The organism is Microbacterium sp. zg-B96 (assembly GCF_030246865.1).
In the GTDB taxonomy this organism is placed as follows: Bacteria; Actinomycetota; Actinomycetes; order Actinomycetales; family Microbacteriaceae; genus Microbacterium.
On record NZ_CP126738.1, the window covers coordinates 2,506,326 to 2,615,189 of the forward strand.

Genomic DNA, 108,864 nt, shown 5'->3' on the forward strand with positions numbered 1-108,864 from the left:
GGCAGCGCGTATGCCGCAGCGCGGGTCCCTGCCTGACCCGGCCCTTCGGTGGCCTGCGGCACGAGCGGCCTCGCGCACCAGGTAGACTGTCCCGCGGCCCTTCGGGGCTACGGAGGATTCGCCTAGTGGCCTATGGCGCACGCTTGGAAAGCGTGTTGAGTGAAAGCTCTCAGGGGTTCGAATCCCCTATCCTCCGCCGATTTTTCCGACCGCTCGCCCGCGTCGGCGCAGCGCATGCTCTAGCCACAGCGCCAGCTCCGCGTCGCCGGAGATCGTGTTGCCTGTGACGCGGATCCATCCGATCCCCATGGATCGACCAGTACCCATCTCGGCGCGCGCGGCTCCGCCACGGTGAAGCAGCGCGGCATCCGCTTCGGGTGCGACGCGCACAAGCAGGCTGCCGTCGCCGTTCACCGCGACAAGCATCGCCTCGTCGAACATGACCGCGATCGCCCCGAACATCGCCACCTCGCGGATCGAGCCGCCGGGCAGCAGGCGCACGATCCTGTCGAGGAGCGCGCGGCGGTCATCGATTCTCATCGGTCACTGCGGCGGTGCCGGCATGTAGCCGAGCCGGTCGAAGGCCAGGCGGATCTCGGTGATCTGGTCGCCTTCGACGGTGAAGAGTTCGCTGGCGAGGGTGCTGTCGGTGACCGCTGTCTGCGGGTAGTACCAGAGGGCAACCCGGCTGCCGTCGGCCATGCGGGTCAGCTCGGGGGCTCCGGTGAGCATCGGGACGAACCCGGCGAGGTACTCCCGCCAGTGCGCCTTCGTCGTGATCTCCGGGTCGGGCGCGGAGCACACGACCGAGTCGGCGAGATAGGTCAGAGCGCGATCGACGTCGCCCCCGGTCCAGGCGCGGTGGTAAGCGTCGACGATGGCAACAGGTGTGTTGGTGTTCGGCATCCGGTCATCTCCTTCGATCTCGGTCATGGTCTGGGGGTCCAGCCGTCGGGGGGCAGGATCTGCCCCGTTGCGGCGAGCGCGAGCCGTGGGACGAAATGCTCCCATCCGCCGACGTGGCCGGCGACCTCTCCCTCCGGCAGGTCGGTGTGGATCACCTCCAGGCGCGTGCCGTCCGCGGTCTCGCTCAACTCGAACGACACCGTGGACGCCCCCGGCGGGAGGGTGTCGCTGCCCTCGAAGCCCCACGACACGGTCACCCGGCGCGGCCGGTCGACTTCGAGGAAGGTCCCACGGGCGCCGTAGCCGGCGATGTTGACGGCGAACTCGCCGCCGGGGATCGGCTCGACGCGGGCCCAGTCACCCATCCACGCGGTGATCCCCGCCGCGGTCACCAGGTACTCGAAGACCCGCTCGGGCGCTGCCGCGATGTCCACGGTCGACCGGTGCTCAGCCATCGCGGTCTCCCCCGTCGCGCTCCCCGGTCTGCTCGATCGCCTGCTTGAGGCGCGTCAGGCGCTCGGGCCAGAAGTCGTCGAAGAACGCTTTGCCCACCGCGAGCCCCTCCACCCGCACCGCATACAGGTGTCGCGTGCCCGCCCGGCTGCCTGAGACCAGTCCCGCCTCTCGCAGCACCTTCAGATGGTGCGACACGATCTGCTGCGACAGGCCGAGTTCGGTCGCGATCTCGCCCACCGGGCGACGACCATCGCGCACCAGCGCCAGGATCGCCCGCCGGTTGCCGTCAGCGAGGGCGTGGAACGCGTCGTCAAGAGCTGGAGCTGTCATGGTTCCTCCGCGCTCATTCTGATCACAAACATGCATTTGTACAAGGGGTGGTTGGTGGGACGTGCGATAGGTTGCGGAGAACCGCAGAGCGCGACCAGAGCGCGGCCCCCCGGAGGAACACTCATGCCCGTCGTTCAGTCCCAGGTCACCATCCCTGTGCCGGTCGAGGTGGCGTTCGCCGTCTCGCAGACGACCGGCGAAGCCCGCCTGCGCTGGGACCCCTTCATCCGACGCCAGTATTTCGTCGGTGGCGCCGAAGTGCCCGCGCCCGGCGTCCGCACGTTGACGGTGCATCGTCTCGGTTTCCGCATGGTCAGCGAATACGTCTCCTACAACCCGCCCACGAACGTCGGGATGAAGATGGTGACGGGGTCGTGGTTCTTCGAACGGCTCGGCGGAGGCTGGCGGTTCGCGCCCGCCCCGAACGACCCGACGAGCACGATCGCCACGTGGAAGTACAACTTCGCGTGCCGGCCCCGCTGGCTCGCGCCCGTGGCGGAGTGGATCGGTGAGCGCGTCCTGCAGCGCGACATCGACCGACGGCTCGAAGGGTTCGCGCGCGGGTGCGCAGACCCGCACGTGCTTCGCGCCATCTAGGCCGCTCACGCTTCACCGGGTGCAGCGCCCGCCGCGGCCGCCGCCGCCGCCGCCGCGGATAATGATCGGGTGGAGCCGTGGGAGATGCGCGAGTGGTACGCCGACTACCTGGATGCCTGCAACCGTCACGATCTGGAAGCGATCCGCGCGTTCGTCGATCCGTCGGTGCGGCGCGCGCACCTGCCTGGCGGAGCCCATGCCTGGGTCGCCGACATGGCGGAGCTGTGCCGTGCGTTCCCCGACTGGCGCTGGCGCCGCATCCAGCTCGTCGTCGAGGATGATCGGATCGCCGCGCACCTGCGCGCAAGCGGCACACACCAGGGACCGTTCCGCGGCATCGCGCCGACGCGACGGCACGTCAACGTCGCGGAGTTCGCGATGTACCGCGTGACCAACGGACGCATCGCGGAGTTCTCCGGCACGACCGACCACGCCGAACTGCTCAGCCAGCTGACGAAGTAATCGCCTCGGATCCGGCGGGCACGACGCTCTCAGTCGCGCAGCGGCGATCCGACGACGTCGAACTGGAAACCGCCGACCTCGCCGCTGAGCAACGGCCGCGCCTTGGCGATCGCCGCCTGCACCTCGGGCAGGGTCAGCGACGCGCGGTGCGCGTCCGCGCTCGTCCACAGCTCCACCACGAAGACCGTGTCGGGCTCGCGGTCGCTGATGCCCACCTCGTAGGCGAGGCATCCGACATGATCGAGCGTGTCACTGCGCTGGATGAGCAGCGCCACGAGCGCATCGCGCTTTCCGGCGATGGCGCCGAGAGTGCCCACGTTGGCGAAGATCATGGGCCGAGTGTAGGCCCGCGCAGCGACGCGCGCACCGCGGTCACTCGCGGAAGTCTTCGGGCTCCACGTCGTCGATGAAGTGCTTGAACTCCTCGATGTTGTCCTCGGCGTCAGCCGCGGCGAGCACATCGGGGATGCCTGCTTCGGCGAGCACCTCGTCGGCGACGAAGATCGGGGCGGCCGTACGCGAGGCGAGCGCGATGGCATCCGACGGACGGGCGTCGACGGACTGCGTGCCGCGGGGCGAGGTCAGCGTGACCTCGGCATAGAAGGTGCCGTCGTCGATGCGGGCGACCTCGACGCGATCGACCTCGGCACCGAGCGTGGAGAGCATCGACCGCATCAGGTCGTGCGCGAGCGGCCGCGGGGTGATCGCCCCCTCGACGGCGATGAGGATCGACGTCGCCTCCTGCGCGCCGATCCAGATCGGCAGGATGGCGCCTTCGCCGGGGAGGGCGTCGATGGGCTTGAGCAGCACGACGCGCTGCCCCTCGGGGTCGAGGGCGACACCGGCCACACGCACCTGCACCATGTGTGCTCCCTTCGACCCGAGGCATCCGGCTGGACCCCTCGGAGCCCATCGTAGGCACGTCGCGCCCCCCGGGGCACCGGTCCCCGTCATTCGCCGCGACAACCCCGCGCCACCGCGGCCCTGGGCGTATCGTGACCGCATGGCATCCGCGAAGGACGACGCCGTCATGCTGCAGATCGGCGACCACGATGTGCGGGTGAGCCACCCGCACAAGGTCGTCTTCCCCGTACCCGGTCTGACCAAGCTCGACCTGGTCGATTACTACCTCGCCGTCGCCGACGGCGCGCTGCGGGGAGCGGCCGACCGGCCGATGGTGCTCAAGCGCTTCGTGAAGGGCATCGACCACGAAGCGTTCTTCCAGAAGCGGGTGCCGGAGAACCACCCCGACTGGGTGCAGACCGCCACGCTGCGGTATGCGTCGGGCACGAGCGCCGAAGAGGCGGTGATCCAGGATGCCGCGGGGCTGGCGTGGATCGTCAACCTCGGCTGCCTGGACCTGAACCCCCATCCGGTGCGCGCGCGGGATCTGGATCACCCCGACGAGCTGCGCATCGATCTGGATCCGATGCCGGGGGTCGACTGGCAGCAGATCGTCGATGTCGCGTTCGTCGTGCAGGACGTGCTCACCGACCACGGGCTCGTGGGGTGGCCGAAGACGTCGGGGTCGCGCGGCATCCACATCCTGGTGCGGCTGCGGCCGGAGTGGGACTTCGCCGCCGTGCGGCTGGCCGCCCAGACGCTCGCCCGCGAAGTGGAAAACCGCGCGCCGGGGCTGGCCAGCGCCCACTGGTGGAAGGAGGAGCGCGGCGAGAGCGTGTTCGTCGACTTCAACCAGAACGCCAAGGACCGCACCGTGGCATCGGCGTACTCGGTGCGGGCGCTCCCCGATGCCCGGGTGTCCACCCCGCTGGAGTGGGACGAGCTGCGCACGCGCCGCCCCGAGGAGTTCACGGTGCCGACGGTGCGCACCCGGTTCGCCGAGCGGGGCGACCCGCACGCCGGCATCGACGACGCCCCGGGGTCGCTCGACGCGCTGCTGGCGCTGGCGGAGCAGCTGGGTCCGGCCGAGCGGGCGCCGCGCGGATCGGGCACGGCCGAGGGGCGGCGCGTGTCGACCATGCCGCTCATCGAGATCGCGCGCGCCAAGACGAAGGACGAGGCGCTGGCGGGGTTGGAGGCTTGGAAGGCGCGGCATCCGGAGGTCGTGTCGCAGCTGTCCCCCGCCGACGTGCTCGTGGACGGCATGCGCGGGTCGAGCACGCTCTGGTACCGCATCCGCGTCAATCTGCAGCACGTTCGCGAGGCCGAACGCCCGGCGCAGGAGCCGCTCGAGGTCGACTACGACCCGTGGGCCGGGCGCAGCTTCCCTGGTTGACGCTGGACATCGGCCTTCATTCCTCCCCGTCGACCGGCATCCCGAGCCACTCGCCGAGCTCGGCGATCTCGGCGCGCACCATCTCGTGCTCCTCTGGCTCGAACGGCAGGAACTCGTGCACCGCGTTGACGCGCAGCACGCCGCGGCTCTTGTCGACCTCGGCGTCGAGCATCCCGACGAACCGGTCGCCCATCAGGATGGGGTGCGCGAAGAACCCGTAGCGGCGCTGGGGTTTGGGCTTGAACTGCTCCAGCACGTAGTCGAACTCGAAGATCTCACTCAGCCGCGGGCGGTCGAACAGCATCCCGTCGTACGGGTTGAGGAAGGCCACGCGCCCGCCGTCGTCCTCGTCGAGGGCGGCGAGCGCATCGGGGTCGACGCGGTACTTCCGCGTGCTGCCCTCGATCGTCGCCGGCTCCCCCGCGTCGCCGACACGCGTCCACGGTGACCGCTGTTTGGCGATGCCCGCCGCCTGCAGCCGCCGCATGTTCCGCAGGCGCGCGGCCTCCTCGGGGTCGTACTCGGGCAGGTCGGCGGGGTAGACGCGTTCGGCGAGGTCCCACACGCGCTGGCGGCCCTCGCGGCCGGCGATCGCGACGACGCCCTGGCACATGAGGAACTCCAGCATCTGCGGAACCTGGTTGGCCCCCGACCAGCCGTCGGGCGGGCGGCTGACCTGCGCGGTATCGGGGATCTGCCCGGCCAGCAGTGGCCCCTCGGCCCGCAGGCGCGCGATCACGTCGGCGCGGAAGCGGTCGTTCGCCTCGAGCCACCGCCGGCTGCTCTCCCGCTGCGGCCACGCCCGCATCTCGGGGAGCATGAGCGGCAGCATGCTCATCGGGCGGAAGGTGCCGGCGAACTCGAACAGCAGCCGGTCGCCTTCGACCACCTTGCGCAGCTGCCCCGGTTCGTACGACCACCCGATGCGCGACCACAGCACGGTGTGCTCGCAGGGCGCGATCGTGGCGGTCGGGTCGATCTTGATGCTGCCGAGTTGCTCGGCCACTTCGACGACGTCGCCGGGCCGCACCGCGTCGAGCAGCTGCGCGCGCACCGCGATGCGGCGCGCCTGGTCGAGGGTGAGCCGGTGGGTCACGGGCTCGACGCTAGTCCAGAGGTGCCCCGCGGGGCACCGGTGCGCAACAACTCCTCCGCGACGGTCCACATCCGCGTCGCGTCGTCGGCGTTCACCATGCGGCGGAACGGATGCCACCGGCGCGCGGCTCCCACCATCTGCAGCAACCCCGATGGTGCGAAGAAGTGGCCGTGCGCGGCATCCGTGGCATCCGTGGCATCCGTGGCATCCACGGTGAGCGCCTGCAGCGCCGGTTGCGCGGCCTGCGTCAGCGGGTTGCCGAAGTTCGTCGCTGCCGCGTGGACGAACCCCTGCGGCAGTCGGCGGCGCAGGTCCGACGCGATCGCCGAACCGGGGGCGATGCCGGGGTGCGCCTGCGCCACGGTGATCCCCCAGCCGTCGGCGGCGCTGCGGCGGGCGAGTTCGGTGCCGACCAGCGCCAGCGCGAGCTTGGATCGGCCGTAGGCGCGCAGCGCACCGTAGCGGCGTTCGAGCTGCAGGTCGTGCCAATGGATGCGGCACACCGCGGCGCCGAGGCTGGTCTGCATCACGGTGCGCGCCCGCGATGCCCGCAGCAGCGGCAGCAGCCCCACCGTGAGGGCGAAGTGGCCGAGGAAGTTGGTCTGAAAGTGAAGTTCGAAGCCGTCGGCGGTGACGTGGCGCTCACGGTCGCCCAGCATCACGACGCCGGCGTTGGCGAGGTAGAGGTGGATCGGGGTGCGCTCGTCGTTCAGCTCGCGAGCCAGTGCCGTGACGGAGTCGAGGCGCGCGAGGTCCAGGTCGCGCAACTGCAGGCTCGCGTCGGGCGCCGTGCGGCGGATGTCGTCGATCGCGCGGCGGCCCTTGTCGCGGTTGCGCACCGGAAGGATGACGTGCGCGCCGGCGGCGGCGAGCGCGCGGGCGATCTCGCGGCCGACCCCGTCGCTGGCGCCGGTGACCAGCGCGTTGCGGCCGGTGAGGTCGGGCAGCCCGGGCAGCGGGGCGGCGCTCGTCGTGGCCATGGCGTCCCTTCGGTCCCCCAACGGATACCACGCCGGCCGCACCCAGCGCAGTCTGCGGCGACGGATGCCGCGTCGCTGGGGCGGCGCAACCCCTCGCTGAGAAGCGCGGTCGCGGGTGACACTGGCGTCATGACGAAGATCATCGCGGTGCACGGGGACATCACCGACCAACGGGTGGACGCGATCGTGAACGCCGCGAACAACGGCATGCGCGGTGGCGGCGGCGTCGACGGCGCGATCCACCGGGCGGGCGGCCCGGCGGTGCTGCGGGACTGCGTCGCGCGCTTTCCGGACGGGCTCGCCACCGGCGACGCCGGCTGGACGACCGCCGGCGAACTGCCGGCGCGGTGGGTGATCCACACGGTGGGCCCGAACTTCGCCGCTGGGCAGCGCGACCGGTCGCTGCTGGTGTCCTGTTACCGGCGGTCGCTGCAGGTGGCCGACGACCTGGGGGCGCGCACCGTGGCGTTCCCGCTGATCAGCGCCGGGATCTACGGCTGGCCGAAGGCGGATGCCATCGCCGCCGCCGTGGAGACGATCGCCGCCGCCGACACCGCGGTGGAAGAGGCGCGGATCGTCGCGTTCGACGCGGCGACGTACGAGCAGGTGGCCGCGGCCACCGCGGCGGCAGCCGGCGCGGCGGCATTCGGAGCGGCCGACGAGACGGGCGCGGGCGGCGCGGGCTGATCCGCCGCTCACGCCGCGCGCCAACCGGATCTGTCGGGCGGCGGGTCCCACGCCCACTTCACCGGGGACTTCGACCGCAGCACGATCGGCGCACCCCCACACGGCGGATGCAGGATGAACGGTCCCTGCCCATCGCGGGTGATCTTCCACCCCGCGTTGTGCAGCAGCATGTGATGGAAGCGGCAGAGCAGGATGCCGCGGTCGATGTCGGTCCGGCCCTGATCCTCACCCCAATGGTCGATGTGATGCGCTTCGCAGTACGAAGCCGGGCGGTCGCACCGCGGCGCCATGCAGCCGCCGTCGCGCGCCGCGAGCGCGAGGCGCTGCTTCGCCGTGAACAGGCGCCGCTCGCGCCCCACATCCAGCGGGTTGCCACAGCTGTCGACGGTCACCACGACCGACGCGGTGTCGCACAGCGTCCGGTCGAGCACTGAGCCGGGCATCGCTGCCCCGCCGTCCTCGACGTGGGCGACGCTCAACAGCCGCCCGAAGGCGTCACGCGGACCGACGGCATCCTTCACCGCAATCAGCCGCACGCCGGGCTGGCGAGCGCCGAACACGTCTTCGACGGACGCGAGGGCGCCGGCCCGCAGCACGTCCATCATGAGGTCGTAGGTCAGCTGGTCGTTCGTGCGCGGGTCGTGCGTGAGCGCCTCAGCCTCGGCGCGCTCGGCATCGGTGACGAACCGCGGACCACCCCGTCGCGGCCGCAATGCCGCGGAGATCATCGAGTCCACCCACGCGTACATCTCGTCGTCGAAGTCGATGCGCGCGTGGTGCACGCCGTCGGCGTCGGTCCACATGCGCCACGAGCGGTCGGCGAACCGGCGCGCGAACCGCTCCTCGGCGCCGGCGGGATCCAGCGCATCGCGCACGGCGCGCGCCCGCTTGGCCAGTTCTTCCACGGGCATCCCGGGCACCTCGTCCATGAGTTGCTCGGCCGCGATCGCCCAGACGGCCGCCGCCCCGTCGCCGTCGCACGGCTCCCCCAGCCCGCGCCGGATCGCGTCGTGCTGCGCCGTCGTCAGCGTGCCGTCAAGCATCGCCGCCCGTAGCCCCGCGTGCCACGGCGGCGGAGGCGCGACCACCGGCACCGGCCCACCCGGCGCACCCAAATCCCGCGGTTCCACCGCCGCCACGTCGTCAAGCAGCGACGAGCCCACCCGCACCGTGCGGGTGGCATCCGCGCGCGAACCGCCCGTGATGTCCTGGATCATCGTCACCGGCGACCGATGCCCTCGCTTGCCCGCGAGACCACCGTGCGGCGCCGCGGACCGCTCCGTGATGACAGCCGCCGCCACGACCTGCAGCCGCTCGGCGCACCCGATGACCGCGGCGGAGTCTTGGAACAGCGCCACGACGTCGTCGTCGGACAGGTTCCGCACTGCCGCAAGCAACGCATCGGGCTCGACATCGAGAGCGTCGTGGCCGCTGACGGCCTGCGCTCTCGTGGCGAACTCGGCGAGGAAGGTCATACCGACATCATGCTCCTACCCTCGGACATTTGTTCGAGGGTAGGGGCGAGATGTGGACAACTCGCCGGCCTAACCGACTGGGGAGCCACCGCCGCACCGCTCCCCCGCGGCGTAGCATCCGACCGTGATCTACGCCGTCGGATTCCTGCGCAACGTCAACCAGGGCCAGCGCGGGCACCCGTCCACTGCCGACATCCTCGCGGCGTTCGCCGACGCCGGGGCTCCCGACGCCGTCACGTTCCAGAGCAATGGGACGGTCCTGTTCACCGCCGACGATCCGCAAGCCGTCATCGCGGATGCCGTGACCGCACTGGCCGCCCGCACCGGGCTCCAGCGTGCCGCGTACGCGCTGCCGTTCACCGAGATCGAGCGCATCGTCGCCGGGCACGCCGACCAGCCCGACGCGAGTCGGCGCGAGGTGAGCTTCCACGGCCGTCGCGGCGGCAGCATCGACATCGCCGACCCCGACGTCGTGCGGGTCGCTGCCGAGTACCGGTGCCGGATCCTCGAGTTCGCCGACGGCTGGGCAGTGTCGCTGAACGACATCGAGGGGGACGGGAACGGCACGCCGGTCATCGAGCAGCTCACCGGCCACCCCGCGACCTCGCGCGGCCTGCGCACCCTGGCGCGCCTGGTCAACCGCTTCGGATCCGACGCATAGGCACCGGGCCCAGCCGCACCGACCCATACCAAATCACTTCATCAGATCCTCGAACTCCGCGACGGCGACCACCCCCTGCGCTCCGGCGAGCAGTCGCGCGTCCTCGGCCACGAGAGCATCGGCCTGCAGCACCGCGACCGCGAGGTACTCGGCGAGCGGGGTGTCCTCCCACCCCAGCTGCGCGGCAAGCTTCCACGCCGTCGCGCGTGAAACGCGGTCGCCGAGCAACCGGATCTTCAGCTCGGCGACTCCCTCCAGGCGCGCGCGCCCGAGCTTCTCGTCGAGCGTTCCCTCCCGCACCGCTCGATACAGGCACGAGAGCGCATGCGAGCGCAGCACCGATGGTGCCACCAGCGAGTGTCCGGCGCCGAGCGGGCGGCCGTCGGCGAGGAGCCGCAGCGCCGTGGGCGCGTCGATTGCGAACCGAGTCATGACCGGATGATGGCAGCCACCCCCGACACGACGGATGCCGGACTCAAGAATCCCCCACCCCGGACCCCGAGAGGCCGCCGCCACCACCCCGTTGCCCATGTCCGACCCCAGCGCTAGACCGGTCGCATGAGCAGAACACGCGAATGGCTGAACGGTTACATCACGGCGTGGGAGTCGAAGGACCCCGACGACGTGCGCAAGATCTTCACCGAGGATGCCGAGTACTTCTTCCAACCCGACGATCCGGAGGCGGCGCGCGGAATCGACAAGATCATCGAGGAATGGCTCGACCCCGAGCCGACCAAGGCCGAGCACAACCTCGACGTGCTCGTCGAGAACGATCAGGTCGGCATCATCTCCGGCCACGTCACCTACCCGGGGCACTCCTCCTACGTCAACCTCTGGGAGGTGCATTTCGCGCCCGACGGCCGCGCCCAGAAGTTCGTGGAGTGGTGCCGGCGCGACGACGAATAACGACGACTAATAACACCGAGATTCACCGCCCGCGCGACCACGGCTCGCGTGGTCGGGCATCGAGCAGACCGACCTGCTCGAGCGCGCGGTGCCGGGAGACGTGATCCGGTCGGCGATGACCCCCGGGGGCACGTCGCGCAGGTGGTCCCAGCGGCAGTGGCTGACGAGCGTGAACGGCACAGCACGGTCGACGGGCTGCAGCACGGTCGACGGGCTGCAGCACGGTCGCGTTGTCCAGGCCGGTCTGGTCCTGGAACCAGCCCGCCGTGTATTGCCACGCGAACAGTGCCGGTACATTCTGGCATTCCCGCCGATCGTCGCGCTCGGACACGACGACCTGGTCGCCTCGGTCGGCGCCGTCGTGCAGCGGTACCTCATCGATGACTTCGTCCCGATACAGCAGCAGCAAGCGGTCACCTGACTGCCCCGCACCTCACCGATCGGGCAGGATTTCCAGCGGCAGTTCGCGCGTGGCATCCCACGGCTCGGTCCACCCGAGCCGGTCGAACAGGGCGTCCAGCACCATCGCCGTGAAGCCCCACACCAGGTGCACCCCGTCCGCGTTCGGCACGTGGAACGCAACACTGCGGTACTCCGCGCCGTCGCGATGGATCACCGTCATGCCGCGGTTCGCGGGGTTGAGCAGGTCGGCGACGGGCGCGCGGAACACGTCGGCCGATTCCGCCTGGTCGACAGCGTGCACCGGCGACGGATGCCGCCACCACCCGAGCACAGGCGTGACGAGGTGCCGGGAGAAGGCGAGCGGGATGTTCTCCAGCGGGCCGAGCACCTCGACGCCGGCGGGATCGAGCCCCGTCTCCTCCTGCGCTTCCCGCAGCGCGGCGGCGACGGGGCCGCCGTCACCGGGGTCGATGCGTCCGCCGGGGAACGCCACCTGACCCGGGTGGGCACGCAGGGTCGTCGCGCGCGCCAGCAGCAGCACGTCCAGATCGCGCGACACCGCGGCATCCTGGGCATCGTGCGCGCTGGGCGACGAGTCGAGCACGCCGAACAGGATCAGCACGGCGGCCGCGCGGGCGTCCGCGGGGGCGGGCAGTTCGTTGAGCGCCTCGAAACCGGGCCCGTCACCGGCTGCGGCCGCGTCGGCGAGGGCGGCCAGCTGCGCCCGCGCGTACTGCGGCGTCTCGTCGGCGGGCATTCGTTCAGGCTACGCCGAATCCCGGATGCCGCGGTGCGCTGCCTGCACCCCGGGTCGTTGAGCGAGCCGCAGGCGGGCCGAACCGCGCTAACGTCACCGCATGCCGATGCACGCCGACGAGCTCGCGATCGACGAGCACGTCGTGCGCAGGCTGATCGCCGAGCAGTTTCCGCAGTGGCGCGACGAGCCGGTGCACCGCATGACGACGGACGGCACCGTCAGCGCCATCTTCCGCATCGGCGACGCCCTCGCGGCGCGGTTCCCGCTCCGAGACGCCGACCCGCGCGAGGCGCGTGCCCTCATCGCGGAAGAGACCGCGGCGATGCGCGAGCTCGCGGCATCCTGCCCGTTTCCCACACCCCTTCCGGTGGCCGAAGGCGCTCCCGGTGCGGGCTACCCGCTGCCGTGGTCGGTGCAGACGTGGCTCCCGGGTACCGTCGCGACGCCCCACGGACTGGCGCACTCCGAGGGCTTCACCCGCGACCTGGTCCACCTCGTGCAGTCGCTCCGCGCCGCCGACACGAGGGGGCGCGCATTCGCCGGGTCCGGCCGTGGCGGCAGCTTGACGGATGCCGACGAGTGGATGCAGGTGTGCTTCGAGCGCAGCGTCGGGCTGTTGCCGGTGGATCGCCTTCGCGCGCTGTGGGCGGAGCTGCGAGACCTGCCCGCGGCGGGGCCGGATGTGATGACGCACGGTGACCTGATCCCCGGCAACCTGCTCGTGGACGGGGAGCACCTCGTCGGCGTGCTGGACGGCGGCGGCTTCGGGCCGACAGACCCGGCACTGGATCTCGTCGGGGCGTGGCACCTGCTCGACGTCGACATGCGCGCGGTGCTGCGAGCCGAGCTGGAGTGCGACGATGTCGAGTGGCGCCGGGGCGCGGCGTGGGCGCTGCAGCAGTCGATGGGGCTGGTCTGGTACTACCGCGAGACCAGTCCCGGCATGAGTCGGCTCGGCGAGAGCACGCTGCGCCGGATCCTCGCCGCTTTCGGTCGTTGAGGGAGCGCCACCGGCGCGGGACGCAACGCGCAACCCCTCCGGCCCGATCTCCCCTGCCGCCTACGATCGAAGGATGACCGACTCGCACCTCGTCCTCGTCGCCAACGCCAAAGACGGCTCCATCAGCACCTTCCGTCTCACCGAGGGAACGCTCGACCGTCTCGCCGTCACCGACGGTCTCACCGGCTGCTCCACGTTCGCTGTCGACGCCGACCGCGACCTGGTCTACGCCGGTGTCAAGGGCGCTTCGAAGAACGACCCCTCCCGCATCCTGACGCTGTCGCTCGACCGCGCGAGCGGGCGCCTCACGCCGCAGAGCAGCCGCGACCTCGAGGGCGGCGGGATGAACTACCTCGCGCTCACCCGCGACGGCGCCGGACTGCTCGGCGCCTCGTACAGCGGCGGCTTCGGCATCAGCTCGCCCATCGTCGATGGCGTCGTGGGCGAACCGGTGTCGCGCATCGAGTTCCCGAACCTGCACTCCGTGCTCCCCAGCGCCGATGGCCGCTTCGCCTACTTCGTCTCGCTGGGCGCCGACCTCGTCGCGCAGTATGCGCTGGCCGACGACCTGGCCCTGGTTCCCCTCGACCCCGCAACCGTTGCGGCACCCGAGGGCAGCGGCCCCCGGCACCTCGTGCTGAGCGACGCGCAGGATGCCGTCTACGTGCTGACCGAGTTCTCCGGCGAGGTGCTGCACTACGCCCGCGACACCGAGACCGGCACGCTGAGCCTGCAGGGCGCAACCACCGCATACGACACCACGCTGGGTCTCGGCCACAGCGAATTCGGTGCCGATCCGATGGCGAACCACTTCATCTGGGGCGCCGACCTGCACCTGGCCGACGGCGGCCGCCTACTGTGGGCCTCCGAGCGCACCGAGAGCACCCTGGGCGCCGTGTCGATCGCCGACGACGGCACCGTGTCGGCTCCGGAGATCTTCTTCGAGACCGAGCCGCAGCCCCGCGGATTCGCCGTGAGCCCCGACGGCGCTTACCTCGTCACCGCCGGCGAGCGATCGACGACGGTCTCGCTGTACTCGGTCCATGGCTCCAGCGTGGTGCTGCTGCAGCAGGCCAAAACCGGCAACGGTGCGAACTGGGTGCGGTTCGTCTGAGCCCGCGAATCCACGCGCCGATTCGGCGCTGATCCAGCCTTTTCCTCGACGCCGTTGCCAGGAACCACCCAGGTAACGCACCGGAAGCGTCCAGAAAGTGCAACCAGACTCGGGCACTTGCGTCCGCCCGAACGGATGCCACGCGTCGCACATCGGCGTGCCATCGACATACGGAACCGGTTTTCTCTTGCTTTCTGCCTCCACGTCACTGCCCGATCGCCGCACCGCGCGCCGCACGGAACGCCGCGCTGAGCGCCGCATCCAGCGCCGCCCGATTCTGGTCGTGGCAACCCTGACGGTCGGCCTCGTGGCCGCCGTCGGAGTCACCGGAACGTCGGCCTCGACCGCACAGGCATCCGGGGCATCGCCGAACTTCGTGCTCGCATCGTCGACTGCTCCGCTGCAGCCCGGTGCCGTCGAGTCGAACTCGACGATCGAGGTCGCCTCCGCAGCCGATGAGGCGCGTACCCTCGCCGAGTCCGCGATGACGGCGTCGACGACGGTCACGGCAGACATCACGGCATCCGGGCTCGACATCGGTAGCCCCGTCACCACTGTCGACACGACGGAGCTTGCGACGTCGGTGCAGCAACTCGAGCGCGCGCAGGCGCTGCCCTTCGCCGATCTCTCGGAGGTCACCGAAGATGTGACCGCCGAGGCCGCCTCGGTCACCGAGCAGGCCGCCGGACTGCGCGGTCAGCTAGACGCCGCGATCGCCGTCAAGGCCGCTGCGGAAGCCGCTGCCGCCGAGGCGGCACGTCTCGCAGCCGAGGCCGCAGCGGCCGCGGCCGCCGCCGCCGCCGCGGTGGAAGAGTCCTCCCCCGCGGCCGCGCCTGCCAACCCCGTCTACGCCACCGGCGGTGCCGTCGGCGGCAGCAGCCCGGCAGACGCGCAGGCGACTGCCCGCTCGATGCTCGGCGGCTACGGCTGGGGCGACGACCAGTTCGGATGCCTCGTGTCGCTGTGGCAGAAGGAATCCGGCTGGAACTACAAGGCGCACAACCCCTCGAGCGGCGCCTACGGCATCCCGCAGGCACTGCCCGGCAGCAAGATGGCCAGCGCCGGCGCCGACTGGCAGACCAACGCCGCCACCCAGATCGCGTGGGGCTTCGGCTACATCTCCGGTCGCTACGGCACCCCGTGCGGCGCGTGGGGTCAGTCGCAGTCGGTCGGCTGGTACTGAGTCTCCGATAAGCCCTAGCGCGTCGGCTCCTTTGCGAGCGAGTCCACGTGACTTGTTCGCGGCGGCGATCTAAGGCTCGAGTCGTATCAGCGAGTTCGTTGCGCGCTCGTAATCGGCGACCGCTTTTACATTTGTCGCTGCGCCTCAATTGGAGGTGGATTCGAGCACGTCAAATACGAATAGAGAATCAGAGGGCCCTAGGCTGTCGACCATCGCCATGGCGGCATGACCAGAGGGGGCACGTTGACCGCCGAAGTCACCACTTCCGATTCCGCAGCCCTGCCGATGCGCGTCCGCTCCCCCTGGCTATTTCTCGCCATCGGCGCTGCCAGCGCCCTCGTCGGCCTACTCCCCTGGCTCATGACCGGCGCGCGCATGCCGATGCAGAACCTGTGGGCCTTCCAGCCGACCGACCTGCCGGTCGTGCTGCTGCCGTTCAGCCAGTACGCCGTGGACCTGATCTTCGCGCTGCTGATCGTCGGCGCGGCGGCGGCGGGCATCGCCGGCCGCGCACTCGACGCGCGCGATACCCCGTGGGCCCCGGCCCTGCTCATCACGGGGGTCATCGGTCCCCAGCTCATCGCGACGGTTTAAACCGCCGTCACGGTCGCCAGCAGCCTGCAGGACCGCGTCGAGTCCACGATCTACCTCGCGGGCCTGACCGGCGGCTCGGTCTTCACGATCGCCGTCGGGGCGCTCGTCACGCGACTCATCGTGCGTGCGCCACGCGCCGGCGCGTTGCTCGGGCTCACGGTCGGCGCGATCGCTATGCGCGCGTGGATAGCCTCGCTCATCGTCCCGTTCGGCTCGGCATCCGCCGGTATCCCCGACGCGCTCATCGTTGCGCAGTGGGTGACCCCGGTGCTGGTGGGCGTCGCGATCGCTTGGACAGGCATCAACACGGTCGGCCGCGTCATCTCGGCAGTGGTCGCAGTGGTGCTGGCTTGGGTCGCACCCGCGGCTATGACCGGCATCGGCAGCGCCCTGGGTGCGCGCGTATACGTCGACCATCCAGCCGAGATGCTCGACTTCGGGCTCGGTGTGTTCCGATCGGCGCTCCTCATCCCCGAACTGGCCCTGCGACCGATCATCACCACCGTCGTGACGGCCGCGATCGGGCTCGGCATCCGTGCTCTGCTTCCCCGCCGCGCAACTCCCGCATCGGGAACGAATTTTACGAGGGACGAACCGAGCGCTCGGCAGGAGACCTGACCCGAGCGCTCGGCTCCCGTTTCTTACCCGTCCGATTCGCGGGCGGGTGTCGCGTCCGGCGGATCGGTCGGCTCGGTCAGCGCGATCACGTCCTCGAGCTCCGTCGAGCGCCCGCTGATCTTCGCCACCTGACGGTGACCGGCGCGGATCCGCGCGGCGACGAGTTCCACGAGCACATCCCACGGGTTCGTGGAGACCAGCAGCCAGTTCGCTGGCTGGCTCCAACGCTCCTCGGTGAGCACGTCATAGGCGAGTGCTGCGACACCGGTCGGATCGACCATCGCTCCGACGTCCCCTAACGCCGCGCGCATGACGGCGGGAACGACCCGAACGTGCGCATGCGGGAGGAAAATGTTCCGCATTTCCGGGTCCGTCTGACTGAACGGGGATCCCTCGCGCAGCTTTGACAGGAACGTGCGGAGCTGGTCGTCAGTCCATGGGATTTCGGGCATGGTTGTGCATCTCTCTCGTCGGTGCGCGCGACAGCGCGGCGTGGGACCGGACAAGAGAGGAGAGGCAAGGCCTCAGAAGACGACTAGCCGTTCAGGATGCCGATGCGGCTCAGCCCCGGCAGTTCGATCGAGGTCACGCAATAAGCCTATTGCCTCCCCGACACGGTCCGAAATGTCGCACGTCTCTTCTTCTTCGGCGCTCGACGGCTGTCGCGCATAACTCAATCCTTTTCTCCGCCTTCCCCGCACCCATATGCTGTTTCGCATTGCACCAACTCCGCATAGTGCCCGACGACTCGTATGTGAACGGTGATTAGGTGAACACTGACGTTTCCGCTTTGACCACGGACATGCTCCGATTCGCGGCGCTTCTCAAGCAGGTAGCCCGGCCCGGACCCTCCGCCGCCGTGGACTTCATCGAGCAGGCAGAGAAACTCCTCGCCGATTCGTCACCCGAGACCATCGATGAAACGCGCCTGTGGCTTTCCAAAATGCTGCAGTACACCGGCGACAACAGCATCTTCGACCGATACGTCCTGAAGGACGGTGAGCCCGATACCGATCTGAGCCGCGAGTATCTGGAGCTGGCCAAGCGACTTCGCCGGTACGCGTACCCGCGCCTCTTGGTCGTGAATCCCTACCGCCGCAAGTTGCTCTCCTCGTAGGATTCGAACCCGCGCGAGCTCCGCTAACCCGCCCCGCGCGACCCGCCGCCGCCGAGCCACCCGGCGAACACGGCGTGCAGCAGCGGCAGCACCGACGCCCACATCAGCACGATCCCGAACACCTCATCCGTCCCCCGCAGCAGCGCGCCGCCCACCAGCAGCGCCCCGAACAGGACCGCCGAAATGATCCGCCGCGCCGCGCGCTCCAGCCGCGCCAGGCGCCGGTCGATCCGCGGCGTCTCGACCGCGAGCCCACCCGACTCGATCCGATCGATGAACGCGTCCAGACGCCCCGGCAGCGCGGCAGCGACCGACAGCGCCGAGCCCGCCTGCTTCATCACGTCCTGCACGAGGTTGCCCTGCTCGTCGCGCATCAGCTGACCGGCGAACGGCTCGATCGCCTCCCAGATGTTGAAGGCGGGGTTCAGCGAGCTGCACACCCCCGAAACCAGCGACATCGACCGTATGATCAGCAGAAAGTTCTCCGGCAGCTGGAACGGCATCTCGCGCACGACGTCGCCGAACTCCACGGCGAAGTCGCGGAACTCCTTCGGATCCACCTGCTGCAGCTCCGCGAACCCCATGCCGCCGAAACGCGCGAACAGCTGCGTCATCGCGCGCTCGAGCTCGCGGGTGTCGGCCGACGGCAGCAGCACGCCGACGTCGCCGATGTTGTCCACCAGCCCCTTACCGTCGCGCGCGGCGACGGCGATCACGAGCCGGCGCAGGCCGCGGCGCAGCGACTCCGACACTTCGCCCATCATCCCGAAGTCGACGAAAGTCAGCTGGAACGGCCGCGACCCCGCGGCATCCGTCCCATTGTCCGAAGCGAGCACGGGCGTGACGAAGATGTTGCCGGGGTGCGGGTCGGCGTGGAAGAACCCGTCGCCGAAGAGCTGCCCGAACATCACCGACGCGAAGACGTTGGCCACCTCGCTCGGGTCGATGCCGGCCGCGCGCAGCCCCGCGACGTCGTTGATCTTGATCGCGGTGACATCCGACAGTGTCAGCACCCGCCGGGTGGTGCGCTCCCACACCACCTCGGGTACCGTCACGCGCGGGTCGCCGACGGCGTTCTCGGCGAACCGCACGGCGTTCTGGGCCTCGAGCATGTAGTCGATCTCGGCGAGGCTCGTCAGGGCGAACTCCTCGACGAGGGCGGGCATGTCCACGCGACGCGAGACGGCCTGCACGCGGCTGAGCCACACCGCGACCCTGCGCAGCGCTTTCAGGTCGACGTCGACGACCTGCTGGATGCCGGGCCGCTGCACTTTCACCACGACCGCGTCGGAGCCCAGCACTTCGGCATCCAGCGGCGCGAGCCCGGCGCGATGGGCCTGACCGAGGGATGCCGCAGCCACCGGCACCTCGTCGAACCAGGCGTAGGCGCGGTCGAGCGACACCCCGAGTTCGGCTTCGGCAAGCTCCCGGATCGCCGGGAACGGCACCGGCGGCACCTCGTCCTGCAGCCCCTCGAGCTGCTTGGTGATCTCGGGCGGCAGCACGTCCAGGCGCGACGACAGGAACTGACCGACCTTGATCATCAGGCCGCCGAGTTCGACCGCCAGCACGTGGAAGCGCTCCGCGATGCGCGTCATGCGCGCCGCGCGGCTGCGCGCCGTCACCCGTGCCAGCCCGAGGCGCGGCAGGAACAGCTCGTACCACCACGACTGCAGCATGTAGCGCGCGGCGAAGCGCAGGATGCGCCCGCGGCGAGCGCGCATGCTCCCCACGCCGGGAACGCTCGCGTGCGGTTCCCGGCGCTCCGTCGTCACGCGGATCAGCTCTGTGCGAGAAGGGCGTACAGCCGGCGCCGGGCCTCGTTGAGAATCTCGACGGCTTCCTGCACCTGCTCGGGCGTGCCCGAGCGGCCGACCTGAGCGGCGGCCTGAGCCAGGTCCATGCCGGCCTTCGGCAGAGCGGTGACGCGGACGTTCTCCTTGGTGGTGCTCTCCCAGGGCGCGGACTTGCCTGCAGCGGCATCCGCTTCGATGTGCCCGGCCTCGGTGAGGGCGTAGGTCTTGCGACCGCCCGCCTCTTCCGCGGTGATCAGGCCCTCGTCGGCAAGCAGTTGCAGGGTCGGGTAGACGCTGCCGGCGCTGGGCTTCCACGAGCCGCCGCTGCGCTCCTCGATCTCCTGGATGATCTGGTAGCCATGCATCGGGCGCTCCGCGAGCAGCGCGAGTACCGCGGTGCGCACGTCGCCGCGTCCCATGCGGCTGGTGCCGCTCGGGCGGGGTTCGAATGCGCGGCGCAGCTGGTCGACCGCGTCCCACACGCCCTGGCCGAGGTCGCCGATGCCGAAGCCGTGCGAGCCTGCGCCGCCGAAACCGCTGGCTCCGCCGCTGCCGCTTCCGCCGAAGCCGCCCGTACCGAATGAACCGTTCATGATGGTCCCCCTCTTACTGTCGGCGAGTCTCACCGATACCTGACGATATATCGTTCACGGCGGATGCAACAGGGGCTCGTGCGATCGCGGTACCCCGCGTTTGGGGCGCGTATCCGGCATCGAACCCGCGATACCCCGCGTTTGGGGCGCGTATCCGGCACCGAACCCGGCCACTGCAAGGATGAACGGATGGATGCCTCGACCCCTATCGCCCTCGACACGTGGCATCGGCGCCAACACTTCGAGCACTACCGCCAGAATGCCTGCACCTACTCGATGACAGTGGAGCTGGATGCGACCGCCTTCGTCGCCGCGTTGCAGGCCTCATCACGCAAGACGTACCTCGCTCAGATCTGGGCGCTCGCGACGCTGGTCAACCGTTACGACGAGTTTCGGATGCACCTGGACGACCACGGCGAGCCGGCAATCTGGTCCCGCGCGCACCCGGCGTTCACCGTCTTCAACGCCGAGCGCGAGACGTTCTCGTGCGTCTGGGCGCCCCACGACCCCGATTTCGCGGCGTTCCACGAGGCTGCAGCTCTGGTGGTCGCCGAGCACCGCAACGCGACGGAGTTCTTCCCGCAGGGCGCTCCCCCGCCCAACGCGTTCGACATCTCGTCCCTGCCCTGGGCGTCGTTCACCGGCTTCAACCTGAACATCCGCGGCGACGAGGATCACCTCGCTCCGATCTTCACGCTCGGCCGCTACGTCGACCGCGACGGGCGCACGATGCTGCCACTCGCCGTGCAGATGAACCACGCCGCAGCCGACGGGTTCCACGTTGCACGGCTGGTCAACGAACTGCAGGAGCTGCTGAGCGATCCCAGCTGGGTCGGCTGAGCATCTCACCCCGCGGCATCCGGCAGCATCGTCGGGCACACTCCCCCGGGCTCTGTCGCGAGTTCGAAGTGCCACCGCTCGTTCGAGTACGTCTGGCATAGCCCGTACCGGGATCCGTTGTCGATCAGCCATAGCTGCGCATCGAGCGACGCGATGTCGACGGCGTCCCCGGTGACGTGGTGCGAGTTTTCCGGCGTCGCGACGAACTGGCGCGCCAACTCCTCATCGGCCCACAGTTCGATGCGCTCGTCGAGCATCCACTGCTGCAGCTCGGCGCTGCGCCAGCCGCTCGTGATCTCGAACGTGACGCCGTCTGCGGCGGCATCCGTCTCGGCCCGCAGCATCGCTTCCCGCAGCTCCGGGTCGAGCCTCGAGATCGCCGGCAGGTGCGTCGCGTCGAGCGTCACCGAGATGCCGTCGGCGAGCCGGCCGTCGGCCTCGCCGGGCGTGTGCAGCGCCGCCTTCATCGGACCCCACAGGATGGGCGACAGCATCGCCAGACTCAGCAGCACCGCGACGATCACGAGGATGAGGGACGCAATGACGACGGTCTGGCGGCGGCGCACGGGGCGCTGGGTGCTCTGGAACATGACACCCATCCCACGCGGGCGCGTGTTGCCAGGGCGTCGCCGAAAACTCAGACACTCCCGATACACCGGCGCACCTACGATGGGCGCATGCGGGTGCTGATCGTCGAGGACGAACCGTTCCTCGCCGAGGCCATCCGCGATGGGCTGCGGCTCGAGGCGATCGCCGCAGACATCGCCGGCGACGGCAACACCGCGCTGGAGCAGCTGGCGGTCAACAGCTACGACGTGGTCGTGCTCGACCGCGACATCCCCGGCCCCAACGGCGACGAGATCGCCCGGCGGCTGTCGGCCACGCCCGGCGGCCCCCGCATCCTCATGCTCACCGCCGCCGACCGGCTCGACGACAAGCAGGCCGGGTTCGAATCCGGCGCCGACGACTACCTCACCAAACCGTTCGCGTTGCGCGAGCTGGTGCTGCGCCTGCGCGCCCTCGGGCGACGCCCGGCGGTGGGGAACCCGCCGGTGCTCGAGCTCGCCGGCATCCGCTTGGACCCCTTCCGCCGCGAGGTCTACCGCGACGGTCACTACGTCGCGCTCTCGCGCAAGCAGTTCGCCGTGCTCGAGGTGCTGATGAACGCCGCCGGCGGCGTGGTCAGCGCCGAAGACCTGCTCGAACGGGCCTGGGACGAGAACGCCGACCCCTTCACCAACGCCGTGCGCATCACCATCTCGTCACTGCGAAAGCGGCTCGGCGAGCCGTGGGTGATCGACACGGTCCCCGGCGTCGGGTATCGCATGACGGATGCCGCATCGTGACGCCGCGCCTGCCCGGCCCGTCCGTACGCGTCAAGCTCACCCTGAGCTATGCAGTGTTCCTGCTGATCGCGGGACTCGCGCTCTTCGCGGTCGGGGTGCTGCTGCTGCGGTTCGTGCCCGAGGGCAACCTCACGCTGCTCGAGGGCGGCTGGGTGCCCGACCGAAGCGACCTGATGGACGTGTTCGTCCGCTACGCGGGCTGGGCACTGGCGCTGTTGGTCGTCATCGGCCTGGCCGGCGGCTGGTTCCTCGCGGGATGGATGCTGGCGCCCATCGACCGCATCGCCAAGGTCGTCCAGCGTGCCGGCGATGCCGGATTCGACGATCGGGTGAACCTGCCCGGGCGGCGCGACGAGCTGACCGACCTCGCGGATGCCTTCGACGGAATGCTCGACCGCGTGCAGCACACGATCGAAGAGGAACGCCGGTTCGCCGCGAACGCGTCGCACGAGCTGCGCACCCCGCACGCGATCATCCGCACGATGGTCGAGGTCGCGCAGGCCGACCCCGAGGGGCGCGACATCGACCTGGTGTTGCAGCGCATCGCCGCGACCAACGAGCGGGCGATCGCGAGCACCGAGGCGCTGCTGCTGCTCGCGCGCGCCGGTCGCGGCGACGTCGCGAAGGAGCCGGTCGACCTCGCCACGCTCGTCGCGGAAGTCCTCGACGACGTGAGAGAGGGCTCGCGCGGCGCGGGCACGGTGCACATCGAGGAGGCGCTGCACGCGGCATCCGCCTACGGCAACCGCGGCCTGCTGACCCGCGCTGTGGCGAACCTCGTACAGAACGCCCTCGTGCACAACCTGCCCGAGGGTGGGCGGCTGGCGTTGTCGACCGATACCGCACCGGGCGGTGCCGCCGTGCTGACGGTGTCGAACACCGGACCGGTCATCGATCCGGCGGTGGCGCAGACGCTGACCGAGCCGTTCGTCCGCGGCGCGGGGCGTGCCCGCCCCACCGGGGAGGAGGGGGCGGGGCTGGGGCTCGCGATCGTCGCGTCGGTGGTGCGGACGCACGGCGGCCAGTTGCAGATCACCGCGCTGCGCGAGGGTGGGCTGCAGGTGCGCATGACGCTGCCGCGCGGCGCCGTATGACCCGGTATCCGTCGCCACGCAAGGCCATTGCCCCGCAACAGGGCACCAGGTAGACCGGATGCGTGGACAGCGAGCGATACCAATGGCGCGGTGAGGACGACCCGTCGCGCATCGACACCGCCTATGTGCGGTTCCGGCCCGCCGCGATGCGGGCGCACGGCTCCTCGGTCACGCGGCAGTACACCCTGTCGTGGACGCTTGACGTGGGCGAGGGCTGGCTGACGCAACACCTGCGAGTGCGGGTTCTCGGGAAGGGCTGGTCGCGCTCCCTCGACCTGCGGCGCGACAGCGCGGGCGAGTGGCGTTCGACCGTCGCGCAGACCGGGACCGTCGACCTGCCCGCGCCGGGCATCGGCCCCGACGTGGACCTGCACGATGCGGTGGACTGCGACCTGGGGCTGTGTCCCGTGACGAACGTCATGCCGATCCGCCGACTCGACCTGCATCGCAGCGATCACGACGAGACCCGGCTGGCCATGGCGTGGGTCGAAGTGCCGACGCTGCGGGTGCTGCGCAAGGAGCAGCTGTACAGCTCGCACTACGACGGCGTCGAGCGCAAGGTGCGCTATCGCACCGGCGACGGGGAGTTCACGTCCGACATCACGGTGGACCATAACGGCATGGTCATCGACTATCCCGGGCTGGCGTGGCGCGTGACCGCCGACGCGTGAGCCCGTCCCGGCCCGCCCCCAATACGCTGGTCGGATGACGACGTTGATGCGCGCCTGGACCGCCGACGACGCACCGGCACTCGTCGACGCGGTCACCGCCACGCCCGATCTCGTGACGCAGCTGCCCGTCGATCGACTGGGTTCCCCCGCTGCGGCGGGCGCGTTCATCGCGGAGTCGCTCGGATCGGATGCCACAACGCGCAACTGGGTCATCGTCGCCGCCGGGCTGCCGGTCGGCAACGTCGCGCTCACCCGCATCGATGCCCGGCACAACACCGCGTGGGTTTCGTACTGGCTGGCATCCGGATTCCGCGGTCGAGGTTTGGCGGTCCGCGCCGTGGTCGCCGCCGCGGAGTGGGCGTTCACCGACGGCGCCCTCTTCCGGCTGGAGCTCGGGCACCGGGTGAACAATCCGGCATCCTGCGCCGTCGCCACCCGCGGCGGGTTCATCGCCGAAGGGATCGAACGCGCGAAGCTCCGCTACGGCGACGACCGCTTCGACGTGGAACTGCACGCGCGGCTGGCCACCGACCCCGCGCCGGCGGTCGAGCCGCTCCCCCGCGAGTGACCTCCGCGCGCCCCGCTCCCGGCGAGGCTCAGCCGCGGAAGAAGACCTCCGCGACGCGCTGCAGGTCCCACAGGTCGCTCACGCCGGCGAGTTCGCGGGCGGAGTGCATCGACAGGATCGGGATGCCCACGTCCACCGTGCGCATGCCCAGCCGCGTCGCGGTGATCGGGCCGATCGTCGAGCCGCAGGGCACCGCGTTGTTCGAGACGAACTCCTGCGAGGCGACTCCCGCGGCGGCGCACCAGCCGTTCCAGGCCGCCGCTCCCATGGCATCCGTCGCGTAGCGCTGGTTCGCGTTGATCTTCAGGATCGGACCCTGCCCGAGCTTCGGCTGCACCACCGGGTCGTGCTTGTGCGCGTAGTTGGGATGCACGGCGTGACCGACGTCGCTCGAGACGCACCAGCTCGCAGCGAGCGCACGCAGCTGCTCCTCGCGGTCGGCGCCGAGCCCGATCCACACCCGCTCCAGCACGTCCGAGAGGAAGGGCCCCGCCGCCCCCGACCGCGTCCCCGAACCGACCTCTTCGTGGTCGAACACGGCGAGCATCGGGATGTGGTCGCCGTCGAACCCGTCGGCGGCACGCACCAGCGCAACGACGCCGGCATGAACGGATGCCAGATCGTCCAGGCGCCCGGACGCGAAGAAGACGTCGTCGAGCCCGAAGACGGTGCCGCGGGCAGCGTCGGCGGTGACGATGTCGTAGCCGCGGATTCGCGCGGCATCCACCCCCGCCTCCCGCGCGAGCTCACCGAGGATGTCCGCGGATTCCGCTTCGCCCAGACCCCACACCGGCTGGGTCTGGGTCTGCTTGTCCAGGGCCAGGTGGTCGTTGGCCTCGCGGTCGAGGTGGATCGCCAGCTGCGGCAGTCGCAACAGCGCGCCGGTCGCCGTCAGCACCGACGAGCCGTCGTCGAGCACCAGCCGGCCGGCCAAGCGCAGCTCACGGTCGAGCCACGAGTTCAGCAGCGGGCCGCCGTAGATCTCCACGCCCGCCTGCAGCCAGCCGAGCTTGCCGGTCGTCGGCTGCGGCTTGAGCTTGAACCCGGGCGAATCGCTGTGCGCGCCGAACACCCGCACCGGCGTCTGCGCGGTCGCGCCCTGCGGCACGACCCACGCGATCGCCGCGCCGTCGCGCACGACGACGAAGCGACCGCCTGCAACGTGCGGCCACGACTCGCCTTCGTTCAGCAGCGTGAACCCGGCATCCAGCAGTCGCTCGACGACATGGGCGGCGGCGTGGAAGCTCGACGGGGACGACGCGACGAACGCGGCCAGGTCGTCGGCATGGGCGAGCGCATCGGCGGCTGCAGGCACGAAGGGACTCCTCGGGTTGGTCGGTGCTTCGATCGTAGTTCGCGGGTTGGACGGGTCCGAAGACGCGGGCCGCATCACGGCGTCGCGCGCAGCAGTTGCGCCACCAGCATGCCGGCGAGCCACTCCTCGAAGCGCTCCGGCTCCCAGCCGGAGTCGACGACGAGTTCGCCGAAGACCCCGGGCGCGGCGAACGCCCGGTAGATCGCCTGCGCATCCGCCAGCGGCTGCACGAGCGACTCCTCCACCGACGCGATCAGCTGGTCCATCACCCGGTTGCGGCCGCGAAGCTTCGCGCGCAGCACGGCGCGGGTGTCGGCATCCTCGTCCATGGCGGTATCGAGGATGCGCACGACGTCGAAATCGGTGGCGTACAGCACCGTGAGCCAGTGCGCGGCGCCGCGCACTCGTGCGACCGGGTCGGGCTCGGCCAGGATGCCGCGGGCGAGCCCCCGAGCGTCGGCGCGCTCCAGCCAGCGCTCGCAGATGAGGTTGAGGATCTCGCGCTTGGCTCCGAACGCGGCGTACACGGTGCGGTTGCCGACGCCGGCCTCTTTCGCGATGGCATCCATGCTCGTCGCCGCGTAGCCATCACGCGCGAACAGGCCCTGCGCGGCCTCCGCGATACGCACGCGGGTCGCCTCCGCCTGCTCCTGGCGGTACGACGAACCATGGGTCTTGACGTCCGGCTCCACGAGAGCAACACTAGCTACTGCATTCGTTGCAGTGTTACTGCATCGAATGCATAGCCAATGCACCCAACGGAGGGGCAAGGACATGGATGCCACACGGATCGAATCGGCCGCCCTGCAGGTGGTCGAACGGATGCTGCACGAGGGCTTCGCCACGGGCAATCAGGACATCGTCGACGAGCTGTGCTCGCCCGATCTCATCGAGCATCAGTTCGGGCTCTCCGGCAGCGGCCCCGAGGCGATCGCGAAGGTCAAGCGCGGCATCGCCGACGTGCACCGCGCGATGCCCGACCTCGTCTTCCGGGTCGCCGACTGGGCCGAGCACGACGACATCGTCTGGGTGCGCGCCGAAGCAGAGGCCACGAACACCGGACCGTTCCTGGGACCGGCGACGGGGCGACCGGTGAGCTTCACCGTGATCGACGTCGCACGCGTGCGCGATGGCCGCATCGTCGAGCACTGGGGAGTGCCCGACCGCTTCGAGATCCTGGTGCGACTGGGGCGAGTGCCCCAGGTCGCCGAGTGAACCCAGCGGTCAGCTGATCACGAGCGCGACGGAGCCGGAGGCGGCGGTACGGCGCAGCTTCTGCGAGGCACGGATCATCGTGACCGGGGCCGGGTTCGGTCGTCGCATCCGGCCCCCGCGAGCGCGCTGCAGGGGACGTTCGCGACGACCGAGCGGGGTGGATGCCGAAGCCCGCGCGCTCGGTCGTCGCATCCGACCCCGCAACCCCCCGCGAAGGACTGTTCGCGACGACCGAGCGCACCGGCCTAGAACGGCCTCGCCGGCACGAACACCCCCTGCGGGTCGTGTTCGGCTTTCAGCTGCCGCAGCCGCTCCAGCCCCGCGCCGTAGGCGGGGGTGGCATCGGCGTCGGCGACATCGATGAACGTCAGCGCCACCGCACCGGTGTGCCACGGCGCCAGCGCGGCGACGGCCGCGCGCACGGCGGCATCCACCATCGGCACGCTCTCCGGCGTGGGCGCGATTGCGAGCCCTTGCACGACGTACTCGCCGGCGATCGCCGACAATGCCCCGCCGTCGGCAATCGGCCGCGCCGCGGCTCCCCCGATGTGACGCAGTTCGGCGACGAACAGTCCGGGCGTGGCCGAGACGGCGACGAACGCGTCGACGGCCCCGGCGGGCAGCCCATCGAGCACGGCGTGCGCCGAGACGGCGGGGGTGGGCGTCGGCGGATCCATGTGGATCTCCACGACGCCGGCGGCGGGAATGCGCGCGAACGTGTCGATCTCGGGCGCCAGGGCACGCAGTGGCTCGAGCAGGGCGGATGCCGCGGCATCCGTCTCCAGGATCGCTCCATCGATCACGACGAGCGACCGCCCGCTCAGGAACGGGGGCAGCTCGGGCATCGGCGGGAGGTGCAGGATGCGCAGCGCTGTGGTCACGCTCTCCGGCGCCGCCGCGGTCCACTGCGCCCACGCGTGCGAGACGCGCGCTGCGTGCGACACGTCCCACAGCAGCATCCCTGCGAACACGTCGGGATACGGCAGCAGGTCGATCTCGACCGAGACGACCACGCCGAACGCGCCGGATCCGCCGCGCACCGCCCAGAACAGGTCGCTGTGCTCGTCGGCGCTCGCACGCACGAGCGCACCGTCGGCGGTCACCAGCTGCACCTCGCGTATGCTGCCCACGGCCAGGCCGTGCGCTCGGGCGTAGAACGACACTCCGCCGTTGAGCGAGTAGCCGACGACCGAAACGTCGCCCGCGCTGCCGTGCAGTGCGGTGAGACCGTGCGGGGCGCTGGCGGCGAGCACGTCGTTCCAGTGCGATCCACCGAGCACCCGGGCGGTGCGCACGGCCGGGTCGACGGTCACGCCGCGCAGCCGCGCGAGGCTCACGATCACGACGTCGGATAGGTCCGCCCATGACAGCGCCCCGGCGGCGTGACCGGTCGACTGCGGCGCGACGCGCAACCCTGCGGCGGCGACGGCGCGCACGACGTCCACGACATCTTCGGCGCTCTCGGGCCGCGCGACGGCGAACGGGCGCTGGTCGGCGACGACGTTCCAGGGCAGGCGGGCGGTGTCGTACTCGGCGTCGCCGGCGAGCACGATCCGGTCCCCGAGCGCGTCCCGCAACTGCGTTGCACGCGTGTCGACGGGCTGGTCTTGCAGTGTCATTTCAACTTCTTCCGATTTTGTCTCGTACGGATAGGGCCGACGCCGAGTCTGCCGAGGCCCCCGCGGCGCCACCATCCCAGTGCAGGAGGGAATTCGTCACTCCCAGAAACCTGGGGGATGGTGCAATCCACGCGGCGCGAGCACACTGATCTGCATGGCCTCGGCACTCGCCCTGGGGCGCGCCCGCAGCGACATCGATGTGATGTCGCGCGCCGGGTTGCCGCTGCTGCATTTCGCCGATGAGGCCGCCGCCGCCCTGCAGACGGCAGTCCCGTTCGTCGCAGCCTGCCTGTCGACGCTCGACCCGGCCACCGCGATGGTGTCCAGCACCGCCAAGCTCGGTGCGCTCACCGGACGCAATGAAGGGGACATCCTCTGGGCGCAGATCGAGTACGGCGGCGACGACCCCACCACGTACAGCGCGATGCTCGCCGCTGGCGAGGTCGCCCTCGGGCTGCACGAGGCGACTGCCGGCGAGGTGGAGCGCTCCCCGCGCATGGCGCAGCTGTTGCGGCCGCACTTCGACTTTCACGACGAAGCCCGGGCCGTGTTCACGGACCGCAACGGCAGCTGGGGCGCCTTCGCTGTCTTCCGGGGCAGCGACGACGCGCCGTTCTCCCCCGACGAGATCGCCTTCATCGCGGCGGTTGCGCCTGCGTTCACCCGCGGCATCCGCACCGGCCTGCTCGCCCAGCAGGGCAGCGTCGACGAACCGCCCGCCGCCGGCCCCGCCGTGGTCGTGATCGACGCGCACGATCGCATCGTGCAATCGAGCCCCGCCGCCGAGCAGCAGCTGCGGCAGGTGTCCGCCGCCGCCGGAATGGGAGACCCGCTGGTGGCGGTGCAGGCTCTGGTCAGCGCCGCGCGCCGGTTGACGCGAAGCGAGAGCGACCGGATGCCGCGCGTACGCGTCCGCCGCCACGACGGCGTGTGGCTCGTGCTGCAGGCCGCGCCCCTGGGCGGCAGCGGCGACCGAGCCGGCGACGTGGTCGTGACCATCGAGCAGGCCCGCCCGCAAGAGGTCGTCGACCTCGTCGCGGCCGCCTTCGGACTGACGGTGCGCGAGCGCGAGGTCGTCGGGATGGTGCTGCGCGGCGCCGACACCCGGGAGATCGCCGGTGCGATGCACCTGTCGCCGTACACCGTGCAGGATCACCTCAAGTCGGTGTTCGACAAGGCTGGCGTGACCAGCCGCCGCGAATTGGTCTCGCGGGCGTACTTCGATCAATTCGCCCGGTCCGCCGCCGTGCTCGGCCCCGGCGGCTGGCAGGCATCCGCCACCTGATCTCCGGCGGACCAGCACAACTCAAAGCCCGCTCCCAGGTTCACGGGACCAAAACGGCACCGGCATCCGTTGCTCTCTATGACCGACCCCGGCCCAGCGGCCTGCACAGCCTGAAATACTTCAAGAGCCCTACCGGGCCGCTGACACGACAGCATCGAGGAGCACGCATCATGACCGACACCGGAGCCATCACCCGCACCCCCGGCACCGAGACCGCCGTGCTCGCCGGCGGCTGTTTCTGGGGCGTCGAAGACCTGATCCGCCGCCAGCCCGGAGTGCTCGACACCCGCGTCGGCTACACCGGCGGGCAGAACGACCACCCCACCTACCGCCACCACCCCGGTCACGCCGAGGCAGTCGAGATCGTCTTCGACCCCACCAAGACCACCTACCGCGACATCCTGGCGTTCTTCTTCCAGATCCACGACCCGTCGACCCTCAACCGGCAGGGCAACGACATCGGCACGAGCTACCGCTCGGCGATCTTCCCGCTCACCCCCGAACAGGAGCAGATCGCGCGCGAGACCATCGCCGACGTGGATGCCTCGGGGATCTGGCCCGCCAAGGTCGTCACCACGATTGAGCCGGCCGGCCCGTTCTGGGAGGCCGAGCCCGAGCACCAGGACTACCTGCAGCGCATCCCGAACGGCTACACCTGCCACTTCGTGCGTCCCGGCTGGGTGCTGCCCAAGCGCGACGCCGCAACGCAGACCGCGTAATCACGACGACGAAGGGGTGGATGCCGCGCGGTCGCCGGCATCCACCCCACTGCTGTCACCATCCGGTGGAGCCGGGCGCGCCCTTGAACGGTCCGACGACGTCGGGCGTAATCCACCCGCCGTAGAACCTGCCCGGCTGCGGCACCACGACGTCGTCATCGACGAGGCACCGGTCCATCGGCTGCGGGTACACCGCGACGCGATCGGTGAGCAGCTCGTACCCGCGCGAGGGACGAGGGTAATTCCACGCCGCCGCCGCACGGATCACCTCGCCTGCCTGCACGTCGAGATAGCGCGCGGCCCCCTTGAACTCGCAGAATGACGTCCCCTGGCCTGGGCTGAGCGACCCCGGCGCGAAATCGGCGATCGGCAGGTAGTAGACCGGCGGATGACTCGTCTCAAGCACCCGTACGACGTCGCGGGTGTCGACGATCTGCTGTCCGCCCAGCTCGATCCGCACCCGCCGGTCGACACGTTCGACGCGAGGCGGTCGCGGATAGTCCCACACCGACTCCTGCCCGGGGCCGACCTCCTCGCGTACCGGACGTGTCACGTGAGATCGAACTTCTCGTTCTCGCCCTCGAGGCGCTCACCGGTGACCTTGTGCTTGACGAATGCCAGCGCGCTCGCGACTCGGCCGCCCGGGCTGTCCCAGTACTCGCCGCTCTCGGCGTTGACCTTGAGCAGCACGATCTCGGGATCCTCCGGACCCTGCGGGAACCAGGCTTCGAGCCCCGAGTTCCACTGCTCCTTCAACTTGGCCTTGTCATCGACGATCTCGGCGGTGCCGGCCAGCGACAGCCAGGCGTCGTTGGAGCTGAACGAGACCCCCACTTTGGGGTCGTGCAGCACGTGCTGGGCGGCGGCGGCGTGACGACCGATGACGAACCAGAGGTCGCCGTCGGACTCGGTCTCTTGCACGGTCAACGGGTGCGCGGTCAGCTTGCCGTCGGCTTGCCGCGTGGTCACCATCGCGAAGCGGAACTTCTTGAGCAGCTCGTTCAGCTTCTCAAGCTCGGTCGTGTCAGCCATGGGGCGTCCTTTCGTTGGACAGCGGATGAGTGCCATCCCACCGTGATCCCCGCTGCGGCGGAACGGGTTGACAACCTCCGCACCGCCGCCCCGGGCGGCATCCGTCTCAGAGCTCGACGCTCTCCTCGTCTGGCACCGCAGTCTGCTGGTACACGGCGAGGCGCCACGTTCCTTCCCGGCGCACGTAGACGCTCGACATCACGGCGTCGAACGGCGGACCGCCCGATGCGCGGAAGGCCCGGCCGCGGTAGACGAATGCCGCGGCATCCGGGCCGAGCTCGACCAATCGCTCGTCGGTGATCTCGTATGCCGACCAGGCCGGGGCGTCAGCCAGCGCGGCGATGACCTGTGCGCGGTCGAGCACCGTTCCGTCGGCGAGCACCATGACGCCGTCGTCTGTCATCACCGACCCGTAGAAGTCGCCCCCCGTGCCGTCGCACAGCGACTGCCAGCCGGCGGTCTCGAGCCGGAGCAAGTCGGAGACCTCGAAATCCATGGGGCCAGTCTGCGCACCGCCCGGGTCAGATTCAACGGGCGAGGACAGGGGTCAGCTCCTGACGCGTTTGCCTGCCAGGCCTGTGCCGCCCCGCATCACGTCGCCGAACTGCGCCGCGAGCACGAAGGCCATGCCGAGCGCGCCGAGCCCCGCGGCGATGCGTTCGCCGACGGTGCGCACGCCGCGACCGAGCAGCAGCGAGCCTGCGGTGGCGTTGATCGCGCTCCACACCACGTTGACAGCGGGCCGCGACATCCCCACTCCCGGCGGGTCGGCGAACGGCGAGGGGAACGGCTCCCCCTGCAGGGCCTTGACCCCGTGGGGCACGGCGTTGAGCAGCAGGGCCGCTCCCGCGGCGGAGCGGACGATCGAAAGCAGCGACATGCGCGCCAGCCTAGGGCCCGGCAGCGGCGTCGCATCCGACCAGCATTTCGGGGCGTCCTGGGTGGACGGGGCGCCCCGGACAGCTGTCATGACGTCAGGGCGTGCCACGCTGGAACCGTGAAACGGACAGACGAACTCGTTCGCGCCGTAGCGGCAGCGGCCTCCGCTGACGGGTGCTCGCTCGATCCGGCCCAACGCGCCACATTGGATCGGCTCGCTGTGCTGGGCGGCGAGCTGACCGGAGGCTCGGTCCGACGGGGATCCGCGCGCAGCCTCTACGTGCACGGCGACGCCGGCCGAGGCAAGTCCTGGTTGGCCGATGCGTTCTACGCGGCGCTTCCGATCCAGCAGAAGACGCGCGTTCACTTCCACGGATTCTTCGACGAGCTGCATCGCAGCATCCACAATCACCGGAGTGAACGCGACGCTGTGGAACGCGCGATCGATGACGTGGCTGGGAGCACCCGGCTTCTCTTCTTCGACGAACTGCACGTGCATGATTCCGGCGACGCTCGCCTCCTCACGCGGCTGCTCGACCACGTGTTCGCTCGAGGACTGACTGTCCTGGCGACATCGAACTACGCGCCCGACGACCTTCTGCCTAACCCGATCTGGCACCACATTTTTGAGCCGGGCATCGCCCTGATCAAAGCCAACATGGAGGTCTGGCCGCTCAACGGCCCCATTGACTACCGGACGGTCACCCACAACCACACGCGCGGCTTCGCAGCGGGCACCTGGTCGACAGCGACACCTCCGCTCAGGTCGTTCCAGCCGCGCAGTGTCACCGTGCGGGGAAGATCATTCCCGGTGGCCTCGACAGACAACGGCGAGCTGACGGCGACATTCGATCAGTTATGCCGCACGCCTACGTCAACGGTGGAATACCTGCAATGGGCCCGCGAGTTCAGCCGCTGGTCGATAACGGAGGTGCCGGCATTCAGCGCCGCCGATCCCGAGGCTCAACAGCGTTTCATCAACCTCGTGGACGTCCTCGTTGATGCGGACGTGCCGGTCGGGTTCTCCGCTGCCGTCTACCTCGACGACTTCCTCGCGGATGCCTCCCGGCGCCCCGATGCCTTCCGTATGGCCAGTCGCCTACGGCTCCTCCGCAATGCAGGCGTCCCGAAGCGCGCCGCCGAATCCCCGATCTTCGACCCGATACCGCTCGTATAGGGACGGTCAGATCACGCCGAGCGGAACACCTCCACAGCGCCGTCACGCACGCGGGAAGCAAGTACGAGGGCAACGACCCCGAGGCCGAGAGTCTGCGCCAGATACGGCGCGGCAGAGAAGCACGCTACGAACCAGTGCGCGGGATACCGCGGGCGATGCGCCTCGCATGAGATTTCACCAGGGCACCCCGATTATCAACCGGTAACGATCGTTTGCGGTGACGTTGCCGGGCGCTCTCGTGAGCTGCCGGTAACGCGCCCCGTAACCCCGGTTCGGCAAGGCTTGTCGGCGTGCTCCGCGGGCGGTCTGCCTGAGGGCGATGTGCTGTTCGTTGGGGAGCCTCACCGGGAGAGGTCGATAGGCGCTGAGACATCTAGTACTTTCCGACGACTAGGGGCGCCACCGTCGGAAAGATGCATCACTCTCCGATGCTCGGCATCCAGCCATGATTCGGACGCACTCGACACCTCCTCAGCGCGCTGAGGGTCGTTCGTCTCCATCGCGTAGACCAGGAGTGGGCCGTCGCTCGTGTCCACGATGACAGCCTTCTCGTGCGTCACTCCCTCGGCGACGAGAGTTGCTATCGCCTCGTCTCGCAACTCGGTATTGACCCGCAGTAGCCAGGCCTGTAGTTCTGCGCGATGCTCCGGCTTGATGCGTCGGATGCCCAGGGCAATCATGAGAGCATTCTAGGAGGCGGAAAAGAGGCTCTGGGCGGTTGATGTAGCAACAGACGATCTCTTTCCGACCGGACTCCCGTGCCCCTGGTAATCGTCTCGGTCGAGGCGAAGAAACCGCAGTCATCAGATCGGCGTGCCTTCATCCATCGCCGCAAACGATCGCTTCTGGCGGACTGAGACTCGTCGGGCGTGGGCGCCGAGGTCAGAGACCGCCGGCGACTCTCAGCACGGCGCCAGTCGCATACGCAGCATCCGCAGACAGGAACCACGCCACGGCTCCCGCGATTTCCTCGGGGCTTCCCGCTCGGCCGAGCGGGATGGAACTGGCCACTTTCGCTGGCCGCTCCGGGTCGGCGTGGAAGTCGGTCCAAATGGTGCCGGGTTCCACGCAGTTCACGCGAACTCCACTGGAGGCAAGTTCACGTGCGAGGCCGACCGTGAGCGTCGCGACGGCAGACTTTGCGGCGGCATAGTGAACGTAGGTTCCCGGGCTGCCACTCGTTGTGGCAGCTGACCCGATGAGGACGATTGATCCTCCGGTGTCGGCAAGACGCGTTGCGGCGGCGCGGCAGGTCAGCACGGGCCCGAGGAAGTTGACGTCGATGTCGCGACGAATCTCGGAGGGATCGAGAGATGTCAGAACGCCCACGGCGCGGACAGCACCCGCGTTCCCAACGACGCCAACCAACTCGCCCATCTCAATCGCTCCGTCAAGGAATCTCTCAAGCGAGTCGAAGTCGGTGATGTCGACGAGAAAAGACTGAGCGACATAGCCCTGAGCGAGCATCTCGTCGACCAGCGCGTCAGCGCTCGCCTCGTCGGCGCGGTATCCGATTGCTACGCGAAAACCGTCGGCCGCGAGTCGGCGGGCAATGGCCGCACCTATCCCGCGGGATCCACCCGTGATCGCGACCACCTTCGCCTCGGCAGAGTTCACGTTGTGATTCGCCATCTGTTCCTCCCGGCCACAGGCTGACACACCAGGACGTCTGGAGCGAACCGGTGAACGAGGTCTTCCGGTGCATCCGAGTTGAACATGGGAGTCAGCGGTCAGACACCGAACCATCGGGATAGGCGCACGGGACCGCGACGACCTGGACATCGTCTTCGTAAGTGATCCTGCCAGGCGTGTTCGTCCGTAACTCAACCCATCGGACCTCGTAACGATCCAGAAGATCGAGGTATCCGCGGGTGAGCGCGAGGAGGTCCTGCGCCGAGGATCTGAACCACGAGCGGGCTCCTGGATTCACGATCGGGTCGTAGCAGTTCGCGACCAAGGTCGTCGGATCAGCGTATGCGGCATTGGCTCGATCGTTCGATGACCGCACCCACATCGCATCGTCGGGAGACAGCAGCGCGGAATTGACGAGGCCGTTCGCGAGAGCGAACACGCCGGGGAACCGACCGCTCCGGCTCGGGACCATGCTCTGATATCGCACGAATTCACGCACAAGCCGAACCTAGTGCGGTCAGGTCTAAACGCTGAGGCTTGCCCGGCCCCTTTCCTGCACCCATCCGCTCTCCTAGCCTGGCCGGATGGACCAGAAGCCTCGACTGCTCTATGTCGAGGATGAATCGGAGATCGCCTCGATCGTCAACGAAGTGCTCGCCGATGAGTACGACATCGACCACGCGACCACGGGCGAAGAGGGCCTGCGCCTCGCGCTCGGCCGCCGCTACGACGTGATGGTCATCGACCGGCGCCTGCCCGGCATGTCGGGAGTCGACCTGCTCGAAGCGGTGCGAACCGCCCGCATCGCCACCCCGGCGATCATGCTCACGGCGCTCGGCGCCGTCGACGACAAGGTGAGCGGATTGGATGCCGGCGCCGACGACTACCTCGTGAAGCCCTTCGACTTCGCCGAACTGCGCGCCCGGCTCCGAGCGCTGCGCCGCGGCCGCGGCGCCGGAGATCGCCGCGAGATCGGCGACTGGGTGTTCACCCCGGCCAGCCAGGCGCTGTATTCGCCGTCCGACGGCCGCATCGCGCTGACGCAGGCCGAAACCGAGCTGCTGGAACTGCTCACCTCGAGCCCCGAGCACGTGTTCTCCCGCGACGAGATCATCGCGAGCGTCTTCCCCGGCGGATCCGCGGCCACCGTCGACACCTACGTCCACTACATCCGGCGCAAGTCCACGCCCGAGATCATCGACACCGTCCGCGCCCGCGGCTACCGCGCCGGGACACCGCGATGAGTGAGCAGACGGATGCCGCCATCGCCGCGGACCAGCGGCGGGTGGAGCGCGCCGCACTGCGCGCGGGCCTGTGGGTGGCGCTGGCATCCGCCGCGGTCGTCGGGCTGATCACGGCGGTGACGGTGACCGTGATGATCGTCGCCTCGCGCCCTGAGCGCCGGCCGCCGCGCGACGGCGACGGCGCGTTCGGTGACCTCGGTGACGGCGGTCCCCGAGCGCGCGTCATCGACCTCGACGACGTCGTGCCCCTCGCGATCGCCCTCGGTATCCTCGGCGTCATCGCCCTCGGTGTCATCGCCTGGTACGCCTCCAAACGCGCGGCGCAGCCGCTGGCCGAAGCCCTCCGCGTACAGCGGGCATTCGTCGCGGACGCGAGCCACGAGCTGCGCACCCCGCTGACCACGCTCACCAGCCGCATTCAGCTGGCGCAGCATCGCGCCGAACGCGGCGGCGACGTCGACGCGGTGCTGGCCGACCTGCGCAGGGATGCTGCGGTGATGGATGCCGCATTGACCGACCTGCTCGTCAGCGCCGAGTCGGCGGGTGCTCGCGCCGGGGACGAGAGCGCGGTCGCGCCGGTGGCGGCGGCCGCCGCCGACGCCGCGGCGGTGATCGAGCCGCGTGCGGCCGAGCGAGGGGTTGCGATCGTCGTGGACGCGCCTGCCGAGCTCGAGGTCGGGGCCGACCGCGCCGCGCTCACCCGCGCGCTGATCGCCCTGATCGACAACGCGGTGCGGTACTCCCCCGCCGGATCCGCGGTGCGCGTGCAGGCGCGGCCGGCCGGGCGGCACGTGGCGATCCGCGTGATCGATCAGGGCACCGGCATCGCCGGCATCGCCCCCGACCGCCTGTTCGAGCGCTTCGCGCGATCGACCGAGCCGAGCGGCCGGAGCGGATTCGGGCTGGGGCTCGCGCTGGTGCGCGACATCGCGACGCGCTTCGGCGGATCGATCGAGCTGGAGAGCACGTCGCCGCAGGGGACGGCGTTCCTGCTGACGCTGCCGGCGCGCGGCAGGCACGGCGCAGCCCGGGCTGACTGACAGTCCCCGATCACGATGCTATGAACTGGCTTGGACCGGCCGACTCTTGGAACCGTCTTGGAACGCGCGCGCGACAGTGTGGTCATGCCTGAGAACACCAACCCCAACCAGAACAAGGAAGACCTGACCCCCGACCCCGCCGCGCACGCGACGCCTGCCGCGCACACGCCACCGCAGCCGACGCACCCGGCGCCGGGCGCGCACGCACCGGTCCCCCCGACCCCGTCGCACCCACAGCAGCACGTGCACACCGAGCACGTCGCGTACGTTCCCACCGCGCCGGCCCAGGCCGAGACGACTCCGTTCCTGCACCGCACGTGGGTGCGGATCGTGGGAGCCATCCTGGCCGTGCTGCTTCTGCTCGGCATCGGCTTCAGCGCCGGCTTCGCCACGGCGGCAGCCGTCGGCGAGCTTTCCGATGGACCCGGCGACTCGGAGATGTGGGACGACCGCGGCGACATGCCCGGTCGGCCCGGGGACTCGAGCGACTCCGACCGCGGCCCCTTCGGTGGCCCGCGGGGCGGCATGCCCGGTGACAACACCACGCCCGACGACGGCGAGTCCAACCAGGTAACGCCTGACGAGAACCAGCGGACGCCCCAGGACGACCAGTCCGACGTCCCGACCCCCGAGGTCACCCCGGACGCCCCGGCGACCTCCTGACCCCTCACGACCCGGCCGGCCGCCCCGCACGCAAACGAGGCGGCCGGCCGGACCAGTTCATGCGGCGCGCAGCACCTTCGCCATCGCCTTGCCGCGGGCCAGCTCGTCCACGAGCGTGAAGATCCGGTGCACGCGCGTAAGCGTAATCCCGGTGGCCGGAGCGGAGAAGGGTTAGCGTTGCACCCACGTGCCGCCGAGGAGGAGACGTGACCGCAGAAACCGGGAGCAGGCCCACCGTGTCGGTGGTGATCCCGGTGAAGGACGACGACACCGAATTGCGGCGGTGCCTGCGCGCCCTCGCGCTGCAGACCCGCCTGCCCGATGAGATCGTCGTCGTCGACAACGGCTCCACCGATTCCTCGGCCGAGGTGGCGCGGGCTCTCGGTGCACACGTCGTGCGCTGCGACGAGCCCGGCATCCCGGCCGCCAGCGCCTGCGGCTACGACGTCGCGACGGGCGACTACATCCTGCGCCTCGACGCCGATTGCCGCCCCTCGCACACGTGGGTGCAGACGATGGCCGAGGCGCTCGAGCAACGTCCCGAAGTCGCCGCGTTCACCGGCGGCGCCCGGTTCATCGACGGCCCCCGCCGGCTGCGTCGGCCGCTGGCCGCCGTCTACCTCGGCGCTTATGCCGTGGTCACGGCGTCGGCGTTGGGCCACCTGCCCCTGTTCGGCTCCAACCTCGCCTTCCGCGCCTCCGCCTGGCGCGAGGTGCGCGATGGGGTCCACCGGCACGACCCTGAGGTGCACGACGATCTCGACCTGGCGTTCCACCTGGGCGACCGCCACCGCATCCGGTATCTCCGCCGCGCCGCGATGGGCATCTCGATGCGCCCCTTCGGCGACCGCGTCGGCTTCCGCCGCCGGGTGTGGCGTGGCGTGCACACCGTCACGGTGCACTGGCCCGAGGAGTTCCCGCCGGTGCGGTGGCAGAAACTCGCGATGCGCCGCGGACTGCACAGCCTGAACGTGCCGACCCCGAAACAGCGTGCCCGATGACCCCGCTGATCGGCCCCACCGGCGCCCCCGACCTGCACGTGATGACCTTCAACGTCCGGCGGCGGTTGCCGGCGTTGGCCGCGCGGCCCGCCGACCGCTGGCGACTGCGCCGCCCGCGCGTGCAGGCCCTGCTGCGCGCCGAACGACCCACGCTCCTCGGCGTGCAGGAGACGCTGCCCGACCAGGCCGCAGCGATCAGCGACGCCCTCGGGGCGAGCTACCGCTTCATCGGTCACGGCCGACAGCCCGGCCCGCGCGGCGAGGCATCCCCGCTGTTCTACGACACCGACCGGCTGGAGCTGCTGCAGTGGCGGCAGCAGGCGCTGTCCGACCGGCCCGATGAACCGGGCTCGGTCTCGTGGGGCAACCTCCTCCCCCGCGTTCTCGTGCAGGCGACGTTCCGCGACCTGGCGACCTCCGCCGTCTTCCTCGCCGTCAACACGCACCTCGATGCGTTCTCCGCGCGGGCTCGGGTGCGCGCCGCGCAGGAGATCAGCGGGCTCGTCGCCGACCAGCCGTGGCCGGCGATCGTCACCGGTGACCTCAATGCCGGCCCCGATTCCGAGCCGGTCCGCGAACTGCTGTCCGGCGACACCCTCGTGGATGCCTGGACGGCGGCATCCGCCACCCTGACGCCGGAGTGGGGCACCTACGGCGGCTACCGCGACCCCCGGCCCGGGCGCCGCATCGACTGGATCGCGGTGTCCCCCCGGATTGCGGTGCAAAGTGCCGGGATCAACGCGCAGTCCATCGACGGCGGCTGGCCGTCGGATCACCTGCCGGTGCAGGCGGTCGTGCGGATGCCGCAGCCGGAGGGCACCGCGTGATCGAGAACTTCCTGCGGCGCCCCCGCGGCGTGGCCGAGTGGACGGCGGACGCGCTGCGCGTCGTGGCACTGCTCAGCGTCGTGGCGGCGGCGATCTGGAGCACCGCGACCGACGCCGGCATCCTGTCCCTGGCCCTGCCCGCCCTGCTCGTGCCGCGCTTTCTCGGCGTGCGCGCGGGGCCCGACATCGCGTACTGCGCGACGGTGCTGGTGGCGGCGTGGAGCAACGTGCTGGATCTGTACCGCACGATCCCCGGCTGGGACCTGGTCGCCCACTTCGTGTGCACCGGGTTGATCGCGGTGGTCGCCTACCTCGCACTGGCCCGCTTCTCGATCGTGACCGCACCCCGCGACCCGGCGTTCCGCGCCCGCACAGCTTTCGTTCTCGTGACGGTGCTGGGGCTGGCCGCCAGCGCGGTGTGGGAGATGATCGAGTGGTTCGGCTACGCCTTCATCACCGACGCGATCTTCGTCACCTACCAGGACACGATCGGCGACATGGCCATCGGCAGCCTCGGCGCCGCCCTCGCGTCGACCCTGGTCGCGTACGTGCGGCTCGAGCGTCCCGACGCGTAGTCGACTGCCACACCCGCCCCCCGCGCGCAAGGGCGGAGCGTGCGTGCGAACGCGGTGCTCTACTGGGTTTTCAGGTTCATGGAAGATCATGGGAGGCGATCATGAGCACCGATCCGCACAACACTCAGGGCACACCCGACGGCGACGTCGAGGCCGACACCGCTTCGGGCGGCGCGCCCGAAGAGCCCGAATTGCCTGAGCTGCCCGATTTGCCCGACACCACCGACGAGAACGACCGTCCGGTCGACAACCCCTCGGGAGGATGAGCGCGGCGTCACCGCGGGCGACTCGCTCCGCACAGAACCTGTGGTCCGGCGTGCTGTTCGGCGTCGGACTCGTCGCGTTCATCGATGAGGCCGTCTTCCACCAGCTGCTGCACTGGCACCACTTCTACGACCTCGGCACCCCGGCGCTGGGGCTCGTCTCGGATGGCGTCTTCCATGCGATCAGCTGGTTCGCGACGATTGCGGGGCTGTTCCTGCTGGCCGACCTCCGCCGCCACGACGCGCTGCACTGGCGTCGGTGGATCGGCGGCGTGCTGCTGGGCACCGGTGTCTTCCAGCTGTACGACGGCACCGTGCATCACAAACTGCTCGGCATCCACCAAATCCGCTACGTCGAGGACGTGTTCGTCTACGACCTGGTGTGGAATCTGGTGGCCGTGGCGCTGATCGTCGCGGGGGTGGTGCTGACCTATCTCACCCGCCGCGCGGCCCTTGCCCGCGTCGAGACCACGGCGGAGTGAGCGGATGCCGGTGATGACGGATGCCGCGCACTCCCACGGCGGCGGGTTCTCGCTCGACCTCCTGGTGCTGGCTGTCGCTGCCGTCGCGATCGCGATGTACGTCGGCGGCGTCCTCGGCTCCCGCCGTCGCGGGCGGGACTGGCCGGTCTCGCGCACGATCCTGTGGTGCGCCGGTGTCGCTGCCGGCGCAGCCGCCGCCGCAGGTCCGCTCGCGGCCGCCGCCCACGAGAGCTTCACCGCTCACATGTGGGCACACCTGCTGGGCGGCATGATCGCGCCGCTCCTGCTGGTGCTCGCCGCCCCGGTGACGCTTGCGCTGCGTTCGCTCGAGGTCACTCCGGCCCGGCGGCTGTCACGGCTGCTGCGCAGCGCGCCCGCCCGGTTCGTCGCGCACCCCGTCACCGCCGCGGTGCTGAGCGCCGGCGGACTGTGGCTGATCTACCTCACACCGGTGTTCGACGCGATGCGCACGCAGCCGCTCGTGCATGTGCTGGTGCATGCCCACCTCGTGACGGCCGGGTGCCTGTTCCTCAGCGCCGTGATCGGACTCGACCCGCGGCCGCACGCGCCGAGCCGCGTGCTCACCGCGGTGGCGCTCATCGCGACGATCGCGGCCCACGGCATCCTCGCGAAATACCTGTACGCGCACCCGCCCGCAGGTCTGGATCCTGTGGACGTGCGCGCGGGCGCGGAGTTGATGTACTACGCCGGGGCGTGGGTGGAGGCCGCCACCATCGTGATCTTCTGCGCCCAGTGGTACCGCTCCGCCGCCCCCGCGCGCCCCCGAGTGAGTATTCGCGCTGCCGAGTGAGTATTCGCGCCGCCGAGTGAGTATTCGCGCCGCCGAGTGAGTATTCGCATCCTCGAGTGAGTATTCGCGCGGACGCGGACGTGGATGCCGCGACGCTCAGGTGGCAGTTCGTGTCGCTTCAGCACGCGCGAAGCGACAACAACTGCCACCTGAAGCGGCGGGCGGCGGGCAGGCAGACAGCCGGTGTCAGCGGTGGCGCTTCGACGCGGGCAGCATGATCGCCCGGCCGAGCTTGAACACGGCGAACGCCGCGAGCACCCAGGGGCCTACGACCAGTAGCGGGTCGAGCCACGAGTGCTTCAGGTCGATCCGGCCGCGGCCGAAGCGCGACGCGATCGGGTGGTGGGCCACCTCTCCGGTCACACCCGACTGGGTGAACGGCTCGTCGGGACGCTTGCTCACCAGCGATGCGACGTGCGCCGTGATGGCATCCACCCGGTCGCCCAGTATCAGCAGCATCCAGTGCGCCGTCTGGCCCTCGCTGTACCGGTCATAGGCAAAGCGGCGGATGCGGCCGGCGACACCGTGCAGCGGCTGCGCGGTGCCGAACACGGGGGTGAGGCGCTCGTGCTCGACGGAACGCTCACGGCTCGCGCCACCCGGCTGCTGCTCGGGCAGGTCCCAGTGCGCGCCGGTGACGATGTCCGGCTGCTCGCGCGGGAACGCGGGGCGGTTGGCCGGATCGAGGTCACTGCCCCACCCGGGGATGCGGGCGCGCAGCTCGTCGGGATCGGGAGTCGCGCCGGGCTTTTCGGAGGTGTACGGCATGTCGGTCTCCTTCGGATGCCGTCGGCTCACGCCGTCGGCGTGATCACGGGCTTGATGATGTCGTCGAGCTTCGACGAGAAGATGTGGTACCCCTCGGCGATGTGCTCGAGCGGGATGCGGTGGGTGATCATCTCGCTGGGCTTGATGTGCCCGGCGGCGAGGTGCTCGAGCAGGCGCGGCCACTGGCGCTTCACCGGCGCCTGGTTGGTGCGAAGCGTCAGGCCCTTGTTCATCGCGTCGCCGAACTTGACGGCGCTGAACAGCGGCCCGTAGGCACCCATCACCGAGATGGTGCCGGCTTTGCGCACCGAGTCGATCGCCCAGTTGAGCGCGACGGGCGATCCGCCCTGCATCTTGAGCTTGGCTGCGGTGACGTGCTGCATGACGTGGCCATCGGCCTCGGCTCCCACAGCCTCGATCACGACGTCGGCACCGAGTCCTCCGGTCTGCTTCTTCAGTTCCAGGACGATGTCGTTCACCTGGCCGAAGTTGATCGTCTCGGCGTGGGCCATCTGTTCGGCCTTGCGCAGCCGGTAGTCCAGGTAATCCACGACGATGACGCGTCCGGCGCCCATCAGCCAGCTCGACTGCGCCGCTGCCAGCCCGATGGGGCCGGCGCCGAACACCACGACGGTGTCGCCCTGCGTGATGTCACCCAGCTGCGCCCCGAAGTATCCGGTGGAGAAGGCATCCGTCAGCATCAGCGCGTCTTCGGGGTCGACCCCGTCGGGGATCACCATCGGTCCGACATCGGCGAACGGCACGCGCACGAGCTCCGCCTGGCCGCCGTCGTAGCCGCCTGCGGTGTGCGAGTAGCCGTAGATGCCGCCGACCGCGGTGGCGTTCGCGTTGACGTTGTGGCAGTTGGAGAACAGTCCCCGCGAGCAGAAGTAGCAGCTGCCGCAGAAGATGTTGAAGGGCACCATCACGCGGTCGCCGACGGAGAGGTTCTGCACCGACGAACCGACCTGCTCCACCCGCCCGATGAACTCATGGCCGAAGGTGTGGCCGACCCGGGTGTCGGGCAGCATGCCGTGGTACAGGTGAAGGTCCGACCCGCAGATCGCGGCGAGCTCCACGCGCACGATGGCGTCGTTGGGGTGCTCGATCTTCGGGTCCGGCTTGTTCTCGACGCGCACCTTGTAGGGCCCGCGGTAGGTCATCGCTTTCATCACGCCTCCTTGTGGTCTTTCAGTCTCACCCGGGCGAAAAACCCGCGCGCGGGGGTTGCCAATCACGCCGACGCGTGCCACACGTGTGCCTCAGAGCACGACGAGCTGCACCTCGCGTAGGGCGCCGTCCTCGACGCGCGCGGTCATCATGGTGTGGCGCGGCTGCCGCCGCCGGTCGGTGGGCGACCCGGGGTTCAGCAGCCGCAGCCCGCCCGGGGCCGTGGTGTCCCACGGGATGTGACTGTGCCCGAACACCAGCACGTCGGAGTCGCCGAATGTCTGCTGCATCCGCTCGTCGCGGCCGCGCGCCTGGCCGGTCTCGTGCACGACCGCGAAGCGCACCCCCTCGATCTCGCGCCGTGCGATCTCCGGCAGCCGGGCGCGCAGATCCGCCCCGTCGTTGTTGCCATAGACGCCGAGCACCTCGGCGTGCTGCTCGAGTTCGTCCAGCACGGATGCCGTCACCCAATCCCCGGCATGGATCACCAGGTCGGCCGCATCGGCGGCGCGCAGCACGGCGGCAGGCAGCACCCGCGCGCGTGCGGGCACGTGCGTGTCGGAGATGAGCAGCAGGCTCGTGCTCATCGGCGGCATCCGTCCCCGGTCGCTTCGGTCAGGACGTGGAGCCGAGGGTGGCGACCAGGTAGATCCCCACGAAGATCAGCACCGCGCCGGCGGCGAGCACGATCATCAGCGTCGCGAGGCGACGGGTGCTGCGGTGGATGCCGGAGGTGCCGCGCGACGCCAGGAACATCGTCACCCACAGCGCCACGACCCACACGATGCCGAGAATCGGCAGCAGCACCTGGCCGGTCTGGAATGCGATCACGTACAGCACGGTCGCCACCGCGGCCAGCACACCGGCGGGGACGAGCCAGCGCGAGGGCGCACCGGCAGGCAGGTTCGGATCGGCGGACGGGTCGGCGGTGGCCGGCACCGGCTGGCGGTCGGGCATCTGCTCGGGGCCGTGCGCCTGGAATCGTTTGTCGGTCATGTCACGCTCCTTCCCCATTACGATCCCCGATCGCCGCTGATCGGAAGTGGGGCTTGACACGACGGCATGCGCTGACGCAGCCGAGTGGGTTGCGAACGCGCGACCGCGCCATTAATTCCGGTCATAGGTTGTTCCTTTGTCACAAACGATTGCGATAGTGTCCCTTCGGTGGGAATCACCTCAAGGACGAGCGAGAGGCACGGCATGTTCGGAGCACGCAAGAAGCACCTGGCGATCATCGGAGCGACGGCAGCTGCCGTGCTGGCTCTGGGGGGATGCGCCGCGGGCGAAGAGGAAGCCGACACCGGCGACGCCGCCGAATCGGCCGACGCGACGCTCATCGTCTACACCAACTCCAACTCCGACGGCCGTGGCGAGTGGCTGCAGGCCCAGGCCGAAGAGGCCGGCTTCGACATCGAGATCGTCGGGCTCGGCGGCGCGGACCTGACCAACCGCATCATCGCGGAGAAGAACAACCCCGTGGGCGATGTCGTCTTCGGCCTCAACACGATGTTCTTCGAGCAGCTCAAGGCCGAAGAGGCCATCGCCGGCTACGAGCCCAGCTGGAGCGGCGAAGTCCCCGCCGACGCCGGGGACCCCGCCGACGGCGTCTACTGGCCGCTGGTCGAGCAGGCCATCGTCACCGTGTACGACCAGAACACCAACACCACCGCTCCCGACGATGTCGACGAGCTGGCGACGGATGCCGCCTACCAGGGCCGCTACGAAGTGAACCCGGCCCTCGGCCAGGCCACCCCCCAGCTGGTGCTGGCGGGCATGCTGACCCGCCACCTCGATGAAGACGGCGACCTCGGCGTGAGCGACGAGGGCTGGGAACTGGTCGAGGCGTACTACGCCAATGGCTCCCCGGTGGTGGAAGGCACCGACCTCTACGCCCGCATCACCCGCGGCGAGGTGGACTACGGCGTGCTGCCCTCCAGCGCCATCGAGGCCCGCGACACCGAGTACGGCACCGAAACCGGCATGATCGTCCCCGAGTACGGCGTGCCGTACGTCACCGAACAGGTCGCCGTCATCAACGGCAGCGCCAACGAGACCCGCGCGCAGGAGTTCATCGACTGGTTCGGCAGCGCCGAGGTGCAGGGTGCCTTCGCCGCCGAGTTCAACGCCATGCCCGTCAACGAGGGCGCGATCGCCGAGGCCAACCCTGAGGTCGTCGCGCTGCTGGCAGAGCTGCCGCGTCAGGACATCGACTTCGGTTTCGTGAGCGAGCACCTCGGCGACTGGGTCGAGAAGGTCACTCTCGAATACATCGGCTGAACAAGGGACAGGCAGCGATCGTGATCCGCTTCGAAGACGTCGACGTCACCTTCGGCGAACACCGTGCGGTGCGCGGGCTGAATCTGGAGATCCGTGAAGGCGAGTTCTTCACCCTCCTCGGCCCGTCGGGGTGCGGTAAGACAACCGCACTCCGGTCGCTCGCCGGATTCATCCAGCCCAGCGGCGGCCGCATCTGGATCGGCGACCGGGACGTGACCAACGTCGCCAGCGAGAAGCGCGGCGTCGGCATGGTCTTCCAGAACTACGCCCTGTTCCCGAGCATGAACGTGCGCGAGAACATCGCGTTCGGTCTGGCGGTGCGCAAGTCGTCCAAGGCAGAGCAGCGCCGGCTGGTCGACGAGATCGCGGATCGCACCGGCCTGGCATCCGCTCAGCTGGACAAGAGCGTCGCAGAACTCTCCGGTGGTCAGCAGCAGCGCGTGGCGATCGCCCGCGCGCTGGTGCTGACCCCGAAGATCCTGCTGCTCGATGAGCCGCTGTCCAACCTCGACGCCAAGCTGCGCGTGCAGCTTCGCGAACAGTTGAAGCAGCTGCAGAACGACCTGGGCGTGACGACGGTCTACGTCACCCATGACCAGGAAGAGGCGCTGACGCTCAGCGACCGCATCGCAGTGCTGGATGCCGGGCAGTTGCAGCAGGTGGGCACGCCCGAGGAGATCTACGACCGCAGTGCGACGTCGTTCGTCTGCCGCTTCATCGGCGAAAGCAACCGGCTGTCGCCGGCGGTGCTGCGCCGACTGCGCTCCGGCGCAGAGGCGGGCACGCCTGCGGCCGCCCTCGACGAGCACGCCGAGAGCTACGTGCGACCGGAGAAGGTCGCGATCGTCGCCGGCACCGAGACGGCATCCTCCTCGGGCGCCGCCCCGGTGTACGGGACGGTGCAGGACCGCACCTACCACGGTGGCCACAGCGTCTACACGGTCACCGTGGACGACACCCCGCTGCGGGTGAGCGTGGCCGGCACCGCCGCCGCGCGGCGATGGGAGCCGGGTACCGAGGTCACCCTCGGCATCGACCCCCGCTGGGTGCTCCAGTACCCGGGGCGTTGAGATGGCGCTGACCACTCCTCCCCCGCCACCGGAGGCGGACGAGCTGCCCGCGGCATCCGCACCCCTCGGCCCCACTCCGGGCCGTCCGCGCCGCCGGGGCCGCAAGCCGGGCAGCATCCGCGCCATGCTGCGCTCGCCCATCGTGTGGGTCACCGGCATCGCGGTGCTGTGGTTCGCCGCCGCGTTCCTCGTGCTCCCCAACGTCACGCTGCTGGGCGCGACCTTCTTCCCGGACGGCCAGTTGAGCCTGCGGGCACTGGAGAAGCTGTTCGGCAGCGAGCGGGCCATGAGCACGCTGGGCAACAGCTTCCTGCTGGCGATCACACTGTCGATCACCGTCAACGTGGTCGGCGTCTTCATCGTGCTGGTGACGCAGTACTTCCGCATCCGCGGCGCGCGCCTGCTGTGGCTCGGTTACGCCACCACCCTCATCTACGGCGGCATCGTGCTGGCCGCCGGCTACAACTTCATCTACGGCCGCTTCGGGTTCATCACCAACATGGCAGCCAACTGGTGGCCGGATCTGGACCGCGACTGGTTCTCGGGCTACTTCGCCGTCGTGTTCGTGATGACCTTCGCCTCCACGACCAACCACATGCTGTTCCTGTCGTCATCGCTGGCGAAGATCGACTACGCCTCCGTCGAGGCCGCCAAGCTCATGGGCGCCTCCACCTGGACGATCCTGCGACGCATCGTGCTGCCGGTCATGCGACCGATGCTCTTCGCCGTCACGGTGCTGACGTTCCTCATCGGCCTCGGCGCGCTGACGGCTCCCCTCGTGCTGGGCGGGCCCGACTTCCAGACCGTCGCCCCGCTCATCGTCGACCTCTCCCGCAGCCCCGTCACCCGCGACATCGCGGCGCTGCTGGCGATCGTGCTGGGTGTGGCGACCATCATCCTGCTGGCGATCATGAACCGCGCCGAGAAGTCCGGCGTGTACTTCTCCGTCGCCAAGGTTGCCACCCCCATCCAGAAGCAGCAGATCCAGAACCCGCTCGCCAACGCGGTCGTGCACGTGCTGGCATACGTCGTCTGGCTGATCTACCTCATCCCGGTCGTGCTGATCGTGGTGTTCTCGTTCGTCGACGCCCGCAGCATTCTCGCCGGCAGCATCACGTTCGACAGCTTCACGCTGGACAACTACATCACCGTGTTCACGACCGCCGACGCGATGCGTCCGTTCGTCGTGAGCGTCGTCTACAGCGCGCTGGCCTCGGTGATCGCCGTGGTGGGGCTGCTGTTCGTCGCCCGGATGCTGCAGCGCTACCGCAACCCGCTCACCTCGGCGATCGAGTACGTGCTGCACATCCCGTGGATCCTGCCGACCGTGCTCATCGCGCTGGGGCTGGTGATGACCTTCGACAAGCCCAACGGCTGGATCGGCAACCTGGTGCTCACCGGTACGCCGGCACTGCTGCTGATCGCGTACATCATCGTGAAGATCCCGTTCACGCTGCGCCTGCTCAAGGCCGCGTTCGCGTCGGTGCCGGATTCACTGGAGGACGCCTCGCGCATCCTCGGTGCCGGGTCGCTGACGGCGTTCCGGCGCGTCATCATCCCGCTCGTGCTGCCGACGGCCGCGGCCATCACAGCGCTGAACTTCAACAGCCTGCTGGATGACTACGACGCGGCGATCTTCCTCTACCACCCGCTGTACCAGCCGCTCGGCGTGGCGATCCAGGAGAGCACGCGCGGCGAGAACAACCTGGACGCGATGCCGATCACCTTCGTCTACACCGTGCTGCTCATGGTCATCATGGGGATCACGATGTACCTCGTCTACGGACGCGGCTCGAAGGCCGGCTCGCCGCGCCGCGTCGGTCGTCGTGCTCTGGCGCGCGACGCCGTTGCGCGCGATGCACGCGCGGCGCAGGATGCCGGTGTGCGTGCTGCCGCCGGCGCGGGTGCGGGTGTCGCGCCTGCGGGCGCGGATGGCGCCGGTGCGGATGCCGCCGGCGGCCGCCGTGCCGCCAGGAGGAAAAACGACGCATGAGCGAGACGCCCGAACGCGCCCCGCTGCGAGTGACGATCAGTGACGTCGCCGCCGCAGCGGGAGTGTCGCGGGCGACCGCGACGCGTGCGCTGAAGGGCGAGGGCCGGTTCTCCGAATCCACGCGGGAGCGGATCCTCGAGATCTGCGCGCGCCTCGGCTACGTGCCCAACACGATGGCCGCCGAGCTCGCCGCCGGGCGCACCGGGACGGTCGGGCTGATGCTGCGCGACGCCAGCAACCCGGCGTACGGTCTGCTGTTCTCGCGGCTGCAGGACGAAGCCCACGCGCGCGGCCTGGATCTGGTCACTGTGACGATCGGCGCCGACACCGGCGGCACCAAGCAGGTCACCGCGCTGCAGCGGCTGCTGGGCATGCGGGTCGCCGGCCTGATCGTCGCCACCGGTGGCGTGACCAACGAGCAGCTCATGCCGTTCGCCGACCAGGTGCCGATCCTGCGCGCCGGCCGGGACGAGACCGGTGACCGCATCCATGCCGTCGCGTACGACGAGCACGCTCACGGCGAGCTGCTCGCCCAGCACATCCATGCCCTCGGTCACCGCCGCGTCGCGGTGCTCGCCACCGACCCGGTGGCCTCTTTCCCCGAGCACGTGCGGGCCACCGCGATGCGCGAATGGCTCGAGGCCGCCGGCGCGAACGTCGTGGCCGTCCCGGTGGGCGCGGCGCCGGAAGACGGCGTCGCGGACGTGCTCGCACTGGCATCCGCCGGGCGCATCACCGCGGTGCTGTGCTCCTCGGACTACCGGCAGCTGGCCGTGCTGCGCGCCGCGCGCGCGGCGGGGCTTGATGTGCCCGGCGACCTCAGCGTCACCGGGTGCGACGGCATCCTGCCCGGGGCGGACCTGCTGGGCCTGACCACCGTGCGCATTCCGGTGGAACAGGTGGCGCGGGGCGCCATCGAAGCGATACAGCACCTGCTCGACACCGGCGAGGACACGGTGGTGCGCCGGTCGCATGCCGGGCCGCTCGTGCCCGGCGCGACCGCAGCGCCGCTGTCGTGATGACCTCACTGCTCTTGCTCCGAGATATCCCCGAAGGGACCATCCGATGATCCTCAGCGAGTACCCCCGCCCCCGCAGGGTGTTCGTGCACCTCGCCGACACTCACCTGCCGGGCGACCCGGAGCTGCTGTACGGCGCTGCGGATGCCGACGGGCACCTGGCCACGCTGCTGAAGCGGATCGAGGCGAGCGGGCTGCGGCCCGACGCGCTGCTGCTGGCCGGCGACCTGGTCGACCGCGGCGACCGCTCCGCGTACCGGCGCCTGCGGGCGCTGGTGGAACCGGTCGCCGAGCGCATCGGCGCCGAGATCGTGTGGGCGCCGGGCAACCACGACGACCGCGCCGCGATGCGCGAAGAGCTGCCGATCGACGACGCCGGCACGGCCGACCCCTATGCGCCGATCTGCTTCACGCGGTGGTTCGGCGGACTGCGGGTGCTCGTGCTGGACTCCACCGTGCCCGGCGCGCACTGGGGCGAGGCAGGCCCGGCGCAACTGGAGTGGCTGCGCGATGAGCTGTCGCGGCCCGCGCCGGAGGGCAGCATCCTCGTCGTGCACCACCCCCCGCTGCCGACGGTGCTGGATCTGGCGGTCACCGTCGAGCTGCGCGAGCAGAAGGCACTGGCCGATGTGCTGCGCGGATCGGACGTGCGGGCGATCCTCGCCGGGCACGTGCATCACCCGTCGTTCGGCAGCTTCGCCGGGATCCCGGTGTCGGTCGCGTCCTCCAGCGCGTACGGGCAGGATCTCGCGACCGTCGTGGGTTCGACGCGCGGTCACGATGGCGGTCAGGGCTACAACCTGGTGCACGTGTATCCCGAGACGATCGTGCACTCCCCCGTCGCGCTCGAGCGCGGTGCGAACGTGGGCGAGCACGTCCCCGCCGCCGAGGTCGCCGCCCGCATCGCCGCCGCCGGCCTAGCCTGGCGCCCCTGAGCCGCCGAGTGAGTATTCGCGCCGCCGAGTGAGCATTCGCGCCGCCGAGTGAGTATTCGCGGGCGTGGGGACCGCGACTCCGCTGTCAACCCCTCGTCGGTCGCTGCGGCGCCTTCATATGCTGAGCGGGATCGGAAGGATGCCCCATGCTTCGCGCACTCGTTCTCAACTGCACCCTCAAGCCCTCTCCTGCCGAGTCCAGCTCCGACGTCCTCGCCGGGCAGGTGCTCGACGCCCTCGCCAAGTACGACGTGCACGGCGAGAGCATCCGCGTCGTCGACCACGACGTCAAGCCCGGCGTCGAGGCGGACATGGGCGACGGCGACGAGTGGCCCCTGATCCGGGGGCGGGTGCTGGCATCCGACATCCTGGTCTTCGCCACCCCCACCTGGATGGGTCACATGTCCAGCGTCGCGCAGCGCGTGCTCGAGCGACTGGATGCCGAGATCTCCGAGACCGACGATGAGGGCCGGCCGATCATCGCCGGCAAGGTGGCGGTCGCTGTCGTGGTCGGCAACGAAGACGGCGCCCATGCGATCATCGCCGATCTGTTCCAGGGTCTGAATGACGTGGGCTTCACTGTCCCGTCGCAGGGCGGCGTCTACTGGAACGGCGAAGCCATGCAGTCCACCGACTACAAGGACCTGCCCGAGACGCCCGAGAAGGTAGCGAGCACCACCGAAACCCTCGCGCGCCATGCGGCGCACCTGGCGAAGCTCCTGAAAGAGCGGCCGTACCCCGCGCCGGCATCCTGACGTTGCTTCGGCCTACGTCGACAACGCCACCACCGCCACCCCGCCGAGCACAAGTGCCACCCCGAGGATCTGCACCAAGAGCAGCCGTTCCTTGAGGAACCACCACCCCAGCACAGCGGTGACGGCAGGGAAGACCGACGCGCACACGGCGACGACCGACAGCATCCCCGACTCGCTCGCGATGGCGAAGCAGAGGTTCGCCGTAAAGCCGAGCACGCCGATGGCCACGATGCCGACGAGGTTGCGCCCCCTCGCACGGGGGACCACGCGCAGCATCAGCATCGCGATGACGTAGATGACGAGCGTCGTCACGACGTTGGCCACCAGCGTCGCGGAGATGTCGTAATCGCTCCCCCACGCGACTGCGAGATTGTTGACGCCGAACCCGAGCGCGGCAACAAGCGAAAGCAGGATCGGCTTCAGCCCGCCACCGCCTTTGCCTCGACGCAGTTCGGGCCCGCTCGCACAGACCGTGCCGATGATGGCGACGGTCATGCCTCCCAGCAGCAGCGCCCCCGGAGCATCTCCCCCGACGAAACCCGCGACGACGGGGACCAGCACGCTGAGCGCTGCGATCGGCGCGACCACCCCCATCGTTCCGATCGCGAGGGCTCGATACAGCGCTGAGACACCCACGGCGGCCCCTACGCCGCTGACGATTCCCCACCCATAGGCGGGGAGCGCGTCGGCGCCGATGGGCTCCGCAAGCACTCGCGGAATGACGGCGAGCGTTGCGACCAGTTGCGAGAGCACGAGCACGGTGATCTGCGGCACCCGACGTGAGAGCGCACCGCCCAAGAAATCGGCGATACCCAGAAACAGCGAGGCGAGCAGGGCAAGCGCAGCGGTCACCCGACGGCCCTGCGCTCGCTCGCCGCCGCGTCGACGAACGCATCGACTGTGCGCGGTTGCGCGCGCCATCCCAGGTGTGATGCCAGGCGCATGAGTTGCGGCGGCTCCACGCGCGCGGCCTCGACGATCTCGCGCTGCGTGAACACGTCCTCTGGTGCGCCGTCAGCGCGCACCTGGCCCTGTGTCATGACGATGACCCGATCGAAATGCTCGACACAGAAGTCCATGTCGTGCGTGATCGCGATCACGGTGCGTCCCTGCTCGCTGACTTCCCGCACGACACGGGCGACCATCGCAATTCCACGGGCGTCCTGTCCCGTTGTGGGTTCGTCGAGCACCAGGACAGGTGTCTGCATGGCCAGCACCCCGGCCAGTGCCACCCGCTTGCGCTCGGACAGGGCGAGCTGGTGCGGATGCACGTCGGCCGTCTCGGCGAGCCCGACGGTCTCCAGCGCCGTCATCGCACGCTCCCGCGCGGCATCCTCCTCGAGTCCGAGATTGCGCGGACCGAAGGAGACGTCTGCGATCACAGTGCGAGCGAAGATCTGTTCATCCGGATTCTGGAACACATAGCCCACACGCTCGGCCATCTGCGCGATCGTGCGCGGTTCGGTGGTCCAATCCCCCACGTGGACGGTGCCGCTGGTCGGCACGAAGATGCGGTTGAGATGCCGCGCGAGCGTGGTCTTTCCTGCACCGTTCTGCCCGACGATGGCAACGCGCTCGCCAGCGCGCACGTCGAGGTTCACGCCACGCAACGCCTCCGCCCCGTTGGGGTAGGTGTACCGCACGTCGACGAACCGGATGTCCATGCCGGTCATTTCGCTCCTCCTACCGTGAAGACGGCGGCTGCTTCTTCCAGCGACACCGGAATGTCGATCTCCGCCGACAGGATGCCGCGGCGAACCGCTGCTCGTGCAGCTGCGGCGTAACGGGTGGCCTCGATCCCCCACTGGTCAAGGCGCTCGTCCGAGAGGATCTCGCGAGGTTCACCGATCGCGGCGACGCGCTCGTGGGCGATGACCGCGATCCGGTCACAGTGCTGGCGGAGCAGTTCCACCTTGTGCTCGAACACGACAATCGTCGTCCCGGCGTCGCGCAACGCAGCCAGCACCTCGAAGACCATTCGGGTGCCTGCGGGGTCCAGCTGCGACGTGGGTTCGTCCATGACGAGCACCGGAGTGCGCAGCACCACCATCGACGCGATCGCGAGCAACTGCTGCTGCCCGCCGGACAACGCGTAAGGCGAGCGGTCGAGCAGGTGAGAGATCCCGAGCAGTTCGGCTGCGGCATCCACCCGCTGCGCCATCTCTGCACGAGGCACACCCAGATTCTCCAGCCCGAACGCGATCTCGTCGCGCACCGTGTACTTCGCGCCGGAGATCTGGTTGAAGGGGTTCTGGATGACCAGGCCCACCTTCGCCACTGCGTCCGCCAGCTTGAGGTCGGCGACGTCGGCGCCGTCCACGATGACCGTGCCGGTGAGTTCGCCGCCATCGACATGCGGGATGAATCCCGCGATGATCTTCGCGAGCGTCGTCTTGCCGGCCCCGGATGCGCCGACGATGCCGACGATCTCGCCCTGCGCCACCTCGAGGTCGACGTGCTCGAGCGCGAAATGCTCCGCATCCGGGTAGGCGTATGAGATATCGCTGAGGGTGATCACAGTGCTCCTGTAACGATGGGAAGGACGATGGCGGCAACGGCGACGACCGGCATCGTCCAGCGGAAGACGCGCTGGGCAGTGGTGTCGGGGACCGGTGTCAAGGCGGTGCGCCTCGCCGTCGATCCGAACCCGCGAGCCTCCATCGCGGTCGCCCGCTCCTCGACGTCGGTGAACATGCCGAGCACGAGCGGCGCCAGCAAGGGCATCATCGCCCCAACCCTGCCTCGCAGGCCCTTGCCGATGGCAAGTCCCCGCGCTTGCTGCGCCAGCAGGATGCCGTCGGCCCGATCCTGAAAGGCCGGGATCAGCTGCAGCGTCGAGCTGATGATGTAGCTGAACTTCGGAGACATCCCGCGTTCGGTGAGGGCCGACAGCAGATCCCCCGGGTGCGTGGTCAGGACGAAGAGGATGGATGCAAAGACGAGACAGATGATTCGCGAGCCGATCCCGAGGGCGAAGTACAGGCCTTCGGTCGTGATGGCGATCCCGCCCCACTCCCACAGCGCGGTCTTGCCGCCGGGGAAGGTGAGCCCCTGCACGATGAAGAGCACCAGGATGATCGGCGTGAGGATCGCGAATCCCAGCTTCGCGAGCCGGCCGCCGCAACCGGAGACGACGGCGGCCGGCACGATGACGGCGACGACGGCGATGCCCGCGACCCACCAGAAGGGGATCGCGAACACTACGACGATCAGGGTGAGCAGAGTCACCAGTTTTGTCACGGGGTTCAACCGGTGAACCGGCGACTCCCGATCGACGTACAGCGTCGACGCCATGGGTGGTCAGCTCGCGCTTTCGCTCTTGCTCGTGACGGTGGGTGCCGCCTTGCCGAAGACGCGGTACTGCCGCACGAACGGGAAACGCTGCCGGAACCGGTTGGGCAATGCCGCCAGGATGAGCACGACGATCGTGAACGTGATCGCCTTGTCCAGCGGATCCGACAGCAAGCCCTGCAGGGTCGTCGCTCCCAGGATCGATTGCCCCATCGCCTGGAACGCCCCCACGATCGCTCCCGTGCCCCCACCGGTCGCGCCACCGAAGACAAAGGCGGAGATGGGCGCCGAGATCACGGCGGCGACGATTCCGGTGACGAAGCCCGCAACCGGAGCGAGGTAGAACCGGCGGAACATCCCCATCCGGGCGGCGTAGCCGGCCATCACGCCGATGATCACCTGCACCACCGCGAACGGCAGGGCGATCGGGCTCAGTGTCAGACCCCAAATCACATTGGTCAGGATGCCAGTGACGACACCGGCCGCGGGACCGGCGAGCGCCGCGACGAGGACCGTGCCGATCGAGTCGATGTACACCGGGAGCCCGAGCACCGCCACGATCTGCCCGACAACGATGTTCAAGGCGATCGCCACCGGAATCATCGCGATCGTTGCCGTGGGCAGCCGGTGGATGGATCCGGCTGCGAGCAGGATCGCACCGATGACGTAGCCTCCGATGGCGATCAGCGAGGCCTGGCTCGTGCTGCTCTCAGCGACCTCGGTCGGCTGCCCGACCACGAGGTAGAGATAGGTCGCCACGATGACGAGTGAGCCGACGGCGACCAGGATGGTGTTCCTCAGCCGATTCGGATCGACGTTCTTGGTTGTTGTGGTGCTGAACATGAATGCCTCCTTGCATTCTCTACGGGTGGGTAAAACGGTCAGCCGACCTGACGGGCCAGGCGGCCGACGCGATCGACGACGCGGCGGAAGAACTCCTCCGGATCGGTGTCGACGACGATGTCGGCGTTTTTCGGACGACCCCAGATGCCTCGCCAGTCCGCGACAGTCTGACCGCGCGTCAGCGTGCCCGCCAGTTCCATGTCGACAGTGGCGGCGCGGGTGATCCCGAGCGACGGGTCCAGTGCGATCGCCGCAGCGAAGGGGTCGTGCATGTGCGCGAGGAAGCCCTGGTCGTAGGCGCGATGGAACTCCATATAGAACCGCACGGCATCCGATAGATGACGGATGACCGCGTTCGACGCGGTGGAGCGCGTCCCGATCGCGTCCTCGGGTGAGACGACCTCCTCGGGCGTGCTGCCGGCTGCCCGGGCGAGGGCGGCGAGGTGCGCCGGCTTCATCTCGATGCGCTCGGTGACATCCAGCGCGCAGACGATCGGGCGGCGCCCGGCGGGCAGTCCGCTGAACGCGTCGAACACGATCTTCGCCGACTCCGGATCCACCGCGATATTCCACTCCGTCGTCGGGGTGGTGTTGCCCGGGTGGTTGAAGGCGCCGCCCATGATGACGAGCCGTTTCAGCAGCGAAGGCAGTTCGGGGAACAGCTTGATCGCCAGGGCGAGATTGGTGAGAGGACCGGTGACCAGGCCGACGACCTCGCCGGGGCGTCGGCGCACCGCATCGATCCACACTTCGGTCGCGTGCCGCTTCGACACGGTGCGGCTGGGCGCGGGCAGCTCAGCGTGCCCGATACCCTGCGGCCCGTGCGTCTCCTCGGTGGTCATCAGCGGCTGCACGATGGGGATCTCAGCACCGAGGGCCACCTCGACATCGTCGTAGCCGCACAGCTCGAGCCACGCGAGGTTGTTGATCGCCACCTGCTGCGCCGGGACGTTTCCCGCCGTGCAGGTGATGCCGACGATCTCCGCTTCCGGGCTGGCCATTAGATACAGCAGCGCCAGCGAGTCGTCGATGCCGGTATCGACGTCGACGAGCAGCGGAACACGGGCCTGGGCGTTCGGGTCTGTCACAGGAATCCTCATCTTTGGTCAGCGTCATGAAGGGGGTGTCGACGCAACAACTCGTCGATCACGTCGGCGGAAAGCTCCGGATGCCGCGCCCCGCGCGCGGTGACCGTCAACGCGCCGGCCGCCGCCCCCCGGCGCGCCGCCGAGAGCAGGTCGTCACCAGCAGCGAGCGCGGCCGCCAGCGCGCCGACGAAGGCATCGCCGGCGCCGACCGTGTCGACGGTGTTGACCGCGATGATCGGAACGCGGGAGGGCACGCCGCCTCGCGGAGAGAGCACCGCGCCCTGTCGTCCCAACGTCACCACGAGGTTCAGATCGTGCCGCGCCGCCACCTCGGCGACGGCATCCGGGCTGAAGTCGGTCAGTCCCAGAAGGTCGGATGCCTCGCCCTCGTTGACGATGAGCGTGTCGACGAGGGGAAGCAGACGCGCTGCGCCCGGGGTGACCGGCGCGGCGTTCAGGACCACGCGCGCACCGCGGGCGTGCGCTGTGTCGGCGACGTGCTCCACCACGGCCAGGGGCAGCTCCAGCTGAAGGGCGACGATGTCGCCGGCGTCGATGGGAACGTACGGCTCCGCCGGCCAGGCGTTGTTCGCACCGGGCGCGACCACGATGACGTTTCCACCCTCGCTGTCGACGGCGATCATCGCCATGCCGGACACCTCGTCGACCTCGCGGATGAGGCTGACATCGACCCCGGCGCAGGCAAGCTCATCACGCATCTGCGCGCCGACGGCATCCTGCCCCACGGCACCGGCCATCGCCACGTGCACATCCTTCGAAGAGCGCGCGGCCGCGTGCGCTTGGTTGGCCCCCTTGCCGCCGGAGCTTCGGTGCACGGCGTCGGCGATGATCGTCTCCCCGACGACGGGGATGCGGCGGACCTCGAAAGTCACGTCGGCGTTGATCGAGCCGACGACCATTACTCGCGAACTCGGCATCACGCTCCTCCTCGCCTGCTCACGCTGGCGCCCTCGACAAGCGTCGTCGGGAGCACAACATCCAGCGCCTGGCCGTCGCCGTCGAGCTGCCTGAGCAGAAGTCGGCACGCCGCGACGCCTAGCTCGCGGATCGGCTGCGCGATCGTGGTCAGCATGGGAGTCGTGTAGCGGGACAGTCCGATGCCGTCCAGACCGATCACGGACATCTGCTCGGGAACGGGGATCCCCCGCACCGAGCAGCACGCGAGAAAGCCGATCGCGCTGAGGTCGTTGGCGGCGAAGACCGCGGTGATACCCGGCTCACGCTGAAGCAGTTCGGCACCGGCGCGGTGCCCGCCCTCCTCCTCGAAGTCTCCGACGGCGACGAGGTGGTCCCCGACGGGGAGGCCCGCCTCGCGCAACGCGCGCTCCCATCCGGCGCGACGCAGTTCCGACACCGCCAACCCTTGAGGGCCTGCGATGTGTCCGATGCGCGTGTGGCCCGCGTCGATGAGGTGCCGGGTCGCGGCGAAACCGGCTGCTTCCTGATCCACACCGACGCTGGCGTGCCGACCGGAGCGCCCACGGTCCAGGAGTACGGCGGGGGTGCCGGCGACGAGCTCTTCGGTGTCGGCGTCGATATCGCTGGCGACGAGCAGGATGCCGTCGACCTGCTTTCGCCGCAGCGCAGCGAGCCGAGCGCTCAGCGCCACCGCGCTGCGCGGTGCGTCCAGCAGGAGCAGGAGCAGGTCACGCTCGTCGGCAACGGATTGCACGCCCTTGACCAACTCGGGGAAGAAGGGGTTGGTGATGTCCGGTACGAACAGCGCGATGGTCTGGGTCGATTTCGCGACCAGGGAACGCGCGACCTCATTGCGCTGGTAGCCGAGCTGATCCGCAATCAGACAGATGCGTTCGGCGGTCCTCTGGGAGACGCCGGGCTGGCCGTTGAGGGCGCGGGAAACGCTTGCGATCGACAGTCCGCACGCCTGCGCCACGTCGTACACCGTCACCATTGACCCACCGCCTCATTGCGAACGTAAGCGCTTACTAAGGCGCTGTTGGAGACACTAGTGGAAACTCTCGCGGGGGTGCAAGCCGGTTTCTGCCTGTCCCTGCCGAGGCCGCGAAGCGACATCACGCGACAGGCGAACGAGCCGGCATCCACTCCAGCGCCCGACAGCGCAAATACTCACTCGACGCCGCGAATACTCACTCGACGCCGCGAATACTCACTCGACAGCGGCGCGCAGCGGCGCGGCGGGGACGGATGCCGGGACGGCCGCGACCGACGACGACGCGACCCGCGCGCGGCGCTCCACCACGAGGTTCACGACACCCAGGGCGAACGCGAGCACAGCCGCGACCAGCGGCAGCACCATCGCCGCGCCCGCGCCGACGCTCTCGGCCACGGCACCGGTCACGGCGGCCGCGAGCGACTGCGCGAGCGCCATCGCCGACCCGAGCACGGTCATGACCGTCGCCGACCGCCCGACGGGACTGCGCGTCCCGGCCAGGCTGAACAGCGTCACCAGGGTCGGACCGACGCCCAGTCCCATGATGCAGAGCATCACCGTCACGGCCGGCACCGACCCGCTCAGCGTGAAGCCGAGCGTCGCGACGGCCAGCACGCCCGAGAACAGCAGCCAACGCCACCGCAGCGCGAACCGGGCAGGCAGCACCGCGACCGCCAGCGCCAGCACGGCCGAGCCGATCCCCATCAGGCCGTACAGCAGCGCCGCCGAGTCCACGTCGCCCTGCTCCTCCATGAACGCGGTCAGCGAGGTCAGCGTGGAGCCGAAGAACATCCCGACCGCGAAGGTCGCCGCCACCAGCACCAGCACCGGGGCGCGCAGCAGCTCGCGCGCCGGCGCGATCTCCGCGGGGCCGGCATCGGCGTGCGTGCCTGCTCCGGCGCGGGCGGTGGGGTGCAGCGCGAACGCCGTGACGAAGACGAAGCTCAGCACCGCGGCGCCGGCGATGGGCGCCCACGGCGCGATGAACGAGGCGAGGATGCCGACGACCACCGGTCCGATCACGAACGCCGTCTCGTCGGCGGCCGATTCGTACGCCATCGTCCGGGAGAAGGTGCGCTCCCGGCGGTGCGGCGACAGCAGGTTACCGATGATCGCGATCATGCGGCTGCGCGACATCGCGGCAGCCTGCGGCGCGGACAGGCCGATGAGCAGTGCCGACAGCAGCAGCATCCATTCGGCCGAGCCGGAGAACACCACGAACGGGAACGCGGCCAGCAGCGCGCTGTTGACCAGCCCCAGCGGCACGAGCACGCGACGCTGACCGAGGCGGTCGACGGCGTCGCCCACGAGCGGCCCGGCGATCACGGTTCCGATGCCGACGGCGGCGGAGGTGAGCCCACCGAGGGCGACCGACCCGGTCGCCGAGACCACGAGCGTCAGCACGCCGACCACCATCATGGCGAACGGCAGCCGCGCGATGAACGCGATCGGGAAGTACGACCGGCCGGTGTGGTCGATCAGCGAGCGATCACGTGGGGCGGGTGCAGACATGGTGGGGTACCTCGGTTCGGCCAGCGGACAGACGTGCCGCCTTGCCTTCCCAGCAGGTAGATGCACCGTGTCGTGCGCCGCATGTTGCGGACGCACCGGCTCAAGGATAGCGCGGCGCACCTTTGAAAGGGCTTAAACGCCCAGTCGCCGCCTGACGTACTCCGGGACGACAACGGATGCCGGGCCGAGCACGACCTCGTCGAACAGCGACGTGTCCTCGTGTGTCTCCAGATTCAGCAGCGCCGTCTTCGCGCCGACCGCGCTGGCGAGCGCATGGAGGGTGGATGCCGGCGACACATTGCCCGACGTGCCGATCACCCACAACTCCTCACACTGCCCCACCGCGTCATAGATCTCGTCCAGCCGGTACACCTGCTCGCCGAACCAGACCACGTCCGGCCGCAGTGTGCGGTGTCCACACGACGGGCACGGCGGCTCGTCGGCCAGGTCCTGGGCCCACGGCATCCGCTGTCCGCACGTCGTGCAGCGGGCGCTCGCAAGCTCACCGTGGATGTGGATGACGTTGCGCGACCCCGCGCGCTCGTGCAGGTCGTCGACGTTCTGCGTGACGATCAGCACATCCCCCTCCAGCGCCCGCTCCAGTTCGGCGAGCGCGCGGTGCGCCGGATTGGGTTCGGCCGCGCGCGCCGCCCGGCGCCGCTGGTCGTAGAACGCGTGCACGAGCGCCGGGTTGCGGGCGAAGCCCTCGGGGGTGGCGACGTCCTCGATGCGATGTTCCTCCCACAGCCCGTCGGCGGCGCGGAAGGTCGCCAGCCCCGACTCCGCCGACACTCCCGCCCCGGTGAGGATGACGATGCGTGCGGCCATGCTTCGACGCTACTCGCGCCGTGGCAGGGTGTCCGTATGGTCTCCCCGCAGGCGCTCAGCGAACCCGATCGCCGCACCGTTGCCGCGTGGGCGGCCGACTGCGCCGAGCGGGTGCTGTGGATCTTCGAGGCGGACGCGCCGGCCGACGACCGGGCGCGCGACGCCATCGCCCGAGCGCGCGCCTTCGCCCGGGGTGAGCTCGGTGCGGCCGGTGAGATCAAGCGGCGCTTCGTCGCCGGGCGCGCGGCCGGCGCCGCCGACTCACCGGCCGCGAAGGCTGCGGCGCGGGCCGCTGCGCAGGCTGCGGGTGTCGCCCACATGGGCGCTCATGCGCTGGGTGCGGCCGCCTACGCGGCGCGAGCCGCAGCGCTGGCCTCGCCCGACGCCCCGGATGCCGCGCGTGACGAGGTGCGGTGGCAGCTCGCGCACATGAGCGATCCGACCAAGGCGGCGCTTGCCCTCCTGCCACCGCTGGGCGAGGACTCCGCCGGGCCGCTCGGGCCAGGGCTGCTCGCGTCCGGCGTCCTCGGCGAGATCATCCGCGAGATTCAGACACACACGGGCACGCGTTAGCGCGGCGCGAGGTCGGGTGACAGGGCTTCGCGCTCGTCGAAGACGAAGCACTCGCCCGTCCAGTGGTCGCCGCCGACCTGCTCGAAGTAGCCGAGGATGCCGCCGTCCAGCTGGAACGCGTCGATCCCCTCTTCCCGGAGGTGGATCGCGGCCTTCTCGCAGCGGATGCCACCGGTGCAGAAGCTGACCACCGTCTTGCCTTCCAGGTCGTCGCGATGCGACGCCGCGGCACCCGGGAACTGCGTGAAGCGCTCGATGCGCCAGTCCACCGCGCCGCGGAACGTGCCGTAGTCGACCTCGAACGCGTTGCGGGTGTCCAGCAGCACGACGTCGCGGCCGTCGTCGTCGTGTCCCTGCTGCAACCAGCGGTGCAGCGTCGCCGGGGCGACGGCGGGCGCGCGGCCCGCCTCGGGGCGGATGGTGGGGCGGTCCATGCGGATGATCTCTCGCTTGAGCCTCACGAGCATCTTGCCGAAGGGCTGCGCCTCGGACCAGCTCTCCTTCGGGGTGAGGGCGGCGAAGCGCGGATCGGCGCGCAGGTCGGCCACGAAGCCGCGGACGGCGGTGGCGTCGCCGGCGAGGAAGAGGTTGATGCCCTCCTCGGCGAGCAGGATGGTGCCCTTCAGCCCCGCGGCATCCGCTCTGCTGCGCAGCAGCGGGCGGAGGGTCTCGCGGTCGTCGATCCGGGTGAACAGATACGCCGAGATGTTGAGGACGGCAGGCACAGGCTCCAGCTTACGGAGCGCACGGAGGGCATCCGCACCCACGCGAAGACCCCGCCGGCACAAGGCGCGGCGGGGTCTCAGGCGGTCAGCTCACGTCGCCGCGCCACGCACCGGTCTCGGTGCCGCGCGACTCGATGAACTCCTTGAACTTCTTCAAGTCCTTCTTGACGGCATGGTCGTCCCAGCCGATCGCGGCGCCGACCTTCTCGGCGAAGCCTTCCGGCGTCCAGTCCAGCTGCACCGTCACGCGCGTAGTGGTGTCGTCGAGCCGGTGGAAGGTCACGACACCGGCGTGGTCGACATCGCCGGTGATGCTGTTCCACGCGACGCGCTCGTCGGGGTGCTGCTCGCTGATCTTGGCGGTGAACTCGCGGTGCACTCCAGCGACGGTCACCTTCCACAGCGTGGTCTGGTCATCGCCCTGGGTGATCGAGTCGACGAAGGTCAGAAACTCGGGGAACGACTCGAACTGGGTCCACTGGTTGTAGGCGACCGACACGGGGACGTTGACATCGATGCTCTCGGTGATACGGGCCATGGGCATTCCTTTCTCCGAACGGGATGACACGCCCATCGTGTCGCGCACGCCCCGCCGTGGTGAAGGGGTTGCCCGGAACCGGCTCGTCTGTTATCCCCGAGCGAGCTCGCCGAGCGCGTCCCCGGTGAGCCGCTGGGTCGTCCACTCGCTCATGGGCTCGGCGCCGATCGCGCGGTAGAACGCGATCGACGGCGCGTTCCAATCCAGCACCGTCCACTCCAGTCGCGAGTAGTCCCGCTCCACGCACAGCGCGGCCAGCGACGCGATGAGCGCCTTGCCGTATCCGCTGCCGCGGTGCTGCTCATGCACGTACAGATCCTCGAGCCAGATGCCGTGGCGACCGGTCCACGTCGAGTACGTCAGGAACCAGATCGCGATCCCCACGATCTCGCCCTCGCGCTCCACGACGTGCGCGAACACGCGCGGCTCGTCCCCGAACAGGGCGGCGGTGATGGCGGGCTCGGTGTTGGCCACGGCATCCGGCTCGCGTTCGTATACGGCGAGATCCACGATGCGGGCGAGGATGCCGGGCTCGTCGCCGGGCCGGGCGGCGCGCAGCACAGCGCCGTCGTCGAAGGTGCGGAAGATCACGCCCCGAGCCTACGGGGCGGGTCCCGGTCGGCATCCGTTCGCCGGAATGCGGAGATCCGCCGGAACGCGGATGCCTGCGCGCCAGCGGCCCTCACCCCGGCAGATCCCCTCACCCCGGCAAGACCGCAACGCCGCGCGCGCAGACCGCCACCCCGGAAAACATACAATCGACACGCCCGCCTTTGTGCCTCCGCGCACCCCCGTCAAGGAGTCCGCGTGACCGCCCCCGCCCGCCCTCGCATCGAATCCACCGTGGTGCAGGCCCTGCGCAGCCCCCGTCTGCTCACCCGCGAGGTGCTCGCCGGACTGGTTGTCGCGATCGCCCTCATCCCCGAGTCGATCGCGTTCTCCCTCATCGTCGGCGTGGACCCCCGCGTCGGGCTGTTCTCCTCGTTCGTCATGGCCGTCGTCATCGCCTTCACCGGCGGCCGCCCGGCGATGATCACCGCCGCGACTGGAGCGGTCGCGCTCGTGATCGCACCCGTCGCCCGCGAGTACGGCATGGACTACCTCATCGCGACCGTGATGCTCGCGGGCGTGCTGCAGATCCTGCTCGCCGCGCTCGGGGTCGCGAAGCTCATGCGCTTCATCCCCCGCAGCGTCATGGTGGGCTTCGTCAACGCGCTCGCGATCCTCGTCTTCGTCTCGCAGCTGCCGCACCTGATCGAGGTGCCGTGGGCGGTGTATCCGCTCGTGGTCGTGGGGCTGGCGATCCTGTACCTGTGGCCGCGGTTGACCCGCGCCGTGCCGGCACCGCTCATCGCGATCGTCGTGCTCACCTGCGTCGTGGTGGTCTTCGGCATCGCCGTCCCCACCGTCGGCGACCAGGGCGAGCTGCCCCGCAGCCTCCCGGAGCTGTTCATCCCGAACGTGCCGCTCCAGTGGGAAACGCTGCAGATCATCGCCCCATATGCCCTCGCCGTCGCGGTGGTGGGCCTGCTGGAATCGCTGTTGACCGCCAAGCTCGTCGACGACATCACCGACACCCACTCCCGCAAGACCCGTGAGGCGTGGGGTCAGGGCGTCGCGAACGTCGCCTCGGGCCTGTTCGGCGGCATGGGCGGCTGCGCCATGATCGGCCAGACCATGATCAACGTGAAGGCCTCCGGCGCGCGCACCCGCATCTCCACATTCATGGCGGGGGTGTTCCTGCTGATCCTCGTCGTGGTGCTGGGCGACATCGTCGCGATCATCCCGATGGCCGCGCTGGTCGCGGTGATGATCCTGGTGTCGGTGGGCTCGTTCGACTGGCACAGCATCCGCCCGTCCACCCTCAAGCGGATGCCGCGCAGCGAAACCCTCGTGATGATCGTGACCGTCGCGGTCACGGTGTGGACCCACAACCTCGCCCTCGGCGTCGCCGCCGGAGTGCTCACCGCGATGGTGGCCTTCGCCCGGCGCGTCGCCCACTTCACCACCGTCACCCGCACCGTCGACGACTCCCCCGAAGGACCGGTGGCCCGCTACACCGTCGACGGTGAGCTGTTCTTCGCCTCCAGCAACGACCTCACGACTCAGTTCGACTACGCCGCGGACCCCGAGCGGGTCGTGATCGACATGACCCGGTCCCACGTATGGGATGCCTCGACGGTGGCCGCCCTCGACGCGATCGTCACGAAGTATGCCGCCCGCGGCATCCAGGTGGAGCTGGTCGGTATGAACGATTCCACCGCGGCGTTGCACGGCCGGCTCAGCGGCGAGGTCGACGGCGTGCTCTGACGCCGGCTACCCGGCGCCGACCAGCGCTGGGTCTGGTTGGTCCCATGTCTGCGTCGTGCGCAGCACCCAGTACAGGCAGAACAGCGCGAGCGCGGCGAACTCGCACACGAACACCAACGGGAAGTCCGAGGCAGCCGGCCTGCCGACGGCCACGAAGACGGTGACCACCAGCAGGTCCGCCGCCATCAGCACCGCGATCACGGCGTACCCGACCCGCACGGCCTGGGACGGCGGCGGCTCGGGCGCCCAGTCGGTGCGCAGCGCGTCCAGCAGGGCGACGACCGCCAGGATCCCGAAGAACCCGGTCGTCGCCACCCCGTGCCCGAACCCGACGAACGATTCGCGGCCCAGCGCCCACCACGCCCACACGCCTGCGAGCACGACGACGGCGACCACGATCGAGGGCCAGGTGCGCGAAAGGGCGGCGCCCCCGGCATCCGCCCGCACGCCCAGCAGGACGGCCACCACCACGGCGAGCGCGCCCACGATGAGGTAGGTCACGATGCCGTTGTCAATGGCCGGGTGCACGGAGGCGGGCACGCACGGGACGCCGCCGCACCCGGGGGCGTCGGCGATCGCGAAGACCGGGGTCGGGATGACCGCCACGAGCGGGGCGAGCAGCGCCGCCGCGTCCAGCAGTGCGCGCTGCGGCCCACGCCCGGAGAGGGCGAGCAGGCCCAGGGATGCCGCGATCAGCGCCCCCACGAACGCGACCTGCGCGGCGGTGTAGTAGTAGGCGCTGATCGATTCCAGCACGCCGACGTCGGGCACGGCCACACCGACGGCGACGGCGATCGCCACCGCCGTCCCCGCCACCCCCAGGCGCAGGTAGCGGTACGTGCGTTGCAGCGACGTATCCGCTGCGACCGCGCCGCCCCCGGCATCCTGCGTCATGGCGTGAGCGTAGCGCGGGCCGGCCACGGCGCGCCCGGCCTCTAGCACTCAGCGCGCACGGCTGCAAGCACGTGCACACCTTACGGGCACCGGCCTACGTTCGTAGACACCCCGATCGAACAGGAGCCCGAAATGGCGAAGACCACGACGAACAAGAGCACCTCGACGACCGCGACCCCCAACCGCCGGCGCAGCGCCCGCGGCGGTGCCGGCGCGAAGCTGACCAAGGAGGAGAACGCCGAGAAGGGCTTCACCGCCACGGCCGACCTCAGCGAGAACCTGCAGAAGGTGCTCGTGGACCTCATCGAACTGTCGCTGCAGGGCAAGCAGGCCCACTGGAACGTGGTGGGGACGAACTTCCGCGACACGCACCAGCAGCTGGACGAGATCATCGATTCGGCCCGCGAATTCGCCGACACGATCGCCGAGCGCATGCGCGCCCTGCATGCCCTTCCCGACGGCCGCAGCGACGTGGTCGCGCAGACCACCACCCTGCCGGAGTTCCCGCAGGGCGAGATCGCCACCACCGAGGTCATCGACCTCATGACCGAGCGTCTCGACGATGTCTGCGGCACCTGCCGCGACGTGCACGACGACGTCGACGAGGAAGACCCCACGAGCGCTGACATCCTGCACGCGGTGCTGGAACGCCTTGAGCAGCTCTCGTGGATGGTGAGCGCGGAGAATCGCACGCCGAAGCGCTGATCCTCTCGCGCAGGTGAAACGAAAGCCCGTCCGGTTCGCCGGACGGGCTTTCATCGTTGCGGGGTAGGGCGACGCGTCTCAGGGGGTCGGCATCCCGCCATTGACGTTCAGCGTCTCGCCGATGACGTAGCTGGACTCCGCCGAGGCGAGGAAGACGTACGCCGGCGCGAGCTCGGCGGGCTGTCCCATGCGCCCGAGGGGCGTCTGCTCGCCGAACTCCTCGAGCTTCTCCGGCGGCTGACCGTCGGTGGGCTGGAGCGGCGTCCAGATCGGTCCCGGGGCCACGGCGTTCACCCGGATCCCCTTGGGCGCGAGCTGCTCGGCCAGGCCCTTCGTGAAAGCGTTGATGGTGGCCTTCGTCGAGGCGTAGTCCACCAGGATGCCGGACGGCGAGTACGCCTGGATCGACGTGGTGTTGATGATCGTCGATCCCGGGGTCAGGTGCGGCAGCGCCGCCTTGGTGATCCAGAACATCGCGTACACGTTCGTCTTGAACGTGTGATCGAACTGCTCATCGGTCAGCGTCGTCAGGTCCTCGTTGTAGACCTGCTTGCCGGCGTTGTTGACGAGGATGTCCAGGCCCCCGAGCCCTTCGACCGTCTGGGCGACGAGGTCGCGGCAGTACGCCGGGTCCTTGAGGTCGCCCGGCAGCGTCAGCACGGTCGCGCCGGCGTCGCGCAGGATGCCGGCGATGCGCTCGGCGTCCTTCTCCTCCTCCGGAAGGTACGACAGGGCGACGTCGGCGCCCTCGCGCGCGAACGCGATCGCGGTGGCGGCGCCGATGCCGGAGTCGCCCCCGGTGATGAGCGCCTTGCGGCCGGTCAGGCGGCCGGAGCCGCGGTAGCTGTCCTCGCCGAGGTCGGCCTTGTCTGTGAGCTCGGCATCCAGGCCGGGCTCCGACATCTCCTGGTTCTCGGGCTCGATGTCGGCGTAGAGCTTCGCCGGGTCGGTGAACGTGTACTGGTCCCGTGACATGGTGTTCCCTCTCTCTCGTGATGGTCAACGGCCGCGGAGCTTGTGCTCCGGGACGAGCTCGCGGATGGTCAGGGCGGCGCTGAGGAACCCGAGATGGCTGAGCGCCTGTGGGGTGTTGCCCCAGGCCGAGCCGTCGGTCTCATCGATCATCTCGGCGTAGATGCCCACGTCGTTGGCGGTGCCGACGAGGGCATCCATGAGTTCCAGCGCCTCGTCATGCCGGCCGACGCACGCCATGGCGTGCGCGCGCCAGAACGCACAGGCGACGAAGGTCTTCTCGATCTGGTCGGCGCCGGTGAAGCGGTACAGCAGCGGGCCCGCACCGAGCTCGGCGGTGAGGGCGTCGATCGTCCGAGACATCCGCTCGCCGCGATCGAATCCGCTCGCGGCGTGAAGCAGCACCGAGGCGTCCAGGTCGTCACCGTCGGCCACCGCAACGTAGGCGCCGCGTTCCTCCGACCAGCAGCGCTGTTCGATCCACTCACGGATGCGATCGCGCTCGGCCTGCCACCTCGCGGCACTGCCCGGGATCACACCCGCCTCGGCGAGCCAGACGGCATCGTCCAGCGCCTTCCAGCAGCCCATCTTCGAGGACGTGTAGTGCTGCAGTTCGGGGAGCTCCCACATACCGGAGTCGGGGTTGCGCCACAGGTCGCAGGCGCGGTCCGCGATGCCGGCGAGCATGCGTCCCGTCCCGGTGTCGAGCACGTTGCCGGCTTCGACGTAGGTGCGGCAGATCGCCATCAGGTCGCCGTAGACCCCCAGCTGCAACTGCTCCTTGGCCGGGTTGCCGGTGACGACCGGACCGATGCTGTGCCAGCCGGGCACGTCGGCCGTGGTCGGGGCCGGAACGAGGGCGCCGTCGAGCGTGTACATGACGTGCAGGTTCGGGCCGTGGGCGCGGATCGTCTGCAGCATCCACGACAGCGCCGCGTGCGTCTCCTCCCGCAGTCCGAACCGCACCAGCGCGTGCGCGGTGTAGGCGAGGTCCCGCACCCACGCGAAGCGGTAGTCCCAGTTCTTGCCGCCGCGCGGGCTCTCCGGCAGCGACGTGGTCGCGGCGGCGGCGATCGCACCGGTGGGGCTGTAGATCAGCAGCTTCAGCGCGAGCGCGCTGCGCTGCACGTGTGCGTCCCAGGGTCCGTCGTAGGAGAAGACGCGGGACCACATCCGCCAGTTGGCGATGGTGCGATCGATCCCCTCGTCGGCGGCGTGCGGGTCGGGGAACGGCAGCGGCTCGTCGTGCGTCGCCGCGATCGCCACGAGGTGGCGCGACCCCGGCGATGTGGTGAATGCTCCCGCGAGCACCGGTCCGGCCGCGCCGTCGTCATCGGGCGCGGACGGGCCGTGGTCGAGTCCGACGACGCTCATGCCGGTGCGGCCGCAGCGGATCACGGCGCCGTGCGGGGTCTGCTCGATCCACGGCGACGCCGTCTGCAGCGAGGTGCCGGGGCGCACCGCCCATGCCATGGGCACCTCGCCTTTCACCCCGTCCACCCGTCGCGCCAGCTCCGCCCACGGCAGACGTCCCGCGACGCCCGAGACGAGCGCGTCGGTCACCCGCACCACGCCGTCCGCGGTCGTGAAGGTCGTCTCGAGCACATTGGTCTCGGGGACGTAGCGCCGCCGCATCGTGAACTCCGCCGCCGGGGCGAGCTCGAAGCATCCGCCGGTGGAGTCATCGAGGATGCGCGCGAACACCGCGTCGGAGGTCAGTTCGGGCAGCGGCATCCAATCGATGCTGCCGTCGGAGCCGACCAGAGCGACCGTGCGGCCGTCGCCGATCGGGGCGTACGACTCGATCGGCTGACATGTCACGCTTGCTCCCTCTCGCCCTGGATGCATCCAGTCTTGGCGAGAGCGCCGGAGGGCGCCTGCGGGTTGACAACCGCGCCGGGGCCGTGCGATCCGCGCGCGGGCGCCGCGGCACCGCTGCCCCCGTGGGATCGCTGTCACGAATGGTCGCGCGCGGCGACGATACGTGACAGGTGAACCAGTGCGTCAGCGCAGGAACTGCAGCGGGTCGAACTCCTCGATCGGGATGACCCGGATCCGCGGCAGCGCGGCGTCGAACGCGCCCGCATCGAACTCGAGGTCGTAGGTCTCCAGTCCCGGGATGCCGACGAAGCCGCTGCTGCGGAACTCCCCGAAGCCGAGCACGCCCAGGCGGCGATTTCCGTCGGCGAGCGCGCCGAGGTCCTCGACGAAGTCGCCGTCGTGGCTGACGAGCATGACGTCTTCGTCGCGGTCGCGCAGTGCACGCAGCGTCCGCTGGATGGCGATGTCGACGATCTTCGCGTCTGCGGGACCCGACAGCGGCACCGGCTCATAGCCGAGCGCGACGAGAGCCTGCACGAACGTCATGGGCAGGTTCGTCGTCGCGTTGAGGAAGAACAGTCCGCGCGTGGGCTGCTGCCAGGTGCGCGCGACGAACGAAAGGATGCGATCCCAGCGGGGTCGCTCTTCAGGCTGGGGCCGTCGGCCGAGGATCGATCCGCCGAGCGTCGCGTCGATGTTCTCGCCGTCGACCAGCACCCATGCGCCCTGTGCGTCGCTCACTGCGACCTCCCTGCGACGCTGTACGAAACGCCGCTTCGATCCTATGGCCGCAGACGGCTCCGCCCGTCGCGCCGGTCAGTTCAGCGCGCGCGTGCCGGCGGGGATGACGCCGTCGGCGTAGAGGCTCGTGGCGAGGTCCTGCAGCGCGGTGAGCGCAACGCGCTGCGTCATCGGACCGTACGAGATGCGCGCGACACCGAGCGCCTCGTACTCCGCCGCCGTCAGCGCGCCCGGAGCGCCGATGACGCTGACCTTGCGCTCGCCGATGCCGTCGACCAGCTGCCGTGTGATGTCGGCATCGAGCGGGCCGGGCACGAAGACGACATCGGCGCCGGCATCGAGGTAGGCGCGGCCCCGCTCGATCGCGTCGGCGATCGACTGCTCGACCGGCCGGTCGCCGGCGCGCACGAACGCGTCGGTGCGCGCGTTCAGGGCGAGGGGCACGCCCTCGGCCTCGCCGGCGGCGACGATCGCCGCGACGGCGGCGACGGATTCGGCCAGCGGCTTGAGCCGGTCCTCGACGTTCGCGCCGACCACGCCCACGCCGATCGCGCGGCGCACCGTCTCGCCCGGGTCGCCGAACCCGGCATCCAGGTCGGCGGAGACCGGCAGGTCACCGGCGACGGCGACGATGCGCCCGACCATGTCGAGCATCAGCTCCAGCGGGATGTTCTCACCGTCCGGGTACCCGAACGTCGCGGCGATCGAATGGCCCGCGGTGGCGATGGCCCTCGTCTCGGGCAGGGCGATGATCGCCTTGGCGGACACGACGTCCCACACGTTCACGACGCGGAGGATCTCGGATGCCGCATGCAGTTCGGACAGGGTCTGCGCGCGCTGCGCCTGGGTGATCATTTCCCTACGCTAGCCGCGCCCGGCGGGCTCGGGCCAGGGCGGGTGCCGCGCGCCACCGGCATCCGTCGCCCTCTGCTGGTTACCCTGGCGACATGGCCGTTCGTCAGACCCGTCGCGCCCGCGCGCAGCGCCGCCGCGTGAAGCGGGTGGCGGCGTCGGGCAGCGATCTGACAGACGCGCAGTGGTTCCGCATTCTGGATGCCTGGGCGGCCTGCGCCTATTGCGGCGCCGACGGCGCGGGGTTGCAGCGCGACTGCGTGCTGCCGATCTCCCGCGGCGGCCGGTACACGATCGACAACGTCGTGCCGGCGTGCCGCTCGTGCAACGCGAGCAAATCCAACGACGAAGTGACCTCATGGATGCGGCGCCGGCGCCTGGATGAGCCGGCGTTCCTGCTGCGCTGGCGGCAGATCGTGCTGGAACTGGTCGCGGAGACCGCCGAGGTCGTCGAGGTCGAGCCCGAGCCCGCCGCGCCCGCAGCCCCCGCAGCTTCAGGTGGCAGCTGATGCCACTTCCCCCGCGCTGAAGCGGCACGAACTGACACCTGAACGCCCCGCACCTGCGGCCGCACCCCGAAGCTGACGCCAGTGTCGCGTGCTGGGGCCGCTGTAGCCGTCGCCGACAATGGAGGCATGACCCGCTCCGCCCTCCTCGCGTTCACCCTCGATGCCCTGCTCGTCATCGCGTTCGCCGCGTTGGGGCGCGCGAGCCACGAGTCCGACGCTTTCGGCTTGGGCCTCATCACGACCGCGTGGCCGTTCGTCGTGGCGCTCGTGGTCGGCTGGCTCGTGCTGCGCGCGTGGCGGCGCCCCGCCGCGCCAGTGCGCAGCGGCCTGGGCATCTGGGCGATCACCGTCGCCGGCGGCATGCTGCTGCGCGTGCTCAGCGGACAGGGCACCGCGCTGCCGTTCGTGATCGTGGCGACCCTCACCCTGTTGTTCCTGCTGGTGGGCTGGCGGCTCATCGCGGCCGCGGTGCGGCGGCCCCGCCGCGCCCGCGTCGCTCGGTCGACGCAAACGTCCCCCACCGGCCCCGCAACCGGCCGTTCGTGACGACCGAACCGACAGCCCCCGAGCCCGCACGAACCCGACGCACCGGAATGGATGCCGCGCGGCATCCGTTGCACTGAGAATGCAACGCTTCGGAACGCTCTCGTTCGGCCACTACGGTCCCCTGGGCCAGGGCCGGCAGCTGACCGCCGGCGATTCGATGCGCCAGGCCATCGACCTCGCGCAGGGGATGGATGACCTCGGCGTCAACGGCACCTACTTCCGCGTGCATCACTTCGCGCGGCAGCAGGCCTCACCGATGCCCCTGCTCTCGGCGATCGCCGCGACGACCAAGCGCATCGAGGTCGGCACCGGTGTGATCGACATGCGCTACGAGAACCCGCTGCACCTGGCCGAAGAGGCCGCCGCGGTGGACCTCATCAGCGACGGCCGCCTCGCCCTCGGCGTCAGCCGCGGGTCACCGGAATCCGTCGTGCGCGGCTACGAGGCGTTCGGGTACACCGGGTCGACCGATCCCCGCGGCGCCGACCTCGCCCGCGCACACTTCGACCTGTTCCTGCGCGCGATCGACGGCGAAGGCCTGGCCCAGCGCGACCCGGAGAGCCCCTTCGGCGGCGGCACCGGGATGCAGCGGGTCGAGCCGTACTCCCCCGGCCTGCGCTCGCGCGTGTGGTGGGGCGCCGGCAACCGCGACAGCGCGCAGTGGGCGGGCACGATGGGCGTGAACCTGATGTCCTCCACGCTGCTGACCGAAGACCGCGGCGTGCCGTTCGACGTGCTGCAGGCCGAGCAGATCGACGCGTTCCGCGCCGCGTGGCGCGAGGCCGGTCATGCCGGCGAACCTCGCGTCTCGGTGAGCCGGTCGATCTTCCCGATCACCACCGCAGAGGACGAGCTGTACTTCGGGCACTCCGCCGACAGCGAGGGCGTCGGTTACATCGACGGCATCCGGTCCAGGTTCGGCAAGACCTACGCGGCCGCGCCCGACGTGCTCGTTGAGCAGCTGCTGCAGGATGCCGCGATCGCCAGTGCCGACACCCTCATGCTCACGATCCCGAGCCAGCTGGGTGTCGAGTTCAACCTGCGCATCATCGAGTCGTTCGCGAAGTACGTCGCGCCCGCGCTCGGATGGCAACCGACCACGCAGCCGACCACCCAGGCCTAGCCCTCACGGCGGATGCCCGCGATCACGTCGTCGACCGCTTGCGCGGCGAGCGGGCGGAGATCCGCGGGATCCTGACCCCGCAGCGGCCCGTGGATGGCGAGTTCGGCAAAGCCGTGCACGGTGGACCAGCACGACCATTCCGCACCCGCGCGCCGTTCGGCGCTCAACAAGCCGGCCGCGACGAGGCCGTCGAGAGCCTCCCGCAGCAGCTGGAGTGGCGGGGGTGTGCGGCCATCCGGGCGCACGATGCCATCGGGCGCGAAGAAGGCGAGCTGGAACCAGCCGGGCTCGTGCAGCGCGAACTCGATGTACCCCATGCCCACGCCCCGCAGCCGGGCAACGGCACCGTCGACGGAATCATCGCTCTCCCCGGCATCCATCCGTTCGCTCATGGACTGGGCCATCTCGTCCTGGATCCTCGCGGCCACCGCAGCCAGGAGTGCCTCGCGATCGGCGAAGTGCCGGTACGCCGCTCGGGCTGTGACTCCGGCCCGGCGCGTGGCCTCCCGTAGCCGCAATGCCTCAGGGCCGCCGGCGCGCGTCAGTTCCAGCCCGGTTTCGACCAGCGCCGCGCGCAGGTCGCCGTGGTGGTAGCTGCTCTTCGTCGTCTCCACCGCACCACCTCCTGACCTCTTGACGCGTGACACAGACGAGTCTACCGTGCATGTACACACCGTAGACATCATTGACCCGACGCGTTCAAGAGCCGATGGCAGAGGAGGAATCGTCCCATGGGTCTTCTCACGTTCAGCATCAACGTCACCCTGGATGGGTGCGTCGACCACGAGGAGGGCATCGTCGACGACGATACGCACGCTCTTTTCACTCGCCTGTTGGACGAGAGCGGCGCCATGCTCTGGGGCCGCACCACGTACGAAATGATGGAGAGTTACTGGCCGGCCGTCGCACGAGGCGACGTCGATGCGCCGCCGGCGATGCGCGCGTGGGCGACCACGCTGGAGGCCAAGCCGAAGTACGTCGTGTCGTCGACGCGAAGCGACTTCCCGTGGCACAACAGCCACCACGTCACCGGCGATCTGCGCTCGTCGGTGCAGGAGCTCAAGGACCGGACTCCGCGCGGAGTGCTCGTCGGCAGCGGCAAACTCGCGACGGAGCTGGACCGACTGGACCTGATCGACGAATACCGGTTCCTCATCCATCCCATGATCACCGGCCACGGCCCCACCCTGTACCAGGGCGGACTGCCCGGCACCCGACGCCTCGAACTGATATCGGCGGAGCCGCTGCGCAACGGCGCGATCGCCGCGCGCTATCGACGCGCGGCTACCGACGCCGCCGGCGGATAGAGCAGGCGGAACCGTTCGCACACGACCGGCATGTCCGGCTCGTAGCCGCGCGGGTTCTCGGAGTGATTCCGCCAGTACCGCTCGTGCACCTCGCGCCAGTGCGCGAGCGTGCGATCGCCCTCGCCCTCGGCGTGCGCGTGCTCCGCGTCGACCTCGTCGAACGGGACGGTGCGGATGCGCGTCGTCTCGATCACGGCGCGGGGCGCACCCTCACCGTCGAGGATGATGCTGAACTCGCCCTCCTGCGGCAGCGGATCGCCGGATTCCTGGTAGTCCCAGAGGGAGGATGCCGTGCCCGTCTTCACTCCGGCGAGCACAAGCGCCAGCAGTTCATCGGCGTGCGCGGGCGTGGCTCCGAACGCCCACGCCTCGGGGAGCGTCTCCGGCAACTGCGGCAGCTCTGCGCGGCATCCGGCCCAGAAGTCATCGACGGAAACGCGCTCGGTCACCCACCCAACCTAACCCGCGTAGGCGCCGAAACCGGGTTTGGCAAGTGCCTGCGCCCATCGCCGGGCGCAGGTAGCGTCGCTGCCAAGACACGGCAGTCCCCCACCCGGGACGCCATGAACGAAGGAAACACCATGACCGACGTATCGAGCCAAGGTTCCGCGGAAGGTGACGACCGACCGGTGCTGACCACCCGTCAGGGTCACCCCGTTTACGACAACCAGAACCAGCGGACGGTCGGGGCGCGCGGCCCCGCGACGCTGGAGAACTACCACTTCCTCGAGAAGATCAGCCACTTCGACCGCGAGCGCATCCCGGAGCGCGTCGTGCACGCGCGCGGCTTCGTCGCGTTCGGCTACTTCGAGGCCACCGGCATGTGGGGCAACGAGCCGATCTCGCAGTTCACCCGCGCCAAGCTGTTCCAGCAGCCCGGCAAGCGCACCGACCTCGCCGTGCGCTTCTCCACCGTCATCGGCGGCCGCGACTCGTCCGAGACCGCCCGCGACCCCCGCGGCTTCGCGGTGAAGTTCTACACCGAAGACGGCAACTGGGACCTGGTCGGCAACAACCTCGGCGTCTTCTTCATCCGCGACGCGATCAAGTTCCCCGACGTCATCCACTCCCTCAAGCCCGACCCGGTCACCTTCCGGCAGGAGCCAGGCCGCATCTTCGACTTCATGTCGCAGACCCCCGAGTCGATGCACATGCTGATGAACCTGTTCAGCCCGCGCGGCATCCCGGCCAACTACCGCACCCAGCAGGGGTTCGGCGTGAACACCTACAAGTGGGTGAACGAGCAGGGCGACACCAAGCTGGTGAAGTACCACTGGATCCCCAGTGTCGGCGTGCACTCCATGACCGAAGCGGATGCCGCAGCGGTGCAGGGCGGCGACCTCGGGCACGCCTCGAAGGACCTCTACGAGGCCATCGAACGCGGCGAATACCCGGAGTGGGAGCTGCGCGTCCAGATGATGGATGACAACGACCACCCCGAGCTGGACTTCGATCCGCTGGATGACACCAAGCTGTGGCCGGAGAACGACTTCCCGCCCAAGACCGTCGGCAAGATGGTGCTCAACCGCAACGTGTCGAACCACTTCGCCGAGAACGAGCAGATCTCCTTCGGCACCGGTGTGCTGGTGGACGGCCTGGACTTCTCCGACGACAAGATGCTCGTCGGGCGCACGTTCTCGTACTCCGACACGCAGCGGTACCGCGTCGGCCCCAACTACCTGCAGCTGCCGGTGAACTCGCCCAAGAACGCCCGGGTGGCCACCAACCAGCGCGATGGGCAGATGGCCTACTACCAGGACAACGCCGGCGAGAACCCGCACGTCAACTACGAGCCGTCGATCACCGGTGGGCTGCGCGAAGCGCAGTACCCGACCGCGGACGAGCAGGGGCCCGAGATCGTCGGTCGCCTCACGCGCAAGCGGATCCCGCGCACGAACGACTACACCCAGGCCGGCCAGCGCTACCTCCTCATGGAGGACTGGGAGCGTGACGACCTGGTGCGCAACTTCGTCGAGCTGATCTCGCAGGCCGCCCGCGAGGTGCAGGAGCGCATGCTCTGGCACTTCTACATGGTGGAGGACGACCTCGGCCGTCGCGTCGGTGAAGGGCTCGGCATCACGCTCGATGAGGTCAAGGACCTGCCCCCGCTGCAGTCGCAGACCCTCAACGAGGATGAACTGGCCCGGCTGGGGAACCTCGGCAACAACGGTCCCCGCGATGTCACCGGGCTGGTCATGACGCACTGCGTCCCCAACACCCGGGCGAACATGGTCGGCTGACCCGACGGAGTCCTACCCAAGACAGGAGGACTCACCGACACAGGACGATTTCGACAGAAACGTCCTGTACCGGTGAGTCCTCCTGTTTTCGTGAGCGCGGTAGGGCGGGCGGATGCCGCGGCTCAGCGCCGCACGAGCAGCGCGCCGGGCTGGATGGTCGCGAGGATGTCGGCGGTGCTCCCCACCTCTTCACCGTCCACCTCGAACGGCAGCGGCGTGGGCAGGGTCACCCGCACCGACGTCGCCTGGCGGTGCCGGGTGGTGGCGGTGTCGACGGCCGCGTCGTCGCGGGCGACCGCTCGACGGATGCCGTTGTCCCAGACGACCGACTTCAGCGCATCCAGCCACTGCAGGCCCTCCGGGCCTTCGCCGCCCACCAGCACGATGTCCAACAGCCCATCGTCGGGCTGAGCGTCGGGGAGGATGCGCAAGCCGCCCTGCACCATGCCGCAATTGCCGATGAGCACGGTGTGGGCGGGTTCGGTCACCGGCAGGTCCGCGTCGAACACGATCGTCGCGTCCACGAGATCGGTCGCGGCCATCGCGCGGCCGAGCGCCCCAACGTAGGCGAGCCAACCCGCCTTGTCCTTGGCGTCGTCGTCGGTCTCGGCGAGCATCTGCGCATCGATGCCGAACCCCACCATGACGAGGAAGATGAACTCGTCGCCGCGGTCGCCCAGTTCGAGGTGACCCACGTCCAGCGGGGAGTCCTCGCCGTCGATCGCACGGGCCAGCGCCGCCGCCGGGTTGCCCAGGCCGATCCCGAGGTTGCGCGCCAGCAGATTGCCGGTTCCGGCGGGCACGATGCCCAGCGGCACATCGGTGCCGGCCAGCGCCGCAGCGACATCGCGCACGGTGCCGTCACCGCCGGCTGCCACCACCAGGGTGCACCCGTCTTCCAGTGCGGTGCGGGCGAATCCCTGCCCGGCATCCGCAACGGTGGTTTCGTACCAGCGCACCTCGACCGGTTCCCGGCGCGTGGCCAGGGCGTCTTCGAGCACGGAACGGTCCACTTTCGTGGGGTTGAAGACGATACCGATCATCCCCCCACTCTGGTGGAGCAGCGGCCCAGACGCCAGCCGACACCCCATCACAGGACCTTGCCGCCACTCCGGCAAGTTGATGAGTGCGGTCAGACCACATTCCGTGAATAATGGGGACCGTGACGACAAAGGCAGCAGGGTACAGCGCCATCTCCAGCTACTCCCGAGTGGAGATCCTGCACCGTATTCAGGAGAATCCGCAGCGCACCGTGACCGACCTCGTCGGCGCCACAAAGCTGCATGCGAACACGGTGCGCGAGCACCTGCACCGCCTGCTCGACGACGGCTACATCGTGTCGCAGGTCGAGCACCGCACCACTCGCGGCCGGCCACGCGTGCTGTACAGCGCCGCCGACGGCGCCGGGTCGTCCAGCCCCGTCCAGCAGCGCAAGGTGAAAGAAGCCGCCCACCGCGGTGACCTGATGCGCCGGGTGCTCCCCAGCGAGCTGCCGCCGGAGCTGACCACCGAGGCGCTGCACCAGGTGGACGCACTGGTGGAGAACCTCGTCGACGCCGGGTTCGACCCCATCGTCGACGAATCCGACCTCACGATCGACCTCACCCCCTGTGCGCACGCCGAAGTGCAGGCCGCGCACCGTCAGGTGCTGTGCTCGGTACACCTCAGCCTCATGCAGAGCGTCATCGCCCAGGCGGGCGGCCCGCTCACCGTCGACGGCATGCGCTCCTCGTGCGACCCGCGCGACTGCATCGTGCAGCTGTCGGCGCGGGGCTGATCAACCCGTCTTCACCCGCTCGGGGTGCGCGTAGACGTTGAACGTCTCGCCCCGCGAGAACCCGACGAGGGTCAGGCCCGACGCCACCGCGAGATCGACGGCCAGCGACGACGGCGCCGACACGGCGGCCAGCATCGGGATGCCGGCCATGACCGCCTTCTGCACCAGCTCGAAGCTCGCCCGGCCCGACACCTGAAGCACGGTACCCGTCAGCGGCAGCCGGCCCTGCTGCGCCGCCCACCCGACGACCTTGTCGACGGCGCTGTGCCGCCCGACATCCTCGCGCACCACCAGCGCCCGGCCGGTCGCCGCCTCGAACAGTCCGGCGGCGTGCAGCCCGCCGGTCTTGGCGAACACCGCCTGCTGCACCCGCAGCTCGTCGGGGAGGCCGGCAAGCACCCGGGCGTCGATGGATGCCGCGTCGGCGGCGACGTCGTAGGACGAGACGGTCTCCACCGCATCGATCGACGCCTTGCCGCACACCCCGCAGGAGCTGCTGACGAAGAAGTTGCGGTCCCGCTGCGGCACCGCCACATGCGGGGCGAGGGTCAGATCCAGCACGTTGTACGTGTTGCCGGTGTCGCCTCCCCCGGTCCCCGGGCCGCCGCAGTGGATCGCCGAGCGCAGGTCGTCACCGCGGGAGATGATTCCCTCCGAGATGAGAAAGCCCGTCGCCAGCTCCACGTCGTGGCCGGGCGTGCGCATCGTCACGGCCAGCGGCACTCCCCCGACGCGGATCTCCAGCGGCTCCTCCACCGCCAGCACGTCGACGCGGCGCACCTCGCCCGCACCCACGGTGACCTTGACGATGGGCTTGCGTGCCGTAATCCGTCCCATGCGCACATCGTAGGCGTCAGCCGCCGATGGCGTTCATCCCCCGAGCCGGCTGCAGGAACGACGGGTCGTTGATCGCGTGGCCGGGCAGCTTGCCGTGCACGCACGCGCGCAGCACCCGCTCGATCGCGGCATCCATCGGCTCCGCACCCTGCTCGCCCGCCGGCCGCAGCGTCGGCATGAGGTCGTACTCCGCGGTGGAGAACAGGCAATTGCGCAGCTGGCCGTCGGCAGTCAGGCGCAGCCGGTCGCAGTCGCCGCAGAAGGGTGCCGTCACCGACGCGATCACCCCGACCGTCTGCGGGCCGCCGTCCAGCAGCCACCGCTCGGCGGGGGCGCCGCCGCGACCGGGCACCGGCGTGAGCGCCCACCGCGTGGCGAGCGCGGCGAGGATCTCCTCGCGGGTCACCATCTGCGCACGATCCCAGGTGTGCCCGGCATCCAGCGGCATCTGCTCGATGAACCGCAGTTGCGCGTCGTGCGCGAGTGCGAACTCCACCAACTGCACCATCTCGTCGTCGTTCACCCCGCGCATCGCGACGGCGTTGAGCTTGAGCGGCCGCAGCCCCGACGCCTGCGTGGCGCGGATGCCGGCCAGCACGTCGTCGAGCCGGTCGCGTCGGGTCAGCGCCGCGAACCGGTCGCGGTGCAGGGTGTCGATCGAGACGTTCAGCCGCTGCAGTCCCGCCGCCATCAGGTCCGGCAGCAGCTCGGGCAGGCGGATGCCGTTGGTGGTCATCGCCAGCTCCACCGGCGTGCCATCGGGCCCGGTGATGGCGGCCAGCCGGCGCACCACCTCGACGATGTCGGTGCGCAGCAGCGGCTCGCCGCCGGTGAGGCGGAACGTGGTGATGCCGACGCCTGCGGCCACGCGGGCGATGCGCTCGATCTCGTCGAGCGAGAGGATGCCGCTGCGCGCGAGCCACTCGTTGCCCTGCTCGGGCATGCAGTAGGTGCAGCGCAGCGAACAGCGGTCGGTGAGGGAGATGCGCAGGTCGCGGTGTACGCGGCCGAACGTGTCCGACAGCGGCCCTGACGACCGCTCGCCGAGGGGCGCGACGCCCGTCGTCGGGCGCACGCCGATGGCGACCGATGTCACCGTCACGACAGTGTGTCCGCAATCACGATTTCGAGGGTACTCTCGTAACTGGACTTTGTGGTCTGACCACAGCCGGGATTATTCACGGCTGGTCGCCCTTCAAGCGCACGAAAACCGCGGATACCTTCAGCCCGAAGGAAACCGCACGAGGGAGGACTCCGATGGATTTTCTGGATCCACTGCTGCTGGCCCGGTGGCAGTTCGGACTGACCACGCTGTACCACTACCTCTTCGTGCCGCTGACGCTGGGCCTGGTGCTGGTCGTCGCGATCTTCCAAACCGCGTGGCACCGCACGGCGAACATCGCCTGGCTGCACCTGACGCAGCTGTTCGGCAAGATCTTCCTCATCAACTTCGCGATGGGCGTCGTCACCGGCATCGTGCAGGAGTTCCAGTTCGGGATGAACTGGTCGTCGTACTCCCGGTTCGTCGGTGACGTCTTCGGCGCGCCGCTGGCATTCGAAGGCCTCATGGCCTTCTTCTTCGAAGCCACCTTCATCGGGGTCTGGATCTTCGGGTGGAACAAGCTCCCCAAGGCGCTGCACCTGGCATCCATCTGGATGGTGGTGTTCGGCTCGACCCTCTCGGGGTACTTCATCCTCGCCGCCAACGCCTTCATGCAGAACCCGGTGGGGTACGAAATGGCCGCCGACGGCGGCAGGGCCGAGATGGTGGACTTCTGGGCGGTCCTGACCAACCCCGTCGTCCTGGCCGCCTTCCCTCACACGATCTTCTCCGCATGGATGTTCGCCGCCGCCGTCGTCATCGCCGTCAGCGCGTGGCACCTGCGCCGCGGTCAGCACCTGGTGACACTGCGCAAATCGCTGCGGTTCGGCATGTGGTTCATGATCATCTCCTTCATCGGCGTCGCCATCTCGGGCGACCAGCTGGGTCTGGTGATGGTGGAGACGCAGCCGATGAAGATGGCGGCCGCCGAAGCGCTGTGGGAGAACGCCTGCGGCGCGGATGCCTCCTTCTCGCTGTTCTCCCTCGGCACGCCCGACGGCTCCGAGGAGATCTGGTCACTGCGCGTGCCGTACCTGCTGTCGTTCCTGTCGACGCACACGTTCGACGGCTGCGTCGAAGGCCTCAACGACCTGCAGGCGCTGTACACCGAGCAGTTCGGCGACGGCGTGGACTACATGCCCGTCGTCTGGGTCACCTACTGGTCGTTCCGCTGGATGATGGGCCTGGGCGGCGTCGCCACCCTCATCTCGGTCGCCGGCCTCTGGGTCACCCGCAAGAAGGCGACCCGTCCGGTCGCGGACTGGATGTGGCGGGTCGCGATCTGGTCCGCGCCGCTGCCCCTGCTGGGGAGCCTCGTGGGCTGGGTCTTCACCGAGATGGGCCGCCAACCCTGGATCGTGTTCAGCCTCATGCTCACCGAGGACGGCGTCTCGCCGAACGTCCCCGGCTGGACGGTGCTGATATCGCTCGTCGCGTTCACCCTGATCTACGCCGCCCTCGCGGTGGTGGAGTTCGGGCTGATCCTCAAGGCCGCACAGAAGGGTCCTGATGCGGTGCCGGATTCCGGCGTCGACGGCCCCGCGGAGCCGGTACCCCTCGAAGACACCCCGACGACGGTCTACTAGGAGCACGTCATGGATCTCGCCTATCTCTGGTTCTTCATCGTCGGAGTGCTGTTCGTCGGGTACTTCGTGCTCGACGGGTTCGACTTCGGCGTGGGCATGTCGCTGCCCTTCCTCGGCAAGGACGAAGTCTCCCGCCGCCAGGTGATCAACACCATCGGCCCGGTCTGGGACCTCAACGAGACCTGGGTCATCGTCGCCGGGGCGTGCCTGTTCGCGGCGTTCCCGGAGTGGTACGCCACCCTGTTCAGCGGGTTCTACCTGGCGCTGCTGCTGATCCTGCTGGCCCTCATCCTCCGCGGCGTCTCGTTCGAATACCGCCACCAGCGCGACAGCCTCCGCTGGAAGCGGGGCTTCGACAAGATGATCATCATCGGCTCGGCCGTGCCGGCGTTGCTCTGGGGTGTCGCCTTCGCCAACATCGTGCAGGGAGTGCCCCTGGATGCCGACCACGAGTTCGTCGGTTCGCTGCTGACCCTGCTCAACCCGTACGGGCTGCTGGGGGGCCTGACCACGCTGCTGCTGTTCTTCACGCACGGCGTCTACTTCGTCGCGCTGAAGACCGACGGCCAGGTGCGCACCGACGCCCGGGCGCTGGCGGCGAAGTCCGGCCTGCTCACCGTCGTCGTCGCCGCGATCTTCCTGGTGTGGACGGTGGCGATGGCCGCCGGCGGCGGTGCCCCGCTGCTGATGCTGTCTATGGCCTGCGCCGTCCTCGCCGCGGTGCTGCTGATCGGCTCCGTCATCGCCAACCGGCGTGACCGGGAAGGCTGGGCCTTCGGGTTCGGCGCCGGCACCGTGATGTTCGCGGTGCTGACCCTGTGGCTGGCGCTGTTCCCCAACGTCATGCCGTCCACGACCGACCCGGCATTCAACCTGACGATCGAGAACGCGTCCAGCACCGACTACACCCTCACGATCATGACGTGGGCTGCGGTGATCTTCCTGCCGCTGGTGCTGCTGTACCAGGGCTGGACGTACTGGGTGTTCCGCAAGCGCGTCATGCGCTCGAGTATCGAAAAGGCCGCCGCGACGGTGCACTGAACCCTGACCGTCCCGGTCGCGGGCCGCGCGAGTCGCGCGCCGGACCGGGGCGGTCTGCTGTGCCGGCGCGTCGGGCACACCGTGGGAGGATCGAATCATGGCTTCGCAGGACGCGGAAGCACCACCGCGCGCGGGCGGCCGGCCCCTCGACCCCCGGCTGCTGACATACGCGCGCGCATCGCGGGCGTTCTTCTTCGTGATCGGGGCGATCGGGCTCGCCCAGACGCTGGTCATCGTCGCGTTCGCCTGGCTGCTGACCCGCGCGATCGTCGGCGCGATCGACGGGATGCCGTGGGGTGAGCTGTCCGGCATCCTCGCCGCCCTCGCCGGCGTCGTCGCGCTGCGCGCGCTGCTGCTGTGGTTGCGCGAAGTCGTCGCCGCCCGCGCGTCCGCCCGGGTGCAGGCCCAGCTGCGCGCGAACCTCGTCGAAGCCGTCGACACGCTGGGACCGGGGTGGCTCGCCCGTCACAACTCCGCCCACCTCGCCGTCACCGCCGGCCGGGGCCTGGATGCCCTCGACGCGTACTTCGCCCGCTACCTCCCCCAGCTGGTGCAGACGGCGCTGGCCACCCCGCTGATCATCCTGGTGATGTGGTGGATGGACTGGGTCTCGGGACTGACCGTGGTGCTCACCATCCCGCTCATCCCGTTCTTCATGATCCTCATCGGCATGGCCACCCGCGCCGTGCAGGACAAGCAGTGGCAGACGCTGCGGCAGCTGGCCGCGCGGTTCGCCGACACCGTCCGGGGGCTTTCCACCCTCACCGTGTTCGGCCGCCAGCATCGCGCCGTCACCTCGATCCAGCGCGTCACCGAGCGCTACCGCGACGAGACGATGCGCGTGCTGCGGGTGTCTTTCCTCTCCGGCTTCGCGCTGGAGTTGCTGGCGAGCCTGTCAGTGGCGATCATCGCCGTGTCGATCGGCTTCCGGCTGCTCGACGGCGAGCTGGCGCTGCTGGTCGGCCTGTTCGTGCTGCTGCTCGCGCCGGAGGCCTACCTGCCGCTGCGGCAGGTGGGAGTGCAGTTCCACGCCGCCGCCGAGGGCATCTCGGCCACCAACGACGTGTTCGCGGTGCTCGACGAGGCCCGCGCGGCACGCCGCGCCACAGCGACGGATGCGGGATCGGACGGCGCCGCTTCGTCGGCCCCCGAGCCCACCACAGTGGCATCCGGAGTGCTCGTACTGCGCGACCTGCGGGTGCGCTACGGCGATCGCGTGCTGCCGCCGGTGGACCTGGTGGCCCACGCCGGCGAACTGGTGCTGCTGGAAGGCGCCAGCGGCGCCGGAAAGTCCAGCGTGTTCGCGGCCCTGCGAGGAGCAGCCGAGTTCGACGGCGAGGCGACGCTGGGCGGCACACCGGTGACCGAACTGTCGCCGCATCGGTGGCTGGGCTGGGCCGGGCAGCGCGCCGGGCTCATCGCCGGCACGATCGCGGACAACGTCGCCCTCGGTGACGACACCTCCGACTCCGCGACGATCCACCGGGCGCTGGACCTCGCCTGCGCCGAGGACCTGAACCCCGACTACGAGCTCGGTGTGCAGGGCGCGGGACTGTCGGGCGGGCAGGCGCAGCGCGTCGCCGTGGCCCGCGCGATCCACCGGCAGCTGCGCGGCACGGCATCCGTGCTCGCGCTGGATGAGCCCAGCGCCGCGCTGGATGCCGAGACCGAGGAGCGGCTGTGGCTGAGCCTGCGGCGCATGGCCGACCAGGGCGCGATCGTGCTGCTCATCTCGCACCGCACGACGGCACGCGCGTACGCCGACCGCATCGTGCGCCTGGATGCCGCGGAGGTGCCGGCATGACGATGCAGCCGACCCGCCGGGCACCGTCCACGACCGCCGCGGACGTGCTGCGCGGCGCGATGCCGCCGTGGCGTCGCTTCTGGCGCGCCGCGGCATCCGGCGTCGCCACCGAGGCATCCGCCGTCGCCCTGCTCGCCGTCAGCGCCTGGCTCATCGTGCGGGCCAGCGAACAGCCCGCGGTGATGTACCTCACCGCCGCGGTCGTCGGGGTGCGCGCGTTCGCGCTCTCGCGTGCCGCGTTCCGGTATCTGGAGCGCCTCACCGCCCACGATGCGGCGCTGCGCCAGCTCGCCACCACGCGCACCTCGCTCGTGCGCCGACTGATTCCGCTGGCCCCCGACGGGCTCACCCGCACGCGGCGCGGCTCGGTGCTCGGCGCCCTCGTGGACGACGTCGACGACCTGCAGAACCTGCCGCTGCGGGTCGTGGAACCCCTCGTCGGATCGGCGGTGGTCGCGATCGCCGCCGTGGTGTTCATTGCGTTCGTGTCGTGGCCGGCCGCCCTGACGCTGCTGGGCTGCCTGCTCCTGGCCGCCGTCGTCGCGACGGTGTGGGGCTGGGCCGCCGGCGGACGGGCCGAGCGGGCCATCGCGCCGTTGCGTGCCACGCTCGCCGACGCCGTCACCGATCACCTCGGCAGCCTCGACGTGCTGCTGGCCTACGGCGCCGAGTCCGCCAGTCGTGCCCGCATCGCCCAGGCCGACGCCGCCGTGCGCCGAGCTGTGGTGCGCCGGGCCGGCGCGCAGGCGGCAACCACGGCGATCGTGTCGCTGCTGGCCGGTGCCGCCTCGATCCTCGCGGTCATGGTGACGGCTCCGGATGCCGCCACGCTCGGCGGTCCCGCCCTCGCGGTGGCCGTGCTGGTACCGATGGCGGTGTTCGAGGTGTTCGGCGCGGTGCCGCTGGCCGCCGCTTCGTGGCGGCAGGTGCGCGCGTCTGCCGAGCGGATCGCCGACGCGGTGCCCGACGGCATCCCCCCCGGACTCGTCCGCGACGACGTGCCGGCCACCGGCCAGGCGCCTGCACTGGGCGATGGCCTGCGACTGCGCGGGGTGTCGGCGAAGTGGCCGGGTGCCGCGGAGCCCTCGCTCAGCGGAGTGGACCTGGACGTGCACGCCGGGGAACGGCTGCTCGTGGTGGGTTCCAGCGGCGCGGGCAAGACGACGCTCGCACACGTGCTGGTGCGGTTCCTGGAGTGCACCGGCACGTACGAGATCGGCGGCCGGTCGGTGCGCGAGCTGTCCCCCGACGACGTGCGGCTGACGGTGGGGCTGTGCGAGCAGCAGCCGATGCTCTTCGACGAGGACATCCGGCAGAACCTGCTGTTCGCCCGCGACACCGCAACCGACGACGAGCTGGTCGCTGTGCTCGAGCGCGTGGGTCTGGGCCCGTGGCTGGTCGAGCGCGGCGGCCTGGATGCCCGCGTCGGCGAACGCGGCGCCCTCGTCTCCGGCGGTCAGGCGCAGCGCATCGCGCTGGCCCGGGCGCTGCTGCACGGTTTCCCGGTGCTGGTGCTCGACGAACCCACCGCGGGAGTGGACCCCGCGGCATCCGATGCACTGCTGACCGACCTGCTGCAGGCGGTCTCGCCCGAGCAGGCGGTCGTGCTGATCTCACACGTCACGGCGCCGGCAGGCCTGGTCGATCGGGTCGTACGGCTCGACAGCGGCCGGCTGCGCTGACGCTCGCGTTCGATCGTCGCGCACGCCCCCTCGTTGGGGCCAGGGTGGGCCGTGTGCGCCGACCGAATCGGCCGCAGGATGCCTCGGTCGTCACGAACGTCCCCGAGTCGGCCGCGGGAGGGCCGTTTGCGACGACCGGACAGGACGGGGCCTCGGTCGTCACGTATGCCCCGGAGTGGGCCGCGACACGGCCGTGTGCGCCGACCGAATCGGGCGCAGGATGCCTCGGTCGTCACGAACGCCCCCGGCGTCGGCCGCGGGAGGGGCATTTGCGACGACCGGACAGGACGGGGCCTCGGTGGCCACGTATGCCCCGGAGTGGGCCGCGACACGGCCGTGTGCGCCGACCGAATCGGGCGCTGGATGCCTCGGTCGTCACGAACGCCCCCGGCGTCGGCCGCGGCGGGGCCGTTTGCGACGACCGAGCGCGTGCGCAGGAGGCCTTGGTCGTCACGAACGTCTCCGGCGTGGTGGCCGGGGTCAGCCGAGCAGCAGCACGAGCGCCGTCATGGTCGCCGCGGCCACCGTGAGCGCGGCGAGGGCGTACCCGACGACGAGGCCGGCGCGGGCGTAGCCGCGGCCGGGTTCGCCGGTGGCGGCCACTTCGCGCAGCGCGAGGTGGCCGAAGACGATCCCGAGCGGCGCCAGCACGAACGCGAAGACCAGCGCGAGGAGGGCCTTGGCGTTGACCGCGGCCGCGACCGCCGATGCGGGGGCGGATGCCACGGGGTAGGAGCCCGCGGCATCGGCGGCACTGCGGTTCGGCAGTGCCGGGCGCTCCGGTACGGCCGACTGGGCCTTCGCCGCGGCCTCGCCTGCTGCGGATCCGACGGCGATCGCCTCCGCCCGCTGCGGGCCGACCGGGGCGAAATCAGCGCGATGCATCGTGTGGGCGGCGGCGGCGTCCAATGCGTCACCGGGCGCGGAGGCGTCGGTGACCCACCAGGGCTGCGGTTCGGCAGCAGTGACGCTCAGCGCAGCCGCGGCGGCGCGGGCGGCCGCCAGTTCGGCGGTCGACACGGTGGCGTCGGCCGCGGCGTCTTCCACTCCGGCCGGGGTCCACGGGACGCGATCGGCTGCGGCATCCGTCACCAGGCGGACGGCCTCCGTCATGGGACGGCCCGCCTCCGTCAACGGACGGCCCGCATCCGTCACCAGGCGGCCGATGGCTGTCACGGGACGGACGGCGCCCGGCGCCGCATCGGCGCTCTGGCCCCGCGCGGACCCAGCGGCGACCGCCGCGCGCCAGGCGGCGGCATCGGCGGAGTACGCCAGCGGATGCGCCCCGGAATCGCGGCGCCTGCCAGCGATCAGGTCGGTGAGCCCGGCCACCTGCGGTGGCGATCCGGGGGTGCGCGGGGGTCGGCGGGTGGCTGCGACGATGCCGGCCCACTCGATGAGAGCCGGATACGCCTGCGGATGCTCGGCGATCTGCTCGGCGTAGTCCGGGTACGCCGCCGCGATCGCGGCGAGATCGTGCGCAGTCGTCTCCGCCCGATGCAACGCCGTCCAGGCGTCGGCTGAGTCCCACCCGGCGGCGGGCGGCACGGTGACGGCGGTCATCGGGTACCTCCTGGCATCTAGTGCACCATTGCACGCGCAGCCAGGCGATGGGGAGATCTCCCCATCGCGGCAGCGACGTCAAGCGTCAGAGGTCGCGGGCGAAGGCCTGCACACCGTCGTGCGAGGGCACCCGCTCGAACCCGAGACGGTCGTAGAACGCCAGCGCGCCGGCATTGTCCTCCGATGCGACCAGGTGCAACCCGGTGACGCCCCGCGCACGCAGCGCCTCGACGAGCGTGTCGATGAGCCGGCGCCCCCAGCCCTGCCCCTGCAGTTCGGGCAGCAGGTCGATGTGCAGGTGCGCCGGATGCGTGTCGCCGTAGGGCTCCGCGCCGGGGCCGCGACCGTACGCGTAGATCAGCGTGCCGTCCTGCCTGCTGCGCTCGATGTCGGGCTTCGGCCAGCGCTGCGCGAAGCGCGGCCACCACTCGGTCGCGAACCACTCCTCGAAAGCCCGGGTATCGGGCACTCCCACGACATAGCCGGCCACGCGGCCGTCGTCGGTCTCCACGACGAACGCGAGGTCCGGATGCCGGGCCACATACGGCAGCACGAACACCTCGGCCCAGAGGTCGTCGTCGGCGAAGACGCCGGTGGCATCCGTGCCCGCATCCGCCGTCAGCAGGCACACGCGGGCGACGTCGGTTTCGTCGCCGGGGCGGTAGGGACGGATGTGAGTCATCCCGCCATCCTGGCAGCATCGGCGTCGACACCGACGATGCGGACGTCGGATGCCGCGACGCGCAGCCGCACCGGTCGCCCGGGAGCCAGCCCCAAGGCGGCGACGTCGTCCACCGAGACGTCGGCGGCCACCGCAGGCTCGGCGGTGTGCACGCGCACGCCGGCTGGTGTCTGCTCCAGGCGGACGACCCGTGCGAGCCACTGTCCGTCGACCGGCCTCGTTGTCTCCGCAGCGCGGAGGGCGCCGGTCCAGGTCGGATCGGCGACGGCGTCGACGGCTACCGCACCGGGGCGGAACAGAGCGGCCGCGGGGCCGTCGGTTGGCGCGCGGCCGATGGGTGTTCTCGCGCCGACGACGCCGGCCGGCAGTCGCAACCCGCCCGCCGACCAGGCGCCATCACGGGTCTCCCCGAGCACCCGGTTGAGGCCCGCGATCGCCGCACCGAACCCGGTGGTCGGCGCATGCAGCACCTCGCGCACCGGCCCCTGCTGAGTCACCCGCCCGTCCTCGAGCAGCACCAGCTGCTGGGCGGCGGCCGCGGCATCCACCGCGTCATGCGTCACGAGCACCGTGGTGGTGTGCACCGCGGCGAGCTGCTCGGCGAGCATGGTGCGGATGCCGGCGGCGGTCTCGGGGTCCAGCGCCGTCAGGGGCTCGTCCAGCAGCAGCACGTCGGGGGCCGCCGCGAGCGCGCGCGCCAGGGCGACCCGCTGCTGCTGGCCGCCGGACAGTTCCCGCGGCGCGTGGTCGCCTGCACCGGGCAGGCCCACCCGCCACAGCCACTCGTCCGCCTCCGCTGCGGCCTGCCCGCGCGGAACACCCCGGGCACGCAACCCGAAGGCGACGTTGTCGCGGGCGCTCAGGTGCGGGAACAGCCGTGGGTCTTGCCCGAGCAGCACGATGCCGCGCCGGTGCGGGGCCACGTGCACGCCGTGGCCGGACACCTCGCGGTCGCCGACCCGGATCGTGCCCGCCGAGGGCCGCACGAAACCGGCGAGCGCATCCAGCAGCGTGGATTTGCCGGCGCCGCTGGGCCCCATCACGGCGACCGTCTGCCCCGGCGCCGCCTCGATCGCCGCCTGCAGCCGGAAACCACGGCGGACCACGTCGATGTCGATGTGCAGGGCCGTGCTCACCGCAGAGCTCCCGGTCGCCAGGCGCGCACCAGCAGCAGCACCGTGACGGCGGTCACCAGCAGCAGCAGTGACAGCGCCACCGCCGTGCCCTGCGAGACTCCGGCACCGTTGAACGCGGTGTAGATGGCCAGCGGCATCGTCTGGGTGACGCCCGGAGCGTTGCCGGCGAACAGCGCGGTCGCCCCGAACTCCCCCACGGCGCGCGCGAAGCACAGGATGGTCCCGGCGACCAGGCCCGGCGCGGCCAGCGGCAGCGTCACCCGCCACAGCGTCGTCCAGTGTCCGGCACCGAGCCCGGCGGCGGTCTGTTCGTAGCCCACGCCGGTGGAGCGGAGCGTCCCCTCCAGCGCCAGCACCAGGAACGGCAGCGCGACGAAGGTCTGCGCCAGCACGACCGCGGTCGTGGTGAACGGAATCTGCACGCCCCACTGTGCTAGCGCCTGCCCCAGCCAGCCGTTGCGCCCGAACAGGAACAGCAGCGCGACACCGCCGACCATCGGCGGCAGCACGAGGGGCACCGTCACCAGCGCCCGCAGCACCGCGGCGGTGCGTGCGCCGGCGCGGGCGATCACGAGAGCCAGCGGCACGCCCAGCACGAGGCACACCGCGGTGGCCGCGAGCCCCGTCCGCAGCGACAGTCCCAGTGCCGCGAGTGCCGCCGGCGCGGTGACATCCGCCCACAGCGTCGACCATTCCACCCGCCCGATGAGCGCCGCCAGCGGCACCACCAGCAGCGCGAGGCCGACGACCGCGGGGATCGCGAGCACCGGCGGCATGAACCCACGCATGGCGCGGGCGGGCCGGACCCGGCGGGTGGTGCCTGCCGGCCGGGTGCTGCGGGCAGTCGGCCCGCTCACGGCGCCCCGAACCCGAGGCCGGCGAGCACGCCCTGCCCGTCGGGGCTGCGGACGAACGCGACGAACGCCGCGGCCGCGCGGGGGTTGGCGGATTCGGCGAGCGCGACGATCGGGTAGCGGTTCACGATGTCGGCGGCACCGGCGACGGGGATCGTGTCGACCGCGGCGCGCGCGGCATCCGTCACATACACCAGCCCCGCGTCGGCCTCGCCGGTCGCGACCTTCGTCAGCACGGCGGTGACGTTCTGCTCGTGGCTGTCGATGCTCGCCGTCACGCCCGCCGCGTCGAGCAGGGCTCCGGATGCCGCACCGCACGGCACCGCGGCGGCGCAGGCGACGACGATGAGGTCGGGGTCGGCGAGGTCGGCGAGGTCCTGCACGCCGCCGGGGTTGCCGGGCGGGACAACCAGGGCGAGGGTGTTGGTGGCGAACGCGGCGGGGTCGGTGGCCAGACCGGCATCCACCACCGTCTGCATCGTGGCCTGATCGGCGGCGGCGAACACGTCGACGGCGGCACCCTCGACGATCTGCGTCGCGAGGGTGGGAGAGCCGTCATAGGCGATGGGGAGCACCTCCAGTGACGGATGCCGCGCCTCGAACGCCGTCGCGAGGTCGTCGAACGCGGCCTGCAGCGACGCCGCGGCGGCGATGGACAGTTCGCCGGTCAGTTCCGGGCCGGGGTCGGCCGCGGGCGCGGCGGGAGCGTTCGGGTCTTCGTCGGGGCCGGCGGCGGTGCCGGGGGCGGTCGCGCTGGCGGCGCAGCCGGCCCCCGTCAGCGCGATGGCCGCGAGCGCGGCGGCGACGGCGTGACGCGCGCGCACGTCAGGCCTTCGGGGTTTCGACGATGACGTTGGTGGCCTTCACGACCGCGACGGCGAGGGAGCCGGGTTCCAACGCCAGTTCGCGCACGGCCTCGGCCGACAGCAGCGACACGACGCGGTGGGGCCCGGCCTGGATGTCGACCTGCGCCATGACGCCGTCGATCTGCACGCGCGTGACGAGTCCGACGAACCGGTTGCGGGCACTGGAGAGCACGTCGGTGGGGTCGGCCGTGCTGCGCGCGAGTTCGGTCGCGTGCGCGGCGAGCGCATCGCCGGGGATGCGCGCCGGGCTCTCCCCGGTCGTCGGCAAGGTGCCCTGGTCGACGAGGCGGCGCACGGTGTCGTCGCTGACGCCGAGCAGGCGCGCGGCCTCGGAAATGCGGAAGCTGTCCACGCCCCGACGCTAGCACCGCAGCCGCGGAGGTTCGAGCCCGATTTTCCCGCACCCGCGGCACCCGTCGTCCCCTCCCCGGCGCCCCTGCTCCCCTGTCACAAACGGGCGCTCCCGGCGACCATTCGTGACAGGGGCGCGCCACGCGGGCGCGGATGCCGCGGGCGTACGCTGGCTGCATGCCGCTGCCGCCATTGGTCGAGCCCGTCGCCGCGCTCTCGGACGCCGAGACCGCGCGCACGGCACGGCACCGCACGCTCGCCGGGCTCGGGGACATCGGCCAGCGTCGCCTCGCCGCCGCGCACGTCGCCGTCGTCGGTGCGGGAGGGCTCGGTTCCCCCGTCGTCCTCGCGCTCGCCGGTGCCGGCATCGGCTCGATCACGGTCATCGACGACGACGAGGTCGAGCACTCCAACCTGCACCGGCAGGTCATGCACCGCCACGCCGACGTCGGCTCCCCGAAGGTCGACTCGGCCACCCGCGTCACCGCCGACCTCTCCCCCGAGACGGTCGTGCACGCGGTGCGCGAGCGCCTCACCCCCGACAACGCCGACCGGCTGCTGGCCGGCGCCCACGTCGTGATCGACGGCACCGACACGTTCGAGACCCGTTCCGCCGTCGCCGACGCCTGCGAACGGCTCGGGACGCCGCTGGTGTGGGGCGTGCTGCAGGAGTTCCACGCGCAGGTCACGGTCTTCTGGTCCACCCCGCCCGCGGGCCACCCGGCGGTGCGGCTGGCTGACCTGTACCCGCCCGACAGCGTCGGCGAGGTCCCCACCTGCGCACAGGTCGGCGTGCTCGGGGCGCTGTGCCTCCAGGTGGGCGGCATCATGGCGATCGAAGCACTCAAGCTCCTCGCCGGCATCGGCGAGCCGCTGCTGGGCCGCGTCCTCGTGATCGACGCCCTCCGCTCCCGCCAGCTCGAGGTGCCGCTGCGGCCCACGACCGCCACCGAAACCCCCACGACCAAGACCCCCAGCGCCGTCCCCATGCTCACGGCCGAGCAGACCCGTGCGGCGCAGGATGCCGGGGCGACGCTGCTCGACGTGCGCGAACCGTTCGAGACGGCCACCGGCGTGATCCCCGGCTCCCTCCTCATCCCGCTGGACGCCCTCCTCGCCAACCCCGCGCACGCGCTCCCCGACCCCACGGCGCGCGTCATCGTCGTGTGCGCCGTCGGCTTCCGCGCACAGCGCGCGGCCGCCGCCCTGCGCCTGGCCGGGATCGACGCGTCGGTACTCGCGGGCGGCCTGGCCGAGTGGCGCTTCGAGACGGTCCCCGCGTGAGCGAACTGCAGTCGGTCGAGCAGCACCTCGCCGGCATCCTGACCGTCACACCGCTGCTCGAGAACGAACATAGCGACCTCACCGATGCCGCCGGCCGCACCCTGCGGCATCCGGTGCGCGCCGCCGTGGACATCCCGGTGTTCGACAACTCCGCGATGGACGGGTTCGCGGTGCGCTTCGCCGATGTCGCGGATGCCGCGCCCGACCGCGCCGTCACCCTGCGAGTCGTCGCCGATCTGCCCGCCGGCACTCCCGACGACCCGCCGCTGGCCGCCGGTGAGGCCGCACGCATCATGACCGGCGCCCCGGTGCCGACCGACGCCGACACGATCGTGCCGTTCGAGGACACCGCGGGCGGCCTCGCCGACTCCCTCGGCTCCGTGACCGTCACCCACGCGCCCCGCGCACCGGGGGCGCACCTGCGCCGCGCCGGCGGAGACGCCCGCCGCGGCGACGAGGTGCTGCCCGCCGGGATCGTCCTGGGTGCCCTGCAGGTGTCAGCGGCCGCCGCCGCCGGCGTCGCCACCGTGGTCGTCTCACGCCGCCCGCGGGTCGCGGTCGTCTCGACAGGATCCGAGCTGGTGGCACCGGGGCAGCCGCTGCGCCGCGGACAGATCCCGGAGTCCAACAGCCTGCTCCTGGCCGCCCTCGCCGCCGAGGCGGGGGCCATGGTCGTCGCGCGCACCAGCGTCGACGACGACGGCGAGGACTTCCGCCGCGTGCTCGACCGCGTGACCCGCGGCCCCGACGCCGCCGACGTCGTGGTCTTCTCCGGCGGCGTGAGCGCGGGCGCCTACGAAGTGGTCAAGAACGAACTCGCCGGCACGATGACCTTCACCAAGGTCGCGATGCAGCCGGGAAAACCGCAGGGATTCGGGCGGATGCCGCACGGCCCGCTGCTGTTCGGCCTGCCGGGCAACCCGGTCAGCTCCGCGGTGTCGTTCGAGATGTTCGTCCGCCCCGCCCTGCTCGCCCTGCAGGGCCGCACCGACCGGCACCGGCCGCTCTTGCGCCTGCCGGCGGCGGTGGGCTGGCGCACCCCGCAGGGGCGCCGACAGTACCTGCCCGCCGTGATCGACCGCACCGACCCCGCCCGCTGGACCGTTCGCCCGGCGACCGCCGGGGGCTCCGGCTCGCACCTGGCCGGCGGACTCGGCCGCGCCGAGGCCTACGCGATCGTGGCAGCCGCGGTCGACGCGGTCGCCCCCGGCGACCCCGTGGATGTCATGCTGGTGTCATGAGCTTCACGCACCTGGATGCCACCGGTCACGCCCGCATGGTGGACGTCACCGCGAAGCAGCCCACCGTGCGCGCCGCGACCGCGCGCGGGTTCGTACGTTGTGCACCGGAGGTCGTCGCCGCACTCCGCGACGGGTCGGTCCCGAAGGGCGACGTGCTCGCAGTCGCGCGCATCGCCGGCATCCAAGCGGCCAAGCAGACCCCGGCGCTCCTCCCCCTCGCCCACGTCATCGGCGTGCACGGCGCGACGGTGGATCTCGCGATCGTCGACGACGGCGTCGAGATCGAAGCCACCGTGCGCACCGCCGACCGCACCGGTGTGGAGATGGAGGCGCTGACCGCCGTGTCCGTCGCCGCACTCGCCGTCGTGGACATGGTGAAGGGCATGGACAAGTCCTCCTCAATCGAGCACGTCCGCATCACCGCGAAGGAAGGCGGGCGCTCGGGCACCTGGACGCGCCCAGGCGAGCCGTGAGCACCCTCGCCGCGATCCTGCTGGCCGGCGGCCGCGCGACCCGCGTGGACGGCGCGGCCAAGCCACTGTTCGACGTGGGCGGGCGCACCCTGCTGCGCCACTCCGTCGAGGCCGCCGCTGCCGTCGGTGCCACGCCGATCACGATCGTGGGTCCGCAACCGGATGCCGCCATGCACCCCGAGGTCGCGATCGCCGCGGCAGCCATCCCCGCCCAGGTCACCTGGGTACGGGAAGACCCGCCGTTCGGCGGCCCGGCCGCGGGCATCGCCGCGGCTCTGGCGTCGTGGGATGCCGACCCGGAGTGGACCCTCGTGCTCGCGTGCGACCTACCGGGTGCCGGGGCCGCCGCCGCCCGCCTCATCCGGGACATGGTGCTGCTTCCCACCGACACCGAGGGCCTGTGCCTGGCCGACGCCACGTCGCGGCCGCAGTGGCTGACCGGGGTGTACCGCACCGCCGCGCTGCGCCGTGGCGCAGCGGCGCTGCCGGCACGGGGCCACGGGGCATCCATGCGGGAGCTGCTCGACGACCTCGCCATCGCGACCGTCGTCGCTCCCCCCGCCGAGACCGCCGACGTGGACACGTGGGAGGATCTGACCGAAGCCCGGCGCCGGTTCACCCAGGAGGACTCCCCATGAGCGATCGCACCCTCCCACCCGAGGCCCTGGACGCGTGGGCGCTTGCCCTGCGCGAACGCTTCGCCCTGAGCCCCGAAGACGTGCCGATCGCGCTGATCCTCGACCTCGCCCGCGATGTCGCGACCGGCGTCGCGCGCCCTGCCGCGCCGTTCAGCGCCTTCGTCGCCGGGCTCGTCGCCGGCCGCGCCGGCGGCACCCCCGACGACGTCCGCGCGGCCGTGGGCGCGATCACCGAGCTCGCCGCGGGCTGGCAGGGCGAGGGCCAGGCCTGATGGCCCGGGTGCGCTATTTCGCCGCCGCCGAGGAGATGGCCGGCCGCGCCGAGGAGCACCGGGACGAACCGACCCTCGGCGACCTGCGGGCCGCTCTGGTATCGGAGCGGCCGGGGCTGGGCGGCATCCTGCCCCGCTGCGCCGTGCTTGTCGGCGGTGCGCGCGTCGACGACGACACCCCGCTGGGGGCCGACGACCTGGTCGACGTGCTGCCGCCGTTCGCCGGCGGGTAGCCGGGGCTTCAGCCGCGTCAGCCGCCGATGCCCTTCCAGGCCGTGGTGCCGTCGGCCTCGACCTGACGCTTCCACACCGGCAGCTCGGTCTTGATCGTCTCGATGAGGGCGCGGCACACCTCGAACGCCTCCGCACGGTGCGGCGAGGCGACGGCGATCACCACCGCGAGGTCGCCGACCTGCAGCCGCCCGATGCGGTGGCTGACGGCGACGATCGCCCGGCCGTCGCCGATCGCGCGGTCGGCGATCGCGTGCAGCGTCGCCTGGGCGTCGGGGTGTGCGGAGTACTCCAGCGCGACCACGGCGGTCGCGGCATCCGGATCGTGGTCGCGCACCCGGCCGATGAACGTCGTGACGGCGCCGGCGGTGTCGTCCTCGACGGCGGCGAGGTGCTCGGCGATATCGAGGGCCTCCCCGCTGATGCGGGCGAGGCGCACGGCGGTCACGGGTGGTCTCCGCCGGCGAGCTGGTCGATGACGTGACCGGCCACCGACACGACGACCGGGATCCCGGCTGACACCCCCGCAGGCGAGCCGGGGAGGTTGACGATCAGCGCGCCACCGGCCACCCCCGACAGTCCGCGGGTGAGCAGACCGGCGGGTTTCTCGGCCGCGCCGCGGCGGCGGAGTTCCTCGGCGATGCCGGGTATCTCACGGTCGAGCACCCGGGCGGTGCCCTCGGGTGTCTGGTCGCGCGGCGAGACTCCGGTGCCCCCGGTGGTGACGATCAGGTGTGCCCCGGCGGCGAGCGCGTCGCGCAGGGCACGCTCGACGCTGTCGCTGCCGTCGGCCACGACCACGGCGTCGTCGCAGGTGAACCCCCCCTCGCGCAGGGCGGCGACGGCGACGGGGCCGCTGCTGTCGGGGCGCAGACCGGCGGCGGACCGGTCGGAGACGGTCACGACGACGGCGGTGTGCGGCATCCCCACAGCCTACGAGCCCCGGCGCCGTCGGAATTCAGGCTGCGCGGCCGATTCCGCCCCGAAAACCGGCCCCGACGTCACCTCAGCCTGAATTCCGACAGCCCGCGCCCGCCCGCGGCGGCAGAATTCAGCCTCAGCGGCCGATTCCGCCCCGAAAACCGGCCCCCGCGCCGCCTCAGGCTGACTTCCGCCGCCCCGCCGCCGGCGCCCCGGCCGCCTCGGCCTCGGCCGTGGCGATGATGCGGTTGGCCATCCCGCGGAACACGAACCCGTGGAACGGCAGCACCGCGAGCCAGTACAGCCGGCCGGCCAGGCCACGCGGGAAGAACACCGCGCGCTGGTCGTACCGCGACCCGCCGTCGGCCGCGGTGGCCCGCAGTTCCAGCCACGCCTGGCCGGGCACCTTCATCTCGGCGCGCAGGCGCAGTACCTGCCCCTCCTCGACCGTCTCCACCCGCCAGAAGTCGATCACGTCGCCCACGGACACCCGGGAGCGGCTGCGCCGGCCGCGGGCGAGCCCCACGCCGCCGGCGACCTTGTCCATCCAGCCGCGCACCGCCCAGAGCACCGGCGTGGAGTACCAGCCGTTCTCACCGCCGATCCCGGCGATCACCGCCCACAGCCGCTCCGGGGCGGCCGAGGTCAGCGCGGTGCGCTCGTCGACGTAGACGGTGCGCCCCGCCCACTCCGGGTCGGAAGGCAACGGGTCCGACGGCGCCCCGAGCACCTCGGCGTCCTGCCAGCTGGTCTCCACGTCGTCGGCCGCCACTCGCCCCAGCGCGAGGGCCACCGCCCGCCGGTACGGCATGAGGCCACCCTCGGGCAGCGGGATGAGGTCGTCGATGGCATGGTCATCCATGACGCACTCGTTCTGCAGCGATGCCACCAGCGGGCGGGCGATCGCCCGCGGAATCGGCGTGACGAGGTTCACCCAGTGCGACGCGAGCCCCGGCGTGAACACCGGCAGCGACGCGATCGCCCGCTGCGGCAGCCCCGCCTCGACGGCGTAGCCGTTCATCATCTGCCCATACCGCAGCACGTCAGGCCCGCCGATGTCGACGGCCAGGTTCACGTCGGCATCCACGCGTGCCGCCGACAGCAGGTAATACAGCACGTCGCGCACGCTGATCGGCTGGATGCGGTTGCGCACCCACCGCGGCGCCGGCATATACGGCAGCACCTCGGTGAGGTGGCGCACCATCTCGAACGACGCCGAGCCCGACCCGATCACCACTCCGGCCTGCAGCACCAGCGTCGGCACGGCCGACCGCAGGAACACCTCCCCCACCGCCACCCGCGAACGCAGGTGCGGCGACAGGTCCCCGCCGGCGGGATGCAGCCCGCCGAGGTACACGAGGCGACGGACGGATGCCGCGGCGGCGGCATCCGCGACCGTCTCCGCCGCCCGCAGATCTGCGGTGTCGAACCCGGGTCCGGCCGCCATCGAATGCACGAGGTAGTAGAGGACGTCGACGCCGCGGACCGCCTCGGCCATGGCTGCCGCGTCGTCGGCGGACCCGGCGACGACCTCGACGTCGCCGCCCCAGGGGAAGGCAGCCAGCCGTGCGGGGTCGCGCGCCAGCACCCGCACCCGGTACCCGGCGCCCCGCAGCCGCGGGACCAGCCGGCCGCCGATGTACCCGGTGCCGCCCAGCACGAGAGCCAGCGGCGCCGACCCGTCGGCCCGCGGCACGGCACGCAGCGCCGGTTCCTGCCCGGTGGGAGCCGTCAATTCGCTCATGCCGCGACGCTACGTCGTGGCATCCGTCCGCGCCTGGTCTTGCGCCGGATGCCTCGGCGTGCACGCCGGACCGGCATCAGGCTGGGCGGCGCTCCAGCCGCACGATGACGGCCTTCGACGTCGGCGTGCCCGAGACGTCGGCCACCGAATCCAGCGGCACCAGCACGTTGGTCTCGGGATAGTACGCCGCGACGTTGCCGCGGGGAGTCTCGTAGCCGACCAGGCGGAACGCCTCGGCGCGGCGCTCCTCGACGCCGGCAGGCCCCGACCACTCCGAGACCAGGTCGACGACGTCGCCGTCGGCAAAGCCCAGCCCGGTGATGTCCTGCGGGTGGATCAACACGACCCGGCGCCCGCCGTGGATGCCGCGGTAGCGGTCGTCCTTGCCGTAAATGGTGGTGTTGTACTGATCGTGCGAGCGGAGGGTCTGCAGCAGCAGGCGCCCCTCAGGGATGTGCGGGTACTCCAGCGGGTTCGCGGTGAACCGCGCCTTGCCGTCGACCGTGGCGAACCGACGCGCGTCGCGTGGACCGTTGGGGAGGAAGAAGGTGCGGCCCTTCTCGATGCGCTGCTCGTAGTCGTCGAACCCGGGGATGGTGCGCTGGATGTGTGCGCGGATGAGCGCGTAGTCCTTCTCCAGCGCCGCCCAGTCCGCCCGCGGGGCGTTGACGGCACCGTCGAAGACCAGGGCGCACAGTCGCGCGACGATCGCGACTTCGCTGAGCAGATCGTCGGCGGGCGGGGTGAGCCGGCCGCGCGAGGCGTGTACGGCTCCCATCGAGTCCTCCACGGTCACCCGCTGCTCCGCGCCGCCGCGGCGATCGCGGTCGGTGCGGCCGAGCGTAGGAAGGATGATGGCGCGGCGCCCGGTGACCACGTGCGACCGGTTGAGCTTGGTCGACACCTGCACCGTGAGATCGAGGTTCGCCATGCCCTGCTCGACCACGGCGGTGTCGGGGGTGGCGCTGACGAAGTTGCCGCCCATCCCGAAGAAGAACCTCGCCCGCCCATCGCGCATCGCCCGGATGGCCTCGACGGTGTCGAACCCGTGCTCGCGCGGCGCCCGGAACCCGAACTCGCCGTCGAGCGCCGCGAGGAACCCCTCGGACGGCTTCTCGTAGATGCCCACCGTGCGGTCGCCCTGCACGTTGGAGTGTCCCCGCACCGGGCACACTCCGGCGCCGGGCCGGCCGATGTTGCCCTGCAGCAGCAGCACGTTCACGACATCACGCAGCGTCGGCACCGAGTGCTTGTGCTGGGTGAGCCCCATCGCCCAGCACACGATCGTGGACTTCGAGGTGCGCACCGCTTCGCCGACGGTGCGCAGCGTCTGCTCGGTCAGGCCGGTGGCCTCCTCGAGGTCGGGCCACCGGGCGTCGGCCAGCTCACGCCGGTAGGCGTCCAGTCCGCTGGTGTGGGCGGCGATGAAGTCGTGGTCCAACACCCCGCCGTCGCGGTCCTCCGCCTCCAGCAGGTGTTTGCCTATCGCCTGGAACAGCGCCTGGTCGCCGCCGAGGCGGATCTGCAGGAACAGGTCGGCCAGCGTCGTGCCGCCGAACGCGATACCGCGCGGGGTCTGCGGATTCTCGAAGCGCACCAGCCCCGCTTCCCGCAGCGGGTTGACGGCGATGATGGTGGCGCCGCGCTGCTTGGCCTTCTCCAGGGCGCTCAGCATGCGGGGGTGGTTGGTGCCGGGGTTCTGGCCGGCCACGATCAGCAGGTCGGCGTCGTGGATGTCCTCGATCGAGACGGTGCCCTTGCCGATGCCGATCGTCTCGTTCAGGGCCGACCCCGACGACTCGTGGCACATGTTCGAGCAGTCGGGAAGGTTGTTGGTCCCGAATCCCCGCACCAGCAGCTGGTAGAGGTACGCCGCCTCGTTGGACGTGCGACCCGAGGTGTAGAAGACCGCCTCGTCGGGGTCGCCCAGGTCACGCAGCGCCGCGGCGATGATCTCGAGCGCCTCGTCCCAGCCGATCGGCCGGTAATGGGTCGCGCCCTCGTCCAGCAGCATCGGGTGCGTGAGCCGGCCCTGCTGACCGAGCCACCAGTCGTCGTGGCCGCGCAGTTCGGCCAGCGAATGCTCGGCGAAGAACTCCGGGCCGACGCGGCGCAGCGTCGCCTCCTCGGCGACGGCCTTCGCGCCGTTCTCGCAGAACTCCGCGGCGTGCCGTTTGTTCTCCTCGGGCCAAGCGCAGCCAGGGCAGTCGAAGCCGTCCTTCTGGTTGATGCGCACCAGGGTCTGCACCGACCGGGCGATGCCCATCTGGTCGTTGGCGACGCGCAGGGAGTTGAGGACCGCGGGAATCCCGACCGCCACCGTCTTGGGCGCGGTGATGCGGATCTGCGACTCGTCGATGTCGTCGGCGGGGGGCTTCGATGCCATGCTCCGATGCTAGGCCGCATCCCGGCCGCCCGGCCAGGACCCCCGGGTTCTGCACAGCCTGCACGGATCGCCGATGCTACGCGATGCGCGCGACAACGCATTCGGCGCCGAGTCGCCAGGCGGCGGCCGGTGCCGAACACCGGATCACGCCGGCAGTGACGCGACCCTGCGGCTCACCCGGTTCTGCTCCGCCCGCAGCTGCACCGCGAACGCCGCCGCCACCACGAGGGCGGCTCCGGCTCCCACGAACGCCCCGCCCAGGGTGTCGCTCAGCCAGTGCGCATGCAGATACGTGCGGCTGAACGCCATCAGCGCCACCCACACCGCCCCGGCCACGGCCACCCACACGCGCGGGAACAGAACCACCGCGACCACCGCGATCGTCGCGGCGTTGGCGGTGTGTCCGGACGGGAACGATCCGTAGTCGCTGATCACGATGATCTCTTCGGGGCGGGCGCGGCCGAACAGATGCTTGAGCACCTGCACCCCGGCGGCGCTGAACACCGACGCGGCGATGAAGAACAGCGCCCCGATGTAGCGGCGCAGCAGCACCAGCACCAGGGCGCCGCCGATCGGTACGACGAACACCCCGACCACTCCCCCGCCGAGCCAGTTCATCGCGTAGGAGAACAGCGTCACCGGCTCCACCGTCCACTGCAGCAGGGTGAGGTTCCACCAGTCGTCGACGATGAACGGCGTGGTCCCCCGCAGCAGAATCCAGCCACCGAGCCCGCACGCGAACGCGATGAGCACGAGGCCGGGTACGAGCAGTCCTGCCACGGGGCGACGAAGGGGATCCATGAGCCCATTGTGCGTGCTCAGTCCGTCACCCGGCATGGGCCTTGCGCGCGATGCGCTGCCGACGCTACGGAGCCAGCCGCGCAACCGTCTTCGGCCGCACCACGAGCCACAGCGACAGCGTCGCGATCACCGCACAGCCGACCATCACCGTGGCCATCGTGGTCGGGGTGATCCCGGCGTCGCCGGCGACCCAGCCCACCACCGGCGAAACCATGCCGGCGACGCCGAAGTTCACCGCGCCGATGAGGGACTGCGCCGTACCCGCCGCCTTGCCATGGCGGTCCAGCGCCAGCACCTGCACACACGGGAAGGTGAACCCACACGCGGTCATGAAGACGAACAGCGGGATCATCACGCCCCACAGCCCCGCGCCCAGCGCGTCGCAGAGGATGATGGCGGATGCTGCAATCACGAGAGTCCCGGTGGAGAACGCCATCACCCACTGCGGCCCGAACCGGGTCGCCAGCCGCGAGGCGCTCTGCACGCCGATGACGACGCCGACGGAGTTGATCGCGAAGAGCAGTCCGTACTGCTGCGCGTCGAAGCCGTAGGTCTGCTGGAACAGGAACGACGACGCCGACAGGTACGAGAACAGGCCGCTGAAGGTCATGCCGCCGATGATGAGCACGCCGATGAAGACCCGGTCGCTCAGCACGCTGCGGTAACGCTGCAGCACCGTGGTCGAGCCCCTCTCGCGCCGGCGGGCAGGCGGGAGCGTCTCGGGCAGGAACAGCAGGGCGCACACGAGCATGACCGCGCCGTAGACGGCGAGGACGATGAAGATGCCGCGCCACGGCATGACGGCCAGCAACCCGGAACCCACGAGCGGGGCCACGACGGGAGCCACGCCTGATACCAGCGCGAGGCGGCTGAGCATGACGACCAGCCGGCGTCCGCCGAACAGGTCGCGCACGATCGCAGCGGCCACGACGCCACCCGCGGCAGCACCGGCACCCATCAGCACGCGCGTCACCGAGAGCAGTTCCAGCGTGGGGGCAAACGCGGCGGCGGTGCTGGCCAGCACGTGCAGTGCGGTCACCACGATGAGCGGGATGCGGCGGCCGACCTTGTCGCTGAGCGGCCCCACCACCAGCTGACCCAGCGCGAAGCCGATCATCGTGCCGGTGAGGGTGAGCTGGATCGCGGCCGCGCTGGTCTGGAAGTCGGCCTCCAGCACCGGGAATGCCGGGAGGTAGAGGTCGATCGTGAAGGGCCCCAGGGCCGTCAGCGCGCCGAGCAGGATGATGTAGAGCACGCGGCGGCGGGTCGACAGCGAGTCGCCCGGATGCACCACGACCGGTGCGGTGATCGGGTTGGCACCGAGCGTGCTGATAGCCCCCGTTGAGGGGCGCGCGGCGTGCGGACCGCGGGATGCAGAGACGGTGGGAACGGGGGCGGTATCGAGCACAGTATCCAGAGCTGTCGCGTTCGGGCGACGTCGAAACGATTCGAGAACCGATCGAGTCTAGCGTCTTCCCAGCCACAGGCCCATGCGCACGAATAGGCTGAACCCACCCACGCGCTTGCGCACCCGCTATCGAGCCGAGATCACAATGACCCCGACGCCCCCGAGCCCCTCCGCCAAGCGCGTGAGCGGCAACCCCGCCACCCAGGCGGGCATCACCCTCACCGTCAAGCAGCAGCGTGAGCAGCAGAAGCAGGAGAAGCTCGCCGAGTATCAGCGGCAGCTCGCCAAGCGCCGCCGCAGCAAGCTGGTCTGGTGGACCGTCGGCGTGGCCGCCACCCTTGCGATCATCGCGCTCATCGCGGCATCCATCATGCTCACGCCGAAGCCGGTCACCTTCGACCGCGGCGACGGTGATGGGTCGTCCATCTCGGGTCTCGAGACGTTCGAGAACACCGCCAACCACGTCGAAGGCGACGTGGCGTACCCGCAGAGCCCGCCCGCCGGCGGCGACCACCACGCCGGCTGGCTCAACTGCGCCGTGTACTCCGAGCCGGTTCCCGAGGAGAACGCGGTGCACTCGATGGAGCACGGCGCGGTGTGGATCACCTACGACCCGGATGCCGTCGACAGTGCAGCCCTGGACGGCCTCAAGGCCAAGCTTCCCTCCAGCTACGTGATCCTCTCCCCCGTGACGGGACTGGACGCCCCGGTCGTGATGAGCGGCTGGAACGCGCAGCTGAAGCTCGACTCGGCCGACGACGAGCGGGTCGAGGAGTTCCTCACCGCGTTCTGGCGCAGCCAGAGCGTGCCCGAACCGAACGCCGCGTGCACCGGCGGGCTGGACGCGCCCGGCAAGCAGTCATGACCGAGGCGCCGCGGCGCCGGTGGATCGCGATCGTCCTGATCGCGGTCGCCGTCGCCGCGGTGGCCTTCGCGATCGGCCGCTTCTCGACCTTCGCCGCATCCGGCCCGGCGCTGCCGACGACGGATTCGGCGGAGGCAGGGTTCGCCCGCGACATGCAGGTGCACCACGCGCAGGCCATCGACATGGCGATGACGATCTACCGCAAGACCGAGGACGAAGACATCCGGGCGCTGTCCTACGACATCGCCACCGGCCAGTCGGCCCAGCGAGGCGAGATGTACGACTGGCTGGTCAAGTGGGGACTTCCGCAGGCGGGCGGCCCGGCGATGGCGTGGATGTCCGAGTCCGAGGCCGGACACGACCACGGCGTCTCGTCGGCGGAGCCGCTGACGGCCGAGCAGGAGCGGGAGGCGATGGGCATGGCATCCGCCGATGAGCTCACCGCCCTCGCCGACGCCGAGGGCACAGCCGCCGACTGCCTGTTCCTGGAGCTGATGATCCGCCACCACGAGGGTGCGATCCCGATGGCCGAAGCCGTGCTCGAGCTGGGCTCCGAACCGCGCACCCTCGCCGTCGCCAAGAGCATGCGCAACGGCCAGCAGTTCGAGATCGACGCGATGACCTCGATGCACCAGCGCCTCTCCTGCCCGGCCTGACCCGCCCCCAAATCCGTGAGACCACAGCTGGTGGCCGAGACAGTGGTTGTTTCCCACGGTCTCGGCCACCAGCTGTGGTTTCAGCGATTCTGGCGCCGGCGCCGCGCTAGCCCTTCGTGGAGCCTGCCAGCAGGCCCCGGACGAAGTACCGCTGCAGGGAGAAGAACACGATCAGCGGGACGATCAGCGAGACGAAGGCGCCCGCGGTCAGCCGCTGCCAGTCCTGGCCACGAGTGCCGACCATCTCCGCCAATCGTTGTGTGAGTGGCGCGACGTCTTGCGTACCGCCGGAGAAGATCAACGCGACGAGCAGGTCGTTCCACACCCACAGGAACTGGAAGATGGCGACGGATGCGATCGCCGGCGTGGCCAGCGGCAGCACCACCCGCAGGAAGATCTGGCTGTGGGACGCGCCGTCCACTCGGGCGGCTTCGATGACTTCGCCTGGTATCTCCGAGATGAAGTTGTGGAGCAGGAAGATCGTCAGCGGCAACGCGAAGATCGTGTGCGCGATCCACAGCGGCAGGTAGTTCTGCGCCGGGATGATCGGGATGACGTCGTGCAGCCACCCCATCCCCGGCTTCAGCCAGATCGAGAACGTCTGCAGCAGCGGGACGAGCGCCATCTGGATCGGCACGATCTGCAACGCGAAGATCAAGATGAAGAGCCAGTTCGAGAACCGGAACCTCATCCAGGCGAATGCGTAGGCGGCCATCGACGCGAACACCAGCGGGAAGATCGTCGCCGGAATCGCGATCGCCAGCGAGTTGACGAAGTATGCGCCCAGCTGCGGGGAGGACCGCGATGGCGACAGCAGCACCTCGCGGTAGTTGTCGAGTGTGAACCCGGGGTTCTGGAAGATCGTCCACCAGCCGGACGAGTCGATGAGTTCGGCCGGGCGGAACGACGAGACCAGCAGACCGAATGTGGGGATCGTCCACAGCACCGCGATGATCAGGGCGGCGACGGTCGCCGTGCGGGACGTGAGGCGGCGCTTTGTGCGGGCGACCTTGGTCGGCTCCAGGACCTCTCGGTAGATATCCCGTCCGTCGTCGGTCGGCAGGTCGACTGGAGCCACGCTGCTCATCGGATCTCCCTCTGCTTGCGAAGCACGTTGACGTTGTAGATGACGATCGGCAGCACGAGGAGAAACAGGACCACTGCCAGGGCCGAGCCACGACCGACCTCACTGGCGCGGAACGCCTGGGTGTACATCTCGTTGGCGACGACGCTCGTGTTGAAATTGCCGCCGGTCATGGTGCGCACGATGTCGAACACCTTCAGGGTGGCGATCGAGATCGTCGTGAGGACGACGACGAGCGAGCCCCGGATGCCGGGGACGGTGACGTTGGTGAACCGCTGGATGGCGTTGGTTCCGTCCAACTGCGCGGCTTCGATCTGCTCGGTCGGGATGCCTTTGATTGCCGCACTCAGCACGACCATCGCAAACCCCGTCTGAATCCAGATCATCACGATGATCAGGAGCACCGTGTTGATCGGATCCGCCTGCATCCACTGCACCGGCTCACCACCGAACGCCACGACCATGGCGTTGAGCAGACCGATCTGTTCGCGGCCCGCCGCCTTGTACTCGTAGACGAACCGCCAGATGATGCCGGCGCCGACGAACGAGATGGCCATCGGCATGAACACGAGCGCTTTGTAATACTTCTCACCGCGGGACTTATCGATCCACACGGCGTAGAGCAGGCCGAGCGCCGTTGCGAAAGTAGGCACCAGCAGCACCCAGATCACGGTGTTGATGAGTGTACGGATCGCCGCGGGCTGAGTGAACATCCACACGAAGTTCGACCAACTGAAGTTGCCCGAGTTGTCGAGGAAGGCAAGCCCGGTCGTGCGGATCGCGGGCCAGATCAGTCCGACCGCGAGCAGCGCGACGGCCGGAAGCAGGAACCACAGCAGCTGCCAGTAGTCGCGGCCACGCTTCGGGGAACGGCTCATCAGGAGGATCAGCAGCCCGACGACCGCCGCGAAGACGACGAGGCCCATCACCACCTGCAGGATTTTTCCGATCAGATCGCCGGTCGTCATGCGCTTGCACCTCTCGTCGTCGAGGGCGGTTCGGGGCGGGAGGCATCACCTCCGGCCCCGGACCTACGGGGATGTGGATCCGCCTACGGCGTCGGCCAACTGGCCTCGACCGCGTCGACGGCCTGCTGCGTGGTGGCGTTGCCGGTGACCCAGGCGACCATCTGCTTCCAGAATGTGTCTGCTCCCACGGCGCCGGGCATGAGGTCGGAACCGTCGAACCGGAACGTGGTGTCGGGGTCCTGCAGGATCTCGATGCCCTGACGCAGCAGGTCGCTGCCGGCATTCTCGGGGTCCAGTCCCTTATTGGCGCTGATCACGCCACCCAGGCTCACTCGGTTGTTCGCCCACAGGTCGCTGGACAGGTAGGTGCGCACCGCCTCGATCTCCTCGGCGTCGCGGAACGCGACCGGGAACTCACCGGCACCGGTGACAGCCTGCCCGGCATCTGCGTCGACCGGCGGGAGCAGGAAGGCGAAGACGTCGCCATCCTCAGCGACTTCGGTGCCCTCAGGCCAGAAGGACGAGTAGAACGTCGCCTGGTGGTGCAGCGAGCACTCGCCGTCGAGGATGGGCAGCCCGGCGTCACGGAAGTTCGTCGCGACGATCGTCGAGACGTCTCCGAAACCGCCGTTGACCATCTCATCGCTCTTGATGATCTCGCCGACGCCGTCCCACGCCTCCACGATCTGCGGGTCGTTGAAGGGGATCTCGTGCGCCACCCACTGGTCGTAGACATCGGGGCCGGACTGGCGCAGCACGTAGTCCTCAACCCAGTCGGTTCCCGGCCAGCCGGTCGCTTCGGCGGATTCGAAACCGGCGCACCACGGCTGGCGGCCGGTGTCCTCGGCGATCTGCTCGGACAGGGTCATGAGCTCGTCGATCGTCGCCGGGGCTTCCCACCCGTTCTCCTCGAACTCGGCCGGCGAGTACCAGACATAGCCCTTGATGCTGGCCATCAGCGGCGCCGCGTAGAACACGTCGTCGACCGTCCCGTACTCCTTCCAGAT

126 protein-coding genes and 1 tRNA gene (2 of these 127 running past the window's edge) are annotated in these 108,864 nt (G+C 70.3%); 60 read left to right on the forward strand and 67 right to left on the reverse strand.

Annotated elements, in window-relative coordinates; translation table 11 throughout:
* Window positions 1-36, forward strand: the final stretch of a protein-coding gene (locus QNO11_RS11705) for a transglutaminase TgpA family protein (protein WP_257508108.1). It extends 2,364 nt beyond the left edge of the window; only the last 36 of its 2,400 coding nucleotides appear in the window; its start codon lies off the left edge, out of view; its stop codon occupies window positions 34-36.
* Window positions 37-111: 75 nt separating this feature from the next.
* Window positions 112-196: transfer RNA gene (locus tag QNO11_RS11710), tRNA-Ser, on the forward strand.
* Here the strand turns inward: QNO11_RS11710 and QNO11_RS11715 are convergent.
* From QNO11_RS11715 to QNO11_RS11730, 4 genes are read right to left on the reverse strand one after another with little or no spacing between them, the layout of a single operon-like run.
* A complete protein-coding gene (locus tag QNO11_RS11715) occupies window positions 187-540 on the reverse strand; it encodes a TfoX/Sxy family protein (RefSeq protein ID WP_257508107.1) in 354 nt (117 codons plus the stop codon). The genes QNO11_RS11710 and QNO11_RS11715 overlap by 10 nt on opposite strands.
* A gap of 3 nt (window positions 541-543) precedes the next feature.
* Window positions 544-933: a nuclear transport factor 2 family protein gene (locus QNO11_RS11720; protein ID WP_257508106.1), complete on the reverse strand. Its 390-nt coding sequence runs from the start codon at window positions 931-933 to the stop codon at window positions 544-546.
* Window positions 930-1,361, reverse strand: a complete 432-nt coding sequence (locus QNO11_RS11725) for an SRPBCC family protein (RefSeq protein WP_257508105.1) — start codon at window positions 1,359-1,361, stop codon at window positions 930-932. The genes QNO11_RS11720 and QNO11_RS11725 overlap by 4 nt, the downstream gene beginning before the upstream one ends.
* Entirely contained in the window at window positions 1,354-1,692 is a 339-nt protein-coding gene (locus tag QNO11_RS11730; RefSeq protein WP_257508104.1) for an ArsR/SmtB family transcription factor, read from the reverse strand. The genes QNO11_RS11725 and QNO11_RS11730 overlap by 8 nt, the downstream gene beginning before the upstream one ends.
* Before the next feature lie 123 nt (window positions 1,693-1,815).
* Here QNO11_RS11730 and QNO11_RS11735 point away from each other — a divergent pair, with 123 nt between their 5' ends.
* On the forward strand, window positions 1,816-2,289 hold the full coding sequence (locus QNO11_RS11735; protein WP_257508103.1) for an SRPBCC family protein: 474 nt from the start codon (window positions 1,816-1,818) through the stop codon (window positions 2,287-2,289).
* 69 nt (window positions 2,290-2,358) lie between these two features.
* A complete protein-coding gene (locus QNO11_RS11740; RefSeq protein ID WP_257508102.1) occupies window positions 2,359-2,751 on the forward strand; it encodes an ester cyclase in 393 nt (130 codons plus the stop codon).
* A 29-nt stretch (window positions 2,752-2,780) separates the two neighbouring features.
* On the opposite strand, the gene QNO11_RS11745 is transcribed toward QNO11_RS11740, so the two are convergent.
* On the reverse strand, window positions 2,781-3,083 hold the full coding sequence (locus QNO11_RS11745) for a putative quinol monooxygenase (RefSeq protein ID WP_257508101.1): 303 nt from the start codon (window positions 3,081-3,083) through the stop codon (window positions 2,781-2,783).
* Between the two features lie 40 nt (window positions 3,084-3,123).
* Window positions 3,124-3,615, reverse strand: coding sequence for a bifunctional nuclease family protein (locus tag QNO11_RS11750; RefSeq protein WP_257508100.1), 492 nt, complete (start codon window positions 3,613-3,615; stop codon window positions 3,124-3,126).
* Window positions 3,616-3,754: 139 nt separating this feature from the next.
* On the opposite strand from QNO11_RS11750, the gene ligD reads away from it, so the two are divergent.
* Window positions 3,755-4,990, forward strand: a complete 1,236-nt coding sequence (gene ligD, locus QNO11_RS11755; RefSeq protein ID WP_257508099.1) for a non-homologous end-joining DNA ligase — start codon at window positions 3,755-3,757, stop codon at window positions 4,988-4,990.
* A 16-nt stretch (window positions 4,991-5,006) separates the two neighbouring features.
* Here ligD and QNO11_RS11760 read toward each other — a convergent pair whose 3' ends face one another.
* Both QNO11_RS11760 and QNO11_RS11765 read right to left on the reverse strand, forming a co-directional pair.
* Window positions 5,007-6,086, reverse strand: coding sequence for a DNA glycosylase AlkZ-like family protein (locus tag QNO11_RS11760; RefSeq protein ID WP_257508098.1), 1,080 nt, complete (start codon window positions 6,084-6,086; stop codon window positions 5,007-5,009).
* Window positions 6,083-7,066, reverse strand: coding sequence for an SDR family oxidoreductase (locus QNO11_RS11765; RefSeq protein ID WP_257508097.1), 984 nt, complete (start codon window positions 7,064-7,066; stop codon window positions 6,083-6,085). Before QNO11_RS11765 ends, QNO11_RS11760 begins: the two co-directional genes overlap by 4 nt.
* A gap of 129 nt (window positions 7,067-7,195) precedes the next feature.
* Here QNO11_RS11765 and QNO11_RS11770 point away from each other — a divergent pair, with 129 nt between their 5' ends.
* Window positions 7,196-7,753, forward strand: a complete 558-nt coding sequence (locus QNO11_RS11770) for an O-acetyl-ADP-ribose deacetylase (protein WP_257508096.1) — start codon at window positions 7,196-7,198, stop codon at window positions 7,751-7,753.
* A gap of 8 nt (window positions 7,754-7,761) precedes the next feature.
* Here the strand turns inward: QNO11_RS11770 and QNO11_RS11775 are convergent, their stop codons facing one another.
* A complete protein-coding gene (locus QNO11_RS11775; RefSeq protein WP_257508095.1) occupies window positions 7,762-9,228 on the reverse strand; it encodes an HNH endonuclease signature motif containing protein in 1,467 nt (488 codons plus the stop codon).
* Window positions 9,229-9,352: 124 nt separating this feature from the next.
* On the opposite strand from QNO11_RS11775, the gene QNO11_RS11780 reads away from it, so the two are divergent.
* Window positions 9,353-9,889, forward strand: coding sequence for a DUF1697 domain-containing protein (locus QNO11_RS11780; RefSeq protein ID WP_257508094.1), 537 nt, complete (start codon window positions 9,353-9,355; stop codon window positions 9,887-9,889).
* A gap of 33 nt (window positions 9,890-9,922) precedes the next feature.
* Here QNO11_RS11780 and QNO11_RS11785 read toward each other — a convergent pair whose 3' ends face one another.
* Window positions 9,923-10,321: a hypothetical protein gene (locus QNO11_RS11785; RefSeq protein ID WP_257508093.1), complete on the reverse strand. Its 399-nt coding sequence runs from the start codon at window positions 10,319-10,321 to the stop codon at window positions 9,923-9,925.
* Between the two features lie 126 nt (window positions 10,322-10,447).
* Here QNO11_RS11785 and QNO11_RS11790 point away from each other — a divergent pair, with 126 nt between their 5' ends.
* Window positions 10,448-10,795, forward strand: coding sequence for a nuclear transport factor 2 family protein (locus QNO11_RS11790; RefSeq protein WP_257508092.1), 348 nt, complete (start codon window positions 10,448-10,450; stop codon window positions 10,793-10,795).
* Window positions 10,796-10,964: 169 nt separating this feature from the next.
* Entirely contained in the window at window positions 10,965-11,216 is a 252-nt protein-coding gene (locus QNO11_RS11795) for a hypothetical protein (RefSeq protein ID WP_257508091.1), read from the forward strand.
* 12 nt (window positions 11,217-11,228) lie between these two features.
* Here QNO11_RS11795 and QNO11_RS11800 read toward each other — a convergent pair whose 3' ends face one another.
* Window positions 11,229-11,954 carry an NUDIX hydrolase gene (locus QNO11_RS11800; RefSeq protein WP_257508090.1) on the reverse strand — a complete coding sequence of 242 codons (726 nt, stop codon included), beginning with the start codon at window positions 11,952-11,954 and terminating at the stop codon, window positions 11,229-11,231.
* Between the two features lie 100 nt (window positions 11,955-12,054).
* On the opposite strand from QNO11_RS11800, the gene QNO11_RS11805 reads away from it, so the two are divergent.
* The 5 genes from QNO11_RS11805 (at window position 12,055) to QNO11_RS11825 (ending at window position 16,463) form a co-directional block, all read left to right on the forward strand.
* On the forward strand, window positions 12,055-12,954 hold the full coding sequence (locus QNO11_RS11805; protein ID WP_257508089.1) for an aminoglycoside phosphotransferase family protein: 900 nt from the start codon (window positions 12,055-12,057) through the stop codon (window positions 12,952-12,954).
* Window positions 12,955-13,027: 73 nt separating this feature from the next.
* Window positions 13,028-14,068, forward strand: coding sequence for a lactonase family protein (locus tag QNO11_RS11810; RefSeq protein WP_257508088.1), 1,041 nt, complete (start codon window positions 13,028-13,030; stop codon window positions 14,066-14,068).
* Between the two features lie 283 nt (window positions 14,069-14,351).
* Window positions 14,352-15,251: an aggregation-promoting factor C-terminal-like domain-containing protein gene (locus tag QNO11_RS11815; protein WP_257508087.1), complete on the forward strand. Its 900-nt coding sequence runs from the start codon at window positions 14,352-14,354 to the stop codon at window positions 15,249-15,251.
* Window positions 15,252-15,476: 225 nt separating this feature from the next.
* Window positions 15,477-15,845 carry a hypothetical protein gene (locus QNO11_RS11820; protein WP_257508086.1) on the forward strand — a complete coding sequence of 123 codons (369 nt, stop codon included), beginning with the start codon at window positions 15,477-15,479 and terminating at the stop codon, window positions 15,843-15,845.
* Between the two features lie 120 nt (window positions 15,846-15,965).
* The gene (locus tag QNO11_RS11825; protein WP_257508085.1) at window positions 15,966-16,463 is read left to right on the forward strand and encodes a hypothetical protein; all 498 of its coding nucleotides are present in this window, start codon (window positions 15,966-15,968) and stop codon (window positions 16,461-16,463) included.
* A gap of 23 nt (window positions 16,464-16,486) precedes the next feature.
* Here QNO11_RS11825 and QNO11_RS11830 read toward each other — a convergent pair whose 3' ends face one another.
* Complete coding sequence (locus QNO11_RS11830; RefSeq protein ID WP_257508084.1) at window positions 16,487-16,744, reverse strand: hypothetical protein; 258 nt, start codon at window positions 16,742-16,744, stop codon at window positions 16,487-16,489.
* A 488-nt stretch (window positions 16,745-17,232) separates the two neighbouring features.
* Here QNO11_RS11830 and QNO11_RS11835 point away from each other — a divergent pair, with 488 nt between their 5' ends.
* Window positions 17,233-17,580 (forward strand): hypothetical protein, encoded by a 348-nt coding sequence (locus tag QNO11_RS11835; RefSeq protein WP_257508083.1) that lies wholly within the window; start codon window positions 17,233-17,235, stop codon window positions 17,578-17,580.
* 23 nt (window positions 17,581-17,603) lie between these two features.
* Here QNO11_RS11835 and QNO11_RS11840 read toward each other — a convergent pair whose 3' ends face one another.
* Both QNO11_RS11840 and QNO11_RS11845 read right to left on the reverse strand, forming a co-directional pair.
* Window positions 17,604-19,304, reverse strand: a complete 1,701-nt coding sequence (locus QNO11_RS11840) for an ABC1 kinase family protein (protein WP_257508735.1) — start codon at window positions 19,302-19,304, stop codon at window positions 17,604-17,606.
* A 56-nt stretch (window positions 19,305-19,360) separates the two neighbouring features.
* Window positions 19,361-19,969: a PadR family transcriptional regulator gene (locus QNO11_RS11845; RefSeq protein WP_257508082.1), complete on the reverse strand. Its 609-nt coding sequence runs from the start codon at window positions 19,967-19,969 to the stop codon at window positions 19,361-19,363.
* A 189-nt stretch (window positions 19,970-20,158) separates the two neighbouring features.
* On the opposite strand from QNO11_RS11845, the gene QNO11_RS11850 reads away from it, so the two are divergent.
* Window positions 20,159-20,809, forward strand: coding sequence for a CatA-like O-acetyltransferase (locus QNO11_RS11850; RefSeq protein ID WP_257508081.1), 651 nt, complete (start codon window positions 20,159-20,161; stop codon window positions 20,807-20,809).
* Window positions 20,810-20,814: 5 nt separating this feature from the next.
* Here the strand turns inward: QNO11_RS11850 and QNO11_RS11855 are convergent, their stop codons facing one another.
* Complete coding sequence (locus QNO11_RS11855; protein ID WP_257508080.1) at window positions 20,815-21,399, reverse strand: M15 family metallopeptidase; 585 nt, start codon at window positions 21,397-21,399, stop codon at window positions 20,815-20,817.
* 87 nt (window positions 21,400-21,486) lie between these two features.
* On the opposite strand from QNO11_RS11855, the gene QNO11_RS11860 reads away from it, so the two are divergent.
* The 4 genes from QNO11_RS11860 (at window position 21,487) to QNO11_RS11875 (ending at window position 24,488) form a co-directional block, all read left to right on the forward strand.
* Window positions 21,487-22,155 (forward strand): response regulator transcription factor, encoded by a 669-nt coding sequence (locus QNO11_RS11860; protein ID WP_257508079.1) that lies wholly within the window; start codon window positions 21,487-21,489, stop codon window positions 22,153-22,155.
* The gene (locus QNO11_RS11865; RefSeq protein WP_257508078.1) at window positions 22,152-23,249 is read left to right on the forward strand and encodes a sensor histidine kinase; all 1,098 of its coding nucleotides are present in this window, start codon (window positions 22,152-22,154) and stop codon (window positions 23,247-23,249) included. Before QNO11_RS11860 ends, QNO11_RS11865 begins: the two co-directional genes overlap by 4 nt.
* Before the next feature lie 62 nt (window positions 23,250-23,311).
* Complete coding sequence (locus QNO11_RS11870) at window positions 23,312-23,920, forward strand: putative glycolipid-binding domain-containing protein (RefSeq protein WP_257508077.1); 609 nt, start codon at window positions 23,312-23,314, stop codon at window positions 23,918-23,920.
* A gap of 34 nt (window positions 23,921-23,954) precedes the next feature.
* Window positions 23,955-24,488, forward strand: a complete 534-nt coding sequence (locus QNO11_RS11875) for a GNAT family N-acetyltransferase (RefSeq protein WP_257508076.1) — start codon at window positions 23,955-23,957, stop codon at window positions 24,486-24,488.
* A gap of 28 nt (window positions 24,489-24,516) precedes the next feature.
* Here the strand turns inward: QNO11_RS11875 and QNO11_RS11880 are convergent, their stop codons facing one another.
* The gene (locus QNO11_RS11880; protein ID WP_257508075.1) at window positions 24,517-25,803 is read right to left on the reverse strand and encodes a M18 family aminopeptidase; all 1,287 of its coding nucleotides are present in this window, start codon (window positions 25,801-25,803) and stop codon (window positions 24,517-24,519) included.
* 74 nt (window positions 25,804-25,877) lie between these two features.
* Window positions 25,878-26,495: a TetR/AcrR family transcriptional regulator gene (locus tag QNO11_RS11885; protein WP_257508074.1), complete on the reverse strand. Its 618-nt coding sequence runs from the start codon at window positions 26,493-26,495 to the stop codon at window positions 25,878-25,880.
* Between the two features lie 82 nt (window positions 26,496-26,577).
* Here QNO11_RS11885 and QNO11_RS11890 point away from each other — a divergent pair, with 82 nt between their 5' ends.
* Window positions 26,578-27,018 (forward strand): ester cyclase, encoded by a 441-nt coding sequence (locus QNO11_RS11890; protein WP_257508073.1) that lies wholly within the window; start codon window positions 26,578-26,580, stop codon window positions 27,016-27,018.
* A 245-nt stretch (window positions 27,019-27,263) separates the two neighbouring features.
* Here the strand turns inward: QNO11_RS11890 and QNO11_RS11895 are convergent, their stop codons facing one another.
* On the reverse strand, window positions 27,264-28,637 hold the full coding sequence (locus QNO11_RS11895) for an FAD-binding oxidoreductase (protein WP_257508072.1): 1,374 nt from the start codon (window positions 28,635-28,637) through the stop codon (window positions 27,264-27,266).
* 154 nt (window positions 28,638-28,791) lie between these two features.
* Here QNO11_RS11895 and QNO11_RS11900 point away from each other — a divergent pair, with 154 nt between their 5' ends.
* Together QNO11_RS11900 and msrA are read left to right on the forward strand one after the other, a co-directional pair.
* Window positions 28,792-29,922: a helix-turn-helix transcriptional regulator gene (locus tag QNO11_RS11900; protein WP_257508071.1), complete on the forward strand. Its 1,131-nt coding sequence runs from the start codon at window positions 28,792-28,794 to the stop codon at window positions 29,920-29,922.
* A gap of 170 nt (window positions 29,923-30,092) precedes the next feature.
* Window positions 30,093-30,641 carry a peptide-methionine (S)-S-oxide reductase MsrA gene (gene msrA / locus QNO11_RS11905; protein ID WP_257508070.1) on the forward strand — a complete coding sequence of 183 codons (549 nt, stop codon included), beginning with the start codon at window positions 30,093-30,095 and terminating at the stop codon, window positions 30,639-30,641.
* Window positions 30,642-30,696: 55 nt separating this feature from the next.
* Here the strand turns inward: msrA and QNO11_RS11910 are convergent, their stop codons facing one another.
* From QNO11_RS11910 to QNO11_RS11925, 4 genes are all read right to left on the reverse strand, one after another.
* Window positions 30,697-31,194, reverse strand: a complete 498-nt coding sequence (locus QNO11_RS11910) for a DUF427 domain-containing protein (protein ID WP_257508069.1) — start codon at window positions 31,192-31,194, stop codon at window positions 30,697-30,699.
* Entirely contained in the window at window positions 31,191-31,673 is a 483-nt protein-coding gene (locus tag QNO11_RS11915; RefSeq protein ID WP_257508068.1) for a pyridoxamine 5'-phosphate oxidase family protein, read from the reverse strand. The genes QNO11_RS11910 and QNO11_RS11915 overlap by 4 nt, the downstream gene beginning before the upstream one ends.
* A 106-nt stretch (window positions 31,674-31,779) precedes the next feature.
* Window positions 31,780-32,169, reverse strand: coding sequence for a nuclear transport factor 2 family protein (locus tag QNO11_RS11920; RefSeq protein WP_257508067.1), 390 nt, complete (start codon window positions 32,167-32,169; stop codon window positions 31,780-31,782).
* Window positions 32,170-32,220: 51 nt separating this feature from the next.
* Window positions 32,221-32,553: a hypothetical protein gene (locus QNO11_RS11925; protein ID WP_257508066.1), complete on the reverse strand. Its 333-nt coding sequence runs from the start codon at window positions 32,551-32,553 to the stop codon at window positions 32,221-32,223.
* Window positions 32,554-32,670: 117 nt separating this feature from the next.
* On the opposite strand from QNO11_RS11925, the gene zapE reads away from it, so the two are divergent.
* Window positions 32,671-33,729 carry a cell division protein ZapE gene (zapE, locus tag QNO11_RS11930; RefSeq protein WP_257508065.1) on the forward strand — a complete coding sequence of 353 codons (1,059 nt, stop codon included), beginning with the start codon at window positions 32,671-32,673 and terminating at the stop codon, window positions 33,727-33,729.
* Between the two features lie 341 nt (window positions 33,730-34,070).
* On the opposite strand, the gene QNO11_RS11935 is transcribed toward zapE, so the two are convergent.
* The 3 genes from QNO11_RS11935 to QNO11_RS11945 all read right to left on the reverse strand — a co-directional run bounded on the left by QNO11_RS11935 (window position 34,071) and on the right by QNO11_RS11945 (window position 35,860).
* Window positions 34,071-34,409, reverse strand: a complete 339-nt coding sequence (locus tag QNO11_RS11935; RefSeq protein WP_257508064.1) for a DUF6176 family protein — start codon at window positions 34,407-34,409, stop codon at window positions 34,071-34,073.
* A 202-nt stretch (window positions 34,410-34,611) separates the two neighbouring features.
* Window positions 34,612-35,346 carry an SDR family NAD(P)-dependent oxidoreductase gene (locus QNO11_RS11940; protein WP_257508063.1) on the reverse strand — a complete coding sequence of 245 codons (735 nt, stop codon included), beginning with the start codon at window positions 35,344-35,346 and terminating at the stop codon, window positions 34,612-34,614.
* Window positions 35,347-35,452: 106 nt separating this feature from the next.
* Complete coding sequence (locus QNO11_RS11945; RefSeq protein ID WP_257508062.1) at window positions 35,453-35,860, reverse strand: hypothetical protein; 408 nt, start codon at window positions 35,858-35,860, stop codon at window positions 35,453-35,455.
* An 85-nt stretch (window positions 35,861-35,945) separates the two neighbouring features.
* Here QNO11_RS11945 and QNO11_RS11950 point away from each other — a divergent pair, with 85 nt between their 5' ends.
* The 9 genes from QNO11_RS11950 (at window position 35,946) to QNO11_RS11990 (ending at window position 42,267) form a co-directional block, all read left to right on the forward strand.
* Window positions 35,946-36,605 (forward strand): response regulator transcription factor, encoded by a 660-nt coding sequence (locus QNO11_RS11950; RefSeq protein WP_257508061.1) that lies wholly within the window; start codon window positions 35,946-35,948, stop codon window positions 36,603-36,605.
* Window positions 36,602-37,645 (forward strand): sensor histidine kinase, encoded by a 1,044-nt coding sequence (locus QNO11_RS11955; RefSeq protein WP_257508060.1) that lies wholly within the window; start codon window positions 36,602-36,604, stop codon window positions 37,643-37,645. Before QNO11_RS11950 ends, QNO11_RS11955 begins: the two co-directional genes overlap by 4 nt.
* A gap of 84 nt (window positions 37,646-37,729) precedes the next feature.
* Entirely contained in the window at window positions 37,730-38,308 is a 579-nt protein-coding gene (locus tag QNO11_RS11960; protein ID WP_257508059.1) for a hypothetical protein, read from the forward strand.
* A gap of 206 nt (window positions 38,309-38,514) precedes the next feature.
* Complete coding sequence (locus QNO11_RS11965) at window positions 38,515-39,309, forward strand: glycosyltransferase family 2 protein (protein WP_257508058.1); 795 nt, start codon at window positions 38,515-38,517, stop codon at window positions 39,307-39,309.
* Window positions 39,306-40,136: an endonuclease/exonuclease/phosphatase family protein gene (locus QNO11_RS11970; protein WP_257508057.1), complete on the forward strand. Its 831-nt coding sequence runs from the start codon at window positions 39,306-39,308 to the stop codon at window positions 40,134-40,136. Before QNO11_RS11965 ends, QNO11_RS11970 begins: the two co-directional genes overlap by 4 nt.
* Window positions 40,133-40,711 carry a DUF2238 domain-containing protein gene (locus tag QNO11_RS11975; protein WP_257508056.1) on the forward strand — a complete coding sequence of 193 codons (579 nt, stop codon included), beginning with the start codon at window positions 40,133-40,135 and terminating at the stop codon, window positions 40,709-40,711. Before QNO11_RS11970 ends, QNO11_RS11975 begins: the two co-directional genes overlap by 4 nt.
* 101 nt (window positions 40,712-40,812) lie before the next feature.
* A complete protein-coding gene (locus QNO11_RS11980) occupies window positions 40,813-40,977 on the forward strand; it encodes a hypothetical protein (RefSeq protein WP_257508055.1) in 165 nt (54 codons plus the stop codon).
* Window positions 40,974-41,456 (forward strand): DUF2243 domain-containing protein, encoded by a 483-nt coding sequence (locus QNO11_RS11985; RefSeq protein ID WP_257508054.1) that lies wholly within the window; start codon window positions 40,974-40,976, stop codon window positions 41,454-41,456. Before QNO11_RS11980 ends, QNO11_RS11985 begins: the two co-directional genes overlap by 4 nt.
* Window positions 41,457-41,460: 4 nt before the next feature.
* On the forward strand, window positions 41,461-42,267 hold the full coding sequence (locus QNO11_RS11990) for a cytochrome c oxidase assembly protein (RefSeq protein ID WP_257508053.1): 807 nt from the start codon (window positions 41,461-41,463) through the stop codon (window positions 42,265-42,267).
* Window positions 42,268-42,453: 186 nt separating this feature from the next.
* Here the strand turns inward: QNO11_RS11990 and QNO11_RS11995 are convergent, their stop codons facing one another.
* The 4 genes from QNO11_RS11995 to QNO11_RS12010 form a co-directional block, all read right to left on the reverse strand.
* Window positions 42,454-43,035, reverse strand: coding sequence for a hypothetical protein (locus QNO11_RS11995; RefSeq protein WP_257508052.1), 582 nt, complete (start codon window positions 43,033-43,035; stop codon window positions 42,454-42,456).
* Window positions 43,036-43,061: 26 nt separating this feature from the next.
* Complete coding sequence (locus QNO11_RS12000; protein WP_257508051.1) at window positions 43,062-44,207, reverse strand: zinc-dependent alcohol dehydrogenase; 1,146 nt, start codon at window positions 44,205-44,207, stop codon at window positions 43,062-43,064.
* A gap of 90 nt (window positions 44,208-44,297) precedes the next feature.
* Window positions 44,298-44,792 (reverse strand): metallophosphoesterase family protein, encoded by a 495-nt coding sequence (locus QNO11_RS12005; protein WP_257508050.1) that lies wholly within the window; start codon window positions 44,790-44,792, stop codon window positions 44,298-44,300.
* Window positions 44,793-44,820: 28 nt separating this feature from the next.
* On the reverse strand, window positions 44,821-45,201 hold the full coding sequence (locus QNO11_RS12010; RefSeq protein WP_257508049.1) for a hypothetical protein: 381 nt from the start codon (window positions 45,199-45,201) through the stop codon (window positions 44,821-44,823).
* A 204-nt stretch (window positions 45,202-45,405) separates the two neighbouring features.
* On the opposite strand from QNO11_RS12010, the gene QNO11_RS12015 reads away from it, so the two are divergent.
* From QNO11_RS12015 to QNO11_RS12040, 6 genes are all read left to right on the forward strand, one after another.
* Complete coding sequence (locus tag QNO11_RS12015) at window positions 45,406-46,482, forward strand: extracellular solute-binding protein (protein WP_257508048.1); 1,077 nt, start codon at window positions 45,406-45,408, stop codon at window positions 46,480-46,482.
* Between the two features lie 20 nt (window positions 46,483-46,502).
* The gene (locus QNO11_RS12020; protein ID WP_257508047.1) at window positions 46,503-47,552 is read left to right on the forward strand and encodes an ABC transporter ATP-binding protein; all 1,050 of its coding nucleotides are present in this window, start codon (window positions 46,503-46,505) and stop codon (window positions 47,550-47,552) included.
* Window position 47,553: 1 nt separating this feature from the next.
* Window positions 47,554-49,545 carry an ABC transporter permease gene (locus QNO11_RS12025; RefSeq protein ID WP_306817151.1) on the forward strand — a complete coding sequence of 664 codons (1,992 nt, stop codon included), beginning with the start codon at window positions 47,554-47,556 and terminating at the stop codon, window positions 49,543-49,545.
* Window positions 49,542-50,564, forward strand: coding sequence for a LacI family DNA-binding transcriptional regulator (locus tag QNO11_RS12030; RefSeq protein WP_257508046.1), 1,023 nt, complete (start codon window positions 49,542-49,544; stop codon window positions 50,562-50,564). Before QNO11_RS12025 ends, QNO11_RS12030 begins: the two co-directional genes overlap by 4 nt.
* Window positions 50,565-50,610: 46 nt before the next feature.
* The gene (locus QNO11_RS12035; RefSeq protein ID WP_257508045.1) at window positions 50,611-51,498 is read left to right on the forward strand and encodes a metallophosphoesterase; all 888 of its coding nucleotides are present in this window, start codon (window positions 50,611-50,613) and stop codon (window positions 51,496-51,498) included.
* A gap of 146 nt (window positions 51,499-51,644) precedes the next feature.
* On the forward strand, window positions 51,645-52,253 hold the full coding sequence (locus QNO11_RS12040) for a flavodoxin family protein (RefSeq protein WP_257508044.1): 609 nt from the start codon (window positions 51,645-51,647) through the stop codon (window positions 52,251-52,253).
* A gap of 12 nt (window positions 52,254-52,265) precedes the next feature.
* Here the strand turns inward: QNO11_RS12040 and QNO11_RS12045 are convergent, their stop codons facing one another.
* The 10 genes from QNO11_RS12045 to QNO11_RS12090 form a co-directional block, all read right to left on the reverse strand.
* Complete coding sequence (locus tag QNO11_RS12045; RefSeq protein WP_257508043.1) at window positions 52,266-53,105, reverse strand: EamA family transporter; 840 nt, start codon at window positions 53,103-53,105, stop codon at window positions 52,266-52,268.
* Window positions 53,102-53,926 carry an energy-coupling factor ABC transporter ATP-binding protein gene (locus QNO11_RS12050; RefSeq protein WP_257508042.1) on the reverse strand — a complete coding sequence of 275 codons (825 nt, stop codon included), beginning with the start codon at window positions 53,924-53,926 and terminating at the stop codon, window positions 53,102-53,104. The genes QNO11_RS12045 and QNO11_RS12050 overlap by 4 nt, the downstream gene beginning before the upstream one ends.
* A complete protein-coding gene (locus tag QNO11_RS12055) occupies window positions 53,923-54,771 on the reverse strand; it encodes an energy-coupling factor ABC transporter ATP-binding protein (protein ID WP_257508041.1) in 849 nt (282 codons plus the stop codon). Before QNO11_RS12055 ends, QNO11_RS12050 begins: the two co-directional genes overlap by 4 nt.
* On the reverse strand, window positions 54,768-55,547 hold the full coding sequence (locus QNO11_RS12060; RefSeq protein WP_257508040.1) for an energy-coupling factor transporter transmembrane component T family protein: 780 nt from the start codon (window positions 55,545-55,547) through the stop codon (window positions 54,768-54,770). The genes QNO11_RS12055 and QNO11_RS12060 overlap by 4 nt, the downstream gene beginning before the upstream one ends.
* A 6-nt stretch (window positions 55,548-55,553) precedes the next feature.
* Window positions 55,554-56,387 (reverse strand): ECF transporter S component, encoded by an 834-nt coding sequence (locus QNO11_RS12065; RefSeq protein WP_257508039.1) that lies wholly within the window; start codon window positions 56,385-56,387, stop codon window positions 55,554-55,556.
* 38 nt (window positions 56,388-56,425) lie between these two features.
* The gene (locus QNO11_RS12070) at window positions 56,426-57,487 is read right to left on the reverse strand and encodes a nucleoside hydrolase (protein ID WP_257508038.1); all 1,062 of its coding nucleotides are present in this window, start codon (window positions 57,485-57,487) and stop codon (window positions 56,426-56,428) included.
* Entirely contained in the window at window positions 57,484-58,413 is a 930-nt protein-coding gene (locus tag QNO11_RS12075; protein WP_257508037.1) for a ribokinase, read from the reverse strand. Before QNO11_RS12075 ends, QNO11_RS12070 begins: the two co-directional genes overlap by 4 nt.
* Window positions 58,413-59,408 (reverse strand): LacI family DNA-binding transcriptional regulator, encoded by a 996-nt coding sequence (locus QNO11_RS12080; protein ID WP_257508036.1) that lies wholly within the window; start codon window positions 59,406-59,408, stop codon window positions 58,413-58,415. Before QNO11_RS12080 ends, QNO11_RS12075 begins: the two co-directional genes overlap by 1 nt.
* A gap of 216 nt (window positions 59,409-59,624) precedes the next feature.
* Window positions 59,625-60,920 (reverse strand): MFS transporter, encoded by a 1,296-nt coding sequence (locus tag QNO11_RS12085; RefSeq protein ID WP_257508035.1) that lies wholly within the window; start codon window positions 60,918-60,920, stop codon window positions 59,625-59,627.
* 132 nt (window positions 60,921-61,052) lie between these two features.
* Window positions 61,053-61,748: an NAD-dependent deacylase gene (locus QNO11_RS12090; RefSeq protein ID WP_257508034.1), complete on the reverse strand. Its 696-nt coding sequence runs from the start codon at window positions 61,746-61,748 to the stop codon at window positions 61,053-61,055.
* Between the two features lie 36 nt (window positions 61,749-61,784).
* Here QNO11_RS12090 and QNO11_RS12095 point away from each other — a divergent pair, with 36 nt between their 5' ends.
* Window positions 61,785-62,321, forward strand: coding sequence for a putative immunity protein (locus QNO11_RS12095; protein ID WP_257508033.1), 537 nt, complete (start codon window positions 61,785-61,787; stop codon window positions 62,319-62,321).
* On the opposite strand, the gene QNO11_RS12100 is transcribed toward QNO11_RS12095, so the two are convergent.
* From QNO11_RS12100 to QNO11_RS12110, 3 genes are all read right to left on the reverse strand, one after another.
* Entirely contained in the window at window positions 62,318-63,046 is a 729-nt protein-coding gene (locus QNO11_RS12100; protein ID WP_257508032.1) for a sulfurtransferase, read from the reverse strand. The genes QNO11_RS12095 and QNO11_RS12100 overlap by 4 nt on opposite strands.
* An 85-nt stretch (window positions 63,047-63,131) precedes the next feature.
* Window positions 63,132-63,584: an SRPBCC family protein gene (locus tag QNO11_RS12105; protein WP_257508031.1), complete on the reverse strand. Its 453-nt coding sequence runs from the start codon at window positions 63,582-63,584 to the stop codon at window positions 63,132-63,134.
* A 90-nt stretch (window positions 63,585-63,674) separates the two neighbouring features.
* Window positions 63,675-64,175 carry a GNAT family N-acetyltransferase gene (locus QNO11_RS12110; protein WP_257508030.1) on the reverse strand — a complete coding sequence of 167 codons (501 nt, stop codon included), beginning with the start codon at window positions 64,173-64,175 and terminating at the stop codon, window positions 63,675-63,677.
* A gap of 216 nt (window positions 64,176-64,391) precedes the next feature.
* Here QNO11_RS12110 and QNO11_RS12115 point away from each other — a divergent pair, with 216 nt between their 5' ends.
* A complete protein-coding gene (locus tag QNO11_RS12115) occupies window positions 64,392-65,894 on the forward strand; it encodes a SulP family inorganic anion transporter (protein ID WP_257508029.1) in 1,503 nt (500 codons plus the stop codon).
* Window positions 65,895-65,900: 6 nt separating this feature from the next.
* On the opposite strand, the gene QNO11_RS12120 is transcribed toward QNO11_RS12115, so the two are convergent.
* Entirely contained in the window at window positions 65,901-66,788 is an 888-nt protein-coding gene (locus QNO11_RS12120; protein ID WP_257508028.1) for a hypothetical protein, read from the reverse strand.
* A gap of 132 nt (window positions 66,789-66,920) precedes the next feature.
* Here QNO11_RS12120 and QNO11_RS12125 point away from each other — a divergent pair, with 132 nt between their 5' ends.
* A complete protein-coding gene (locus QNO11_RS12125) occupies window positions 66,921-67,493 on the forward strand; it encodes a Dps family protein (RefSeq protein WP_257508027.1) in 573 nt (190 codons plus the stop codon).
* 78 nt (window positions 67,494-67,571) lie between these two features.
* On the opposite strand, the gene QNO11_RS12130 is transcribed toward QNO11_RS12125, so the two are convergent.
* From QNO11_RS12130 to QNO11_RS12145, 4 genes are all read right to left on the reverse strand, one after another.
* The gene (locus QNO11_RS12130; protein ID WP_257508026.1) at window positions 67,572-68,468 is read right to left on the reverse strand and encodes an SDR family oxidoreductase; all 897 of its coding nucleotides are present in this window, start codon (window positions 68,466-68,468) and stop codon (window positions 67,572-67,574) included.
* A 24-nt stretch (window positions 68,469-68,492) separates the two neighbouring features.
* Window positions 68,493-70,286, reverse strand: a complete 1,794-nt coding sequence (locus tag QNO11_RS12135; protein WP_257508025.1) for a glycoside hydrolase family 15 protein — start codon at window positions 70,284-70,286, stop codon at window positions 68,493-68,495.
* A gap of 183 nt (window positions 70,287-70,469) precedes the next feature.
* Window positions 70,470-71,027, reverse strand: coding sequence for an NYN domain-containing protein (locus tag QNO11_RS12140; protein WP_257508024.1), 558 nt, complete (start codon window positions 71,025-71,027; stop codon window positions 70,470-70,472).
* 75 nt (window positions 71,028-71,102) lie between these two features.
* Window positions 71,103-71,882, reverse strand: a complete 780-nt coding sequence (locus QNO11_RS12145; RefSeq protein ID WP_257508023.1) for an isocitrate lyase/PEP mutase family protein — start codon at window positions 71,880-71,882, stop codon at window positions 71,103-71,105.
* Window positions 71,883-71,974: 92 nt separating this feature from the next.
* On the opposite strand from QNO11_RS12145, the gene QNO11_RS12150 reads away from it, so the two are divergent.
* The 3 genes from QNO11_RS12150 (at window position 71,975) to QNO11_RS12160 (ending at window position 74,057) form a co-directional block, all read left to right on the forward strand.
* Window positions 71,975-72,388 (forward strand): HNH endonuclease, encoded by a 414-nt coding sequence (locus QNO11_RS12150; protein WP_257508022.1) that lies wholly within the window; start codon window positions 71,975-71,977, stop codon window positions 72,386-72,388.
* Between the two features lie 126 nt (window positions 72,389-72,514).
* Entirely contained in the window at window positions 72,515-72,934 is a 420-nt protein-coding gene (locus QNO11_RS12155) for a DUF3054 domain-containing protein (RefSeq protein ID WP_257508021.1), read from the forward strand.
* 79 nt (window positions 72,935-73,013) lie between these two features.
* Window positions 73,014-74,057 carry an LLM class flavin-dependent oxidoreductase gene (locus QNO11_RS12160; protein ID WP_257508020.1) on the forward strand — a complete coding sequence of 348 codons (1,044 nt, stop codon included), beginning with the start codon at window positions 73,014-73,016 and terminating at the stop codon, window positions 74,055-74,057.
* Here the strand turns inward: QNO11_RS12160 and QNO11_RS12165 are convergent.
* Window positions 74,054-74,671: a TetR/AcrR family transcriptional regulator gene (locus QNO11_RS12165; RefSeq protein ID WP_257508019.1), complete on the reverse strand. Its 618-nt coding sequence runs from the start codon at window positions 74,669-74,671 to the stop codon at window positions 74,054-74,056. The genes QNO11_RS12160 and QNO11_RS12165 overlap by 4 nt on opposite strands.
* A gap of 117 nt (window positions 74,672-74,788) precedes the next feature.
* Here QNO11_RS12165 and QNO11_RS12170 point away from each other — a divergent pair, with 117 nt between their 5' ends.
* Entirely contained in the window at window positions 74,789-75,364 is a 576-nt protein-coding gene (locus tag QNO11_RS12170; protein WP_257508018.1) for a dihydrofolate reductase family protein, read from the forward strand.
* Here QNO11_RS12170 and QNO11_RS12175 read toward each other — a convergent pair.
* The gene (locus QNO11_RS12175; RefSeq protein WP_257508017.1) at window positions 75,328-75,813 is read right to left on the reverse strand and encodes an ASCH domain-containing protein; all 486 of its coding nucleotides are present in this window, start codon (window positions 75,811-75,813) and stop codon (window positions 75,328-75,330) included. The genes QNO11_RS12170 and QNO11_RS12175 overlap by 37 nt on opposite strands.
* A 132-nt stretch (window positions 75,814-75,945) precedes the next feature.
* Between QNO11_RS12175 and QNO11_RS12180 the strand changes: the two genes are divergently transcribed.
* On the forward strand, window positions 75,946-77,604 hold the full coding sequence (locus QNO11_RS12180; protein ID WP_257508016.1) for a catalase: 1,659 nt from the start codon (window positions 75,946-75,948) through the stop codon (window positions 77,602-77,604).
* A gap of 122 nt (window positions 77,605-77,726) precedes the next feature.
* Here QNO11_RS12180 and QNO11_RS12185 read toward each other — a convergent pair whose 3' ends face one another.
* On the reverse strand, window positions 77,727-78,647 hold the full coding sequence (locus tag QNO11_RS12185; protein WP_257508015.1) for a diacylglycerol/lipid kinase family protein: 921 nt from the start codon (window positions 78,645-78,647) through the stop codon (window positions 77,727-77,729).
* 119 nt (window positions 78,648-78,766) lie between these two features.
* Between QNO11_RS12185 and QNO11_RS12190 the strand changes: the two genes are divergently transcribed.
* Window positions 78,767-79,381: a helix-turn-helix transcriptional regulator gene (locus tag QNO11_RS12190; protein WP_257508014.1), complete on the forward strand. Its 615-nt coding sequence runs from the start codon at window positions 78,767-78,769 to the stop codon at window positions 79,379-79,381.
* Here QNO11_RS12190 and fdhD read toward each other — a convergent pair whose 3' ends face one another.
* Both fdhD and moaA read right to left on the reverse strand, forming a co-directional pair.
* Window positions 79,382-80,218, reverse strand: a complete 837-nt coding sequence (gene fdhD / locus QNO11_RS12195; protein WP_257508013.1) for a formate dehydrogenase accessory sulfurtransferase FdhD — start codon at window positions 80,216-80,218, stop codon at window positions 79,382-79,384.
* A gap of 16 nt (window positions 80,219-80,234) precedes the next feature.
* Entirely contained in the window at window positions 80,235-81,299 is a 1,065-nt protein-coding gene (gene moaA, locus QNO11_RS12200) for a GTP 3',8-cyclase MoaA (protein ID WP_257508733.1), read from the reverse strand.
* Window positions 81,300-81,475: 176 nt separating this feature from the next.
* Here moaA and QNO11_RS12205 point away from each other — a divergent pair, with 176 nt between their 5' ends.
* The 4 genes from QNO11_RS12205 (at window position 81,476) to cydC (ending at window position 87,433) form a co-directional block, all read left to right on the forward strand.
* Window positions 81,476-82,906, forward strand: a complete 1,431-nt coding sequence (locus QNO11_RS12205) for a cytochrome ubiquinol oxidase subunit I (RefSeq protein WP_257508012.1) — start codon at window positions 81,476-81,478, stop codon at window positions 82,904-82,906.
* Between the two features lie 9 nt (window positions 82,907-82,915).
* On the forward strand, window positions 82,916-83,947 hold the full coding sequence (gene cydB / locus QNO11_RS12210) for a cytochrome d ubiquinol oxidase subunit II (RefSeq protein ID WP_257508011.1): 1,032 nt from the start codon (window positions 82,916-82,918) through the stop codon (window positions 83,945-83,947).
* A gap of 97 nt (window positions 83,948-84,044) precedes the next feature.
* Window positions 84,045-85,751, forward strand: coding sequence for a thiol reductant ABC exporter subunit CydD (cydD, locus tag QNO11_RS12215; protein ID WP_257508010.1), 1,707 nt, complete (start codon window positions 84,045-84,047; stop codon window positions 85,749-85,751).
* On the forward strand, window positions 85,748-87,433 hold the full coding sequence (gene cydC, locus QNO11_RS12220) for a thiol reductant ABC exporter subunit CydC (RefSeq protein ID WP_257508009.1): 1,686 nt from the start codon (window positions 85,748-85,750) through the stop codon (window positions 87,431-87,433). The genes cydD and cydC overlap by 4 nt, the downstream gene beginning before the upstream one ends.
* Window positions 87,434-87,913: 480 nt before the next feature.
* On the opposite strand, the gene QNO11_RS12225 is transcribed toward cydC, so the two are convergent.
* From QNO11_RS12225 to QNO11_RS12250, 6 genes are all read right to left on the reverse strand, one after another.
* Window positions 87,914-88,996 carry a DUF4190 domain-containing protein gene (locus QNO11_RS12225; protein WP_257508008.1) on the reverse strand — a complete coding sequence of 361 codons (1,083 nt, stop codon included), beginning with the start codon at window positions 88,994-88,996 and terminating at the stop codon, window positions 87,914-87,916.
* Window positions 88,997-89,081: 85 nt separating this feature from the next.
* Entirely contained in the window at window positions 89,082-89,678 is a 597-nt protein-coding gene (locus QNO11_RS12230) for a GNAT family N-acetyltransferase (RefSeq protein ID WP_257508007.1), read from the reverse strand.
* Window positions 89,675-90,814: a sulfate/molybdate ABC transporter ATP-binding protein gene (locus QNO11_RS12235; protein ID WP_257508006.1), complete on the reverse strand. Its 1,140-nt coding sequence runs from the start codon at window positions 90,812-90,814 to the stop codon at window positions 89,675-89,677. Before QNO11_RS12235 ends, QNO11_RS12230 begins: the two co-directional genes overlap by 4 nt.
* A complete protein-coding gene (locus QNO11_RS12240) occupies window positions 90,811-91,602 on the reverse strand; it encodes an ABC transporter permease (RefSeq protein ID WP_257508732.1) in 792 nt (263 codons plus the stop codon). Before QNO11_RS12240 ends, QNO11_RS12235 begins: the two co-directional genes overlap by 4 nt.
* 65 nt (window positions 91,603-91,667) lie before the next feature.
* Window positions 91,668-92,492, reverse strand: coding sequence for a molybdate ABC transporter substrate-binding protein (modA, locus tag QNO11_RS12245; RefSeq protein ID WP_257508005.1), 825 nt, complete (start codon window positions 92,490-92,492; stop codon window positions 91,668-91,670).
* 1 nt (window position 92,493) lies between these two features.
* Entirely contained in the window at window positions 92,494-92,886 is a 393-nt protein-coding gene (locus QNO11_RS12250) for a TOBE domain-containing protein (RefSeq protein WP_257508004.1), read from the reverse strand.
* Between the two features lie 176 nt (window positions 92,887-93,062).
* Here QNO11_RS12250 and QNO11_RS12255 point away from each other — a divergent pair, with 176 nt between their 5' ends.
* Genes QNO11_RS12255 through QNO11_RS12280 form a run of 6 tightly spaced genes read left to right on the forward strand, consistent with a single transcriptional unit; the run spans window position 93,063 to window position 97,026 of the window.
* The gene (locus QNO11_RS12255) at window positions 93,063-94,169 is read left to right on the forward strand and encodes a ThiF family adenylyltransferase (protein ID WP_257508003.1); all 1,107 of its coding nucleotides are present in this window, start codon (window positions 93,063-93,065) and stop codon (window positions 94,167-94,169) included.
* On the forward strand, window positions 94,166-95,410 hold the full coding sequence (locus tag QNO11_RS12260; RefSeq protein ID WP_257508002.1) for a molybdopterin molybdotransferase MoeA: 1,245 nt from the start codon (window positions 94,166-94,168) through the stop codon (window positions 95,408-95,410). Before QNO11_RS12255 ends, QNO11_RS12260 begins: the two co-directional genes overlap by 4 nt.
* Complete coding sequence (gene moaC / locus QNO11_RS12265; RefSeq protein ID WP_257508001.1) at window positions 95,407-95,883, forward strand: cyclic pyranopterin monophosphate synthase MoaC; 477 nt, start codon at window positions 95,407-95,409, stop codon at window positions 95,881-95,883. Before QNO11_RS12260 ends, moaC begins: the two co-directional genes overlap by 4 nt.
* Window positions 95,880-96,521 carry a molybdenum cofactor guanylyltransferase gene (gene mobA, locus QNO11_RS12270; protein ID WP_257508000.1) on the forward strand — a complete coding sequence of 214 codons (642 nt, stop codon included), beginning with the start codon at window positions 95,880-95,882 and terminating at the stop codon, window positions 96,519-96,521. The genes moaC and mobA overlap by 4 nt, the downstream gene beginning before the upstream one ends.
* A complete protein-coding gene (locus QNO11_RS12275; RefSeq protein WP_257507999.1) occupies window positions 96,518-96,793 on the forward strand; it encodes a DUF6457 domain-containing protein in 276 nt (91 codons plus the stop codon). The genes mobA and QNO11_RS12275 overlap by 4 nt, the downstream gene beginning before the upstream one ends.
* The gene (locus QNO11_RS12280; protein ID WP_257507998.1) at window positions 96,793-97,026 is read left to right on the forward strand and encodes a MoaD/ThiS family protein; all 234 of its coding nucleotides are present in this window, start codon (window positions 96,793-96,795) and stop codon (window positions 97,024-97,026) included. Before QNO11_RS12275 ends, QNO11_RS12280 begins: the two co-directional genes overlap by 1 nt.
* Window positions 97,027-97,043: 17 nt before the next feature.
* Here QNO11_RS12280 and QNO11_RS12285 read toward each other — a convergent pair whose 3' ends face one another.
* The 6 genes from QNO11_RS12285 to QNO11_RS12310 form a co-directional block, all read right to left on the reverse strand.
* Window positions 97,044-97,472 (reverse strand): molybdenum cofactor biosynthesis protein MoaE, encoded by a 429-nt coding sequence (locus QNO11_RS12285; protein ID WP_257507997.1) that lies wholly within the window; start codon window positions 97,470-97,472, stop codon window positions 97,044-97,046.
* Window positions 97,469-97,948, reverse strand: coding sequence for a MogA/MoaB family molybdenum cofactor biosynthesis protein (locus QNO11_RS12290; RefSeq protein WP_257507996.1), 480 nt, complete (start codon window positions 97,946-97,948; stop codon window positions 97,469-97,471). Before QNO11_RS12290 ends, QNO11_RS12285 begins: the two co-directional genes overlap by 4 nt.
* A 175-nt stretch (window positions 97,949-98,123) precedes the next feature.
* A complete protein-coding gene (locus tag QNO11_RS12295; protein ID WP_257507995.1) occupies window positions 98,124-99,689 on the reverse strand; it encodes an SDR family oxidoreductase in 1,566 nt (521 codons plus the stop codon).
* Between the two features lie 76 nt (window positions 99,690-99,765).
* On the reverse strand, window positions 99,766-102,075 hold the full coding sequence (locus tag QNO11_RS12300) for an FdhF/YdeP family oxidoreductase (protein WP_257507994.1): 2,310 nt from the start codon (window positions 102,073-102,075) through the stop codon (window positions 99,766-99,768).
* Between the two features lie 144 nt (window positions 102,076-102,219).
* Window positions 102,220-102,876, reverse strand: a complete 657-nt coding sequence (locus QNO11_RS12305) for a phosphatase PAP2 family protein (protein WP_257507993.1) — start codon at window positions 102,874-102,876, stop codon at window positions 102,220-102,222.
* Between the two features lie 64 nt (window positions 102,877-102,940).
* Window positions 102,941-104,284 carry a multidrug effflux MFS transporter gene (locus tag QNO11_RS12310; RefSeq protein ID WP_374113796.1) on the reverse strand — a complete coding sequence of 448 codons (1,344 nt, stop codon included), beginning with the start codon at window positions 104,282-104,284 and terminating at the stop codon, window positions 102,941-102,943.
* Between the two features lie 145 nt (window positions 104,285-104,429).
* On the opposite strand from QNO11_RS12310, the gene QNO11_RS12315 reads away from it, so the two are divergent.
* Together QNO11_RS12315 and QNO11_RS12320 are read left to right on the forward strand one after the other, a co-directional pair.
* A complete protein-coding gene (locus tag QNO11_RS12315; protein ID WP_257507992.1) occupies window positions 104,430-105,149 on the forward strand; it encodes a thioredoxin-like domain-containing protein in 720 nt (239 codons plus the stop codon).
* Window positions 105,146-105,805: a DUF305 domain-containing protein gene (locus QNO11_RS12320; RefSeq protein WP_257507991.1), complete on the forward strand. Its 660-nt coding sequence runs from the start codon at window positions 105,146-105,148 to the stop codon at window positions 105,803-105,805. Before QNO11_RS12315 ends, QNO11_RS12320 begins: the two co-directional genes overlap by 4 nt.
* A 106-nt stretch (window positions 105,806-105,911) precedes the next feature.
* On the opposite strand, the gene QNO11_RS12325 is transcribed toward QNO11_RS12320, so the two are convergent.
* From QNO11_RS12325 to QNO11_RS12335, 3 genes are all read right to left on the reverse strand, one after another.
* Window positions 105,912-106,892 carry a carbohydrate ABC transporter permease gene (locus QNO11_RS12325; RefSeq protein ID WP_257507990.1) on the reverse strand — a complete coding sequence of 327 codons (981 nt, stop codon included), beginning with the start codon at window positions 106,890-106,892 and terminating at the stop codon, window positions 105,912-105,914.
* A complete protein-coding gene (locus tag QNO11_RS12330) occupies window positions 106,889-107,857 on the reverse strand; it encodes a carbohydrate ABC transporter permease (RefSeq protein ID WP_257507989.1) in 969 nt (322 codons plus the stop codon). Before QNO11_RS12330 ends, QNO11_RS12325 begins: the two co-directional genes overlap by 4 nt.
* Before the next feature lie 83 nt (window positions 107,858-107,940).
* On the reverse strand, window positions 107,941-108,864 hold the 3' portion of the coding sequence (locus tag QNO11_RS12335; RefSeq protein WP_257507988.1) for an ABC transporter substrate-binding protein. The gene runs 423 nt beyond the window's last position; 924 of the gene's 1,347 nt are visible here — the last part of the coding sequence; its start codon lies beyond the right edge, outside the window — the gene reads right to left on this strand; the stop codon is at window positions 107,941-107,943.

Excerpts from the sequence above, each read along its gene's own strand:
- QNO11_RS11715 (WP_257508107.1), bottom strand. The coding sequence starts at position 540 with ATGAGAATCGATGACCGCCGCGCGCTCCTCGACAGGATCGTGCGCCTG.
- QNO11_RS11720 (WP_257508106.1), bottom strand. The coding sequence starts at position 933 with ATGACCGAGATCGAAGGAGATGACCGGATGCCGAACACCAACACACCT.
- QNO11_RS11725 (WP_257508105.1), bottom strand. The coding sequence starts at position 1,361 with ATGGCTGAGCACCGGTCGACCGTGGACATCGCGGCAGCGCCCGAGCGG.
- QNO11_RS11730 (WP_257508104.1), bottom strand. The coding sequence starts at position 1,692 with ATGACAGCTCCAGCTCTTGACGACGCGTTCCACGCCCTCGCTGACGGC.
- QNO11_RS11735 (WP_257508103.1), top strand. The coding sequence starts at position 1,816 with ATGCCCGTCGTTCAGTCCCAGGTCACCATCCCTGTGCCGGTCGAGGTG.
- QNO11_RS11745 (WP_257508101.1), bottom strand. The coding sequence starts at position 3,083 with ATGATCTTCGCCAACGTGGGCACTCTCGGCGCCATCGCCGGAAAGCGC.
- QNO11_RS11750 (WP_257508100.1), bottom strand. The coding sequence starts at position 3,615 with ATGGTGCAGGTGCGTGTGGCCGGTGTCGCCCTCGACCCCGAGGGGCAG.
- ligD (WP_257508099.1), top strand. The coding sequence starts at position 3,755 with ATGGCATCCGCGAAGGACGACGCCGTCATGCTGCAGATCGGCGACCAC.
- QNO11_RS11765 (WP_257508097.1), bottom strand. The coding sequence starts at position 7,066 with ATGGCCACGACGAGCGCCGCCCCGCTGCCCGGGCTGCCCGACCTCACC.
- QNO11_RS11770 (WP_257508096.1), top strand. The coding sequence starts at position 7,196 with ATGACGAAGATCATCGCGGTGCACGGGGACATCACCGACCAACGGGTG.
- QNO11_RS11775 (WP_257508095.1), bottom strand. The coding sequence starts at position 9,228 with ATGACCTTCCTCGCCGAGTTCGCCACGAGAGCGCAGGCCGTCAGCGGC.
- QNO11_RS11785 (WP_257508093.1), bottom strand. The coding sequence starts at position 10,321 with ATGACTCGGTTCGCAATCGACGCGCCCACGGCGCTGCGGCTCCTCGCC.
- QNO11_RS11790 (WP_257508092.1), top strand. The coding sequence starts at position 10,448 with ATGAGCAGAACACGCGAATGGCTGAACGGTTACATCACGGCGTGGGAG.
- QNO11_RS11800 (WP_257508090.1), bottom strand. The coding sequence starts at position 11,954 with ATGCCCGCCGACGAGACGCCGCAGTACGCGCGGGCGCAGCTGGCCGCC.
- QNO11_RS11805 (WP_257508089.1), top strand. The coding sequence starts at position 12,055 with ATGCCGATGCACGCCGACGAGCTCGCGATCGACGAGCACGTCGTGCGC.
- QNO11_RS11810 (WP_257508088.1), top strand. The coding sequence starts at position 13,028 with ATGACCGACTCGCACCTCGTCCTCGTCGCCAACGCCAAAGACGGCTCC.
- QNO11_RS11820 (WP_257508086.1), top strand. The coding sequence starts at position 15,477 with ATGACCAGAGGGGGCACGTTGACCGCCGAAGTCACCACTTCCGATTCC.
- QNO11_RS11830 (WP_257508084.1), bottom strand. The coding sequence starts at position 16,744 with ATGGTCGATCCGACCGGTGTCGCAGCACTCGCCTATGACGTGCTCACC.
- QNO11_RS11840 (WP_257508735.1), bottom strand. The coding sequence starts at position 19,304 with ATGCGCGCTCGCCGCGGGCGCATCCTGCGCTTCGCCGCGCGCTACATG.
- QNO11_RS11845 (WP_257508082.1), bottom strand. The coding sequence starts at position 19,969 with ATGAACGGTTCATTCGGTACGGGCGGCTTCGGCGGAAGCGGCAGCGGC.
- QNO11_RS11850 (WP_257508081.1), top strand. The coding sequence starts at position 20,159 with ATGGATGCCTCGACCCCTATCGCCCTCGACACGTGGCATCGGCGCCAA.
- QNO11_RS11855 (WP_257508080.1), bottom strand. The coding sequence starts at position 21,399 with ATGTTCCAGAGCACCCAGCGCCCCGTGCGCCGCCGCCAGACCGTCGTC.
- QNO11_RS11860 (WP_257508079.1), top strand. The coding sequence starts at position 21,487 with ATGCGGGTGCTGATCGTCGAGGACGAACCGTTCCTCGCCGAGGCCATC.
- QNO11_RS11875 (WP_257508076.1), top strand. The coding sequence starts at position 23,955 with ATGACGACGTTGATGCGCGCCTGGACCGCCGACGACGCACCGGCACTC.
- QNO11_RS11890 (WP_257508073.1), top strand. The coding sequence starts at position 26,578 with ATGGATGCCACACGGATCGAATCGGCCGCCCTGCAGGTGGTCGAACGG.
- QNO11_RS11895 (WP_257508072.1), bottom strand. The coding sequence starts at position 28,637 with ATGACACTGCAAGACCAGCCCGTCGACACGCGTGCAACGCAGTTGCGG.
- QNO11_RS11900 (WP_257508071.1), top strand. The coding sequence starts at position 28,792 with ATGGCCTCGGCACTCGCCCTGGGGCGCGCCCGCAGCGACATCGATGTG.
- msrA (WP_257508070.1), top strand. The coding sequence starts at position 30,093 with ATGACCGACACCGGAGCCATCACCCGCACCCCCGGCACCGAGACCGCC.
- QNO11_RS11915 (WP_257508068.1), bottom strand. The coding sequence starts at position 31,673 with ATGGCTGACACGACCGAGCTTGAGAAGCTGAACGAGCTGCTCAAGAAG.
- QNO11_RS11920 (WP_257508067.1), bottom strand. The coding sequence starts at position 32,169 with ATGGATTTCGAGGTCTCCGACTTGCTCCGGCTCGAGACCGCCGGCTGG.
- QNO11_RS11925 (WP_257508066.1), bottom strand. The coding sequence starts at position 32,553 with ATGTCGCTGCTTTCGATCGTCCGCTCCGCCGCGGGAGCGGCCCTGCTG.
- QNO11_RS11935 (WP_257508064.1), bottom strand. The coding sequence starts at position 34,409 with ATGATTGCCCTGGGCATCCGACGCATCAAGCCGGAGCATCGCGCAGAA.
- QNO11_RS11950 (WP_257508061.1), top strand. The coding sequence starts at position 35,946 with ATGGACCAGAAGCCTCGACTGCTCTATGTCGAGGATGAATCGGAGATC.
- QNO11_RS11955 (WP_257508060.1), top strand. The coding sequence starts at position 36,602 with ATGAGTGAGCAGACGGATGCCGCCATCGCCGCGGACCAGCGGCGGGTG.
- QNO11_RS11960 (WP_257508059.1), top strand. The coding sequence starts at position 37,730 with ATGCCTGAGAACACCAACCCCAACCAGAACAAGGAAGACCTGACCCCC.
- QNO11_RS11970 (WP_257508057.1), top strand. The coding sequence starts at position 39,306 with ATGACCCCGCTGATCGGCCCCACCGGCGCCCCCGACCTGCACGTGATG.
- QNO11_RS11980 (WP_257508055.1), top strand. The coding sequence starts at position 40,813 with ATGAGCACCGATCCGCACAACACTCAGGGCACACCCGACGGCGACGTC.
- QNO11_RS11985 (WP_257508054.1), top strand. The coding sequence starts at position 40,974 with ATGAGCGCGGCGTCACCGCGGGCGACTCGCTCCGCACAGAACCTGTGG.
- QNO11_RS11990 (WP_257508053.1), top strand. The coding sequence starts at position 41,461 with ATGCCGGTGATGACGGATGCCGCGCACTCCCACGGCGGCGGGTTCTCG.
- QNO11_RS11995 (WP_257508052.1), bottom strand. The coding sequence starts at position 43,035 with ATGCCGTACACCTCCGAAAAGCCCGGCGCGACTCCCGATCCCGACGAG.
- QNO11_RS12000 (WP_257508051.1), bottom strand. The coding sequence starts at position 44,207 with ATGAAAGCGATGACCTACCGCGGGCCCTACAAGGTGCGCGTCGAGAAC.
- QNO11_RS12005 (WP_257508050.1), bottom strand. The coding sequence starts at position 44,792 with ATGAGCACGAGCCTGCTGCTCATCTCCGACACGCACGTGCCCGCACGC.
- QNO11_RS12010 (WP_257508049.1), bottom strand. The coding sequence starts at position 45,201 with ATGACCGACAAACGATTCCAGGCGCACGGCCCCGAGCAGATGCCCGAC.
- QNO11_RS12015 (WP_257508048.1), top strand. The coding sequence starts at position 45,406 with ATGTTCGGAGCACGCAAGAAGCACCTGGCGATCATCGGAGCGACGGCA.
- QNO11_RS12025 (WP_306817151.1), top strand. The coding sequence starts at position 47,554 with ATGGCGCTGACCACTCCTCCCCCGCCACCGGAGGCGGACGAGCTGCCC.
- QNO11_RS12030 (WP_257508046.1), top strand. The coding sequence starts at position 49,542 with ATGAGCGAGACGCCCGAACGCGCCCCGCTGCGAGTGACGATCAGTGAC.
- QNO11_RS12035 (WP_257508045.1), top strand. The coding sequence starts at position 50,611 with ATGATCCTCAGCGAGTACCCCCGCCCCCGCAGGGTGTTCGTGCACCTC.
- QNO11_RS12040 (WP_257508044.1), top strand. The coding sequence starts at position 51,645 with ATGCTTCGCGCACTCGTTCTCAACTGCACCCTCAAGCCCTCTCCTGCC.
- QNO11_RS12050 (WP_257508042.1), bottom strand. The coding sequence starts at position 53,926 with ATGACCGGCATGGACATCCGGTTCGTCGACGTGCGGTACACCTACCCC.
- QNO11_RS12060 (WP_257508040.1), bottom strand. The coding sequence starts at position 55,547 with ATGGCGTCGACGCTGTACGTCGATCGGGAGTCGCCGGTTCACCGGTTG.
- QNO11_RS12065 (WP_257508039.1), bottom strand. The coding sequence starts at position 56,387 with ATGTTCAGCACCACAACAACCAAGAACGTCGATCCGAATCGGCTGAGG.
- QNO11_RS12070 (WP_257508038.1), bottom strand. The coding sequence starts at position 57,487 with ATGAGGATTCCTGTGACAGACCCGAACGCCCAGGCCCGTGTTCCGCTG.
- QNO11_RS12075 (WP_257508037.1), bottom strand. The coding sequence starts at position 58,413 with ATGCCGAGTTCGCGAGTAATGGTCGTCGGCTCGATCAACGCCGACGTG.
- QNO11_RS12080 (WP_257508036.1), bottom strand. The coding sequence starts at position 59,408 with ATGGTGACGGTGTACGACGTGGCGCAGGCGTGCGGACTGTCGATCGCA.
- QNO11_RS12085 (WP_257508035.1), bottom strand. The coding sequence starts at position 60,920 with ATGTCTGCACCCGCCCCACGTGATCGCTCGCTGATCGACCACACCGGC.
- QNO11_RS12090 (WP_257508034.1), bottom strand. The coding sequence starts at position 61,748 with ATGGCCGCACGCATCGTCATCCTCACCGGGGCGGGAGTGTCGGCGGAG.
- QNO11_RS12095 (WP_257508033.1), top strand. The coding sequence starts at position 61,785 with ATGGTCTCCCCGCAGGCGCTCAGCGAACCCGATCGCCGCACCGTTGCC.
- QNO11_RS12105 (WP_257508031.1), bottom strand. The coding sequence starts at position 63,584 with ATGGCCCGTATCACCGAGAGCATCGATGTCAACGTCCCCGTGTCGGTC.
- QNO11_RS12120 (WP_257508028.1), bottom strand. The coding sequence starts at position 66,788 with ATGACGCAGGATGCCGGGGGCGGCGCGGTCGCAGCGGATACGTCGCTG.
- QNO11_RS12125 (WP_257508027.1), top strand. The coding sequence starts at position 66,921 with ATGGCGAAGACCACGACGAACAAGAGCACCTCGACGACCGCGACCCCC.
- QNO11_RS12130 (WP_257508026.1), bottom strand. The coding sequence starts at position 68,468 with ATGTCACGGGACCAGTACACGTTCACCGACCCGGCGAAGCTCTACGCC.
- QNO11_RS12145 (WP_257508023.1), bottom strand. The coding sequence starts at position 71,882 with ATGATCACCCAGGCGCAGCGCGCGCAGACCCTGTCCGAACTGCATGCG.
- QNO11_RS12150 (WP_257508022.1), top strand. The coding sequence starts at position 71,975 with ATGGCCGTTCGTCAGACCCGTCGCGCCCGCGCGCAGCGCCGCCGCGTG.
- QNO11_RS12155 (WP_257508021.1), top strand. The coding sequence starts at position 72,515 with ATGACCCGCTCCGCCCTCCTCGCGTTCACCCTCGATGCCCTGCTCGTC.
- QNO11_RS12160 (WP_257508020.1), top strand. The coding sequence starts at position 73,014 with ATGCAACGCTTCGGAACGCTCTCGTTCGGCCACTACGGTCCCCTGGGC.
- QNO11_RS12170 (WP_257508018.1), top strand. The coding sequence starts at position 74,789 with ATGGGTCTTCTCACGTTCAGCATCAACGTCACCCTGGATGGGTGCGTC.
- QNO11_RS12180 (WP_257508016.1), top strand. The coding sequence starts at position 75,946 with ATGACCGACGTATCGAGCCAAGGTTCCGCGGAAGGTGACGACCGACCG.
- QNO11_RS12185 (WP_257508015.1), bottom strand. The coding sequence starts at position 78,647 with ATGATCGGTATCGTCTTCAACCCCACGAAAGTGGACCGTTCCGTGCTC.
- fdhD (WP_257508013.1), bottom strand. The coding sequence starts at position 80,218 with ATGGGACGGATTACGGCACGCAAGCCCATCGTCAAGGTCACCGTGGGT.
- QNO11_RS12205 (WP_257508012.1), top strand. The coding sequence starts at position 81,476 with ATGGATTTTCTGGATCCACTGCTGCTGGCCCGGTGGCAGTTCGGACTG.
- cydB (WP_257508011.1), top strand. The coding sequence starts at position 82,916 with ATGGATCTCGCCTATCTCTGGTTCTTCATCGTCGGAGTGCTGTTCGTC.
- cydD (WP_257508010.1), top strand. The coding sequence starts at position 84,045 with ATGGCTTCGCAGGACGCGGAAGCACCACCGCGCGCGGGCGGCCGGCCC.
- cydC (WP_257508009.1), top strand. The coding sequence starts at position 85,748 with ATGACGATGCAGCCGACCCGCCGGGCACCGTCCACGACCGCCGCGGAC.
- QNO11_RS12225 (WP_257508008.1), bottom strand. The coding sequence starts at position 88,996 with ATGACCGCCGTCACCGTGCCGCCCGCCGCCGGGTGGGACTCAGCCGAC.
- QNO11_RS12230 (WP_257508007.1), bottom strand. The coding sequence starts at position 89,678 with ATGACTCACATCCGTCCCTACCGCCCCGGCGACGAAACCGACGTCGCC.
- QNO11_RS12240 (WP_257508732.1), bottom strand. The coding sequence starts at position 91,602 with ATGCGTGGGTTCATGCCGCCGGTGCTCGCGATCCCCGCGGTCGTCGGC.
- QNO11_RS12255 (WP_257508003.1), top strand. The coding sequence starts at position 93,063 with ATGCCGCTGCCGCCATTGGTCGAGCCCGTCGCCGCGCTCTCGGACGCC.
- moaC (WP_257508001.1), top strand. The coding sequence starts at position 95,407 with ATGAGCTTCACGCACCTGGATGCCACCGGTCACGCCCGCATGGTGGAC.
- QNO11_RS12275 (WP_257507999.1), top strand. The coding sequence starts at position 96,518 with ATGAGCGATCGCACCCTCCCACCCGAGGCCCTGGACGCGTGGGCGCTT.
- QNO11_RS12280 (WP_257507998.1), top strand. The coding sequence starts at position 96,793 with ATGGCCCGGGTGCGCTATTTCGCCGCCGCCGAGGAGATGGCCGGCCGC.
- QNO11_RS12290 (WP_257507996.1), bottom strand. The coding sequence starts at position 97,948 with ATGCCGCACACCGCCGTCGTCGTGACCGTCTCCGACCGGTCCGCCGCC.
- QNO11_RS12295 (WP_257507995.1), bottom strand. The coding sequence starts at position 99,689 with ATGAGCGAATTGACGGCTCCCACCGGGCAGGAACCGGCGCTGCGTGCC.
- QNO11_RS12300 (WP_257507994.1), bottom strand. The coding sequence starts at position 102,075 with ATGGCATCGAAGCCCCCCGCCGACGACATCGACGAGTCGCAGATCCGC.
- QNO11_RS12305 (WP_257507993.1), bottom strand. The coding sequence starts at position 102,876 with ATGGATCCCCTTCGTCGCCCCGTGGCAGGACTGCTCGTACCCGGCCTC.
- QNO11_RS12315 (WP_257507992.1), top strand. The coding sequence starts at position 104,430 with ATGACCCCGACGCCCCCGAGCCCCTCCGCCAAGCGCGTGAGCGGCAAC.
- QNO11_RS12320 (WP_257507991.1), top strand. The coding sequence starts at position 105,146 with ATGACCGAGGCGCCGCGGCGCCGGTGGATCGCGATCGTCCTGATCGCG.
- QNO11_RS12325 (WP_257507990.1), bottom strand. The coding sequence starts at position 106,892 with ATGAGCAGCGTGGCTCCAGTCGACCTGCCGACCGACGACGGACGGGAT.
- QNO11_RS12330 (WP_257507989.1), bottom strand. The coding sequence starts at position 107,857 with ATGACGACCGGCGATCTGATCGGAAAAATCCTGCAGGTGGTGATGGGC.